Genomic DNA, 85,059 nt, shown 5'->3' on the forward strand with positions numbered 1-85,059 from the left:
AAGACCAGACATCGCGTCTCGGTCTTCCTCCCATCAATGCCTAGTACACCGGCCTAAATTTATTTATTGCCGTTTTGTTGTACGAGGCATTGACGGGAAAGTAGTTTTTTAGAGTCGACCAAACCGTCGCCATGGCGGGGAGGTCTTAACAATTAGGAGAACAATCATGGCAGGAACGTACAACGTGATCGTCGATGCCGCCGCCCCCGCCACGACCTTGAAAATCGGTTTTGGCAGTCCGGCCCAGAACGACCAGATCGTGAAGGATGCGGTCGCGGCCGTGAAGGCGCTCGGCTTGACCGGCGGGAAGCTGGTCAAGTTGAACGGGCCGGCTTCGTTGCCGGTGGCCGTCGCCATCGGGCACGAGGTGGCCCACCTGTTCGGGGCCGTCGCGGTGTTCGACCCGAAACTCGGGAACAAATACGTCGTGGTGGTGAGCCACGACCCCGATTTCGCGGTCGGTAGCGTCATCGAGTAGGGTTCTTTCAGGCCAAATCATGGTTGATGCGGCCTAAATCGTACACGAAGGAGGTCCGAGTATGACGCTCGACCTCCTTCCTTTTCTTCAGAGCGCGACAAACGTTGTCGTGCGCTCAAGTAAAAGATTTTAAACCCGCCGCGGCGGGAAGGAGAAAATCATGAAAGTCATACTTTGTGGTCCCCCGCGGAGCGGGAAGTCCTGCATGAGGCAGGGCTTAAAGGATGCGATTAAGATTATTCCGGGTGCACCGTATCCGTATGTTATCACGGCGTGCCCGGACGGTGAGGGGGCTTGGTTCCAGGAAACTGTGAACCAGGACCCTGATTTGGCCAAGAGGTGCAAGGATGCATACAAGGCCAAGTTCACGCCGGAATTTGTGCAGAGGATAGCGGATTCTGTGCAAAATTGCTCGCTACCGCTCACGCTCGTGGATATCGGTGGCATCCCGAGCGCGGAGAACGAGGCGATTTGCGCCTCGGCCACCCACGCCATTTTGTTGGCAGGCGACCTCGGCCGTTTGCCCGAGTGGCACGCGTTTTGCAAAAAACTCGGGCTCGTTGTTGTTGCCGAGATCCACTCGGACTACAATGGGGCCGAGGACACCGTCCCCCAACTCGGCGAGGACGGCATCTATCGCGGTTCGGTTCACCATCTTGAACGAGGTGAACAGACCGCCGCCCGCCCGACGATTCGGGCGCTGGCCGAGATTCTCGTCGGGATGGTTACCGACAAGAATTGATTTCTAATCAACCAACGGTTGTGGGTTATCCTGTAAAACCCTCTTCTGATTCGAGAGTGTGTACTCTCGCTGATGACGCCGAAAGGCAGAAATCAGAAACTGAAATCAAAAAAAATTTTCGCGGAGGAGAACCGATGCGAAGAGTAATTGTATGCGGGCCACCGCATTCGGGCAAGTCGGTGTTCCTGGCTAACCTGCAAAGGTTGTTGCCAGTTGAGCACCACATGCTCATCTTCGGTGCCCCCGATGGGGAGTGGCATTGGACCAACGGGGCCAACCAATCCCTCGTTCGCGAGACCCGCCAAAAGCGGAGTTTTTCGGATGACTGGTGCGACGGCATTCTTAATGCCATCGCGCAAGCCGAGCAACGGCTCGTTCTGGTTGACACCGGAGGAAAAAGACTCTCGCCGAACGACCGGATTTTCCGGGCGTGCGACGCCTTCATTATTCTCTCTTCTTCCAAGGAGGAGATAATTGAGTGGCGCCGCTTCGGCGAGGAAAACGGATGCCTGTGCATTGCTGAATTGGATTCGGCGCTGCAAGGTGAAGATCAAATTTATCTGGACGCGAGCGATGGAATTCTCCGCGGACGGATAACTGGTCTGGAACGGGGGCAGGAGATTGATTCCCCAGTTCTGGATGCAGTGGCAGGAAAACTTCGTAAAGTCATTGAGGTGAATGCCGAGATGACGGAAGCGGAGCTTCTGGCCAATATCAACGGGGCTAAGCTGGTTGACCACCTTGGGATCACGGATCGGACTGATCCTTACCTTGGTGTACGGCCATGGCACACGGCGCCGGCGTTGAAAATCACGGCCGTGGCGCGGAGGTTGGAAACGGTGCGGATTTGGAATGTCCGTGCCAGTTTTCTTTCGTGCGCGTTTGCGACAACACTGCCCGGCAAGGTGGAGCTCTTCGGAGTTTCCGATGGATATGTTCCATTGCCGAAGGTTGCGCCAAACGGCGACGGCGCGGGCGATCTGGCGTGGGAAGTCGCGGAATTTTCCGACTACACTTTGGTGGAGTATCGGAAAAACGGATTTTTCACAAAAGAGAAACTCGCCGATGTTGTGCCGCCGGTAGTGAACACCCGAAAGGGTGTTGTGCTGGCGACAGACGGTCCGCCGATCTGGCTGGACGCGACGATCGCAAGATCGTACGCGAAAGCCGGTGTGCCGTTTGTGGCTGTGTTTGTACCCGTTGAGTCGGGGCGAGTACAGCAGGACGGAACGCGGTGGGATGAGGCGCATCCGCAGGATGGGCCGTGCGTCGTTATTTATGGCGAAGCGGAAAAGGTGGGGGAAGTAATTTCCGTGCCGATCTCGCTTCTGAAGTGGAATGGCGGCGGACGGCAGTGGCAACTGGGTTCCGGTGAGGTCGTAAAAGACCGACCGCATAGCCACGTGGCGACACATCCGTCGGTTTTGCCACTTGTCGGCGAAGCGCTTGCGCGAATTGAGTCCGCCGGGCGCGACAATATTGTGGAGGAAATAGACTTCGGACGGACGGTGGGTGAGATGATTTGCGTCGAAACAAGTAATGACGACGAGATCGTTTTTGCACAACGTCAGAACCGAAAAGGACTGACGCGGTTTGTGAAAAACCGGCAACCCACGTTGTGTAACAGTGTTACGGTTTGTCTCACGAAAGCGGAAGGAAACGGCCATTACGTTTTGGCCACCGCTTTTGTGGGAAAGAGAGCGCCGGCAGAGCCGTGGGACGTGGAATGGGCGACGGAGCAATCCGTCCCGTTCTGGAACACCCACGCGCTTATCTGGGGCGCGGAAACTTTTTTGGCGGACACTGAAACGAATCGGTGTCCGTGGTAAGGAACAAAAAATGAAGACGTATGCAGTGGCAGTGGATGGTGGGCGGACGGGACACGCGGTGGCAACCCTGCGGGCCGAGATCAACCTCGGTCTGAAAAAGGGCTACGCGGGATTCCTTCAGGAAAAGCAGGAGGTCATTGACTTCCTGAAGGACCTGTACCGCACGGCAGTCGCGGCGGGACGGAACTACGTCCCGGTCTGCATCCAGCAGACGGAGATCGTCTACGCGTACCAGACTGGCGATGGTCCGGTAGCGGACGCCGAACCGGCATTGACCCTTTTTTCCGACAAGTCGCCACTTTATGCGGCGGACATGTCGGACGATCAGTGGAAGGCCGCCGTCGAGGAATTGGCAGCCGCGTTGGCTGATCGGTTCCAACAGTTCCGGGTGTACGTGTCGTACATCCAAGTGGAGGTGAAGATCCTCCAGCAGGTGAAGTAGTACTTCTCCTGCGAATCGATCTTCGGCAAGTCCACGCATTGCGCGCGGACTTGCCACTTTTTTAAAGTTTATCAGTGGAAGTGTTCGCGATGCGCGAACACCTGATGGGCTTTTAGAAGTTTTTTTGAAAAGGAGACACAGGGTGAAAAAAATCCTGTGGATGTCGCGCCACCGGCCGACCGCGAGGCAGATTAATGCCTTGCGCCAGATGCATGGCGCGGACGCGGTGGTGGAACAGGAGGACCGTCCGTTTGACGACGCGCGAGAAATCGTGTGCCGGTACAGGCGAGATGGTTACGACGACATGGTGGTCGTCGCTCCGCTTTCAGTAATCGCGGTTTTGTGCCAGGAAGGCATTAGACCGCTTTGGTCCGAAGCCACCGAGGAAAACGATCCGAGAAAGATCGAATTTCGCGGCGCGCGCGGGCAAGGGTATCGTTTCGTAAGGTTCCGCCGCATTAAGTGCGTGCGGGTTGAATTCGAAGAATAAGGAAAATGAGATGAACGAAAAAATGAAAGCGGCGATTGCTCTGACGTCGAAGGTTCAGAGTGTAATGCGGGATGTGGAGACTCGGCACATTGGGCGCGCAGATGTGGTGCAAGCCACGTTTTTGGCGCTCGTGTCGGGGCGACCCGCGTTTTTCCTCGGCAGTCCCGGAACCGACAAAACCGGGGCGGTGCAGGACATGGCCAGGCAAATTGCCGGCGCCGTGTTCTATGATGTGTTGATGCCGACCATCGTGTCGGTTGAGCAACTCCTTGTTGAGTCCACCTCGATCGAGGAAGCGTCCACAGCGGGAGGCGGAAAGTCAATCCGTACCCGTGACACGCTGGGACGCGCCGCGTTGGCGCACTTGCTCTTTGCTGACGAGATCTGGAAAGCGGAACCCCGTGTTCTGCAGACCTTGATCGACTTGAGCAAGGGCGACGGGGTGCGTCACGAAGGCCAGATGGTGGCAACACCGTTGCTGGCTTTTCTCGCAGCATCGAACGAGTTGCCGGAAGCCGAGGGCAACCTCGGAGCGATCTGGTCTCGGATGACCATCCGCGTGGTGGTAAATCCGTTGGATCGCGCGGGCAAAAATGAGCTGGTGAAAGCCCGGCTCGCTCGCGCTACCGGAGGTAGCAAGACGGCCACGCAGACGCTGACGCTCGCAGACATTGAAACTTTGCGAACGGCGCGAAAATACGTCGATATCCCGCAAGGCGTCATTGACGCAGTGTTGGATGTCTACCAGGAACTTGTTGACGACAAGTCAACGGACTTTTCCTGGGCGTGGGCGGATGACCGGCGGTTCGGTCGCGTGTTCGACGTCATGCAGGCGAAAGCTCTGCTTGACGGACGGACAGTGGTCAGCAAGCAGGATTTGGCGGTGCTGGAGTGGTTGCTCTGGGACGTTCCCGAGCACATTCCAGTCGTCAAAGCGAAGCTTGCTCCGTACTGTCGGACGCCGTTTTCCGACGCGCAGGAGGCGGTAGATGCACTGCTCACTCCGGGCGGAGTGGTCGAGTTGGTGCGAAACGGGGACAGGGTCAAGGGTGTTCAGGCTATCACGCAGTGTGAGGCCGCCCTGACCGAGCTGAAACGTCTCAAGGGGGAGGCGGACAGCGGGACGTCGTCTAGAATTGCCGACTTGGTAAAACAAGTCGAGGCAGTTAAAGATGACGTGATCGCAGTCGTGACCGGGGCCAAAATGCCCCAAAGGGGAAACTAAGATGGCCGAGAAGAAAGTCCGGCCGCTCACCCGGCAGGAGCTGATGCCCCAGCTGGTGACGGACGCGGATGCCTTCACGGCCCTGCGTTACATCCGTCACCGTGAGCAAATGCCGGCATTACCCGAGCTTGCGGAAAAAGGACAGGAAGTCCTACCCGGAAGCGAAGGCGTGTTGGCGGATTTGTATGACGCGTTGTGGGATCCGGAGCCGAGCCTCAAGGAAGAGGTGGCGCCGGATCGGGAGTATTGGAAAAAACTCCTGGGCCAAACAATTGAAACGGCGGCCTTTCAGGAGTTGCACGCGGCTACACAGCTTAAGGATCTGCAATCGGTCCTTGGGACAATCGCGATGGGCGAATCAGTCCTCGCGTTGGTATCAAAAAAGGACCGGGATGAACTCCAAAAGTTGAAAGAGGCGACGCAGGAAGCGGAAGACGTGGCGGACGAGGCGGGGCAGGCCGAAGCAAACGCGCAAGTGGCGCAAATGCTGGCGGATGCTGCTGCAGAACAGTCCGCGGGCGCGGGACAATCAGGTCAGCCGCAAACCGGTAAGCCTTCGGGCAAACCGGGAAGTGGCAAGGGACAGATGAGTCCCGACCAAGCGCGGAAAATCGCCAACGAGCTGGCGAAGACGGCGGCAAAAGCGCAAGCCGATGCCAAAGCCGCGCGGGAACAGGCCGATGAGAAACGGCTCAACGCGGAAATTCAGGCCGAGGATTTGTTGGGACAACCCGGCAGTGACAAGGCTGAGAAAAAACTGCGTGAGTTGACGCGAATCGGTTTGCAGGCCATCAAAGGTGCTCAAGCGAAGGTGGAGGAAGTTTCCGAAACCATCGAAGCTTGGGGGTTGGAGGATGGCGAGCTGACGCGCCAAGGGATTCCCGAAGCGTTGGCGCTTTTGCAACGCATGAAGCGAAGCGAAGCGCTGAAAAAGTTCGCCGGCCTTTTGGGTCGCCTGCGCAAAATCGCGGCGCGGAAAGCGCGTGCCAAAGTTTCGGGAGAAGGAGTGCGGGTCACGGTTCCGGAAACGGGTCGCGATATTCGCCGCGCTCACACCTCCGAATTGGTTGCACTTACTTCACCAGCCCTTCGTGTTAAAGGATTAACACGTTGGGCACGCGGTGAACTGCGGTTGGTAGGCCAGCGCGCCAAGCAAAAGCTTGGCCACGGTCCGGTGATCGTCTGTGAAGACGGATCCGGTTCGATGGATGGAGCCAAGCAACAGTGGGCGAAAGGTGTGACGTTGTCACTCGCCCACTACGCGAAGATCCAAAAGCGGTCGTTCGGATGGGTGCTTTTTGACTCTGCTGTAAAGCAGGCGAAGGGTTACCCGCAAGGACGATTGTCTGCCGAGCAGATGCTGGAGCTGGCCGAGTCGCGGGCCGGCGGCGGAACGAATTTCGAAGTTCCGCTTCGCAAAGCCATGGAGATGATTCAGAAAGAAGGCCTCAAAAAAGCCGACATCTGTTTTATCACCGATGGCGAATGCGCGGTGAGCGATGAGTTTCTCCGGGAATTTCTGGCGGTCAAGAAGACGCACGAGGTCAACGTATTCACGGTTTTATGTGATGTTGGCTCGACGTCCGATGCGACCGTACGGCAGTTCTCGGATCGAGTGGTTCGCGTTTCCAGCTTCACGGCAGAAGAAGCGGAAAGTGCGGTGTTTGGTTCTTTGTAGCAGTAATTCTGCCACCGTTTGGGGAGTCCGGTTTTTGACTCCCCTCTTTTTTCTTCCTTTCCAGCTTCGTGTTGGAAGGAAAGAATTGAAGTAAACACAAAAACAAAAGGAGGCCTACCATGGCCGAAGAAAAGTTGATTGTTTTGTTGGAAACCAGGGCGGGCAAGAATCCTGGCGAAGCGGTTGCCACCCACAACAGGCGGCAAATCGTCTTTTTGCCCCGAGGAACAACGGTTGGAGTCAATGTCCGCGTCGTACTCGAAGAGATTACGACTAAAAAGGACAGCAACGGCCGTTCGATGTATCGCGGCGTACCCGCGCCAGTTGAGTACGTTGACAAGTGGAAGATCAACGGGGACGGAAGAGTTTCCAAAATCACCGTCTCTAAGGATTGGCTCGGCGGCGAACGGGAGGAAGGCGTAATTGAAACGCGTCAACCCGCCACGCGTGACGGGTCACCGTGGACACAGACCGAAAGCACAGTAAGTTGGGGTGCAACTCTGGCAAACTGTGCCGTTGATCTCGTGGACACAACGACTACTCCGTTGGAAACGGAGTATGTCGAAGCGGGTCAACTCGTCTGGAGAAAGACGAGTGAACGAGTGGGGAAAAATACGCGTCGCGTTACCGTCACGGGTATTCGCGTAACCGCGTTAGATGCCACAACGTGGCAACCTGCCTATCCGCCAGACTGGCAGATTTCAGCGTCTGTGGCGTACGATGGCGGAACAGTTTCGACCAGCGTAACGTGGGCGAACGCGCCCAAAGAAACGCGGGACGAGATCGAGAACCGTTATTGTGTGTGCGCTTGCAGTCGACAGCGATACGATGTTCAGAATTCCGATGGTTACGCCAAGTGCGAAAAGTGTCGGGAGAAAGAACACTGCGTGCGCTGTGGTAAGCAGGTCAAGGTTGCGGTCATTGCTGACCGCCTGATCTGCGCGAACTGCAGACCGTATGAAGATCGGGAACAGCTCATTAATCGGGTTGTGCCTAATCAGACACGGCAGGAGTTGGCGCAACAAGCGACACGGCTTTTGGCTGGAAATGTTGTGCCACGGGAGGCGGGAGAAGCGATTGTTCGCTCCACGCTCGGTCAAGTTGAACCGGATTGGAAACGTAATGGCGTAGTCGAGAAGTGTGTTGGGTACGCCTGGTATTACTTCTGCGAGGAGGGAGTCTACGGTTCCAAGTTTCCGTCGGCAGCGCTGCAGATTCTGCAGGGACTTCCGCAGGCGACCGGTAACGGCCTTGTTGACCTGGTTTCTTGGGTGGCTGGTCGTCAAAAACAGGAGGAGTGTGAGCGTTGTGGTGACTTCTTCTGTGAAAGTCAGGCTGGGAGATTCTTCACTCCTTCGCCGAGCGAAAGTGAATTGCAAAACCTTTGTGTAGCAGTTCGGCTTCGCGGGTCGGAGGCAGATCGTATCGAGGCCCTACAGAAGTATCGGGAACTGGTCGAAAAGCTAGGTTCCGATGCTAAGCAGGTAAGCGAAATCGCGGAAATCCTAAACTCGGATGAGCAGGACTACGCAGCAGTTCTTGTCAAAATTCACAACCTCGGAAAAGATCTGGCTTCGGCTGAACGAGGAGAAATTCTCGTGAATTTCGGCGGTCACTTTCGCATGATGGGCTACACTGGCCAGGCTCAATATTGGGTCATTCGGCCAGATGGTTCAGAACGCGAGCCTGACGAAGTTGATTACCGGAAACGGTACACTTCGGAAGGTAATAAAAAGTGGTGGCTGGTTAGTTCGGATGAGTTGGCGATTTCGTGGTTTAAGGGCACTACTGCCTCGAGCCATCAATGTGTCGTCGACAAACTTCCGGCTGGTGGGTGCACGCCCGAGCAACTGGCAACTGTTGCTCAACTCGAGCAAGAGCTTTCGGCTCGGTTCGAGGGCTCTCATGGTTGCAGTGGTGATCCGAGTCCTAACATCGGTGAGGGATGGAACCTCAAGTCGAAGGATGAACCGGACGTGGATGAACCCTACGAAATCGGTCCGCCCGCTCCAGCCAACACGTTGGATGTCCACAAACTTTTCGGCGGGCAGGTGCGAAAAAAACCCGCCGGTCGAAAGTAGTTTCACTGTTCTTTTTGGGGTCGTTGTTGGATACAACGACCCCTCTTTTCTCTAGCTCATGAGTGCTAGTCGCACTTGGTGAGCTGGAGTGAAAGTTTTTTCGGAGTCGACCAACCCGTCGCCATGGCGGGGAGGTCTTAACAACGGGAGAAAAAACATGGCGCGTTTCATTATGGTGGTGGTGATGATGATGGTGGTGGTGACCGCGCGGGCCGAGACGTTGACCGGAGAAAAGGTCGACGTTAGGATCGACGTGGAAGGCGTGTCCACGCGGTTTTTTGAGCCGCGAGATATCGCGGGTACGGTGGACGGAGGGTCGCAGGATGCGACCTATCGGTTCCGATACACCCTTCTCCAGCCCGGCGATGCGTATTCGATCGCGGTGCAATCACGGTCGAATGGTCTTCGGTACGGCATTGGAGTCGCCGTCGATGGCCGCTGTATCCTGACCGGCATGAAGGTGCCGGCGACGGTACAAATGGCCTCGAGTTGGCCGAACATGTACGTCGTTGGTGGCCGCGGTGGCGAGTTTCGCGGCTGGCGGGAGGATGCCGGAAACATCCGGCGGTTCGTGGTTTCCAGTGAGGACCGGTCGCTGGCGGCGACGCTTTGGAACGATCGATCCGCAACGGGGACGATCGTTGTCTCCATCTTCCGAGAAACCCCATCGCAGGAGCCCATGATGAAGGGCGAGCGCGGGGTAAAAGGGCTCGGGACGGCCGCCGGCGAGCGCGAGGAATCGCGCGTCGTGTCGGTAGACTTTACATCTCGCCCGGTCGCGTACGAAGTCTTCGTACTTCGGTATGCGTCGAAACCCGAGTTGAAGAAGCTCGGGGTGTGGACGGAGGAGGCAGTCCCGAACCGGTTCTGGCCGACGGAGAAACCGTTCATCGGCCGAATCCCCGAGTAGTAGTTTTTCCCCGAAAAGGATTTCGGGACGAGTGTTCTTTGTCCGGGGTCGTTGTTGGAAACAACGACCCCGCTTTTCTAAGGTTCATCGGAAACAGTTCGGTGGGTCTTAACGAAAGAACAAAATCTTTTCCATCAATGCCTAGTACACCGGCCTAAATTTATTTATTGCCGACAGTTGTACGAGGCATTGACGGGACAAGAAAAAATGAGGTCGTTCTTAACATAACAAAGGGGACAAAAAATGACGCGCATGGAACGTGTCGTTGATTGGTTTTTGGGTGTGTATTTTCCGTTCATTACTATTTTTTCTGGCTTGTTTTTCGTGGTGTGGGTATATTTGACCACCAGGCCGGTACACGATTTTCCGGAATGGGGTTTTGTCTTGTTTATCTGTTGGGTGGTGGTGGCTGTGCCGGCTCTTCCTTTGATGATCCTCACGATAATTCAGGAAAAAATTCGGCGGATGAAAGATGAGGCCCAGTTTTATCGGGACTGCTACGTCATCACTTTTTGTGATGAGGGTGGCATCACCGAAGAGTCGGCCGTCGAAACTGGAAATCCCTACCAAAGTCCGATTTATGAGTGAACGGATTTTGGTAATTCATTTTCTCTACATATTTTTTGCGTCTCGAGTACCACGTCATAACTCGCTGAGTTCTTACGTGGTTTTTTTAGAGCCCATCAATTTTTGGTGGTCTGTAATTAAAGTATATGTATAGATATATTGATACAATAAAAACGGAGATTGCTTCGCCTCGCTGTTGCGATGGCTCGCAAAGACTGCGTTACACAGTCGCTAAAAGGCTATTGAGTCTAAAAATCCCCCGTCGCTACCTCCTTCGCTAAAGCTTCGGAGGTCAAGAAAGCTTCGGGGGACGCAGTGAGAATCAGACCCTGGGAGGTCGGTTACGATCCGCCCGCCCATTTTAATAAATGGGCGAGGTTCAATTTTCTCTCCTGACCGTGTCGCCTAAAAAGCACGCGGGAATCAAACAGGCACCTCGGTCCGTATCATTTCTCACTGCGCCCACCGTAGCTCATCAGAGCGAAGGAGGGTTAACGACTCGATAGCCTTTTGGCGGTTTTTTTGTGCGTGAATGATGAATTATGATATATGATTTATGAATATCGACGGTTAGTTTCTCATAAATCATCATTCATAAATCATTATTCATTTTGTGAATGTTCAGCTATGATCAATAAATGAATCAAACTTTCAAATCAGGTACAAAAGTGTATTGTTTAGGCGTTGGTGGTATCGGTCTTTCCGGTGTGGCACAGTGGATGAAAGAATTGGGTTGTGAAGTAAAAGGTTCCGATCGTGCAGTGTCATCTGTGACGCAAATGCTGGAAACCAAAGGTGTTTTAACAAAAATTGAAGAAGTGACAGAAAGTGTGCCGGAGAATACGGATATTGTTGTCTATTCCGACGCCTTACCATTTGAACATCCAGCCCGTGTTTTTGCTCGCGCGAAGGGAATCCGCGAAATGAATTACGCGCAATGTTTGGGGTTGTTGACGGAAGGGTATCGGTGTATTGCCGTTGCGGGAAGTCACGGCAAATCTACCACCACCGCGCTCATTGCCCACATCTTAACGGAGGCTGGTTTAGATCCCACTGTTGTTGTTGGAACAAAAGTTCCGACGCTGGGGAATGTAAATTTTCGTTTCGGGAGAAGCGATATTGTAGTGGTTGAGGCCGATGAATTTCGGAGCCATTTTCTGGAGCTTTCTCCAACGGTCGCAATTATCAATAATATCGATCACGATCATGTCGATGTTTTTCCGACAATAGAATCTTATGTTGATGCTTTTAAAAAATTTGTTGTAAAAATAAAAGTTGGTGGGGAACTTATATTGAATGTACACGATTCATATACTGAGAAATTGGCAGGGGAACGGGACGATATAAATGTAACTTTTTTTGAAAAGCGCGACGCGGAGATTGCTTCGGCTAGCCTGCGGGCAGCCTCGCAAAGACGGAATTATGTTGTTGATTTTCAAAAATATGACAACGGTCGGCAGTATTTTTCGGTGTCAAAAAATAATGTTTCGATGGGTGATTTTAATATTGCATTTCCAGGCGACCACATGTTGCTGGATGCTGTAGCTGCGATTGCGGCCGCAGTTCCTTTTCTGGATGATCTGGAAAAAATTCGTAACGCCATGGCCACTTTTCGTGGTACGTGGCGGCGTTTTGAGTTACTCGGAAAATATAAAAGTGCGACGGTGATTTCTGATTACGCGCATCATCCAACAGAGGTGAAGGCGTTACTGCGTGGGACTCGACAGGCCTATCCAAATAAAAAAATTGTCATCGTTTTTCAACCCCATCAGAGCTCAAGAACACAGGCATTTGGCAATGATTTTATTGAAGCGCTATCGCTGGCCGACGAAGTCCTTTTGGTTGAAGTATTTAGTGTTGCCGGACGAGATAATCCAAAAGATTTTTCCACTGATCGACATTGGGTTGAGGTCTTAAAACAGCGGGGCAAGGAGGCCTATTACGCTGAAGACTTGTTTGTGGCGGAGAAAATGTTGCGTGAAACAGAACCGACGGATGAGATTTTGTTGTTCGTGGGGGCGGGATCTATCGATCAATTGGCGCGGAAAATGGTCTAATTGTTTCGCTTTATTGTTTAGTGATAGAATGTTGAATATGAATAAAGAAGAATTAAAACAAATAGTAAAAGAGGCGGTAATAGAGGGAACAAGTCAGTTTGCCACAAAGGATGATTTGCGGAATGAGCTTGATATTGTAAAAATTGAACTGCGCGAAGAAATGAAAGACATGAAAACTGAACTGCATGAAGAAATGGGCATGATGAAAACGGAACAACTTGAAGTTGCGAAGGGAATTAAAATGGAACTGCGTTTTGAAATCGGCGAGCTTAGAACGGAGATGGGAGAATACTATAAAGCTCATGATGAAAAAATGGATGAGGTGTTGCAGAATATGGATGTATTTGTTGGAAGAATTGAGGAGGAGGAACAAGAAAGAAAAATCAGTGATGTTCAAATTGAAAGAAGGGTGGAAAAACTAGAGCAGAGAGTATAAAGATTGGCGATTTTGACGCATGATCAATATTGAAGAAAACGTAAATCTTTCAAAGTTTTGCACGTGGCACGTTGGTGGACAGGCGCGTTTTTTGACGCGTGTTGCAACTTTTGAAGATTTGCAAGAAGCATTGGCTTGGGTGCAAGAAAAAAAGCTAGCTTTTTTTGTTCTCGGTGGCGGTTCAAACGTATTATTTCCGGACGCCGGCTATAACGGTTTAATCATAAAAATTGAAGGAAGAAATATTTCGTTGAATAGAAGAGAGTTGATTGTTGAGGCGGGCGCAATTGCACGGCTGGCAGTACTTAAAGCGGCGGAAAAAAATCTTGGTGGCATTGAACACCTCGCCGGAATTCCTGGGACGATTGGCGGATTGGTGCGTGGCAACGCGGGGGCGTTTGGCACGGAAACGAAGGATTTTTTGAAGTGGGTGAGAGTGTTGCACAAGACGGATGGTAATTGGAACGAAGAGGTGTTGAGTAAGAGAGATGTTGATTTTTCATATCGCGATTCCTTATTCAAACGTGAAACGGGCAACTATATTATTTGGGAAGTGGTTTTTGAACTGGTTAAAAAAAATAAGACGGAAATACTGGCTTTGGTAGATGCGGATTTGGTGGCGCGAAAAGACAAACAGCCGTACACTTTTCCAAGCGCGGGTTCTGTTTTTAAAAATCCGTCACCCGAGTTGTCGGCCGGGCGTATCATTGAGGAGTGTGGTTGTAAAGGACTAAGAATTGGTGGGGCGGAAGTGAGCACGCAACACGCCAATTTTATCCTTAATAAGGGTGGTGCAACATCCGCTGATATTTTTGGGTTGATTACGGAAATCAAAAAGCGTGTTTTTGAACAAAAAGGTGTAAAATTGGTCGAAGAGGTAATAATAATATAATTTAGATTATGCCGGTAAAGAAGCATTACATTCCCTATATTTCATTAATTAGCGGTTTTCTTATTATTTTTCTTGTTGTTGGTCTGACGAGCTATTTTCAATGGGAAAACATTCAACAAACAATAAGGAAGGTAACTTGTCAAGAGCGTGTTAATGCGCTATTCTATTGTCAATGAAGTATTCCGTTGTAATTCCCGCGTATAACGAAGAAGGCAATATCTCGCAGTTGGTGGCGAAGATTAGTGTGGTAATGAACCAACTATCGCCCGATTGGGAGTTAATTTTTATCGATGACGGTTCTAAAGACAAAACACTTTCAAGAATGCAGGAAGAGCGAAAAAAAGATAATCGTATAAAAATTATTCGTTTTCGTCGTAATTTTGGTCAATCTGTCGGATGGCAGGCCGGTTTTGATTATGCGACAGGTGATATTGTGATCACCATGGACGCTGATATGCAAAACGATCCGACGGATATTCCGGCGATGGTAAAAATGGTAGAAGAAGGGGGTTACGACGTCGTTTCCGGTTGGCGTTCGATGCGACAGGATTCTTTTTACATTAAGTTTTTGAGTAAAATTGGGAATTGGTTAAGACGCATCGTGACGGGCGATAAGACGCACGATCACGGTTGCAGTTTGAAGGTTTATAAGAAAGAATGCTTGGACAGCATTGAGTTTTACAGTGATTTGCATCGTCGTTATATTGCCGCCTTACTTACGTGGAAGGGTTTTAAAGTTGGTGAAATGAAGACAACGCATCACGCGAGAAAATATGGTGTCTCAAAATATTCAGTGCGCAAGAAGTGGAAGGGATTATTGGATTTATTGGTAGTAAAGTTTTGGATGCAATATTCCACGCGTCCGATCCATTTGTTTGGAACTTTGGGTTTGGCTATTTCCGGTTCAGGGTTTTTATTGGGTGGTTTTCTTACGGTGCTTTGGTTATTGAGAATGATTTCTCTTCAAAACAGAACATCGCCCCTTTTGGCGGTTTTATTGGTCGTTATTGGAATTCAGTTTTTGATGACCGGTTTCATTGCCGACACTGTGTCGATGACCTACTACTCAACAAAGCGCGCCTATACCGTGGAGCTTTTGGAAGGTTTTGAAAAATCTCTTGAATGAAATTACTGCTGATTAATAATGAGTTTCCGCCAATTGGTGGTGGCGGGTCGACGGTTGCGAAGTACGCGGTAAAATATTTTTCCGAAGCGGGACATGATGTTACGCTGATTACTTCGAGATTCCGCGATTTGCCTATACGGGAAAAGTTTTTGGCGCAAGGCGAGAATGGCGAAAAAAAGGGTAGTGTGACGATTATTCGCGTTCCGGCGGTGCGCCGTTATAAAGATTTTTGCGCGGCGTGGGAACTGGTAACGTTTGGTGTGTCCGCGTTAGTTTATTGTTTGTGGTACGTGCCGAAAAATCGGCCGGATGTGATTCATGCGTATTTTGCTTTGCCTTCCGGTTGGGTGGCGCGCATTATTAAAATGATTTACGGTACGCCGTATTCCGTTTATTTTGGCGGTTCGGATATGCCGGGGGCGAATCCCAGTCGCTTTAAACAGCTTTATCCTTTTATCACTCTTTTGACGCGCTGGGTTTGGCGTGGAGCGACAATTTCTACCGTCTGTTCGCGGGGCCTATTGGAATTGGGGCGACAACACGATCCGAAATATGATTTTCGTCTAATTCCAAATGGCGTCGAATTATCCCGTTTTGTGCCGATTGAACGCCAGCCGAATCCGAAAGTGAAAATATTATTTATCGGCCGTTTGATAGCGCGCAAGGGTTTCCAATATGTTGTGCAAGCTTTGCCACGGATTCAGGCGTTGTGTAATGTGCCGTTCGATGTGGAAGTGGTGGGGACAGGGGCGATGCGTTCGCGTTTGGACGGTTTAGCGTTAAAACTCGGCGTCAGTCATTTGATTAAATATGTGGGAACGGTGCCGTATGAAAAATTACACGAAAGCTACCAAGGCGCGGATATTTTTGTGTTGACTTCCGAATCGGAAGGAATGCCGGCGGTGACATTGGAGGCGATGGGTTGCGGTTTGCCGATTGTGACGACCAATATTCCGGGAAACCGGGAAATTGTGCAGGAAGGCGTGAACGGGTATCTTGTTAATGTCGGTGATACGGAAAAACTGGCGACCTCGCTTTCGAAGCTTATTACTGACGAGCAACTTCGAAAGCAAATGGGCACGGCGAGTCGTGCTTCCGTGCAATCGTATGAATGGCGCGAAATTATCAAGCGTTACGAAAATATTTTAACCGAAATTTATCACGACAAAAAAAATGGCTAATGTTGAAATCAAAGAAAATACCAGTTTAAATTTGGAAAAAACTTTTCGCGGAAAAAAAACGCTGATTACCGGCGGGCTAGGTTTTATTGGAAGCAACATCGCCCAAAAATTGGTGGAACTGGGCGCGGAGGTGACGGTGTTGGACGCGTTATTGCCACTCTATGGTGGCAACGAATTTAATGTCGCTGATATTAAAGACAAAGTTAAGGTTGTGATTGGTGATATTCGTGATGAGAAGGTGGTCAATGAAGTGGTGGCAGGTCAGGATTATATTTTTAATCTTGCGGCGCAAGTTAGCTATATTGATAGTATCAATGAACCCTTTCTTGATTTGGATATTAATTGTCTAGGACATTTACGTGTTTTGGAGGCGGCGCGCAAATTCGCTCCGCAAACGAAAATTCTTTTCTCCTCTTCGCGTTTGGCTTATGGCCGGATTATGACGACTCCCGTCGATGAGAGTCATCCGACAAATCCGGTAAGTATGTATGGCGTGCATAAGTTGGCGGCGGAAAAATATTATCGCATTTACTTTGAAACATTCGGTTTAAAGTCTTCTGTAATTCGAATTCCAAATCCCTACGGCCCACGTCAACAGATGAAACATAATAAATATTCTATTGTCGGTTGGTTTATTCGCCAGGCTCTGGAAGGGAAGGATATTACGATCTTTGGCGACGGAAAACAAGAAAGAGATTATTTGTACATCGATGATATTGTCTCCGCTTTTTTGAAAGTGGCCGCGTCCGATAAAACAAACGGTGAAATTTATAATATCGGTACGCATGAACGTGTTTGTTTTGTGGATATGGTGGACGCAATATTGGCCGAAATTGCTACGGGTAAGAAAACACATATTCCGTGGCCGAAAAATTATGAGCGCAATGAAACCGGAAACTATATCGCCGACACACGCAAGATAAAAAGAGCGGTTGGTTGGGAAGCGACAGTGCCGTTAAAGGCGGGCATCACCGAAACGGTAGAATACTTTAAGCAAAATAAGGAACATTATTGGTAAAAAACATCCCGCCCGCAGGCGAGGCTCGCCCTGAAGGGTGGCCCCCGTCGCTCTGATGAGCTTCCACCCTTCACCTCTTTGTTACGGCGTGGCGCTGTGGGGGATTATTGTTCTTTCCGAAGAACAATAAAAAAACCGCATTATTGTTTGGCTGTTTCAAACAATTACGCGGTGTGATCAATGCTTTGCACTGATCGTTTGTTCCAAGGTGGCTTAAGGCACAAAGAGACATCATCTTTCGCGCGAGAGCCAACAATTCCGGATTCACGCGAATTGGTCTGCGACTCATCTTGCCAAAAGTCACCCTGATGTGGCGAATGTCCGCGAATGCCTCCCGGGCATTTGGATCCCGCAAACACCCTCTCCACACTCTCTGTGTGGTATCGCGGTCGAGGCTGATCATGCCTCGATTTTTTCGCGAAAACCACACACCGTATTTCAAAAAGAGCGATATGTATTTTTCTGATTCGAATATACTATACTTATCATTAGATCATTTGTCAACAGGGTTTTTTCATGTTACGTTTGTCAAAGACAAATGAAGATTTGTGATATATTAAAAATTAAGCATCGGATGCTCGTGAAAGCGGGCTTATCTTTATTTTTGCTTATACTTGTGGTTGCGGGCGTTGCAAGTTTTATTATCAGGGTTCCTTATGCCACCACTCGCCAAACATTAAGTAATCGTTCGATCGGAGAAATTATCGGGGCAAGGGAAGTGGGTCAAATTTTCAAATCTGATAAAGCAAATCTCACTGCCGTCAGTTTTCAATTTTCTACCTTCGGTAATCGCAAAAATGACAAAGAAGTTATTTTTGAGTTGCGGCAAAATTTGGAAGACAATGATCCAATCAGAACCGTAAAAATTAACGCCGGTGTTTTGACGGATCATGGTATGCACGAATTCAAATTCGAGTCTGTTACGGAATCGAGTGGTAAAAAATATTACGCATCCGTTCGCTCACCGGCTTCGGTAGAAGGCAATGCCATAACAATCGATTACCGTAACGGTGATGTCTATGGTGGCAAAGATAGTTCGTTGGTTGTTTTGCAAGAGGGAAGAGGTGGTGGTAATGCATTCTTGAATGCTCAAAAAATGGATCGCGACATAGCATTTGTGGTATATCACAATATAACCGGGCTGGAATTCGTAAAATTAGCGAGCATTCGAGCTGTTAAGGATTTTATTTTATCGCTTAAAAATCAGCGTGGCGAGTATCTTCGCGCCGGAAAGTTTTTGTTTTTTGCTGTATTGCTGACCGCAATAATTCTTTTTTATCGCGACAAAGTTGAACAAGCGCTAAACAATAAGAAATATTTTTGGATTTTTATTACCTTGCTTGTATTGGGCGGTGTTAGTTTGAGATTTATGTATATAAACCAAATGCCTTATACAAACGATGAAGGTTTTTATTTGTATGATGCGCGTACGGTTTTGCAGGGAAAATTGCCGGGTGGTGACGCAATTGCCAAGGCGCCGGTTTTTATTGGAGCATCCGCATTAGTAATGGCTACTTTGGGAAATATTTTAAGTGCCGGTCGTTTAGTCAGTCTCATTTGTGGCGTGCTCACGGTTTGGCCGTTATTTATTTTGGGTAAACGCATCGGTGGTAAACGCGCCGGGATCATTACGGCCGGTATCTGGTTATTGACCGGTGCTACCGCGTTATTTAATTCCTATGGTCACACGCAAAGTATTCAGATGTTATTTAGCGCGCTTGCTTTGGCACTTTTAGTAATCGCGCAAGAGAAGAAAAAAAGGCAGTGGTTTGTTTTGGCGGGAATCGTTCTTGGAATCAGTATTGTTGCGCGCAAGAGTTCTTTGGCACTTGGCCTGCCAATCATCTTTATTTTATTGATGGATAAAACGACTTGGAAAAAGCGTCTAATTAATACAATTATTTTTGGGCTCGGCATGTTGGCTGTGCTGGCAACTTTCCTGGGGATAATTTTTGAAATTTACGGAAAGACAGGTGTTTTATATGCCACGGGGATTAGTTTGGCCAAAGAATCGATTGATCAGCTTGGTGATCGGGGGGATCTGTATGCCACTTATTCGGTAAACGGTATTCTGCCTTTCTTTCGTGAAGCGATGCCATTAATTTTCTTGGCGTTTGTAATGTTGGGGCAATTTCTGGAACGGCTCCTTGTTCGTGTTAACTGGCTGTTTGCGCGCTTTGCTTGGATCGTTCCGTTGATTTTAGTGGCAGGCAGCAAGAATTTCCTCGACAATTTTGAGGATAAATCTCGTCTGTCGCCTGGCGTAGGAATTTTCTGGGCGGTGATGAGTGTAATCATGATTTTGCTGGCAATTTTCCCATTACATAGAAAAGAAAAAGATTCGGCTGAAAATATCAGTTGGCAGTGGTTGCCATTAATTTGGTTTGTGGCAATTGCAATTTTCTATGCCGTCTGGATAAAATTTACTGCTAATTACATTGCCGAATTTTTGCCGGCATTGGCCCTAACGGCGGCGTTCGGAGCAAAGTGGTTGTCGGATAATTTTCATTCACGAAAATTTGCCTTGGTGCTGGTCGCCATCATGCTTGTCTGGGAAAACTATAGTTCAGCGGAAAATTCTTTCAAATTTAATCATACCGGCACGTTTCACTGGTCAGCCATTTTAGAAGCGGCGGATTATCTGAAGAAAAATGTTCCACAAAATGAGTTGGTGGAAACCGGCGCCGTGGCGATTCCTTATGTGTCCGGTCACCATGTACCATACGACGTCGCGCATCCAACTTGGTATGCTTATGGGTTTATTGAACCGGAATTACGTAACGTCTTTATGGCTTCGTCCGAAAAAATGGTCGACGCTGTTTTACATAATGTAAATTGGTTTGTGTCGGATAAGGTAACTGAATTTTCTTATTTTCTGGAATATCCAATGATCGAAAAAGGCGTCACAGATAATTATGTGTTGGTAAAAACAATCGAAAACTACTCTAATCCAATCCGCATTTATAAAAGAAAATAATACCCTCATAAACAAAAAATGTTTTTTGACGTTTTTGATTTTGCGTGTTACTTTCCTGTATGTTTCTTTTCACAACTTTTTTAGGGGGTTTGTTATGACAAACAGCAAGTACCTTTCTGAATTATTGATGTCTCCTTATGACAGGTTGATCACTGGGGTCATAATGCAGGGCGGGGGTTATTACAATGCCCACGCGCATATTGATCGCGCGGATACGTTGGATGATCGCTATTTGCGCCACATTAACACCACGCCGTTGGAGGCAAGTAATCGGCCGTTACCGGTAAAGCAAAATTTGGTCGGTGATTTGCACCGCGGTTGCGCGTACACAGAAGAAGATCTGCGTGAACGGATGTCGCAGGTTTTGGATCGATTAATCGCGTGGGGAACCACACGATTGGATACGTGTATCGACGCGACGAGCGGTATTGGTGAAAACGGTTTGCTGGCCATTCGCGTTGCCAACGAATTGCGAGAAAAATATGCGGATTCGCTTGTAATGCGAATCGCGCCTAATCCCATCTTTGGTTTAAAAGTAGGAACTATGCGTTGGGAGATTTTTGAAGAAGCGGCGCGAAATCACGCTCAATATCTTTCGGCATTGCCGGAGAAGGACGCTTACGATAGCGAGACAACACGAGACGGTAAACAAGGTTTTGATCGGCATATTTGGATGATGCTTGAACTCGCTTGCGAGATAGGAAAAGAAATCCATTTCCACGTGGATCAAGCGAACGATCCGTCGGAACATGGAACAGAAACGGTTTTGGATGGTCTGCACTGGTTTTTGCAGAATCACAAGTTTCCCGAACGGAAAGAGCCGTGGGTTTGGATGATTCATATGCTCTCGCCATCGGCCTACGATGAAAAACGGTTCAGCGACTTGGTGGAACGCTTGGTGCAATACAATGTCGGCGTGGTTGTTTGTCCCAGTGCTGTTCTCTCAAATCGACAGTTACGGCCGATTATGGCGCCAACGCACAACTCAATCACACGTATTCTGGAACTTTGTCATCGGCGCGTTCCGATGCGTATTGGAACGGATAATATTTGTGACGTGTTTGTTCCCCAAAGCGATGGGAATATGTTGACGGAATTGAAACTGGCTGGACTTGGTGTGCGATTTTCAATTACACATGTCTGGGCGAAATTGGCGATGAATGTGCCGTTGAATGAAGTTGATCGCGACGCGATTGGGCGCACTTTGTACGAAGATCGGAAGGCGTGGGCGAAATGTGACCCTGCGTGGCCCATTTAGCGTAACTCTAGAAAAATTGAAACACCGAGGTTATTCCTCGGTTTTTTTGTTTTTCTTCGCGAAGAAAAACAACCCCGAGCTTGCCCTGGGGTAAGATATATAAAGAGTGTCGGCTTCTCAAGAAGGTGAATTTGTTGTACATTAGGCGCAGTCCATGAGAGTCTTAAACTGTATAAAGAAAAACCGGGGGGTGCTTTTGGAAGCACTGATTATTTTGGTAGTGGCGATTTTGCCGCGACTTTATGGCATTGGGCTTTTTCTCACGGCGGATGAAAAAAATTGGGTTGGCCGTTCGGCAGAATTTATCAAAGCGTGGCGACATTTGCGCATCAATGACACGCTTCAAACAACGCATCCGGGTATCACGGTTTTGTGGGTTTCCGGATTAGCCGTTTACACCGCCCAGCAGGTTTATCATACGGTCTTCAATTTCAACGATATTTTGAAGTTTGCCGCGTTCGCGCAAGTGCCGATGGCGGTTATTAATTCCTTGCTTGTTGTGGCGATTTTTATTGTTTTACGGAAGCTTTTGCCCCGAAGTTTGGCGTTTGTCGCAGGGTTGGCGTTAGCGTTGGACCCGTATTTGATCGGGTTTAGTAAAATTGTGCATGTTGATGCTTTTCTCACAGGATTTTTAACGGTGGCGGTTCTTCTTTTAGTTTTATATGACAAAACAAAATCGCGAAAAGTTTATTTTTTGTCCGCAATTTTCGCATCGTTGGCGATTCTTACAAAATTACCGGCAATCGTTATTTTGCCTTTTGCCGGTGTTTTATTTGCTTTTCGAAGTGATTTGTTTAAAAAAGAAGTATTTTGGAAGCAAATTAAATTATATGTCGGTTGGTTAACGATTGTTCTGGTGTTGGTTGTTATTCTCTGGCCGTCGCTTTGGTGGGTTCCACATCCTTTTGATAATATCAGTCAGGTCGGGAAAGATATGAAAGTGGCAACCCTGCAACCGCACGATATGGATGAGCCGTATACGATGGAAGCATGGCATTATCCGGCCACGATATTAACGCGCTCCACAATTTCCGTGATGTTGGGCGTGGTGGTGCTTATTTCCATGTTGTGTTTTAAAAAAACACGAGAGAAGATATTTCAGATTGCGCACTGGCGTATTTTGTTTTTCCTTAGCTTGTTTGTTTTGATTTTTATGGTAGAAATGACAATTGGTGCCAAAAAAGGCGATCGGTATGTGTTGCCTGTTTTTCCGGCAATAACGATTTTGGGATGCATTGGTATATACGGAGCAGTTTCGGTGCTAAATCATAATAAATTATCAAAATATGCGCGAAGTGCGGTTGTCGCAGCATTGGTTTTAGTATCCGCCGGTGTGGCATTAATTAAATTAGGACCTTATGAATTGGCTTATTATAATCCATTGTTTCCGCCAAACATGAGCCAGGAATTAGGTTGGGGTGAAGGTTTTGATAAGGTCGCAAAATTCTTGGATGCGCAACCGGATAAAAACTATGTCGCCTCATGGTACCCCGAGGAGTTGGGTGCTTTAACAAAAAAGACCGTTTTGACGATTAGTGCTTATCAGGAAAATCGAATGGGTTACGTAGTTTTGTATCGCAATATGTTTGGTCGTAATCCGGATCATTGGGCAAATAATTTTATAGATGAATATTACAAAAAACGTACGCCAATTTTTACGGCACGTGTAAATGGTTTGGATTATGCTTGGGTTTACAGGAAACCGGTCGTGAATGCGATTGTCGGTGAAATTTTACCAGGGCAAGCAGTTGTGGTTGAAAAACAAATAATGGCGGAAAATTTATCGGCCGTGAGTGTCGCGGTGGCGACATATAGCGGAAAAGCAACGGCTGGCAGTATGACTTTGCACGTAAAAACCGATTTAGCGGGGCCGGATTTAAGAACTGTTACGGTTGAAGCAAAACAATTACAGGATGGGGGATTAACTAAATTTTCGTTTGAACCATTGTCGGGTATTATTGGTAAGCAGGCGTATTTTATTTTTACAACATCCGGAACTTATGAAGGCAACGCGCCCACACTTCGAGTCGCCAAGGATGAACCCAATTCATTTTATTCATTTATTAAGAGCGGTGTCGTAAATGAAAAAAATATGGAAATAAATACAAAACCCGGCTGGCTTGGTATTGATTGGTATTTTATGCGGAATGGTAAGGAGATTTCGCAATTAGAGGTAAAATAATGAACAAAAAAAGGATTTTGCTTAGTGTATTGCCGATACTGTTATTTACCGCGGTTGCTATTGTTTGGTTTTTTCCGGTAATAAGGAATTTTTCAACCTCTGTCGCGGGAATTGGCGGTGACCCCTACCAAACACTATGGCGGTTTAATCGTTTAGGAGAAACGGTAAGTCAAGGATCATTATTCGTTCCTGAAGAAAAATCGCTTCCGAATTTGGCGCCGCTTCCTTGGTTGCCGGTTTTTTATTTGTTTGGGGACGTGGTTGCGTACAACACGGCGTGGTTGGTGTCCGCCATTTTGGCGGGTTATCTTTGTTTTGTTTTAGCGCGACTTTGGGGAGCACAATTTTGGCCGGCACTTGTCGCCGGGTTATTGGTCGAGTTTGCGCCGTATCGCATTGCCCAGTCATTGGGCCATTTTGGGGCGATGCAGTTTTGGGTACTATTGGCCGTTTTGATTTGTTTAACGGCTTGGTATCGCAAAAATAATCTGTGGTTTTTTCTGCTTGGAATGCTTTTCTCAATTTGGACGGCATGGACCGATCATCAGTTGTTTATAGTTTTGATGATAATTATTGGCGTTGTAGCGTTAATTTATTGGCGAGAAACCATTCGTAACGTTAAAAAGACGCCACTTCTGGTGTTAATTGCAGTGGTGATGGTTTGTATTTCGGTTTTGCCTTTCGCGAGATCGATATTTACTGTTTCCGATAATAGCAACCACTTTAATTTGGGTGGTGTACAGCGCGATAGTTATTCCGCGACGTTGCGGTCAGTGCTTTTGCCCGCGCCTTTTTCATTAATTGGATCGCGGGTTTATAGTTTCAATTTGGCGACGGACAATGTGCAGGCGCTTGGTGTGGTTTTGCCTGTTGTGGTGTTGGTTCTTTTCATTGTGTCCAATAAAATGAAAAAAGATGTTGGGTTTGCAATTCTTATTTTGCTCGGATTGGTTCTTTCCTTTGGTGCGTCAGTGAGTATTCGTGGAATAAATATTCCTCTACCCGGAAAGTTGTTATTTGAATTGCCCATATTGTCCTCGATTCGTACAATTGGACGGTTTGTTGTTTTGCCGGTGATTTTTTTACCAATTTATTTGGCAATCAAATGGGTGGCGAAGAAAAATATATATTGGTTTGTTATTGCTTTATTTTGCTTGTTGGAAATTATTCCCATTGCCGGTTTTCCTGTTTTAGTAATTGAACATACTAAAGCTAAACAAGTTGCCGAAAATTTGGGTACCGGTTCCGTGTTGGCGATACCCGCTTATACCAATTACCAATACGGATCAGAACAATTATATTATTCTTTGGATTATCAAAAACCAGTAGTCGGCAATTCGGCGCTTTCGCGCATTATTGATCCAAAATCTTTGGAAGAATTTTTGGCGACGCCGGTAATTCGTGATTTGGTTTTATTGCGACTTTCGGATTTTGATTTGCCGACAATATTTGGACAGGCCAATAAAGACATTGTTAATCTGGCATTCGCTTCGCAGGAAATTGGTAATGTTTTGTTGGAGACTAATCCATTGGGTGGCATGGTTTCGTTGGAAGGAAATAAACAAACTACTTTGGATAGTGTAAAAATTGAACAAGTAAAAAAATATTTGCGTGACAGTCTTGGTTTAAAAGAGAGTATGGTTGGAACAAGCACGTTTGTTTATGGTTTGCCCGTTAGCGGTATCGGGACCGCACAGTATTTTGTAATGGAGGGAAAAGGGTGGCAGATAAAGAAAAAGCTTGCTGATCGTAGTGTCGTTGAGCTACAAAAAGTTTCGGAGTTTTTTGTTTATTCCACCGAAAACAATGTTTTGGATTTGAGTATGACGGTTCTTGATTCGGCCGGAAATAGTGATGTGATTATGCGAAGCGACCAAGGTGAACAAAGGGTATCATTTGGAACAAATGAGCGCATAAATATGGAGCTGGAAACGCAGGCAAACAAATTGGTTAAATATACTCTTATACTTGACAAAAACCCTATTTTGGTGGAAAATCCACGGATAAAATAATTTATGAAGATTCTCCTGATTAACTATGAGTATCCTCCGCTGGGTGGCGGTGGGGGCATTGAGGCGCAAGATTTGGCGGAGCAACTGGCCAAAACGCATGAGGTGACAGTGTTAACTACCGGTTTTCATAATCTGCCACACAAAGAGACACGAAATGGAGTAAAAATTTATCGCGTGCCGGTTTTTGGACGCACTGATTTGCCGACCGCTTCTACGGTTTCGCTTGTTTCTTTTTTCCCGTTCGCGCTTGTGTATGGTTTGTTTTTAGTACCACGAATTAAACCAAATGTCATTAACGCCCATTTTGCGATTCCATCTGGATTACCAGCCGCATTTTTGGCAAAAATATATCGGATTCCTTTTGTGTTAACACTAATTGGTGGAGACATCTATGATCCCAGCAAGGGCATTTCACCGCATCGTCATGCAATTTTGCGTTGGACGATTAGACGCATTATGCGTTGCGCGGATAAAATTACGGCCATTTCTCATGATACGAAAGAACGGGCGATTCGTTATTATCAGGCGCCGGAAGGCATTGAGGTGATTCCATTGGGGCTAGTTCCACCAAAGGATCTAGTTGCCGAAGCTAGTGTGAAGGAAGTGAGTGATAAAATAAACTTTGTTTCGATTGGTCGGTTGGTGGCAAGAAAGGGCTACTTTGACTTGTTTCGAGCTTTTGCTGAAATGGAGAAAAAGAACGCAGTTTTGCATATTATCGGCGATGGACCATTGTTGCCGGAACTACGAACGGAGATTAAAAACCTCGGTGTCGAAGAAAGAATCGTGATGCATGGTCGCGCGACCGAGGAAGGAAAATATAATATATTAAAAATGTCGGATATATATGTATCGGCATCGCACCACGAAGGTTTTGGGATTTGTTTTCTTGAGGCGATGTATACCGGGTTACCGATTATTACAACCAACATCGGAGGACAAACTGATTTTCTCGTTCCGGGACGAAACGCTATTCTTGTTAATGTCGGTGATATCAATAAGCTCACTAAGGCGATGGACCAGTTGGTAATGGATGCGGAGATGAGAAAAAATATCGGTGAGGTGAACAAAAAGGATGTTGAAAATTTTTTGATAGAAAACACAACGAAACGTTATGAAATTATTTTTCAAGAATTAAACGCTCACTAAAATGGCTCGGATTGCCCTTGAGGCGCGTTCATTGTCGACACTCGGTGGTGGCGTGCGTACTTACACAAAAGAAGTAATTAGTAGGATTTTGAAGGCTGAATCAAGTGATGAATATATTATTTATCACGATAGCAAAAAGAATCTCAGCAGTTTTCCCGGTGCGGAAGAAAAAGTTGTTTCGGTAGGGCACCCATTGTTTCGCATCGGTTGGGACTATTTTTTACTGCCACAGGCGTTGAAACGGGACAAGATTGATTTCATTCATTATTTTAAACCGGCGACTACGCCATTTAAAAAACCCGTCGCGATTGCGACAATGTACGATGTTATTCCTTTGCTTTATCCGGAAACGCAAACGGCAATTCAGTTGGCTTATTGGCGCAAACAGTTACCGCTTACGGCGAAAACCTGCGCGCATTTGATAACGATATCGGAATGTTCAAAACGCGACATTGTGAGACTGTTGCAGGTTGATCCGGCCAAGATAACAGTGACGCCACTCGGGGTTGATTCCAAGTTTAAACCGGTGTCGGAGATCGAAAAAATAGCGATGCGCGAAAAATATCGCTTGCCTGAAAAATATATATTGTATCTTGGTACAATAGAACCGCGAAAAAATGTCGCGCGATTAATTCGAGCGTTTAATAAAGTGGCCGGTAATATTCCACACAGTTTAGTGTTGGCTGGAAAATGGGGCTGGAGTTATGAGGATGTAAAAGAGGAAATTGCCAAATCGCCATTTAAAGACAGAATCATTAGTTTGTCATATGTCGAGTCGGAGTATTTGCCGTCACTTTGTAGCGCCGCCAGTATATTTGTTTTTCCAAGCTTATATGAAGGTTATGGCTTGCCGCCACTGGAGGCAATGGCATGCGGAACGCCGGTAATTACATCAAATGTTTCCAGTTTACCGGAAGTGGTAGGTGACGCCGCGTTGACTGTTGATCCTTTGGACGAAGATGCTTTAAGTAAAGCAATTGAACGATTGGCTTTGGATACTGCGTTACAAAACGAATTAAGTGAAAAAGGATTAGCAAGAGCAAAACAATTTAATTGGGACAAGACAGCAGAAATGACGTTGGGTGTATACAAGAAAGTATTTCAATTATGAAAATCGCTTTCCTTTCCTCGCGTTTTCCGCCTGATTTTATTGGTGGTGGGGAATGGTCGACAAAATATATTGCAGAAGGCCTGGTCGCACTTGGTCACGACGTGACTGTTATTTGTGGTGCGGAAGAAAATAAAGAGGAAATAATTAATGGCTTAAAAGTTAAACGCGTCAAAGCGTTGTTTGGTCTTTGGGACAAACCGCTTTTGGAAAAACGAAAAAGTAAAAAACTGGCGTTGGTTCTAAAGAAAGAGCTTGATGAAAAATTCGACATAGTTCACGCGCATGATTTTCGCACCGCGCAAGCTTTAGCATTATTGAATTTGCCAAACGCGGTTGTAACAATTCGTGATTTCGCGCCAATCTGTGGGACAACTAATAATATGTTGTTTGACGGTCAATCTTGTAATGGTTGTACGTTGGCAAGTGTTTGTTTTAAGTGTCATCGTGTGCGCGAAGCGTCGTTTGCGCGGAAGCCGTTTAGAATTTGGCAATACAAATTCAATTTGGCTTTTCGCAATGAAACATATCAAAATATTAAGAATCAAATTTATATCAGTGAGGCATTGCGTTCGCGCGTCGTATCACGACTGGAATTGCCAAAAAATACGGCGGTCATTTCGAATCCAGTTAGTCCGGATTGGTTGCAACCGATCATGTCGCAATTCCCTCCTTTGTTAAATGGCGCGGCGGGTTCCCCGAAAACATCCAGTGAATGTTTGAGAGGGTGCCAGCGCCGGCACATCAGTGCCGTGCTGGGCGGGGGTGGATTCCGAAATAAAATTGTTTACGCTGGCACGGTTGATGACTACAAGGGAGTAAAAATTTTAATCGATGCGTTCGCAAAGTTTCAGAAAATAGAAAAAGATGTTGAGTTGATAATTATTGGTAAGGGCAAAATCGCAGAATATCAAAAATACATCGCGCAAAATTGTATCGATATATCGATACAATTTGTCGGTAAAAAAACACAAGAAGAAGTGAGAGAATATTTTGACGAGGCGTTGGTAATTGTACAGCCGAGTATTTGGGAAGAGCCGTTTGGCAGAACGATTATCGAAGCCTACGCGCGCGGTCGCGCCGTTGTGGCGTCTAATGTTGGCGGAATTAAAGAAACGTTCAAAGAAGGCACCGGTTATTTGGTAAAACCCGGGAGTGTTGATGAATTGCATTTAGCTCTTAAAAAGATTGTGGAAAACAAAGAAGAAACCCAAAAAATGGGCGAAATCGGCAGAGCATATGTAGAACAAAATTTTACCGCGCAAATTGTTGCGCAGAAATATTTGGATTATTATAATCATGCGACCAAATAGTTAATTATAGAGAAAGATATTTATTCTTAAAACAAATTTATGACTGAGGATTTTGCGTCAAAATATCCGAAAGGGTTCACATGGTAATAAACAATATGCCTGGTCCGGAGGCCACATGGAATACATGGAGTCTTTTGTGGAAACCGCTAAACGGGAAGTTAAGGAAGAAACAGGTATGGAAATTGATAATATTAGATTCCTGCGTTTGTTAAATCTTAAAACCTACGCCCCAAAACATTATGTTGATCTTGGGTTTATTGCAGACTGGAAAAGTGGTGAACCGAAAGTAATGGAACCTGACCGCTGTGAGGGTTGGGGTTGGTATGAGATTGATAATTTACCGCAACCGGTCTTTGATACTATCCCAAGTTTCTTAGAAGCATACAGGACTGGCCGTAATTTCTGGGACGCTTAAAACCATCTTTACGGTTATCGATCCGCTTTTTCGAGCATAAAGAATCTAGAGAGGACTAATTTGTTTTCGCGGGCCACGGTGGCGATTATTTCATCGCCGTTTTGAATTACTTCGGCTGTGCCATCGCCACGATTGGTGCTGATTAGATTATATATTATGTGGCCATTTCTTTGATCTATATCGGCCATTTTCAAAATATCTTTTTCAAAGAAGAGGATTTGGTGTGAACCGGCGTACCACGTTGGTTTGCGAATCGCGGAGGAAAGGCGGGCAATGAGTTCTGGAGAAAAATGGTTGAGTGGAGAGCGTTTTTCGTGTAGGTTCATTACCCAAAGGTCGAATTCCGATTCTTGCCAGGCGATTTTGTCTCCCTCTGGTGACCAGCTGACCGATTCTGCGTGCGTGGTAACGTTGTGCCACACTCGCTCGCTGTTATCCCAAACAATTAAACTTTGTGTTGGTTGAACAAGAATGGCAATATCTCCCGTTGGCGAGTAGATAAGATTGCTGATTGAGTTTTTGCTGAGTGTGGGAGTTTCAATTTGGTCTTGCTCGTTGCCACTGGAAGAGTAGGTGCGGATCGTGTATTTTTCGGCGTTATTTTCCAGGATCGCAAACCCGTTGGCCGTAAAACTAATTGCTTCCGCGTCTTGTGAAATTGTTTCGGTGCCCGAACTTTTAAGGGAAGTAATGATTGCTTTCTTGTTTTTTAAAATAATTAATTTTTCTTCGGTGAGTGTCGCGATCCAGCCGACCAATTTTGATTCATCATCCGTTAGCGGGGTTGCGGTGCCGGTACTGATTTCAATAAGATAATGACGGCTGGATTTTCCGGTGGTTAGCGTGAGAGCAATAAAATCCTCGTTCGGTGACCATAAAATGTTGGCCGATTCTTTTTTATTGATAGAAAGTTTAACAATTGTTCCCGTATCAGAGTATTTATTAATCGGAACAATCCTTAATTGATACCCGTTCTTAATTTGTTCAAAGATACCCAGCAGTTGCCTTTTGGGGGAAATATTAAAATTAACTACGTTTGAGCGCATTACATCTTCTTCAATGTTGAATGGAACAAGTCGTACATCGCGCGCGTCGGTAATCATTGTGCCAATGATGGGCAGGTTTTTCACCCAAGATCGATAACCATCTTTTTCCAATTTAATGTTGTAGTTTCCCGGCAGTAGATTTTGAATCGAGGTTGGTGTTTTATTGGAAAGTTTTTTGTCATTGATTGTTATTGTCGCGCTATTGGGAATTGTGCGAATTAAAAATGTACCAACCGAAACCGAGTTGGGAGAGATGGGCGTGAATCGGTGACCCATAGAATAGCTGATTAGAAAGGGCGCAACCAAAAGAAAAACCAGCCAAGCAAGGATGTTGACAATGAGGCGAATGCGAGGCGTCATAGGATAATTAGTGAAATGATAGTTGAAATTGTTCTTTATTACCAGGGCTTTTTTGGGTAAAAATTATTCATAAAATCCCAATGACCAAATCTCAAATCCCAACAAAACTCTAAAACCTTAAATGACCAAAACTTTAGTTTTTGGGATTTAGGTAATTATGATTTTGTTGGACATTGGGGTTTGGTCATTGGGATTTAAAAATATTGTAAATTTTGATTGAAATTATAGTGCTTCAGTGCTACATTGAGCCAACTAACAACTACTCTATAAATGTTTAACCATCGCATCGGCATCGATCTGGGAACCGCAAATACGCTGGTCTATTTGCCAAAGCGGGGCGTGGTTCTCTCTGAACCTACAGTGGTGGCTGTTTCAGTTGAAGATAACAGAATTTTAGCTGTTGGAAATGAAGCAAAGGAAATGTTGGGAAGAACTCCGGAAAGCGTCATAACGTCGCGTCCTTTGCGTGACGGAGTAATTGCTGATTTTCGTGTTACAGAAGCCATGTTACGCTATTTTATCGAGCGCGCGCTGGGGCGTGGAATTAGTTTTTTTCGACCGGATGTGATGATTGCCGTGCCTGCCGGTATTACCAGCACGGAAAGACGTGCTGTGACAGAGGCGGCCTTGTCGGCGGGCGCGAAAAACGCTTATTTGGTTAAAGAACCGTTGGCGGCGGCAATCGGCGCGGGTATTCCGATTGGTGAGTCTTCAGGGAATATGGTGATCGATATCGGTGGTGGTACGTCGGAAGTGGCGGTGATTTCGCTTGGTGGAATCGTGGCATCGCATTCCGCGCGGGTTGGCGGTAATAAAATTGATGCGGCCATTGCCGAATACATTCGTAAACGTCACGGATTGTCTATTGGCGAAAGAACGGCGGAAGACGTGAAAATTGCCATTGGTAGCGCGCTCCCGGTAGAAGAGCAAAAAGAATATGTCATACGTGGTCGTGATGTTAGTAGTGGGTTGCCAAAAGAGATATCTATTTCTTCATATGAAGTAACGGAAGCAATTCAGGATGAGTTGGAGAATATTACGCAAGCAATAAAACTTGTTTTGCAAGATACGCCACCGGAACTTTCAGCGGATGTTATCGATAAGGGGATTGTTTTATCGGGTGGTGGTTCGTTATTGCGCAATATGGATAAGCTTGTCGCCAAGGTTACAAGTGTGCCGTGTTCAATCGCTGAAAATCCTTTGCAGTGTGTGATTAAGGGTGTTGGCGTGGCGGTGGAAAATTTGGAAGTGTACAAAAAAAGCTTACTGGCCGCACGCTAAAGCCATGCACATCGGAATTGACGGGTCACGCTGTAGTTCGAAAAAATCTACCGGCGTTGAACGCTATAGTTTGCTGGTATTGTTGCCTTTAATAAAAGAACTTAAAAAACGAGGGCATCAAGTTACGATTTATGCGCGTGAAAATTCTGATGTATTTAACGGTGCAAACGTTAAAGTTTTTCAGCTTCGTTATTTTTGGACACATTTATTTTTGGGTATAAAATCGCAATTCGATAAAGTTGATTGTTTGTTTGTTCCGTCGCATGTTTTGCCCATTATTCGTCCAAAACGAAACGTGCTGTTTGTACACGATGTTTGCTTTGAAGAATTTCCCGAAGCATATTCATTTTTTGATCGTATTTATTTGAGGTTTACCACGGCGAATGCCGTGCGCTCGGCAAATATCATTACGCACTCCACGTCCACTAAAGAAAAAATTGCAAACTTTTATGGCGCAAAAAAAGTTACTGTTATTAAGCCTGCGGCTATATCGGTGGTGAAGCGGGAGACATCAATTGCGTGGCCTAAGCCGTACTTACTATTTGTGGGGCGCATTGAGACAAAAAAGAATGTCAAACTATTGTTGGAAGCATTTGATCATCTTCTTTCCAGAAAACCGGAAATCAAACATAATCTGGTTTTGTTGGGCAAGGATGGTTTTGGATCCGCCGAAATCAAGGATTTTGCCGAAAAACTGCGTCACAAGAATAGAATTATTTTTAATGGATACGCATCAGATGGTTTGCGAGATCAGGCGTTGAGAGAAGCAAGCGGTTTGGTTTTGCCAAGTCTTTGCGAAGGAAGTAGTTTGGTCTTATTGGAAGCGCGGATGGCGCGAGTGCCTTTTGCCTCTTCCGCGTGTGTACCTTGTGTTGAAGCGGGTGGTGATACCGGGATTTATGTCCAAAAACCGACAACTGCGAATTGGATTACGGCACTTGAGAATTTGATTTTTAAACCGGTAACACCGGCGCCCGCTTCCTATCGGACATGGGAAGACGTGGCGCGTGAAATCGCGGAAGTGATTACTTCATAATAACTCTCTCATAAAAATATTATGAATGTCGCACTGGTACATGAGTCGTTGACACGGTTGGGCGGGGCAGAACGGGTATTGGCTGAAATGCATCGTCTTTATCCTGAAGCGCCAATTTACGCGTTACTGCATGAGAGTGCGGTTACGAAGGCCTTATTTCCGGGTGCCAATTTGCATTTTTCTTTTTTACGTCGATTTCCGGAATTTCTAAGAAAACGTGAAAGGTTATTTTTACCACTTTTGCCGGTTGTTCCCGAGACGTTTGATTTGAGTCGGTATGATGTGGTGATTAGTAGCGCTTCGGCGTTCGCAAAGGGTGTTGTAACACGTCCGGGAACAATGCACATTTGTTATTGTCATTCGCCGACGCGCTATTTGTGGGATTGGTACCCACACGTTCTTGAGGAGTTTGGCGGTGGAACGATTAAATACGGAATTCTCTCTATTTTATTGCATTATCTGCGTTTGTGGGATGCTGCGGCATCGCGTCGTGTTGATTTTTTTATTGCCAATTCAAAAACAACGGCTGGTCGGATTAAAAAATATTATGGAAGAGATTCGGACGTAATTTATCCACCTGTTAACGTAAAAAGATTTAAACCAACGAAAGAGAACAAGGGGTATTTTTTAATTGTGTCTCGGTTGTCTCCCTACAAAAGGATAGACGTAGCAATTCACGCTTTTAATAAATTAGAGTTGTCGCTTGTTATTATTGGCGAGGGGCGCGATCGGGAACGATTGCAGAGTATTGCCGGTGCGACAATTAAATTCAAAGGGTTTGTGAGCGACGAAAAATTGCCGGATTATTATGCCGGTGCCAGGGCGATAATTTTCCCGGGTGAAGATGATTTTGGTATTGTACCGGTGGAAGCAATGGCAAGTGGTAAACCGGTGATTGCGCTTCGACGCGGTGGGGCGATGGAAACGATCGTTGAGGGTATAACGGGTGAATTTTTTGACGAACCACACGAAGCACTCTTGGCGGAGGCAGTACGTGGCTTTATGGAAAAAGAAAGCTCGTATGATTATTTAAAAATCAGGGAAAGAGCGGAACTATATTCGGAGGAAAAGTTTAAAGAGAAGCTTCAAAAATATGTGGAAGAAAAGTGGAACGAATGGCAAAATAGATAAGAATTTTCAATTATCAATGACCAATTTTCAATCAATTATTAAATGGCTTAATTATCAAATAACGACGCCCCCATTGATAATTTAAGAATTGATCATTAATTGATAATTGGTCATTGATAATTGAAAATTAGTTACAATGTTTTTATGGCACAGACAAGAGTGGTCCCCTTGTGAAATGTTGATATTTATTGCAATATAAAGCATCAATATATGACCGCACTATTTGACCGTTTTATGGGCCGTGATTCGGCAAAACTTGAGAAAATCAAAAAAATTGCCGATCAGGTTCTTGTTTTAGAACCAGAAATGAGGAAGCTTTCGGATACCGGTTTGCCGGAAAAATTGAACGAACTTAAGTCTGCCGCAAAGGAAAAGACGGTAGACGAGTTATTGCCGGAAACTTTCGCGTTGGTACGCGAAACGGCGCGACGTGTGCTTGGCGAACATCCATTTCCTGTGCAAGTAATGGGTGGCATTATTTTGCACCAAGGAAATATTTCGGAAATGAAAACAGGTGAGGGAAAAACTCTGGTTTCAACAATGCCGATAGTTTTGAATGCTTTGTATGGCAAGGGCGTGCACTTGGTAACCGCCAATGAATATCTGGCAAAACGTGACGCGGATTGGATGGGAAAAATTTATCAGGCATTGGGTTTATCGGTTGGCGTAACGGCGCATGGTCAAACGTCTGCCGAAAAACGCGCCGCTTACGCTTCTGATATAACTTATGGAACAAACAACGAATTCGGTTTTGATTATCTGCGAGATAATATGGCCTATCGCGTCGAAGAAAAAGTGCAACGCGAGTTACAATACGCGATCGTTGATGAGGTAGACTCGATTTTGATTGATGAGGCACGTACGCCATTAATTATTTCGGCGCCGGATGAAGAGTCTAGTAAACAGTACGCAGAATTTGCGCGTATCGCACCGCAATTGGAAAAAGAAAAACATTACGAAGTGGATGAGAAAGAGCGGGCGGTTACATTGACTGATGAAGGTATTTCCCGTGTGGAAAAAATATTAGGGGTTGAAAACATATACGGTTCCGGTGAAGTAAAAGTTGTGCACCACTTGGAGCAAGCCTTACGGGCCATGGCGTTATATAAGCGCGATGTGGATTATGTCGTCAAAGAAGGTGAAGTGATGATTGTGGATTCTTTTACCGGTCGATTAATGCCGGGACGTCGTTATTCCGAAGGGCTTCATCAAGCCATTGAAGCAAAAGAAGGCGTGAAGGTGCAACAAGAAAGTCGCACAATGGCGACGATTACGTTTCAAAATTATTTTCGTTTATACAAAAAGTTGGCTGGTATGACCGGTACGGCAAAAACTTCCGAAGAAGAGTTTCAAAAAGTTTATAACTTGGATGTTTTGGTTGTGCCAACCAATAAGAATTTAATTAGAAATGATCAGGCGGATAGGATTTATCGAACAGAATTGGGAAAGTTTAGGAACGTTGTAAAAGAAATCAAGGAACGTAATAAGGCCGGTCAGCCCGTGTTGGTTGGTACGGTTGCCATTGAAAAATCGGAGTTATTGAGCAATATGCTTATTCGCGAAGGAGTGAAGCATGAAGTACTGAATGCAAAAAACCATGCGCGTGAAGCGGAAATTGTGGCGAATGCCGGACAAAAAGATTCCGTGACGATTTCCACGAACATGGCCGGTCGCGGAACGGATATAAAACTTGGCGAGGGTGTGCGTGAAGTTGGTGGGTTGCACATTATCGGAACCGAACGACATGAGGCCCGTCGCATCGATAATCAGTTGCGTGGCCGTGCCGGACGTCAGGGTGACCCCGGTAGTTCGCAGTTCTTTATTTCGGCCGAAGATGATGTGATGCGTATTTTTGGCGCGGACAGAATGAAGAATTTGTTGACGCGGTTTAATATTCCGGAAGACGAACCGATTGAAAGTCGCCTTGTATCGAAAGCGGTAGAGAGCGCGCAAGCACGGGTGGAAGGTTTCTACTTTGATTCCAGAAAACATGTTTTGGATTACGACGATGTGATGAATAAACAACGTGAAGCATTTTATCGTCTGCGCAATAATGTTTTGGAAACACAAGGCGATAATTCGAAATTGCGTGGCATTGTTACCGATCTACTGTCACAAACGCTTGATGAAGTAACCAACACAGCGCTGATTGCGCCGGCGCCGGTAGAAAGTGAAACAGAGCACAATGTTGAAGCAGAGGTTAAAAAAGCGATTGAAAGATTGATTAATCTTACGGACACCGAATGGCAGACAATTAAAGAAACAATTCCGGTTGATGCCACGAGTGGTATTTCCGATAAAACAAAGGAAGTACTACATGGTTTTGTAGAACGTCACTATGATTCACAGGAAGAGCGAACGAATAAAGATCCAATGTTCTACGATGTGATTCGCAGCATCGTTTTGCGGGCTTTGGATTTTCTTTGGACGGATCATTTGGATACGATGGAATATTTGCGCACGGGGATCGGTTTGCGTGGTTATGGACAGCGGGACCCGTTGGTTGAATATCGTCGCGAGGGTCATCAGTTATTCCAAAATCTCATGGCGACATTTCGACAGGAAGCGGCCGCGGCAATTTTCCATTTGGATATCCATCCGCAAGCGGCGCCGCGTGTAGAGGAAATGCAGCCGAAAAATATCACAATGGTACATCCTGACGCGGTTAAACCAAACGAAGCGCTTGTTCCTGCCGGTTCAGTTTCTACAAATAACGCTACCGAGCAGTTACCAGCTAAAAAGAAACCGACAATCGGTCGCAACGACCCCTGTTTTTGCGGATCAGGCAAAAAATATAAGAAGTGCCACGGGAAATAATTTTGCCTATGCAAAATTATTAAATCCCAATATCCAAACCCCAAATCCCAACAAAATCCCAATTATTTAAATCTCAAACCCCATGTTTGGTCATTTGTGGAATTAGGGTTTTGTTGGACATTGCCTGCCGGCCATAGCTTTAGCGACGGCTGGGTCATTAGGTTTTGGGATTTTTGTATTGGTTATTGATAATAAAATTGGTGTATAATGGCTGTATGGTTGAAATAGCTAATCACATTCATGATTTAAAACGGGGGGTTGATTTTATCGGTGTTGGCGTGGTTTTTATTTGTCATGATGGGCACGGTCGGGTTTTGTTGCACAAACGCAGTAATAAATGTCGTGATGAACATGGACGCTGGAACAACGGGGGTGGGGCGGTAGAATTTGGAGAAGACCTGGACACGGCGGTTCGTCGTGAGGTAATGGAAGAATATGGAGTTGAGCCGATTGAATTGAAATATCTCGAGCATAAGAATGTCATTAGACAAAATGGCGACCATCAAACGCATTGGGTGGCAATGCGTTATTCAGTGTTAGTAGATCCTGAAAAAGTGATTAATGGTGACCCCGAAAAGATTGATGAATTTGGTTGGTTTACGCTTGATAATTTACCGACGCCCCTACATGGGGTTTTGGCAAATGAACTCGAATTGGTAAAAAAGGTTTTGGGGGTGTAATAATAAAGGTATGATGTAAAAGATAATTTTCACTAACCAAACAAGTGATGATTATTTTTAATGAATGAAGAACAGATATGAATAAAATCGCATTACAAAAAAGTGATCCCGAAGTTTACGCGGCAGTAGAGGGAGAGATGCAAAGACAGCGCGAAGGCGTTGAATTAATTGCGTCTGAAAATTATGTTTCTCCGGCGGTGTTGGAGGCGCTTGGTAGTCATCTTACAAATAAGTATGCGGAAGGATTCCCTGGAAAACGCTATTATGGTGGTCAGGAGTTTACGGATGCGGTCGAGACCCTGGCGATTGAAAGGGCGAAAAAAATCTTCCGTTGTGATCACGCTAATGTGCAACCGCTTTCCGGTGCGCCGGCAAATATTGCCGTCTATTTTTCTTGGTTAGAGCCGGGTGATGCAATTATGGGAATGGATCTCTCGCATGGTGGTCATTTAACGCACGGTAGCCCAGTTACATACATGTCGAAGCTTTTTAACTTTGTGCGTTATAAGATGGGTGATCCTGAAACCGGTGCGATTGATTACGACGATATGTTAAAAGTGGCGAAACAGGAAAAAGTGAAAATTATTCTCGCCGGCTTTTCAGCCTATCCGCGGGAACTCGATTACGCTAAAATTCGTGCGATTGCGGACGAAGTGGGCGCAATTGCGATGGCGGACGTGGCGCATGTGGCCGGTTTGATTGCGGCCGGTGAGTTAAAGAATCCGTTTGATTTTGGCTTTAATGTTGTTACAACAACAACCCACAAAACCTTGCGTGGTCCGCGTGGGGGAATGATTATGTCGCGTGGAAAAGTATCGAACCCATTGAAAGCTGTCGAAAAAACAGTGGAGAATTTGCCCACACTAATCGATCGCAGTGTTTTCCCGGGGTTTCAGGGTGGTCCACACATGAATAATATCGCCGCGATTGCGGTGGCTTTGGGTGAAGCGATGCAACCGGAATATAAAGTTTATGCCAAGCAGGTGATTGCTAATGCCAAAACGATGGCGGCGAGGCTAATGGCTAATGGTTGCAAACTGGTTACCAATGGTACCGATAATCACATGATGGTAGTGGATTGTGTAAAGTCGTTTGGTTTGAATGGCAAAGAAGCCCAACATATTTTGGATGAAGTGGGGATCAGTGCCAGTAAAAGCACGGTGCCGGACGATACATTACCGCCATATTCACCGAGCGGGTTGCGTTTGGGTACGCCGGCCGTAACAACGCGTGGTATGAAGGCGCCGGAAATTGAAAAACTCACCGATTTTATGCTACAAGCGATTCGCGAACATGAAGATACGGCAAAAATGGCACAACTAAAAAATGAAGTGCGTGAGTTTTGTTTGTCGTTTCCGTTGCCGGGGATGTAACGCAAGGTCGGACTTTGCGAAAAGGTCCGACCTTGATTGGTCGGCAAGAAGGATGCGACCAATGAGGGTCGGACCCCGCGAGGAGTCCGACCCTGCTTACGGTTAAATATGTTGTTTAATTGTAATAATTCTGCTATAATATTTTACTATGAATCCACAAATTCTCGACGGTCGAAAATTAGCTTCAAAAATCGATGAGCAATTAGCGCGTCGTATTGCCGTGCTTAAGACGGCCGGAACTACTCCCGGGCTGGCGATTTTGCTAAAAGAAGGAGATAAAGAGAGCGCAATTTTTGTTCGTCAAAAGGAAAAGAAATGTGAATTGCTGGGTATTGAGGTTGTTATTGAAACATTGCCCAAAGAAGGTTTTTTGGAGAATGCCACGAAGATTGTTGCAAGATGGAACGCAAATCCAAAACTGCATGGTATTGTGATTCAGGTCCCGCGGGGTGATGCGAGTGAAATGCGCGAAGTGACAAAGATGGTGGATCCAAAAAAAGACGTGGATTGTTTGCATCCGGAAAATATTGGTTTGCTGTCTTTTAGTAAGCCAAGATTTTTACCCCCAACACCGGCCGGTATTCATCAGTTGTTAATCAAAAATAAAATAAATTTTGACGGTAAACACGTTGTAATAATCGGTCGCGGAAATTTAGTGGGGAAGCCGTTGGCATTATTGCTTTTGCAAAAGAAAAAAGACGCTAATGCGACCGTGACCGTTTGTCATCGTCACACAAAAGATTTAGCTCATCACACAAAACAAGCCGATATTTTAGTTGTGGCGATCGGACAAAAAGAATTTATCGGCAGGGAATACATTAATAAAGGATGTGTGTTGGTTGATGTTGGAATTCACAAGGTTGGTGATAGTTGGTTCGGTGATGTAAAACATTCGGAAGTTGACAGATTAGTTTCCGCGGTAACACCTGTGCCGGGTGGCGTTGGTCCGATGACGGTGACGATGCTGTTGTCGAATGTAATTTTATCAGCAGAGAATTATTTAGTTTAGTTTTCCATAAAAAGTTTTTGTGGGTCGCTGATTTGTATATAGTATTTGGTATATAGTATATGGATTTAGTGGGCAATAATTTCGCTAGAATTTTTACGAATAGAAGTAGTTAAACATAAAAAAACACCGAGCAAGGGTTACTTGCTCGGTTGTTGGGGTTTCTGAAAGAACGTTTTTTGCGACTCTACTTAGCCGCGAACTTCTCGAACGTCTCCGACTCGGGGTCGAAGACCAGCGGATCTCCGTCCCACGCGGTCAGGAGAATTTTGCCGTCGGCCTGTTTTTCGGCGCCCCGCACCATCGTGCCTTTGATCGGGCACTCGACGAAACGCCAGGCGTTTTCATCGTCGGGGACGAGTAGTCCGCCGAAGATTGATGCGCTGGAGTGAGCCACTCGAATGAATTGGTCCTCTACGCCGGAGATGTAGGCAGGCCCCTCTGAAACGACGCGTATAACGACGCGATCGCCAAACGGACGCTCGGTGTCGGGGGACCACTCCAAAATCTGGTGGGAGGACACGATAAAGGTTTTTCCTCCTACTTCGAAGATGTTGGAAATGTTCGGTCCGACTGGAAACATCCGATATTTTCCTCCGGACGGCGCAACGAACACATCATGGCGCATTCCGCCGTGATTATGTCCTTCGCCGTTTGCGCTGAAACGGCCGTAGCATGACACAACGGCGAATGTGCCGGCGGATGTCGTGTACTCTTCACGCCGATTTTGTGACGGATGATATTGGATCACCTTCCCCTCATTTGTCATCTTCGCCTCTTCGTAGGCGATTCCGACTTCAGTGGAGAAGTCTTCAATTTCCATTTTGGCCTCGTCGGCATCACTTATTTTTCGCCAAGAGTCGGCGAGCGACACTTGGCTAGCCCCGAACTCAAGTTGGATGGCCGGTGGGTTCTCTTGCTCGTATTTCCGCGCAGCCTCCGCGAGCGCCGTGTAATCGATCATGGGCGCGTTCGGCGCGACCGCGACTTCCGCCACTTTCTTCGGCGGGACAACTTTGTCCATCTCGGCGATCTGCCATTTGAGCATCATGATCCCGGCGACCGACAGGGCGCCGACAGCCACGAGAAAGTTGAGAAACAAAACCGTGGCCACCAAATTCACCGACCGTTGCGAGTGCATGTAGCACCTCCATTGGGACAGAAACACGAAACAGAAACAACGCAAATTGTGAAAAAACAAGATAGTATTATACACCCGCTGGTTGAATTTGTCAAGCCTGCCTAGTGTAACCGCTTTTATGATTATTTTACGGGGTAGGCACAATTTACATTATCCTATATAATTTTTTTGTGACGACTAAGAACAAATCACTGCTCGGGGTATTGGGGATTGTTTTGCTGACAGTTTTGGCAGTTTTGATCATTATTCCCAATGGTCGTATTCCGGTTGTTAACAAGATTTTTAATAAGAGTTTTCGGCTTGGTTTAGATTTACAGGGTGGAACCCAGCTTGTTTATCATGCCGATTTGGCATCAATAAAATCCGACAATAAAACTGAATCATTGCAAGGTGTGCGTGATGTTATCGAACGCAGGGTAAATGCCTTTGGTGTTTCCGAACCGCGCGTGCAAATTACCGGTGGTATTTCGGAAGCACGCATTGTGGTGGAATTGGCGGGTATTAAAAATCCGGATGACGCGATAAAGCTTATCGGCGAAACACCAATTTTAGATTTTCGCGAAGAAGGACAAATTAATGCCGAGAATATTAAAACAGAAAATGGGGCGTTGCCGATTGTTTGGAAGCCGACGGAATTAACGGGTCGTAATTTAACCAATGCGGCGGTGGAATATAATCAAAATTCAAACGCGCCGGAAATTTCTTTGCAATTCGACAGTCAAGGTGCAAAACTATTTGAAGATATTACGGGACGCAATGTTGGTAAGAGGGTGGGAATTTTCCTGGACGGTTCGGTGTTAACCGCGCCGACGGTTCAAACAAAAATTTCCGATGGTCGCGCCGTTATCACCGGCGCCTACAAGGTCGATGAAGCGAAACAACTGGCCACTCGTTTAAACGCGGGTGCTTTGCCTGTCGCTATCACGCTGATCAATCGCACTTCCGTTGGTCCAACGTTGGGGCGTGATTCACTTGGTCGCAGTATGGTGGCCGGTGTGATTGGACTTTTGACGATGATTATTTATATGCTTGTTTTGTATCGCTACCCGGGTCTTCTTGCCGCCTATGCATTGGTGCTATACGCATTACTCAATCTTGCAGTCTACAAAATTTTGGGCGTTACCATGACCTTGGCCGGTATTGCAGGCTTTATTCTGTCGATTGGGATGGCTGTGGACGCGAATGTCTTGATTTTTGAACGACTCAAAGAAGAACTGCGCAATGGTCGGCAACTTATTCCCGGTGTGACCGGGGCGTTTACGGAGGCTTGGGCTTCGATCCGCGATTCGAACGTATCGAGTCTAATTACCTGCGCGCTTTTGTATATGCTTGGCTCCAGTATTGTTAAAGGTTTCGCGTTAACGCTGGCGATTGGTATTCTTATCAGTATGTTTTCCGCAATTTCCGTTACTCGGACACTTCTGATGGCGTCGTCAAACATGAAACTTTTTCACAATAAGAAAATTTATACCGACGGGTTAACCACGGAGGTTAAGAAGTAATGCTGCTTAAGTTTCTAAGTATTTCAAAAACAGCGCGTTATTGGTTTAGTTTTTCCAGTGTTTTGATTGTGTTGAGTTTTGTTGCGATGGGTGTTTGGGGGTTGCGTCCCGGGATCGATTTTGTCGGTGGCAGTATTATGGAAGTGCGTGGGCAAAACGCGACGGTTGTCTCTATTAGAACGGCCCTTGAGAAAAATAACCAAAAAAGCATTGAAGTGCAGTCCACCGGCAACAATAGCGTTCAGGTGAGGATGCAACAATTGGATAACGATCAGCACACGAAACTTTTGGCGGATTTGTTGAAGGAATTTCCCGGGTTAGAAGAACTGCGTTTTGACAGTGTTGGCCCAATCTTTAGCAAGGACTTGGTTTTCAAATCTATTTTGGCAATCGTGTTGTCTTCGTTTGGAATTCTTATTTATCTGGCGTTCGTATTTAATAAATCCAGCGCGATTGTTTCTTCGTGGGCATTTGGTATTTTCGCTGTAGTTGCCCTTATTCATGATGTAGTGATTATTGCCGGTTTCTTCGCGGTTTATGCGCACTATTTCAGTGCCTCGGCGGACTCATTGTTTGTTTCCGCTATTTTGACGGTGATCGGCTTTTCGGTGCACGACACCATTGTTATTTATAATCGGGTGAAATCCAATTTAAGGATATTGCGGTTGCCGTTTGGCGAATTAGTTGATTTGAGTGTATTGGAAACATTTACGCGTTCCGTAAATACATCGGTAACAACGTTATTGGTTTTGCTTTCCTTGTTGTTCTTCGGTGGTAGCACTATTCGACCATTTGTCGCGACACTCTGTTTTGGTATTATTTTGGGTTCCTATTCCTCGGTCTTCGTAGCCGCACCACTTTTGGTTTGGTGGCAGGAACGGAACAAAAAGAAAAAATAATTGGTTATTCGGTATTCTGTTTAGTAATTGGTGGGCGTGTTTGGCTAGAAAGCTTTTAAACCCCAAATCCTAAACACCAATGTCCAACAAAATCCTAATTATTTAAATCACAAAAAATACGTTTTAGTCATTAGGTTTTTTTGATTTTTGTTGGGATTTGGTCATTGGGATTTGGGTTTTTATATTGCTTGGTTTCTCGTTATGAGTCTGTTAATGTGTCATTATGCCAATTATACAAAACAAGATTATCGGCAATTCCGCCCTCGTCGATTTTCTAAATAAGCTTGTCGATGCCGACAAAATGCCCACTTCCGTCCTCTTGGCCGGTCCGGCAATGGTTGGTAAGTCGACGATATTGGATAGTGTTGCTCAACGGATTATTTGTGTTGATGGAACAATTTGCGGTCATTGTTCCGGTTGTACAATCGGAACAATAAACCATCCGGATGTTTTGCGTCTTGGTGCTTCCGAAGAAGAATCGTTGCGAAAGGGAATAAGCAATCTTTTGAAACGTATTCACCAAAAACCGGTGCTTGGGAAAAAACTGATTGTTTTTCTGGAAAATATTGATGAATTTTATTGGGCGTCATCACCGCTTTTATTAAAAGCGTTGGAAGACGCGCCAAGTTTTGTAATCTTCTTCTTAACCGCGGAAAATTTGGAAGCGGTGCTTCCCACAATTCGGTCTCGTTCGATGGTGCGGTATGTTGGCCCGATTGGCGCTATTGCTTTAAAAGAGCAACTTTCTCGACAGTTTGTCGCAAGGGGTAAACAGGTTCCGCCGAGTTCTCAAACTGCCGTCAATGATGTAGATTTAATAGACCAGATAGTTTCGCTGGCCGGCGGTCGGCCGGGTCTGGCGATAAGGCTTTTTGAAGATAGCGTGCTACGAGAGAAATATGGGTCTTGGCGCGCTAACTTGCTGAATATGCCAAATCTGACCGTTGGTGAAAGGTCGCAATTTGCGGAAACGATCGATAAGGCCGGAGAGGGAAAGGAAGTAATGAATTTATTACAAAGTTTGCTAAGAGAGCGTTTAGCGGAAGATGCTATCGTGAAAAAAGTGCGCATCGGCAGTTTTAAGAATTTTTTAGGAACCATTAGGCGCAGTCGCGAGGCCACGGCAATGTTTAAGGCCAATATTCCTCAAAGATTGGTTCTGGAATACGTTTTCTTTAATCAATAAAAAATAATAGTGTCAAATTATGAAAAACATAAAGTTATCTCCAAATTTTGAGCCGGCTGTCAGTCATCTGACAGAACAGTTGCGTGGTATTCGTACCGGTCGTGCGTCAACCGGCTTAGTGGAGGGGGTAACTGTCGATTATTATGGAACACAAACGCGTCTAAAAGATATGGCGTCTATCACCACCCCCGGCGCGCAACTTATTCAAATTGAACCATGGGACAAAAATGCGGTTAGCAATGTTGTAAAAGCGATTGAAATTTCTTCCTTGGGCCTTAATCCAACCGTTGCCGGTTCAATTATTCGTTTAAATTTACCGCAACTTACGGAAGATCGAAGAAAAGAGTTGGTAAAAGTTGTTGGCAAATATGTTGAAGAAGCAAAAATCGCCGTCAGGAATGTGCGGGAAAAATTATTGCGTGAAATTAAAAACCAATTGGATGCCAAAGACCTTTCAGAGGATGAACATCGTGGCGAAAAAGATACGATTCAAAAAGAAGTGAATGATGCGTTGCTTGTAATTGACGAAGAAGGTAAGGAAAAGGAAGCTGAACTTCTTTCTGTCTAACAATGGTAACAATAATAATCTTCGTTCTTGTTCTCCTCGTACTGATTGTTTCGCACGAGTTTGGACACGCTATGGCGGCTTGGTTAACGGGTTGTCGGGTGGAGGAATTTGGTGTTGGATTCCCGCCAAAATTATTCGGAAAAAAAATTGGTGATACATTGTTTACCGTCAATGCTGTGCCATTGGGCGGGTTTGTGCGGATTACCGGTGAAGACGGAGTGACCGGCGTGGACGGCACAACCACAGTTGATAAAAAGTCGTTTGCGAATAAAAACTTTGTCGTAAAATTGATTATTTTGGTCGCGGGGGTGACGATGAATATCTTGTTGGCGGTGGTAATTTATACGATTATTGCCGGTGTTGGTTCCAGTGTTCCTATTGAAGGAATTCCCGCCAACCTGCCGATTGTGGATAAGCGAGTTGAGATTGTCGCCGTAGAAAAAAATGATATTCTAGCAAAAACAAACATTAAGGCCGGAGATGTAATTAGTAAAGTTGGGGATCAAATTGTCGCAGATTCGGCAGCCGCCGCTACGGCGATTAAAAGTTTTACGGGAAGCGAACTTTTCTTGACATTAAAAAACGAAAAAGAGACCAGAATTGTTAATATAAAATTTAACGGCCAACACGAGGCGGGAAAACCGGTCGGTCTTTCTTTGCTGGATGTTGGTACTTATCGCGTGGTTTGGTATCAAGCGCCGATCGAGGGCGTAAGGGCAACCGTGCGCGTGGTCAAAATGACGGCAACCGGTATAGGTGGTCTTTTTTACAATCTTATTTGGCAAAGACAGGTTCCATCTGATGTTGCCGGTCCGGTTGGGATTGCAAAGATTGTTGGACAAGTTGGCAGTCAGGGGGTACTTCCACTAATGGAACTAATGGCGGTCTTGAGCGTAAATTTGGCGTTGATAAATATCTTACCAATTCCTGCCCTAGACGGCGGTCGGGTGTTGTTTGTGATAATCGAGGCGTTGGGAATTCGCACATTTAGAGGGAAAATTGAACAAATGGCCCATTCGATTGGGTTTGTCTTGCTCATTTTACTGGTTTTGCTTATAACAATTAATGATATTAGACGTATCATTCATCCATGAAAACCATGAAAAAACCATCTCAAAAAGTCCAAAGACAGTCTAAGTATTTTTGTAAAACCACAAGGGAAACACCCAAGGATGTTGAGTCCAATTCGCACGCATTTTTAATCAGGGGCGGGTATATTCGTGAATCCGTCGCGGGGCGTTATTACTTCTTACCGTTGGGTTATAAAGTGCAACAAAAAATAATGGATGTAGTGAGAGAAGAAATGAATAATGTCGGTGCGCAAGAAATGTTAGCACCAATTTTGCATCCTCTGGAACTTTGGAAAGAAACTAATCGCACAAACACAACCGGCTTTGAGTTGATGAAAGTCAAAGATCGTCGGGGAGGAGAATTCGCGCTTGGCGGTACAGCAGAAGAAATGTTTGTTGATCTTGTTAGACAATTTAAATTGAGCTACAAAGATTTGCCATTTCAGCTATATCAATTCTCAACAAAGTTTAGAGATGAACTAAGGGCGCGTGGTGGTTTACTGCGCGTGCGTGAATTTATTATGAAAGATGGTTATTCATTTCATCGCAACGAGGAAGATTTCAAAGAGACTTATGAAAAAATGAAAATTGCTTATACGAAAATGTTTGACCGTCTGGGTCTCAAAACGGCAATTGTTGAGTCGGATAACGGTTATATCGGTGGCGAATATTGCCACGAGTTTATTGTTGAATCAGAAATCGGCGAGAGTAAATATTTTACAACCGATGATGGTGCTTATTCGGCGCATGAAGATGTGGCGAAATTTAGAAAATTGGATGTAGAAAACACAGATGAGGCGGAGAAAGAAAGAGAGGATGTGGAAGGGGTCGGTATTGTTGGTGTGGAAGAGCTTGCTAAGTTTTTAAAAATTCCGGCCGAAAAAACAACAAAGACTATTCTTTTTGAAAATGAAAAGGGTGAAGTGGTCGCGGTAGCAGTAAGCGGTATTTATGACATCAATGAAACGAAACTAAAAAACGTTCTTGATTGTACGCAATTAAAATTGGCTTCGCCGGAAGTTGTAGAAAAAGTTACCGGGGCAACAGTTGGATATGCAGGTATTCTGAATTTACCCAATGGTGTAAAAGTTGTGATGGACGAATCACTTCAGGGTCGAAAGAATTTTGAGTGCGGTGCCAATAAGACAAATTTTCATTCGATTAACATTAATTTTGGACGCGATTTGCCTGAACCGGAAAAATATTATGATATTGCTTTGGCCAAAGCGGGATATTTGGCACCAGATGGAAAGCAGAAACTAATCGAGAAAAAGGGAATTGAGGTGGGGAACATTTTCCAGCTCGGGTATCATTACACAAAATTAATGAAGGGCGCGGTTTATATTGACGCGGATGGAAAAGAAAAGCCGTTTTATATGGGTTGTTATGGTTTTGGGATCGGACGTACAATGGCGACCATCGCCGAAAAATATCACGATGAAAAAGGATTGATGTGGCCAAGCGTGGTAGCGCCATTTGATGTTCACGTTGTTTCGCTTAAGGACAATGAGTACGCGGGTAAAGTGGCGGAAACGCTAAGCAATGAAGGTTTTGAAGTTTTGTTTGACGAACGGGATGGCGCGTCGGTTGGTGAAAAATTCGCGGATAGCGAACTAATCGGTATTCCCGTGCAGGTGATCGTTAGTGAACGCGGAGCGAAGGAAAATATCGTCGAAATCAGACAGCGTCGAGATTTGAAAAATTCACAAAAAATTAGTCGTGATAGCGAACAAATATTGGTAGTGGTTAATAAAATGTTGGAGGCGGTTAAGTGAGTATCGGTGTTGGAGTCATTCCCTCCTTTATCAAATGGCGCGGCGGATGCCCCGAGAACATCCGGTGGATGTTCGAGAGGGTGCCAGCGCCGGCACATCAGTGCCGTGCCGGGCGGGGGTGGATTCTGAAAAGAATTCGTAATAATTACTTAATCCCTCCCATCCTCCCTTTGGTAAAGGGAGGAGACGCGGTGATTTCGCAGAATTATTTTCAATTACGTATAAAAACCCTAAATGTTTGATCGACTATTCGGAAAATTTTCCCAGGATTTAGGGATCGATTTGGGCACCGCCAACACGCTTGTCTACAGCAAGGGAAAGGGAATTGTAATAAACGAACCATCGGTAGTGGCAATGAACACCAAGACCAAACAGATTTTGGCGATTGGCACCGAGGCGCGAAAAATGGTTGGTAAAACACCGGCCCACATTGTCGCCACGCGCCCACTCCGTGATGGTGTTATTTCCGATTTCGAAATTACCGAGCACATGTTGCGTTATTTTATTGACAAAGTGCATCATGATTCGTTTTCGTTGGTGCCAAGACCACGCGTAATTATCGGTGTCCCGTCCGGTGTTACGGAGGTGGAAAAACGCGCCGTGGAAGACGCGGCCATGCGCGCCGGGGCACGCAAAGCTTTTCTTATTGAGGAACCAATGGCCGCGGCGATTGGTTCGAGACTTCCTGTTCAAGATTCGGCGGGAAATTTAATCGTTGATATTGGTGGAGGTACAACCGAAGTGGCCGTTATCTCTTTGGGAGGTGTCGTAGTGAGCCGTTCATTAAGAATTGCCGGAGACGAATTGAGCGAAAACGTCATTCAATACGCGCGTGATGAATTTAATTTGCTTTTGGGTGAACGTACAGCGGAAGGAATAAAAATCGGGATTGGGTCGGCTTGGGAACTTTCGGAACCGTTAGAAATGCCGATGCGAGGACGCGATCTTGTAACCGGACTTCCAAAGGAAGTAATTGTGAACGATACGCAAATTCGTGAAGCGTTAAGTCGTTCTGTGCGGACAATCGTCAACAGCGTTAAGGCCACAGTAGAAGAAACACCGCCGGAATTATTAGCCGATATTATGGAGCGGGGAATTGTCTTATCGGGTGGTGGCGCGCTTTTAAGAGGGTTAGATAAATTAATCGCGTCAACAACACATATTCCAACGCGTGTTGCCGATGATCCGTTAACCGCCGTCGTGCGAGGCACAGGCATTGTGTTGGAGGAATTGGAGTCATTACAGGAAGTGTTAGCCCCCTCCCCATCCCCAAAACCGTTGCGCTAGTATTTACATTTTTCTATTAATCAAATGATGATTTCTAAAACCGAATATATGATGTTTTTGAAGCACCCGGCTTGGCTGTGGTTAAAAAAACATAACCCAAAAAAACTTCCACCGGTTACGGCCGGCACGCAAGCGCTTTTTGATTCCGGTCACCGGTTTGAGCAATATGCCGAGAAACTTTTTCCCGTTGGCGTTCGTCTTGGTTTTGATAATTATGGCGAATATCTATCATTACCCGAGCGTACCACGAAGGCACTGGCTGATGGCGCAAAGACGATATTTCAGGGTCGTTTTGAGTTTAATCAACTCACTTTTATTTGTGACATTGTGGATGTTGTTGGGGATAAAACCGTTGATCTTATTGAAATAAAATCGAGTACGACGGCAAAAGATGAACACGAATTTGATTTGGCATTTCAAATGGTCGTGCTTGAAGGGTGTGGTTTTACGGTACGCAATATCTCGGTTATTCATGTCAATAATGATTATGTACGTGAAGGAGAAGTTGATCCGAAAGCAATAACAAAAACAAGCGAAATTACCGAAGCGGTGAAGGCTAAACGTGAATATACCAAGGAGCGAATTGAGCAGGCGTTGAAGGTGGCAAATTCGGATAAGTGTCCCGATCTTTCTCCCTCGTTTGTTCAGCTTGGTTCGGTTGGGGATTGGCTGAATATCTACAGAAGTCTTGCGGACGTTAAACCATTGAGTATTTATGACTTGTGTAGCATTAGCGCGCAAACAATCGGCGAGTTGGAAAAGTCGGGTGTAGAGTTGATTGTTGATATACGCGACGATGTTAAATTAAACTTTAAACAGTCGCTTCAGGTGCGCGCTACCAAACAAGGGGGAGCAATTATTAATAAAGATACAATCAAGCAGTTTTTGGATGAACTGATATTTCCACTTTATTTCTTTGATTATGAAACTCTTTCCAGCAGTGTGCCTTATTTTGATGGGATGCGTCCGTATAAACAATATCCATTTCAGTATTCGTTGCATATTCTTGACGCACCGGACTTAGAGCTTCGTCATATGGGTTATTTGCACAAAGACAACTCCGATCCGGCGGAAGTGTTGAGTAAAACTCTAAGGGCGCAAATTGGGGAATCCGGTTCCGTTGTTACGTGGAATATGGGTTTTGAAAAAGGTTGCAACGAACTTATCGGTTCCAGGTTGCCGGAATATGCCGATTTTTATAAATCGCTCAACAATAGAATTGTCGATTTGATGACTCCTTTTTCGACGGGTTTGTATGTTGATAAGGATTTCAAAGGAAGCGCTTCGATTAAAAATGTTTTACCTGTTTTGGTGCCGGAGTTGTCTTATAAGAATTTAGGAATTCAAGAAGGCGGTTCGGCGCAACGGCTGTGGATGGAGGCTATTTTGGATGGCAAGCGAATAAACGAGAAAGAAAAGATTCTAAGTGATCTGCACGAATACTGTAAGCTCGATACATTGGCGATGGTGGAAATATACAGGAGACTTAGAGGACTGACGTAAAGGATCAGACGGTTAAACTGATTCCCGCCCTTCAGGGCGAGGCTCGCCCAGATGGGCGGCCTGCTTGATACAGGAATGACACGGCGGGAGATTTAGTTCTTAGTACCGGGTTGCGGCGGTAACCACTAATTTCGTTTCTTGTGGTAAAGTGTTTTTGAAGATGGCTAAAGAAAAGAAAAAAAGACCGATAATTGCTTTTGTGGTCCTGTTTATGGCCGTGATTTATGTTTTTAGTCGTGGGTGGCTGGCGCCCTTTCAGGGGGCTTTTTTGCGATTAATTTCCCCGATAACTGCTCCAAGCGCAAGTGCGACGCAAACGGTTGGGGCGTATTTTTTGTCGTTTCTTCGTGTTGGAACCCTCAGTCGCACGGTGCGTATTCTTGAAAACACGATCGTGGAAGACCAAGTATTATTGGCGAAATATTCCGGCATTGACGCGGAAAATAAAGTCCTGCGAGAACAATTACGCTTACTACCCAAAAACAAATTTCAGTTAGTGAGCGCTGATGTGATCGCTCATAGCACCGACGGCGGTAAGGATGTCTTAATTATAAATAGAGGTAATCGTGACGGCATTAAGGAGAATATGCCGGTGATTATGAATGATGGAGTGGTGGTTGGTAAAATAGCGCGAGCGGACAATCTTGTGGCGACCGTTATGTTAATGACGGATGTCGATTTTAAGTTGGCGGCAATTGTAGTCGGAACGAAGGCCCCAGGGCTTATTCATGGAACAAAGGGCTTGGACGTTTCATTGGAGGAAGTGCCGCGTGCGGAAAAGATAAAGATCGGAGAATCGGTTGTTACTACGGGGGTTGATGGTGTTTTTCCTCCGGATTTATTAGTGGGGAAAATAAGATCAGTGGACGCGCCGGAAAATGAAATTTTTCAGTCGGCCAAAGTAACACCGGTTATTGATATCCGACAAGCAAGAATTGTTAGTGTTATAAGGGCTTGGTAAATGAAATATTATCTGACACTAATTGGTTTTTTTGTTGTTTTGGTCGGTTTGGACATGTTTTTTTCACGGTTGTTTATGCGATCGAATGTATCGTTGGTATTGGCGTTTTTACTCACGACAGCTTTTATTATTCCGCAAAAAACACGTTATATTTTTAGAACATTAATTCCTCTGATGCTGATTTGCGGTTTGGCGGGAGATAGTATGTCTGCCGTTTCGCCCGGGATAATATTTATAACTTATTGTTTATTGGCAATTATTGTTTTATCGATTTCTAAAAATATACCCAGTGCCGATAGTATCGGCTATTTAATACTCGTTGTATTTTCTGTTTGTCTTATCTATCGTCTTTTCTTTGGTGTTGTATTTAATGGAATTAGTTTTGAGATTGTCTCTTCTGTTTTATTACCTTCTTTTTTCTCGGCAATCTATACGACAGTTGGCGCAGTAGTGATTGCTTATTTGTTTGAGACGTCATTCGGGCGTGGTCTCGGAAAAATTATTTTTAATGAAGATTAATAATACCGGTAAAATAAGGGCGCGACAGATTCTCACAAATATACACAGTTCCAGTCAGACTAGTGGCGAGGATTTTTTTGTTCTGCCAACCGGAGAATTGCATCCTATGGCTGATGCTGTTCCGATAAATCGTCTAAAGTTTTTAGGTTTTGCGGGTATTTTATTACTTGGAATTTTAGTTTTAAGAGGGACGTATCTTCAAGCATCACAGGGTATTTTCAGAAAACAAGTGCAGAATAATTGGTTGCGTTTGCGGGTTGAATACGCACCACGTGGCGTGATATTTGATCATAAGGGTCAGCAACTCGTGCAAAATGTTGCTTCGACCGACTTGGTTATTTATCCTATTCAACTGCCAAAAGATATTGAATCAGAAATTACAATTTTAAGAGAGATATTTACGAATGTACCGGCCGAAGCCTTTCAGGAAATCATGAATGGGGCAAATAGAACTTCAACGTTGCCGGTGCCGCTTTTATCGAATATCACACACGAACAAATGGTGGCCGTTCTTGCCAGAGAGGATGAGCTTCCGGGTTTAAGTGTTGAAAATTTGCCGACGCGTGAATACAAAGACGGAAATATCTTCGCGCATATTATGGGTTACATGGGCCGAATTAGCGAGGAAGAACATAAAAAGAATCCGGATTATTTATTGACCGAATCCTTGGGGAAAAACGGTGTAGAGAGCGCGTACGAAAGTGTGCTTAGGGGTGAACACGGGGCAAGGCGAGAAGAAGTGAATTCGAGTGGGCGTATTATTAATGATTTGGGTACCGTTCCCGCTAAACCGGGATTGAATTTAAAATTGAATATTGATGCCGATTTGCAAAAAAGACTATATCAAGATTTGGAGATTGAACTAAAAAATGCGGGGGCGTCCAGAGCAACGGCGGTCGCGCTTGATCCAAGAACCGGCGGTGTGCTGGCGATGGTGAGTATTCCGTCGTTTGATAATACGAAATTAACGCAGGGAATTTCCGGTAAAGACGCTACGGATCTGTTTTCCAACAAAGACACGCCAATGCTGAATCGCGCGATTCAAGGAGAATATCCTCCCGGTTCAACATTTAAGTTGGCCGTTGCGATTGCCGGGTTAGAGGAAAAAATTATTACATCGGAAACTACCATAAACAGTACCGGGGGAATTAGAGTGGGATCTTGGTTTTTCCCTGATTGGAAACCGGGTGGTCATGGAATTACAAATCTTAATAAGGCTATCGCGGAATCGGTAAATACTTATTTTTATACATTGGGTGGAGGTTTGGATAATGTAAAAGGGCTCGGAATTGAAAAAATGGAAAGTTGGGCAAAAAAAATGGGTTTTGGCGGACAAGTCGGCATTGATATTCCCGGTGAAGTCGATGGTTTCTTGCCAACCGCGGATTGGAAGTTAAAAGTTAAAAAAGAACCTTGGTATATTGGCGATACTTATCATGCCGCGATTGGTCAAGGAGATATCTTAGTAACGCCGTTGCAGATCGCCCAGATTACCGCCGTGATTGCCAATGGTGGAATATTTTACGAGCCGCGGATTGTGAATAGTTTGGTAAAAAACGATGGGGGGGTAGTTGAAGAAATTAAGCCGGTAAAACGTCCCGGAAGCTCGATTGATGCTTCTATCGCCAATATAATGCGTCAGGCGATGCGTGAGACGGTATTAACCGGTTCGGGCAGGGCACTGGGTGATTTGTCGGTTGCTGTGGCCGGTAAGACGGGCACCGCTCAATCGGCGAGCGGGTTGGAGAATACCCATGCCTGGTTTACGTCATTCGCGCCTTATGATAATCCGCAAATCGCGCTGACAATTTTATTGGAAAAAGCGGGTGGAGGAGATAAAATTGCCGTTCCAATCGCCAAAGATATTTATGGTTGGTATTTTGGGGACAGGACGAAGGAGAGCACGTTACTAAAATCCAATGATGTATCTACGGTAAAACCGCCTTTGAGTGTGGTCCCGACACTACTACCAAGTATAAAGCCTGTTCCTGCTGTTTTGCCAAAGAATAATTAATAAGTGAGTCAATTTGAAATTTGAAATTTAGAATTTGAAATCAATTTTTAATATCTAAATTTGAAATACGAACGCGTTTTTTCAAATTAATTTATTACGATATTTCAAATTGATTAAAAATTTCAAATTATAAATTAAAAATTGGGGAACCCATATTGTGCATTGTTTGGAATATTATTATTGATGCCACTTTCCCCTTGACGTCAATTTGAATGTCGTGTACCGTATCTGTCCATAGCACATAAAAAATCAGTGTTTGGCATGGCGAAGTGACCATATAACGGTTATTGTCACAAGCCCCAAGCACGAAATTATGTGTTTAAGATTAATTTGTCAGTAACCAATAACATCATGTATCAGAAAAAAAATCCGATAACCGAAGAAGGTCTGCGAAAATTACAGGAAGAGTTGAATATTTTGAAGACCACCCGTCGTCATGAGGTTGCGCAAGCAATTCAAACGGCGAAGGAACAAGGTGATTTGTCTGAAAATGCCGAATATGTTGACGCGAAGGACGCGCAAGGTTTGTTGGAACAACGGATTATCGATTTGGAAGCACTCTTAAAAAATGCCGAAATTATCCATAAGGATTCCAATGGCCGGATCAATGTTGGCGATACTGTTAAAGTCGATATGGCCGGTAAAGAAACTTTGTTTACAATTGTTGGGCCGAATGAGGCGGAACCCGCCAAAGGAAAAATTTCCAATGAATCACCTTTGGGCGTCGCGTTGCAGGGAAAAAAAGCGGGTGATGTTGCATCGGTTCGCACACCAAACGGCAACAAGCAAGTGAAGGTATTGAGCGTCGGGTAAGAAATAGGAATGCTAAAAATAGCGACCGGTTTGGTCGCTATTTTTGTAACCGGCGTACCACTCCCGAAGTGGCCCAACGGATTCACTTCGGGAGTGGTTTTCGGTTGGCGTCAATTTTTGTAGTATCATTAGGTAATGCTCCAAAAAGAAGTTCTTGATATTCTTAAGACCGGTGCCTCGGTTTTTTTGACCGGTGAACCCGGTAGTGGGAAGACACACGTTATTCGCGAATATATCAGATATTTGCGTTCCGTGAAAATTGATGTCGCGGTTACCGCTTCTACTGGAATTGCGGCGACGCACCTTGGTGGCGTGACGATTAATTCTTGGAGCGGGATTGGGATTAAGAAAATTCTTTCGAAATATGATCTCGATTACATCGCGAGTAATGAGTATTTGGTAAAAAGAATTACTAAAACGAAGGTGCTCATTATTGATGAGGTATCGATGTTGGATGGTAGTACATTGGATAGTATTGAACGTGTTTGTCGCGCCATCAAACAGTCGGAGTTGCCTTTTGGCGGGATGCAAACTGTTTTGGTTGGTGATTTTTTTCAACTTCCGCCCGTGGCCAGACAGGGCGAACCGCCGGCCAAATTCGCGTTTGATTGCGCCGCTTGGTTTAAGGGGAAATTTTTGGTCTGTTATTTGCATGAGCAGTTTCGGCAAAGTGATCAAGATTTTTTAAATGTTTTATCGGCCGTGCGAAAAAACGCGGTAACAGATGAACATTTAGCGCATTTGGATAAGCGATGTGTGGAACTGGATTTTAGCGGTGCGACGCCCGCCCCGGGAGGCGAGGCTCGCCCTGATGGGCGGCAATTAACACGGTTATATTCACATAATTTGGATGTTGATAATGTTAATAATGAGGCGCTAAAGAAAATTCCCGGCGAGGCAAAGATATTTAAAATGGAAACAACCGGACGCAGAATATTGGTTGATCAAATTAAACGCGGTTGCTTATCGCCGGAAACTTTAGTGTTAAAAAAGGACGCAGTGGTGATGTTTACCAAAAATAGCCCCAAAGGATTGTTTGTTAACGGTACTTTGGGTCGTGTGGTGGAATTTAATTCATTTAGCGGAATGCCGGTGGTAAAAACAAAAGACGGCAGAAAGATTGAAACCGAAAAAATGGATTGGGCGATTGATGACAACGGGCGCGTGTTGGCGCGGGTCAGTCAAATTCCATTGCGTCTGGCATGGGCTTTAACTGTTCATAAGAGTCAGGGGATGTCGCTGGACGTGGCGTTTATCGACTTGAGAACCGCTTTTGTGGCCGGTCAGGGTTATGTGGCATTATCGCGCGTGCGAACATTGCAGGGTTTGTTTTTGTGCGGGTATAACAAACAGGCTTTATTGGTGCATCCGGAAGTTTTAGTGAAAGATGTGGATTTTCGGGCGCAATCGGAAGCCCTGTCGCAAGAGTTTTCTAAATTATCGGCAGAGGAACTGGAAAAGATGCATCGGAATTATATTCAAGGAATGGGCGGTGTTTTGAAAACTAGCGGGGAAAGTGAAAAAAAATATTCCTTGGAAATAATTCGCGAAAAATTTAAAAATGCGTACGCCAAATGGACGGAGGAAGATGACAAATTATTGGCGGAATTATTTGGCCAGGGCAGGGGATATAAGGATATGGCCAATCACTTTGGTCGTAAAACCGGCGCGATTACGGCGCGTTTAAAGAAACTAAAGCTGATTGAGGAATAAAAAAAACCGTAGCTCGTAAGCTACGGGGGAGTCGGATTTTGTTCACTCAGCAACCATTTGGCTGCATCCTCGGCGGTGTAGGAATTTCCCGGGCCTGTCATAAGATGTCGAAGGAAGTCGACATTTCCAAGTGTAACAATTGCCGGTTCTCCTTCATTGTTCATTCCTGCTGTCGTGAGAAGACCATTGCAAAGGCATTTTCGTCCTTCTGTGTCCTCTCTGATGCCTCCTTGGGCAACATAGTGGTCGATGGGCCCGCTTGGACATCGGTACCCGATTGTGCCATCGGATTTTTGGTAAGGTGTACAAAGTACACCATGGTCACAAATGCGTTCGCGATTTTCGAAAACCTTGGTTTCTGCAACGGTTCCTTCCAGCATGGCAACCATAAAGGGGTAACCAGTCGGCGACACTTGCATGTCCTGGTTAGTTTTCAGTTTCCCAAAAAAACCTAGAGCACGCAGTCTTCTGCGCAGTTTTGGATCCATCCCTGATTCCTCGCAGAGAGCAAAAATGGAACCAACTTGAACTCCTTGTGCGCCCAATGCCAAGGCTTCGGCAAGTTTTTTTGGCGAAGCATAATTGCCTCCGATCCAAAACGGAAGGCCGAGGGAGGCAATTCTGGCGTGATCAATTACGTCTTTCTCTCCATAGATCGGAAGCATTTTTCCACCAGCATCGAAAACTGGACGTCGTGGAGGAGCGTTGTGCCCGGCCGCGGTGTTTTCCTCAACGCCAAATCCGGAAATGCTTCCTTTGGGGAGTCTGCTGGACAACCTGACAAAGGCATTTGCAGCTGCATAAGAAGAAACGACTGGGATAAATCCTGGTCTTTCCATTGTAGGCAACTTAGCCCCAAAGAATGACTCAAAATCAAACAACACCGTGTGTTTATTTGATTTTGAACCTAGAACAGGGACTTCATAGTGCGCGGGCCTTCCTTCGAGGATGTCTGTGATCATTGCCGGAACAGACAAAGCCATTCCCGCCCCCATTGTGATGAAGTTTGCGTTGGCGAGCATTGCTCCCACAACAGCGAAGGGATGGGGCATAGCGATCTTTTCGAGGTAGTTGATCGTGATCGGATGATCGTGTCCTTCTTTGGCAAGCCAAACGAAGGAGTAGTTTGCGCAAACTACGAGGGCAATGAGGAGTCTGCTTGGGTTGACCGTAAAAGAGGGCGCATTTTTGAAGCGACCTTTCTTTACACCACCGGCGACGAAGTATTTATCCATTACTTCATTAACAACGGCTTGAAATGGAAATGTTGCCAACGCGCGACGAATGTTTTCATCGGGGTCGCCTCGTTGCAAAATGGCCACCAACACCCTTTCCAGCGCGACACCGGAAACGGTGCCGTATTGGCCTAACATGGCGATAGTCTTTGCTAGTCTTGGGCAGGAAATGTTTACACCCATTCCGCCACAACGAATCATTCCGAAGGTTTTGTTGCTCACTGTATGTTCCTTATTTTTGAGTGTCAATGTTCAATCCCACGGTTAGAATAGCAGAAAAGGAGAAAAAATCTATATTTGTCATGAGTAGTGAATTTCAGTATAATCACTGCATGCGCGAAGATTTGATTACAACCCGTGAAGAACATGTTAAACGGCTTCAAGACGCGGGCCGAAATCTTTATCCAACTTGGAATGGGCGGACACATTCCGTAACCGACATCCATGAACAAAGTGAAGTATTAATAAGTGATAAAACTGTTGTTACTACGGCGGGGAGGTTGAGTGCAAAAAGGAAACATGGCGGGTCTACATTCGCGGATATTGTCGATGGTGGTGGAAAAATTCAAATTTGGATAAAGCGCGACTTGGTTGGCGTTGAAAATTATACATTGATCGAAGCTTTGGATTTGGGTGATATTGTGGCGTTTACGGGGGCAGTTATTAAAACAGAGGCCGGTGAGTTAACGGTGCAGTGTGAAAAATGGGAGCTCCTTACAAAGTCTCTTACACCGCTTCCCGATACTTGGTATGGCCTAAAAGATGTTGAAGTACGTGCCAGACAACGCGAGTTGGATTTGTTGATAAATAAAGAATCAAGAGAGACGTTTGTGATGCGAAGCAAAATTATTCAAGCGATGCGCGAATTTCTTTTACGGAATAATTTTATGGAAGTGGAAACACCTGTTTTGCAGAGTATTGCGGGTGGGGCTTCGGCGCGTCCGTTTACAACGCATCATAACGCTTTGGATTTGGATTTATTTTTGCGTATTTCGCCGGAACTTTATTTGAAGCGGATGGTTGTAGGTGGTTTTGAACGTGTGTTTGAAGTGGCGCGCAATTTTCGTAATGAGGGCGTGGATCGCCAACATAATCCGGAATTTACAATGTGTGAGTTTTATATGGCCTACGCGAACATTGATGATTTGATCAGTTTATCCGAAAAAATGTTTTCCGCGATTTTTTCCGGCGTTGGCAAAGGGGACAAAATTACATACCAGGGCGTTGAACTGGATTTCAAAGCGCCATGGAAACAAATATCTTATGTTGATACGATTAAAAAAGAAACGGGGATTGATGTATTAGAAGATGTTGACCCGCAAATTTATATTAATTATATGAATGATAATAATTTTGATTTACCGGAATCAAAATCATTGCCGGCACTGGTTGATACGTTATTTAAGGAAGCGATTCGCAAGAAAGTAGTACAGCCGGTAATTGTGAGGGATTTTCCGACGTATATGGAACCTCTGGCAAAACGCGTAGAAGGTAATCCAAAATTGGTACAGCGTGCGCAATTGGTGGCGATGGGGGCGGAATTATTTAAAGCTTATACCGAATTAAACGATCCGATTGATCAGGAGAAGCGTTTTATTGAACAGGAACGATATCGTGAGGCCGGCGACGCGGAAGCCCAACATATCGATCAAGCTTTTTTGACGGCACTGAAAATAGGTTTACCGCCAACGGCCGGCTGGGGAATGGGTATTGATCGTTTAACAATGCTTTTAACCGATCAATCACACATCCGAGACGTGATTACTTTTCCCCTAATGCGCCCGGAGACTGACTCAAATGCTTGATATAAATTTTGTTAAGGAAAATCTTACATTAGTAAAAAACGTTTGTCGGGATAAAAATATTGACGTCGATGTTGATAGGCTTGTTGCATTGAATTTGGAAATCGTTAAAAAGAAACAGGAAATTGATGGTCTAAACGCGGAAAGAAATAAGCTAGCCAAAAGTACCGGTGGCGGAAAACCGACGGAAGAACAATTAAAATTGGCGAGAGAACTGAAGGAAAAAATTGCCACAGTTACTGATGGTGCAAATTTGAATGCGCTAGAAAAAGAATATGTCGTTTTGCTCGAAAAACTGCCGAATATTCCTACCGGCGACACGCCTATCGGGAAAAATGAGGATGAAAATGTTGTTTTGAGTCAATGGGGCGAGATTAAAAAGTTGGATTTCAAACCTCGCGAACACTGGGAAATCGCGGAAAAATTAAATTTGTTGGATACGGAAAGAGCAACAAAAGTTTCCGGTTCCCGTTTCGTTTATTTGAGAGGGGATTTGGTGCTTTTGCAATATGCGTTAATCCAGCAAGCTATGGGAATTTTGATGAGTAGAGAAGCGTTGGCAAAAATAATTGCAGAATTCGGATTATCTGTTTCCGATAAGCCTTTTACTCCGGTTATTCCTCCCGTAATTGTTAAAGCTGAGGTAATGCAGAGAATGGCGCGGTTGGAGCCCAAAGAGGAACGCTATCACATCGAACAAGACGATTTGTATTTAGTTGGCAGTGCCGAACACACACTTGGACCAACCTATATGGATGAAACATTAAACGCGGAAGAATTGCCAATTCGTTTAGTAGGTGTTTCATCGGCTTTTAGAAGAGAAGCGGGATCATATGGTAAAGATACGAAAGGAATGATTCGTTTGCATCAGTTTGAAAAGTGTGAAATGGAATCTTTTTCCGCGCCGGATGCGTCACTGGAAGAACATAAACTGTTTTCGGCGATTCAGGAAACTTTGATGCGGACATTAAATATTCCTTACCAGGTAATTCTAAAATGCACGGGTGATATGGGTACGCCAAACGCGAGAGCAGCTGATATTGAAGCTTGGTTTCCGGGGCAAAATAAATATCGTGAAACGCACACCGCGGATTATATGACGGATTATCAAACGCGTCGTTTGAAGACAAAAATCAAAATGAAAGACGGCACTACGACATTCGCGCACATGAATGATGGGACAGCTTTTGCCGGACGAACGATTGCCGCCATTATTGAAAACTATCAACAAGAAGACGGAAGTGTGATTATTCCGGAAGTGTTGCGCGGTTACTTTGGAGGACGAGAGAAAATTTTAGCCGTCTAATTTTTTAAGACCGATGACGCGAGAGGTCAAATCGGAATCGCAGTCTTTTTTGCAAAAAGACCCGTCAAGAACGTGGTTGTGGGTGTTTGGTGGAATAATTATTCTAATAATTTTGGTTGGTTTGGGAAGTGTATTTTTACCGGAACAATTTATGGTAAAAAATGTGGTTGTTAGCAATACCCGACCGGAAGTGGCGCAACAAATTAAAAACTATGTTCAGGAGGTTGTACAAAATAAGTCAAAATTATTTGGCAAGACAAGTATCTTTCTTGTTCCGCGAGATTTCTTAGAGTATGAATTACCGAATAAATTTGCCATTATCAAAACAGTACAAATACTGCGTGAATTGCCAAGTACGGTTCATATTGTTATTCAAGAAAAAGTTCCCGTGGCGGTTTTGATATCGGGCGGGGTAAGTTACGCGCTTGATCCCGGCGGTGTGGCCTTTGAAGAATTTTCCCAAGAGAGAATGCAGACAAATAAATATCCGATTATCAGCGACGAGCGAAAAACGACGGAAATAGATGTTGGTAAATCCGTAATGGATCCGAGGATTTTGACTATGATGCACGATATCGCCCGTCTATTTCCCGAAAGGTTTGGGATACAAATTGATAAAATTACGATCCCCGCGATTGGTAGTCAGGAATTGCATGTTTACACCAGTGAAGGTTGGATGTTAGTTTTGGACAATAGCAGAACGCTGGATGAGCAGTTTTTGGTACTGGAAAAAATACTCACGGAACAGATCACTAATGATAAAAGACCAATGTTGAGCTATATTGACCTAAGGGCGGCAGGAAAAGCTTTTTTTAAGTTTAAGGATGGCACATGATACTAACGGAAGAAGAAATCGAAATCGACGGTATTTCATATCGTTATTTGCATGGCGGAAAAAGCGGTGGAATTCCGATTTTGTTTTTACATGGCTGGGGCAGTAAGGCGGAAAGCTACCGAAAAGCGAGCACTTTTTTTCCGGATGATTTTCCGGAAATTGTTATTCCCAATCTTCCTGGTTTTGGATTTGCCCCGGTACCGAGCACAATTTGGGGTATTAAAGAATACACTGACTGGGTAAACAAGCTCATTCAAAAACTTGGCTGGTCAAAACTGTTTTTGGCTGGACATTCATTTGGCGGTCGTTTGACTATATATATTGCTTCTCATCAGCCGGAGTTGTTATCGGGAATTATTTTATACGCCACGGCGGGAACAACAAGGCGCAACCAAAAAAGACTCTCATTCTTTAATATTATCGCCAAATTAGGAAAGGCGATATTGAGTTTGCCAGGGCTTCATTTTATTTATCCAATCGCGGAAAAAACTCTATACAAATTAGTTGGCAACACAGATTACTTGTATGCGGGAGAAAAACGCGAAATATTCAAAAAAGTTATTAACGAGGACCTTTCTGGGTTAGTAAAAGATATTTTTGTTCCAACGAAGCTCCTTTGGGGAAAAGATGATTTTCAAACACCGCTCGCCGATGCCGAATATATTCATCAAAACATAAAGGGTTCGGAACTTAAGGTAATCTCTGGCGAGGGGCATATTATGCACTCGAGAAATCCGGAACTGTTTGCAAAAGAATTTTCCGAATTGGTTGCTAAATTATTGAGTGAAACAAGCCATGGTAAATAGTATTTTGGTATTTGCGATCGGTGTACTGTGGTTGATTGCGATTTGTCGCTTGATTATTTTGCAGGTGGCTACCTGGCAATTAAAAGAATATCGTTGGGACAGAATGCGTGAATATCTTCGGTTGGGAAGCACGAAACAGGTTCTTATGAGTCCGATAGAATTGGCCAAATGGTTGTTGCTATTTCTGTTTTTTGCCGGAAACACCTTATTTGGTTTATATTCCTGGTTTGTACTCGCGATATATATTCTTGATTTATTGTTATTAGTAAAAGAGTTAAGACGACACATGATCATACGGCCGGCAATGACGATAAAGGCAATCGGTATGATAGCAATATCTCTTTCGGTCATCTTTGCGCTCTTAGGTCTAATGTTTCTTAACGGGGTATTTATTGTGGCGACGTTGGTGTTTCTGGATCGTCTCACGGCGGTTATTGTTACGACATTTGTGTTTTTATTTTTTCCATTGTCTGCAATACTAAAGCGACGAAAAATTAACGCGGCAAAAAAATTACGCGGAGGCCTGGGACAAGTTGTAGTGATTGGTATTACCGGAAGTTATGGTAAGTCGAGTACAAAAAATATTTTAGCTACAATATTAGATGGCGATAATATATTGGTGACTCCCGGCAACACGAACACAGAAATTGGTGTTGCGCAATTGATGCTTAATCAACTAACAGAAAACATAAACTATTTTGTTGCGGAAATGGGTGCTTATCGTATTGGAGAAATTAAGAGTTTGGCCGAATTAGTTCAGCCCAAAATTGGCATTCTTACGGCAGTGGGGAATCAGCATCTTGGGCTTTTTGGTTCCCATGAAAATATCAGAAAGGCAAAATCCGAACTTATTGCATCGTTGCCGGCAGACGGGACAGCAATATTAAATGCGGATGATCCGATTTGTTTCGATATATCGAAACAAATTACGCACTGTGAGGTTTTGACGTATGGACTGTCGGATGAGGCCGATTTGCAAGCAAAAATAATTAGTTCTAATGAAAATGGAATTGAGGTTAAAATATTTGGATTAGTGCCGGAAACGATGATTGTTATGCCTGTAGTTGGACAGCATCAACTTGGTAATGTTTTGGCCGGCATTTTAACGGCTATTGTCCTTGGAAAAAAATGGCCGGAAATTCAATTAAAACTTCAAAATATCAGGATGGTTAAACAAACGATGGAAAAATATACTACCGCGCAAGGCGCATTGGTTATCAACGATTCTTATAATGCCAACGTAAGTGGGGTTATCGCGGCGATAGAAAATCTAAAATCTTTTTCGCAATCCCAAAAAATTGTTATTTTAACGCCGATGATTGAATTGGGAAGTGACTCGGCAACCGCGCACGAGCAAGTGGGGGCCGTGCTAGCTAGGGTTGCGACGCGTGTTTATTATACCGGGACGGATTTTAAAAATGAACTCTTGGCGGGCGCTAAATTAGTAAATCCCGATTTCAAAATTAAAACTCAGACGCAAGCAAGTGAAATTATTAAAGATCTGTATCCTGTCCTCGGAAATGACGCGGTTGTACTGCTAGAGGGCCGTGTTCCGAAATTAATTCGAGAATCATTGCATACAAAATGATTGCTATTTCCCTCGCTCCAAATTTTGAAACAAAGGACGCTTTATTGGCACTGAAACAGCTGTTTTTGCCATGGCGTTGGCGTAAAGGTACTGCCAATCAAAGATTGGTCGCTAAATTACAAGCAATACTTGGCAGGAAGGAAATTTATACGGTTAATAGCGCGCGTTGGGGACTATATTTATTGCTTCAGAATTTGCGTCTTGAGAAAGATACGGAAGTTTTATTGCAGGCGTTTACTTGCGTCTCCGTTCCAGGCCCGGTGCTCTGGAATAATTTGAAACCGGTTTACGTTGATATTCTGGAAAGAGAATTAACAATGGATCCTCTTGATCTGGAGCGAAAAATTACAGCTAAAAGTCGGGTAATTATTGTTCAACACACTTTTGGCATACCGGCTCGGATGGACGAAATAATGACGATTGCCAAGAAACACAACTTAATTGTGATCGAGGATTGCGCACATACGCTTGGAGGGAAACATCGCGATAAGCTTTTGGGCACGATTGGTGACGCCTCAATTTTTAGTTTTGGTCGCGACAAAGCAATCTCAAGTGTTTTTGGTGGTGCAATTATGGTTAATAATCAAAAAGTGTTTACTAGTATTAAGTCTGCTGTGGCAGAATTGCCATTGAGTAAAAACGGGTGGGTTCTCCAGCAACTGATGCATCCGATTTTGTTTGAGTTGATTATTAAGCCATTATATTTCACGGCGCAGATCGGAAAGATAAAATTAGTCTTCGCTCAGAAGGTCGGTCTGCTTTCTAAAGCCATCGCGTCACATGAAAAGTCTGGCGGTAAGCCCGCTTTTGAATGCGCAAAATTATCAAACGCGTTGGCGGAACTGGCCTGTTTTCAATTAAGCCGGTTAGAGGCATTTAACGCGCGTCGTCGCGAAATCGTTGAAATATACAACAAGGAATTACACCAATCTGGTTTTGATGGACAGAGTTTATTGCGTTATCCGATTTTTGTTGATGAACCGCGAAAATTGTTATTAGCGGCTCGCAAAGAAAAGATTTTGCTAGGGGACTGGTATGAAGTGATTGCGCCAAAAGACACGGATCTAAAGGCCGTACAATATGTCGCGGGTTCTTGTCCAGTGGCGGAATCGGTCGCTAAGAGAGAGATAAATTTACCGACCTACTACACGCTAAAAAACAGTGACCTAAAGAAAATCGTGGAGTTTACTTTAAGGACTGTCCCTAAAGTAAACGGCTACTTTAGGGACAGTCCTTAAAGTGTTAAACCTATGCAAATAAAAGAAATCACGAGTAAGTCGGACTGGGAAGGATTCTTGATAACCCAAAACTCCAACACGTTTTTACATGGTTGGAATTATGGTGTAATGCAGGAAAAACTCGGCGAAAAAGTAATTCGTTTTGGGTGTTACGAAAATGATGTTCTTGTTGGTGTTGCGATGGGTGTTTCGGTTACGGCAAGACGCGGTAAATTTTTGTTTTGCCCGCATGGCCCGATCGTTGTAAATAATGATTCTGAAAAAACGGAAGCTTTAATTTTGGCATTAAAGAAATCTGCGCAAGAAATCAGCTCGGCGTTTTTGCGGATCAGTCCGTTAGAATTGCAGGATGGTAAAAACGCCGAACTCTATAAAAAACTGGGGATGCGACCGGCACCGATGCATATGCACGCCGAAACGATGTGGGTTTTGGATATTAAACCTTTCGAAGAAGATTTAATGAAGGGAATGCGTAAAACAACTCGGAATTTAGTGCGTCGTGCCGAGCGCGATGGTGTAAAAATTCGCATCAGTCGTGACGCAAAAGATTTGGATGTTTTTGAACAGCTGTACAAAGAAACAGCGGACCGCGAGAACTTTGTTGGATTTTCACGCAAATATTTGGAGGCGGAATTTAACGCGCTGGTGAATGACGGGCAAGTTTTCATCGCTTTAGCGGAATATCAGGGCGATGTAATTTCCACAGCTCTTATTACTGTTTACGGCAATACCGGTTTTTATCATCAGGGCGCGTCAACGCGCAAACATGCGAAAGTGCCGGGTGCGTATCTGCTCCAGTGGGAAATTATTCGCGAATTAAAGCGTCTTGGGATTCAGCGTTATAACTTTTGGGGTATCTCTGATGATATAAAACACCCTTGGGCGGGCTTATCGCTCTTCAAGCAGGGTTTTGGCGGTTATCGAGAAGATTACCTGCACGCACAGGATCTGCCACTAAAACCGTCATATTGGCTAACATACATAATCGAGCAAATAAGACGCAAAAAACGGGGGTATTGACATGAATCTAGTCTGGTAGTAGGGTTACATCTTGTTGTTTACAATCTACGTTGTGTTTGTGTTTCTTTTTCAAGGAGGTGTTCCATGGACACCGGAATTGTGGCTATCGTGGTTGGGGTAATCGGTGCGGGTTTGTTTTTGATCGGTGCCCTTGTCTGGGCTGGGAGTCGTGTCTCTAAAGGTTGGACCGGTCGAGACACGGTGATTGTGATCATAATGGTCGTATTGGTGATTCCTGTCGCAGTCGTCGCCCCTGGAGTGATTGTTCGATGGCAAGTTGCTCACGATGCAACTAGCACAATCGCGAAATAATGCGACTAATTCGTTGTGGTTGATTCAGAATAGGTAACACCTGTTCTGTTTTTTTATTTCTTTGTTTATCCACTTTAAGGGTTACCCTTAAAGTACTTTCTCACCACGATATCTCCTTGATATCCAAACAGTTCCGAAAAACTTTTTTCCGATTCTAGTTTATATTCATCCGATACTGATAGTTTTGAACCTCCGAAACCGGTTGTGTCCACCGCCCAAATTACATCCGGTTTTTCTTGAAATATTTCGGGGCCGACAATATCATCTTTTGTTAGAATCGGTCCGCCACTGAAATGGGAAAGTTCGCCTGTTTCAGAATATAAACGCGGTGGCGTAATCTCCCCTTGCCCCGCTCTGATGAGCGAGGCTCGCCCAGATGGGCGGCCCTCTTTATTAAAGAAGGGAACGCTTGAGTGAAACAAGACCGAAAAATAGACAAAACTGGAACTAACAAGGATTGGTTCGTTTTGATTGGCATTTTGTCGGAGATATTGTACGGCCGTGACTGTTCCGGGGTGATCTTGAAAATGCAGTGATGTCCAGAATTGATTGACTGTATAAAAGCCATATCCGGCTATTATTAGCGCCACAACGGAACTAATATAAAACTTTTTTGGTAATAACGAAATACTGCGGGCAAGCAAGATAATTAATGGAATAGACGCAAAAACAAAGTAGCGGTCTTGGTAGATACTTGTTCCGCGTGATAGATACCACGCGCCAAGAAATGGAATAATGAATGATGAAACAAGAAGCCAGTCGCCTTTTTTTCGACCAAATAATAGAGGAATAATTAATAATAAGGCAACCAAGACGGTGCAAATTATTGCGGTTTGATGAGAGAAATCACTTACTCCACCCAAGAGAAGGCGGGACATTGTGTTTGGAATCGACCAATCGTTCATCGGCGGAATCCAGTAGCTTTGTTGGACTTGGGCACGCTGTTTCAGGAAAGTTGTAAGCCAGGGCAGAAAAATGAGAACGGATAAAATCATACCGGATACTAATGACCATGTGTTGGCACTGCGAAGAGTCACTAATGGTTTTTTAACAAGACGCAATATTAAATATCCGCCGATAAAAATAAAAATTCCCACGATGCTAAACAGGGCAAAGTAGTGGACATGAAATAACGCACCGATCAAAAGTCCTAAAATGATTCCGTCTCGCCAAATTTTTTTCGTCTCGGTTTGTTGTGCCGTCTTAATCATATATACCAACGCAAAACAGAGAATTAGCGTACCGAGAGTGTACATTCTGGTTTCCCATGCGTATTGCACTTGAAAGGCGGAGACAGACGTTAAAAGGGCGCCAATAATCCCAACGCGTCTTGAGTTGAATAAAACTTTACCAGAAAAATAAACACCAAGGACTGTGGCGAAGGAAAGCAGTACGGAAAGAAGACGCAACCAAAATAAACTCACGTCTATTCCAAGTATGTGGAGAGGCGCGTTCCATAACCAAAGAATTAAGTAATAAAGAATCGGATGCACATCAGCGGCGGCGCGCTGTAAAAATTCCAGAAATGGGAATTGGATGAGACGCCACGAAAAGGCTTCGTCAAACCAAAGGGAACGGTCGGTGAGATGGGTAAGGCGGATAAGGAATGCAGACAGAAGAATGATGAACAGCGTGAAAGTAGTTATCAAGTTGTGCGCGTCGCGTTTCCCTCCCTTATTCAAGGGAGGGAGAGGGTGGGTTAGGAATGGGATCGCGCAAAACTTTCTTAATCCCTCCCAACCTCCCTTTGGTAAAGGGAGGAGACGACGCGACACCATTTTCACGGCTTTAATCCAAAAACAATCATTGTCGTTTCTTCGAACTGGTTTTTAGTACGCATTAATTCTTTTATTTCCGGATGTTTGTTTATGTATCGCTCAGCGTCGGGCAGAGTGGATTGATTGAAGATTATTACATCACCTTGTTGAATGGTGGTTGTTTCACACTTTTCCGGTTTTAACAAAATATATGGGTAATTATATTTTGTCGTAAGAAAGTGAACGGTTTGTACAGAAAACTCGTCTAAAACCAGATATGATCTTCCGGAATTGAGTTTCGCGCGTTGGTTAAGATAATTACTCACTGTTGTTAAATCACTGCGGTATTCGTACCAGTATTTTGGCAGGGAAGCAGAGACGCCAAAATAGAGAAATAAATCATAAACACATGTTAGTGCCAAGAGAATCAATAATGCACCCATGGCAATTCTGCGAGCGTTGAGTGATGGTAATCTTTTTAGTCGATGAATAAACCATGCTCCACCGATTCCCGCGAGCCAAAAAACGACGGGGATTTCGCCAATTGAACGAAGACCATGGGGAATTCCTTCTGCTGTCGCGACGGCCGGTACCAGCATTATTGCTAACAACAAAAGCATAATAAAAAAGGCGAGAGTTTGTCCTGTGTGTCTTCCGCGAAGTAGGCGATGAAGGTATTGAATAGAACGAATTAGTGCGATTATTATGCCGATTAAGCCAAAGACAGCGGGAATTGGTGACAGAAATGGATAACCGGGCACATTGTGACGAGGATTAACATCACCGGCGGTGAAAAAAGCCAATATGCTTTTTTCCAGTACATCAGTTGCCGTACCGAGTAAGTTTCCTTTATTGATATCCGGATTAAGGATTGAAACTTGCCCCGATCGACCGGCAAAAGACCCAGGGTGATTGTTGAAATATGCAAAAAGCGGGGTCATAGTAACGACCGCTGATAAAAATAGCGCAACTATTGCTCCGCGATACATTTTAAAGCCGAAAAGACGAGGTTTCCTAAGTAAACTTTGCAGTAGTAAGACAACGGCAACAATCACGATAACGCCCACGAATGCGCGAAAAGCGATATATGTGTACCAACCTAATCCAAAGGACACACCACAACCGATGGCTTGCCAAATTCGCGTCTTTGGATTTTTAGTTTGAAAAAGTCCCATAAAAAAATAAACCGTAAGGGCCATAAATAAAGGAATAGTGATCGCGCGAAAACCTGTTCTTGATAATGAAACATGCCACTGATTCGTGGCGATAAATAACCCGGCTAAAATTCCTACCAGATCGCCAAACATTCGCCGGCCCGCGGCATAGGTGAAATACACCGTCGCCGTTCCAACCAACGCCGAGGCAAAAAACATTGGCCAGACGCCGATGCCGAAAATGGCGATTAAGACAGCTTGCAGGTAGAAAAATAGCGCCTCGCGCCCGTTGCCACGTTCATAAAATGGCTGCAAGTGTCCATGGAGAATTGAAATCGCGTCCTCACCATTGGCAGCTTGATCGGGGAAAAGACCGCCCGGCATGGTGGTGATGTGCCAGAATCTGCCAAAAATCGCGAGCAACAAAATTATTCCCACTAATATTTTTCTGTTTGCTGGTGTCATGTGTATATTATAGGACTTTCGCTAATGGTTGACAAAAATGGTAAAAAGGAATATAATTGTGTGTTCTTTCCCAACCCCAGGAGTCTTTTTAAAGGAGTGAAGGAATGGTTGCAAATACAACCAAAAGAAAGACGACGGCTTCGAAAATTAGTGCGATTAAGGTTCGCGCCAACGATTTGTTCAATGCGATGGAACGCATTGCCAACAAGTTGTTCGACGACGACGAGCTGGAGGATACCTGCCGTCGCGTCGACATCGGCGACACGCAACTGTGGCTGAAACCGCCACCGATGCCCAACACGACGAATTTTTCGGTTCTTGTTACAACCGCAAAAATCGCAGGGTGGCGAATTACTAAGGAGTTGAAGGAGCGGATCAACTCCACATCCCTCGATTCTTCCTGGATTGCGTGGATTCTCGACGGTCTCGCGGGGATCGTTCAAGACCTGCAGGACAACAGGGCAACAGGTTTCGCCGCTACGTACAACGTCTGCTTTTATGAGACGGTCGTGGATGGCTACGAAACCGTCCTCGCACCGCTCTTGAAAAAGGCGGAAGAAGCCGGCTTGTAAGTAGTAAGTCGATTCGAGAAGCCGCGAGTCAACCGGAAGCTAAACCTAGCCTCCGGTTTTTTTATTCCTCTAGACAAAAATTTCCCCCTATGCTATTTTCCAAGCAGTTAGTAGGGGGAGGAAATACTAACACAAAGACAATTTAAATAAGACATTTTATATGGCATCATTAGAACCCGAAACAATCGCTCTTTTAAGGCGTCGCTTAGAGGAGGCGGAACGTAATATACAACTTTGTAGGCAATTACTCGGCGGAACCGCCCCAGGGAGCGGGTCGGATGTTTCATTACTCGTTTTTTCGTCATCGGCAAAGATGGACGCGATTGAAGTAGACGAAAATTTTGGAGGAAAAATTATTCACGGTGAGTTTGATGGCGAACACATGAAAGGCGAAGATGGTCAGTTGTATCCGGTTCCGGCCAACTATGCTTCAAAATCAAAATTGGTCGAAGGTGATAAACTTAAATTGGCTATCGAACAGGATGGCGCGTTTGTCTATAAACAGGTAGGACCAACTGATCGCATCCGTGTGCGCGGTGTTTTTGATATCAATGAACAAGGGCAGTATGTTGTAAAATCAGAAGATAAAGAATACCGCCTCCTGTTAGCATCCGTTACTTTTTATCACATTGACCGTGGCGATACCGTTACAATTTTGTTGCCGGCCGAAGGCAAAGCGGTTTGGGGTGCGGTGGAAAATGTTATCAAGGCCGGAAGTAAAAAAAGCGATGAAATAAGTGACGATGACGATGAAAAGGATGAAGAATTAGATGAAATTATCTAACTTACTAAAGATTTTTTTGTCTGGAGAGTTTATTCGGTTCGCCGTTGTCGGAGGAATCGGTTTTTGCGTGGACTTTGGCAGTTATTTGGTGATGACACGCATTCTCGGTTTGCGTTCAGTTTTTTGTTATGGCTTAGGTGAACAGCAATCATATTGGACGGCCCTGACGCAAAACGCCAGCGAAACGTGCAGTGTTTCGCATTTTCCGATCATTTTGGCCACGATGATCAGTGTCTTGTTGGCGATATTATCAAATTTTCTTTTCAATAAGTTTTGGACTTTCCGCAAGACTGCCGGAACGGGCGATGTGGCAAAACAAGGTTTAAGTTATTTTGGGTTAAATTTTGTAACTTATATTATGAATCAACTATTGGTTGGGTTTTTTGTTTCCGATTTTGGTCTGCTACGAGTTTTCCCAAACTACGTCGATGTGTCCGCGAAAGTCCTGGCCGTCGGTATTGTGCTTTTTTTCAATTTTTTCGGCTCAAAGTTTTTGGTGTTTCGGCGGGGGGAATAGATTTTACCTGCCGTAGAGACATTTGTCTGCGATAGAATTATTTTTGATATTCAGAACAATGTATATGGTATTTTGTATATAGTATATGGATTTATTGACCGAAGACATGAAACGAAATATTTTAAAAAAACTTTTATTGGTGCGGAATACTTGACGACAGATTCGCCTTCTAAATCAATATACTACATACCATATACAAAATACTCGCCGGCAGTGTTACACTGGAATTTCAATGGAAAATAACATCTCATCTCTAAACCAAGAGCGTACTCTTTATCGTAAGCATCGACCCCAAGCATTGTCGGATGTCTCCGGTCAGCAACATATTTTGGCGGTTATTAAAAATGCTTTAAGTGGGGGGAAAATTACGCATGCCTATCTGTTTTCCGGCCCTCGTGGAACCGGTAAAACTACTATCGCGCGTATTATAGCGAAGCGACTTAATTGCCAAAACGCGCAAGGTTCGGATCCTTGCGGGCAATGTTCACAATGTATTGCGTTTCAAAATAAAGCCTGCCTTGATCTGATAGAAATTGATGCTGCCAGTAATCGGGGTATCGACGAAATTCGCGCCCTAAAAGATCGGATTAGCTTGGCGCCAACAGCGGGAAAATATAAAGTCTATATTATCGACGAAGTGCATATGCTTACCAAAGAAGCATTTAATGCATTACTTAAAACGCTGGAGGAACCGCCAAGTCACGCTATCTTCATTTTAGCCACGACGGAGTTGCACAAAGTTCCCGAGACAATCAAGTCGCGCTGTCAGACTTTTATTTTTCGCAGGGCTTCGGCAGAACAATTAATTGAACGCTTGAAAAAGATTTCCGGGATTGAAAATGTGGAGATTGAAGACAGTGTGTTGAGTTTAATCGCGAGTCATAGCGAGGGTTGTTTTCGCGACGCCGAAGGTTTGCTCGGACAAGTAATTTCAATGCAGAGCGGTAAAATTTCCATTGGCGATGTGGAAACTATGCTTGGCGTAATTGGTTTTAAGGAAATTCAGAATTTTGTTGATAATATCTTGACCAGAAACGCGCAGGGTTCACTTCAGCAATTATTAAGAGTAATAGAGAGAGGCGCATCATTGAGACGCTTCGCGGATGACATCACGCGTTATTTGCGAGCGGTGGCAACTTTTACCATCGCGCAAACTTCTAACGAGTCTTTTGATCCGGAGGTTATGGAAAAATTGCAAATTCACGCGAAAAGTTACACTTTGGATAGTTTTACAAAATTATTAAGATTATTTTTACGTGCCAAATCGGAAATGCGCGACGTAACATATGAAGAATTGCCATTAGAACTGGTGATTATGGAGTGGTGCGGGGAAGTGCAAAACACAACATCATTGATTACTAAAACACAAAGTGTTGTTTCTCAACAACCAATTCAACAACCTGTCCAACCGTCGGTATTAGGAAAAATGGCTCAACCAATTATGAACGCGCCAATAATTGCTAGGGAATCTCCGGTACCTACAATCAATCGCTCACAGGACAAATTGGCGACAGATCAGCGAAATTCCATGGTGGAAAACCTAGAGTTATTTGAGAAGGTAATGGTGGTTTGGTCGCAATTTTTGGAAAAAACGAGGACATTAAATCCGCTTTTGCTTTCTACACTTGAGGCTTGTAAGCCAAGTATTGTAAGGGGAAATATGTTATATATGATTACCGAATTTAATCTCTACAAGGAACGCGTGACAGATAATCAGGTGCGTGAGTCTCTTGAAGACTTGTTGGCAAGCCTGGTTGGTGAAAAAATTCTGATGCGTGTGGCGCTTAAGAGTGAGGCTGTGGGAATGCGTTTACCTGAACCAAAATCTGGTAGCACAGTAGTAGTTGCCTCCATTGAAAGTCCTATTGCGATAAATACAAACCCAACAGCAGAAGCCCTGGCAGTATTAGGCGGGGAATTGGTGGGTGGGTAAGAACGTTAATTACCGAGAAATTTTTTGGTTGATAATTCCGTCCAGATTGAAATTTGTCGATTGAGCCAGGTACTTTTTTTAACAGTTAGCCGAATCAATCCAATATAGTTTGCGTCTTTATTGTGACGAAATACTGAATTATTGTTCTTAATTACAACTAGTAAATCATTCGGTTGAATCTGTAGTTTTTGTGACCATTGTATTCGTGATAAATTTATATCAGCGGTTTTGTGGATATATAGACTATATATTAATTCGGAGTCCTGTTTATTGGCATAGGTTTTCAACCATTGACGCATAATCATAATCGCCGATGGATCAGAGTTGCTGAATTGAACCCGCGCGGACACGTTCCATGGTTTTTGTTTTGATCCTTCGGCCCAATAAAGTGAAAGTCCGAAATTAAAGAATGGGTCAGAATATAGGTTGCTAAAATTTGCGGTGATTTCGTTTTTTAGTGAATTGGTTTTAGAAATTCTTTGATTTCTTTTTGCGAGTGCCCCCGCATTTTGACCGGCTTTACGTAGTGAATCCAGGCGTTTTTTTAATGGGGGCGCCAACTTGATTTTGCAAAGCCATGTAGAAAGAGTAGACTTTGTTACAGGAATTTGTTGAGCAATTTCACTATAGGAAAAACCTTGAAGTCGTAATTGTTCTGCCTCATGCCTTTCTTTAGTTTTAGATATCATATCAATTGGTGAGTTATTAGATGATATTGATTAGAACCAAGGTTAATAGTACCATAATAATAGATTGATAGTTAGTTAATCCGGGATCGTCTAACGGCAGGACGCCGCTCTTTGGAAGCGATAATCTTGGTTCGATTCCAAGTCCCGGAGCCAAAAAATATGGCCACCTTTAGGTGGCTGTATTTTTTGTGCGTTAGGGAAGCAACCACCTGCGTTGCTTGCTTTATGCGCCCATACCAATATTTTTCTTAATCCTTCCAAACGCGAATATCGCCGGTTTTAAAATTCCGGGAGCAAACTTTTGGTGAAAAACTCCTAAAAAATAAATAATTTTTGAAAATGAAAGATAGGATGGTTCAGCCTCATAACCGTATGCAACTCCATCAATACCGTATTTTTTCATAATCTTTTTTAATTTTCGAATACTATTACATTTGTAAATAGTCGGAAAAACATCTTCCTCGGTTCTACTATTTTGGACAACAGAAGTTATGCGCGAATGGTACTTATTGGGGATTAACCTCGCGATTATTGCGACATAGCTCCATCGATTGGGCGTTCTTACGCACAAATAACCGCCTTTTTTCAACACACGACGCACTTCCGAAAACAGCAAATCTGGATTTGAAATATGCTCCAAAACATTATCGCAGACGATTAGATCAACTGAATTGCTCTCAACCGGCCAGGAGTCACCCTTAATAAGACGGAACTCGTCTATAAACGGATTGTTTTGGGCTCGCTGATCAACATCAATCCCAATAACTCGCGCAACTTTTCCTTTTAGAATTCTAAGATTCCGCCTGAATGGTACGACATCATCATTAAATTCACCTCTTCCGCAACCGACATCAAGAATTACAAAAGACGAATTAATAAGCGAATTGACTCTATTGAAGAAAGCGATTGTTCCATCAACATCCGTAAACCCGCCGAATTTTGATTCAGGATAGAATGTTTCTCTGTTATTCATCTGAGTGTTTCAGTTTTCTAGCTTCCCTGGATTCCGAATTTTCGCCAGATAAAACGGAAGGAATAACCGGCCATAAAAATCAACACCAAAGCAACAATACTAACGTAAAGAATATCAAAAAACGATACTCTTCCGGTACCGAGCCAGGCCGTTCGTGCAAACGAGAGCGCGGTATTGAGCGGATTGTAGCGAATCAACGGATCCAATAGGATATTTAAGGGGTGGGGAAGTTTGTCGATAACTTCAATCGGGTAGAAAAACGGCGTCAGAAAAGTAAACGCCGAAATTATGTATGACAAAAACGGCGTAATGTTTTCCGTAGCCAATGAAGCGCCACCAAAAATTAATCCCACACATAAACCGATTAAAGTTACTAAAATAAACATGAGAAATGCGAGTAAAAAACCGGCAAAAGTGGTAGGGTATATAACCCATAAGGCCAAAAGGAAGGCGAAAAAAGTGGGAGTATTTTTAACAATTTCTGATATTCCAAAACCAACAATAATCGCGGAGGTTTTTACCGGAGTAATAAATAAAAGCTCAACAGTACGCGACCACTTGTCTCTTTGAAATTTATCTTTAAAAACCGAGGTGCTGGCACGCCAAGTAGTGTGAAATATTATTCCTAAAGCCAAAAAAGGAATATATGTTTCCTTCGTTAAGCCGGGGATTGGAGAAATGGCGTTTTGACCCACCGTTGCCACATAAACCGTAAGAATCGGGATAAGTCGGCCAAGCGGTGAGACGATGCTTTGAAAAATATAAGAGATCGCGAATCGTAAATCGATCTGTATTTCTTTGCGGGCGATCGCCAACGTCTCGCGGATAGTGTTATTTTGATAAAACATGTTTTTTGTGAAGGGTTGGACAATAATTTTTATCACCGGATAAGGTTTTTCTTAGCAGTCCCTGTACAAATTCAATAATGGAGAGGGTTTTTTTGCCGACGTGAGTTGGGGCAACCTCGGACAAATCCGTAAAATTAACATCCCTGACAAGCTCGCCTCGATGCAAAAGAATTAATCGCTCTGTCATATTTTCAATATCCTCCAAGTTGTGTGTCGCTAAAATAATCGTTGCTTTGCTCTTCATAATTATTTCTTTTGCTTCTTCCGCGAAATGAAGATCAAACGCGCCAAATGGTTCATCTAAAATTATAAGTGACGGATCGGGTAATAAAACACGCGCAAAATCGAGTCGAGAAACCATTCCCGTGGAATATTGTTCGACATATTTATCAATAACGTCTGATAGCCCGACAATCTCTGCCATTTTTTTTATTCTTTCTTCGCTGTGCTTGATGTGATAAAGATTGGCGATGAATCGTAAATTTTCGTAACCGGTCAGTTGGCGATAAATAAGGGGAAACGCTGCCATATAACCAACAGGTTGTCTGTCGGGACTGGATGCTTCCACACCATCAATAATCATTGTACCGTTTGCCGGATTAAGAGCTCCTGCCATCGTTCGAAACAATGTTGTCTTTCCCGCGCCATTCATTCCTACAACACCGACCCGTTCGCCAGGGGAAATATTTAAAGAAATATTGTGAAGAGCCCGAAAATGGTGGTGCGAATGAGTTTGTCCTGTGCCAAGTAATTGTTTTTTTAGAAACCAATTAAAAGGTAACGGATAATCAACACTAAGATGGTTTATCTCGATAGAACTTCCTTGGATCATTGAGGATATTATAGCGGAAATATAAAGAAAAGTAACTCGAATTGTTGAAAAGAGTGCTTATTGATAAAAATGGGCCTGAATTATGATAATGATCAATGAATGGTGAGTGGACAAAGTGGAAACATATTCATAAATCATTAATCATATATCGTTATTCACAAAATGGATGTATTCCACTATCTTTTGTATATGGATAAACTGGTTCTCGACACAAATGTCTTAATTGATGGTATTAAGGATGAAAATTCCGCCGCCTGGCAGATTATTAATGCCGTGTTTGAGAGAAAGGTTGAACTATATGTTAGCCACCCTGTCGTGAGAGAATATCGACGCATTTTGCAACGGGAAATTTCCGATCCGGCGTATAGTGAACGTGTTTTGGGTTTGCTCGATCTGGCGATCAAAATTGATGTACATAATATTCAGCGCCTGGTTGTGGACGATCCGGAAGATGACAAAGTGATCGCCACGGCACTTACTGCCGGCGCGGACGCGTTGATTTCGGAAGATAAACATCTATTGGATTTAGACAAGCAATACGATTTAAGAATTATGAAACCGAAGGAATATCTTAATCGTAACCAGCAAGATTCTTCATGGAGTGACTTTGCTAAGCTAATCGGGTTAAACTAGAGTAGATGGTTATTGATCGTAGGAAAATATTATTTATCGCGTCCGCGATATTTTTTGTGTTGACTGCGAGTGTTAGTAGAGCGCAAGAGGTAAATAACAATGGTGATGCGGTTATTGATAATTCCGCGGCAATATTGAGTAAAGAAGCGGAATTAAAAGCAGTTCAAGAAAAAATTGATGCCCTGAACACGGCGAAAAAGGTGCATGAACTGGAAAAGAATAATTTAGTACGATCGATCGATATAATAAACGATAACATTCAATCAACGCGTCTGGAGTTAGATAAAACGGCAATTTCAATTGATTTCGCGCGATTGCAAATTAAAGATAATCAACAAGGCATGAAAAATGCGGAAAAACAAGTCAATGGTTTACGAGTGGAGTTGCAAGGTATTTTGCGAGAGATGAGCGCTTTAGACCAGCTTTCCTTGTGGCAATCTCTATTTTCCAAAGGATCATTCACAGACTTTCTACAGGCCAATGGGGCGTTTAGCTCTCTCCAGCGCAAGATGATGAATAATATCGTAGTCGCGCAAGACGCGCGAAAAGTGCTGGGAAAACAAAAAAATGATCTAATCCAGAAGCAAGAAGATCTTTCTCAATTGCAGGGCTTGCAAGAAGCGCAAAAAAACTCTCTTAACGCGGAAGAAGGGAATAAACAAACGGCGCTAACAAAAACTGTTGCCGAACAAAAAAAGGTTTCCGGTCTTATCGCTGAAGCGGAACAAGCCAGAACGGAAATCAATCAAAAATTATTTTCTTTGCGCAGTGCCGGAATTAGTATGTCATTGACGGATGCCTTAAAAATGGCCAAATATGCCGGAAAAGTGACGGGGGTGAGACCGGCACTATTACTTGGTGTTTTAAAAATTGAATCAAATCTTGGCACAAATGTCGGTTCCGGTCGCTATCCCGACGATATTCACCCATTGCATCGCGAAGCGTTTCTTCGAGTCGTAAAAAAACTTGGCCTAGACTTTGCAACGGCGCCGGTTTCCGCAAAACCGAAATCTTATCCGGGTTGGGGTGGGGCAATAGGGCCGGGACAAATTATGCCGGGAATTTGGGAAAGTATCGAAAATACAGTTGCCGAGCTAACGGGACGCGCCCTTCCATCGCCGTATAATCTGCAAGACGCCTTTGTGGCGACGGCAATTATTTTGCGAAACTCGGGCGCGGTCTCGGGAAGTGAGTTTGAAGCGGTAAATCGCTACTTCGCGGGAGGAAACTGGCAACGATTTACCTGGTATGGGGATAGAGTGTTGGCTGTCGCTAAGGAGTATGAGAGTAACGAAATATAGTGTTTCTATTATTATAGTATCGTTATAAAACTTAAGGAACGACTGTGTAAAATTGCCTCCAAAATTTTCAATTATCAATTTTACAATTTTCAATTAATTTTCAAAATTATAATTATCAAACGATGGCGGTTTTTTGAAAATTTGGTCATTTAGAAATTAATTGAAAATTGGCCATTGATAATTGATAATTAAAGATCTTGAGTTATACTCTTTGAGCAATGTCTGTTAAAAAACAAGGGAAAACAAAAAAGATTAGCATCGATCTCTCTGATCTCAATACCGAGCAACGCGCGGCCGTAACGCACGAAAAGGGGCCGCTTTTGCTGATTGCCGGCGCCGGTACGGGCAAAACAACGGTAATCGCGAATAAAATTTTGTGGTTAATCCAAGAACGGGGCATAAGACCGGATAATATACTCGCCCTTACTTTTACGGAAAAAACCGCGAAGGAAATGGAAGAACGCGTTGATCGTTTACTTCCTATGGGTTTAAGTAGGGTGCGCATCGCCACCTTTCACGGTTTCTGCGAGCGCCTGCTCCGCGACTACGCGATTGAAATCGGACTCGATCCGTCGTTTAAAATCTTAACCGTTCCCGAGCAATGGTTGTTGTTGCGGAGGCATCTTTTTGAATTGCCGTTGAATTATTACCGTCCGCTCGGCAATCCCACCAGCTTTATCAAAGATATTGTCCGCGCCATCGGTGCTTCTAAAGACCAAGATTTGATGCCCGAACGCTATATTTCCTACGCCGGAGTTTTAAGAGAATCCGCGGAGACGGAAAACGACGAAAAAAAGAAAGCGGGTCTGCTCGAATCGGCCGTACGCTGGAACGAATTTGGCGAGGTCTATCGCGCCTACCAGCAAATTGTTTTGCAAGAAGGAGCGATGGATTTCGGCGATATTATTCTTAACGCTGTACGTCTTTTGGAAGAACGCCCCTCGGTGGCGATGCGTCTCCGCGAAACTTTAGAAGAAGTTTTAGTGGACGAATTTCAGGACACCAACGGCGCACAAAATACACTTCTTCGCCTTTTAGTGCCGGACAAAAATGGCCAAATCACTGTGGTGGGTGACGACGATCAATCCATTTATGCTTGGCGTGGTTCCAATATCGCCAACATTCTCACATTTCAAGAATGGTATCCGGGCGCGAAAAAAATTGTCCTAACCAAAAATTATCGTTCCCCCCAAACCTTACTTGATTCGGCGTATAAACTGATTCAGTTTAATAATCCAATGCGGTTGGAAAAAACCGCCAACGTTGATAAGCGCCTGCAAAGCGCCACGGGGGAACAAAACAGTCTTTCCGTTTCGCACCATCATTTTCCAACCATTGAAGATGAGTGCGCGTTTATCGCCGATCAAATTATTTACGGCGTGGAAAAAATGAATCGGTCGTTGAGCGACTTTACAATTCTTTTACGCGCCAACGCGCAATCTGATATTATCGTTCCGGCGCTCATTCAGCGAGACATTCTTTTTCATGTTTCGGACGCGCGCGGATTACTGCTTCGGCCGGAGGTGCGCGACGTGATCGCCTATTTGCGCGTGGTTTTTAATCCGCGCGACAATGTTTCTATTTTTCGGCTAATTTCGCATCCGATTTATAATCTCGCGCCATATGAACGCCAGCGTTTATTTAATGACAGTCGGCAGGAAAATTTTGATTTGACGGAAAAATTACGCACGGCCAGCAAGCAACCGGAATATTCCGAAGAAACTAAAACCGGTTTAAAAAAGTTTATCGATTTGCTCGATCAGCACGTCGCCAGTGCCCCTTCGGCGCAACCGTCGCGAATCGCGCTCGAATATCTCCAAAAAAGCGGATATTTGGAGTGGGCGATTAAAAATAGCGAGCAAACTCCCGAAATTCTGCCGAATATCAGCGAGTTTGTGCAATTTATCAAGGAATACGAACGCTCCGACCAAGAAGCCTCGTTATTAAGCTTTTTGGATTATCTTGAACTGGTTGTTTCCTCCGGCGAAAGCCCCGCGCAAGCTTCATTGAGTGGTGATTTTGAAGCGGTAAAAATTCAAACCGTACACAGCGCGAAAGGCTTGGAATTTCCTGTCGTGTTTATTTTAGGGGCCACGAAAGATAAATATCCGGGAGCAAACAGAAGCAATCCATTGGAAATTCCAAATTATTTTTCCGACAGCCAGGGAATTGACGAACGTGAAGCGCACACAATGGAAGAACGGCGCTTGTTTTACGTGGCGATGACGCGCGCCAAGGAAAGACTTTTTATTACTTCCGCCAGTCAAAGTTTGACCGGCAAATCGATCAAGAAACCATCGTTATTTATTGAAGAAGCGGAAATTGAAACCGTGGCGGGCAAAGGAACAACCATCGCCCAACAATTAAAATTACCGATTAGTTTGGAGAAAAAAGCGACCAAAAATTCGATTTCTTTGACCATTCCTAAAACAACCAGTGTTTCGCAAATTGAAAACTACGAAAAATGCCCATTGCAATATAAATTTCAGTATATCTATCGCATTCCTGTTTTACAGGGCCACGCGATGACATTTGGAAATACAATCCATAAAATATTGAAAGAGGTGGCGCAAAAAGTGACCGCCGGACAAACACTGGAGATTGCCGACGCGCTTTCGTTATATAAAAAACATTGGAACAGTGACGGTTTTGAGGACCGTCAACATGAAGAAGAGCGTAAAGAAAAAGGAAAAATAATTTTAACCGCCTATCTGGAAGCCAATCCGTACTTGTTAAATACCAAACCGCTTTATGCGGAAGAATCTTTTCGCTTGCGGATCGATGATGTAATAGTAAATGGGCGCATCGACCGCGTTGATAAAATTGACGGGCTGATAACGGTTACCGATTTCAAAACAGGAAAAGTAAAAGATCAAAAAGACGCGGATAAAAGTTTACAGCTTTCCGTGTACGCAATCGCGCTCAAAGACGCTTTTGATATCAAGGCGGAGCGTCTGGTTTTATCATATTTGGAAGGGCCAACCGACCGTCGCACGACGCGCACCGACGCGGTTTTGAAAAAAACGCGCAAAAGATTGATGGAAACGGTTAACAAAATAGTCGCGCAAGATTTCACCCCCAAACCGGAAAAAATGACCTGTCACTTCTGCGCCTTCAATAAAATCTGCGACTTCTCGCTGGAGTAAAAAATGGGAACAAAAAGTGGGGAGCCGCCATACCCCTCTTTTTTTAAAGAGGGGCGAGGGGAGATTCCGTCGTCATTCGTAGGGGGTCCGTTCCTGTTACGCAGCGTCGGACACTGATCGACGTAAAAAAACGGAAGGGTGGAATTCAAAATGAGAGAGTCCGGTACTTCTTGCAAACAAAACACGAACGATTTATAATAATGATGTAAAACAATTAATTTAATAAATATGAATATTGAAATAACAACACAAATAGCGTTATTCAGAGGTGAAAAAATTAGAAGGACGCTTCATCAAAACGAATGGTGGTTTTCAGTGGTGGACGCGTGCGGAGTTCTTACAGACAGTAAAGATGCTGGGGCATATTGGCGAAAACTCAAGCAGAGATTAATTGAAGAGGGAAGCGAGGTCGTGACATTTTGTCACGGACTGAAATTGGAAGCCACAGACGGTAAAAAATACGAAACCGATTGTGCTACAACTGAAGGTCTCTTTCGTATCGCGCAGTCCATCCCATTCTCCAAAGCCGAGCCTTTTAAGCGCTGGTTGGCCAAGGTGGGGTATGAACGCGTGCAAGAAATTGAAAATCCCGAACTGGCCACAAAAAGAACACGCGTTCTTTACAAACTCAAAGGATACTCGGATAATTGGATTGAAAAAAGAATGCGTGGTATCGCTATTCGGGAAGAATTGACCGATGAGTGGCTAAAACGGGGAGCACAGGAAGAAAGAGATTATGCAATTCTTACCGCGGAAATATCCAAAGTGGCTTTTGGTGTTACGCCCAACGAATACAAAAAACTTAAAGGTTTGAAACGGGAAAATCTGCGTGATCATATGGATGATTTTGAGCTAATTTTTACAATGCTGGGAGAACGATCTACCACGGAAATCCATCGCACTGAAAATTCGAAAGGTGTTCCAAAACTGCGTAGTGACGCAAAAGCCGGAGGCGAAATTGCCGGTGGCGCAAGAAAAAAACTAGAAGATCGTCTTGGTCGTTCGGTGGTTACGAAAAATAACTTTTTCCAAAAACCGGCGGATAAAATGGACTTGAAAAAATAGGATGAACGAATAATTGTTGTTGTTGCGTAGTAAAAGGGTCCGTCCTTGCCGTACAAGGTCGGACTCTGATTGGCGTGCGTCGCTCACCCTCCCCAAAAAAACGTCCACAACTCGCTCTTGCAAACAATACACGAACGTCATATAATAATTATGAAAGCGAAGGGGGAAAGCAATATATTATTAATTCAATTAGTATATGAAATACAAAAAAATAAAATTGTTCCGAATAACAGTTATACGGAATTTTTGCTTTATACCACTCCGAACGGCAAGGTAAAAGTTGAAATATTTTTACGAAATGAAGATATCTGGCTGACTCAAGCAAAAATCACTGAACTTTTTGGCGTTGAAAGAAGTGTTGTTACAAAGCACCTGCAAAATATTTATTTAGACAAGGAGCTCAAAAAGGAAGCAACAAGTCAATAATTGCACAGGTTAAAATGAGGGAGAAAAATAATAATGAATTTAAAAAATATCGGGTTTGAAATTAAATAAAATATGTATATTTTTTTAGACGAAAGCGGACAGTTCATAAAACACAATGACGATGATTATTTTGTTGTAGCATCTTTTACTGTTGATGATCCGCGGCGAACGCAAAAAAGATTTAAAACCTGGCAGAAAACAAGGTTCCCCAAAAGAATGCGCAATCAGGCGGAAATAAAATATTCTGCGGTAGATATTTCCGAATTACTGCGTTTGAGGACGCTAAAGTTTATTTCTAGACTTGATGTGCGAATAAATTATACATTCCTGAAGAGAAAAAATATTCCTGACAATTTTGTTAAGAAAAACAAAAATAAATTATACATTCCTGAAGAGAAAAAATATTCCTGACAATTTTGTTAAGAAAAACAAAACTCAACTACCCTCGACTAAAGTCGAGGGGTTGAGACGGCTAGAACGCTGAAGCGTTCTTTCGACGCGGACTATCCCATTTCTAATGGACCATGGTGAATAATCTCTCCGTCTTGCTGTTCGATATACGCCTGGATCAT

The 85,059-nt window shown here is 44.5% G+C and carries 72 protein-coding genes and 1 tRNA gene; 63 read left to right on the forward strand and 10 right to left on the reverse strand.

All coding sequences use genetic code 11. The features are described 5' to 3' along the window. Nucleotides 1-166 precede the first annotated feature (166 nt). The 16 genes from Q7S57_02865 to Q7S57_02940 all read left to right on the forward strand — a co-directional run bounded on the left by Q7S57_02865 (nucleotide 167) and on the right by Q7S57_02940 (nucleotide 17,152). On the forward strand, nucleotides 167-478 hold the full coding sequence (locus tag Q7S57_02865) for a CRISPR-associated protein Csx3 (protein MDO8512190.1): 312 nt from the start codon (nucleotides 167-169) through the stop codon (nucleotides 476-478). Nucleotides 479-638: 160 nt separating this feature from the next. Next, nucleotides 639-1,220, forward strand: a complete 582-nt coding sequence (locus tag Q7S57_02870) for a hypothetical protein (GenBank protein ID MDO8512191.1) — start codon at nucleotides 639-641, stop codon at nucleotides 1,218-1,220. After that, nucleotides 1,217-3,049: a hypothetical protein gene (locus tag Q7S57_02875; protein ID MDO8512192.1), complete on the forward strand. Its 1,833-nt coding sequence runs from the start codon at nucleotides 1,217-1,219 to the stop codon at nucleotides 3,047-3,049. Before Q7S57_02870 ends, Q7S57_02875 begins: the two co-directional genes overlap by 4 nt. A gap of 10 nt (nucleotides 3,050-3,059) precedes the next feature. Continuing rightward, nucleotides 3,060-3,491, forward strand: coding sequence for a hypothetical protein (locus tag Q7S57_02880; protein ID MDO8512193.1), 432 nt, complete (start codon nucleotides 3,060-3,062; stop codon nucleotides 3,489-3,491). A gap of 142 nt (nucleotides 3,492-3,633) precedes the next feature. After that, nucleotides 3,634-3,981 (forward strand): hypothetical protein, encoded by a 348-nt coding sequence (locus Q7S57_02885; protein ID MDO8512194.1) that lies wholly within the window; start codon nucleotides 3,634-3,636, stop codon nucleotides 3,979-3,981. A gap of 10 nt (nucleotides 3,982-3,991) precedes the next feature. Beyond that, on the forward strand, nucleotides 3,992-5,206 hold the full coding sequence (locus Q7S57_02890) for a MoxR family ATPase (protein ID MDO8512195.1): 1,215 nt from the start codon (nucleotides 3,992-3,994) through the stop codon (nucleotides 5,204-5,206). A 1-nt stretch (nucleotide 5,207) separates the two neighbouring features. Further along, nucleotides 5,208-6,884, forward strand: coding sequence for a hypothetical protein (locus tag Q7S57_02895; protein ID MDO8512196.1), 1,677 nt, complete (start codon nucleotides 5,208-5,210; stop codon nucleotides 6,882-6,884). 119 nt (nucleotides 6,885-7,003) lie between these two features. Then, nucleotides 7,004-8,965 carry a hypothetical protein gene (locus Q7S57_02900; GenBank protein MDO8512197.1) on the forward strand — a complete coding sequence of 654 codons (1,962 nt, stop codon included), beginning with the start codon at nucleotides 7,004-7,006 and terminating at the stop codon, nucleotides 8,963-8,965. Nucleotides 8,966-9,122: 157 nt separating this feature from the next. Continuing rightward, nucleotides 9,123-9,875 carry a hypothetical protein gene (locus Q7S57_02905; protein ID MDO8512198.1) on the forward strand — a complete coding sequence of 251 codons (753 nt, stop codon included), beginning with the start codon at nucleotides 9,123-9,125 and terminating at the stop codon, nucleotides 9,873-9,875. A gap of 243 nt (nucleotides 9,876-10,118) precedes the next feature. Then, nucleotides 10,119-10,463: a hypothetical protein gene (locus Q7S57_02910; protein ID MDO8512199.1), complete on the forward strand. Its 345-nt coding sequence runs from the start codon at nucleotides 10,119-10,121 to the stop codon at nucleotides 10,461-10,463. 617 nt (nucleotides 10,464-11,080) lie between these two features. Next, complete coding sequence (gene murC, locus Q7S57_02915; GenBank protein ID MDO8512200.1) at nucleotides 11,081-12,499, forward strand: UDP-N-acetylmuramate--L-alanine ligase; 1,419 nt, start codon at nucleotides 11,081-11,083, stop codon at nucleotides 12,497-12,499. 37 nt (nucleotides 12,500-12,536) lie between these two features. Then, nucleotides 12,537-12,935, forward strand: a complete 399-nt coding sequence (locus Q7S57_02920; GenBank protein ID MDO8512201.1) for a hypothetical protein — start codon at nucleotides 12,537-12,539, stop codon at nucleotides 12,933-12,935. 19 nt (nucleotides 12,936-12,954) lie between these two features. After that, nucleotides 12,955-13,827: a UDP-N-acetylmuramate dehydrogenase gene (gene murB, locus Q7S57_02925; protein MDO8512202.1), complete on the forward strand. Its 873-nt coding sequence runs from the start codon at nucleotides 12,955-12,957 to the stop codon at nucleotides 13,825-13,827. 172 nt (nucleotides 13,828-13,999) lie between these two features. Beyond that, entirely contained in the window at nucleotides 14,000-14,953 is a 954-nt protein-coding gene (locus tag Q7S57_02930) for a glycosyltransferase family 2 protein (GenBank protein ID MDO8512203.1), read from the forward strand. After that, nucleotides 14,950-16,134, forward strand: a complete 1,185-nt coding sequence (locus Q7S57_02935; GenBank protein ID MDO8512204.1) for a glycosyltransferase family 4 protein — start codon at nucleotides 14,950-14,952, stop codon at nucleotides 16,132-16,134. Before Q7S57_02930 ends, Q7S57_02935 begins: the two co-directional genes overlap by 4 nt. Beyond that, complete coding sequence (locus Q7S57_02940) at nucleotides 16,127-17,152, forward strand: GDP-mannose 4,6-dehydratase (GenBank protein ID MDO8512205.1); 1,026 nt, start codon at nucleotides 16,127-16,129, stop codon at nucleotides 17,150-17,152. The genes Q7S57_02935 and Q7S57_02940 overlap by 8 nt, the downstream gene beginning before the upstream one ends. A 70-nt stretch (nucleotides 17,153-17,222) precedes the next feature. On the opposite strand, the gene Q7S57_02945 is transcribed toward Q7S57_02940, so the two are convergent. Continuing rightward, a complete protein-coding gene (locus tag Q7S57_02945) occupies nucleotides 17,223-17,555 on the reverse strand; it encodes a hypothetical protein (protein MDO8512206.1) in 333 nt (110 codons plus the stop codon). Between the two features lie 135 nt (nucleotides 17,556-17,690). Between Q7S57_02945 and Q7S57_02950 the strand changes: the two genes are divergently transcribed. From Q7S57_02950 to Q7S57_02985, 8 genes are all read left to right on the forward strand, one after another. Continuing rightward, on the forward strand, nucleotides 17,691-20,129 hold the full coding sequence (locus Q7S57_02950; protein MDO8512207.1) for a glycosyltransferase family 39 protein: 2,439 nt from the start codon (nucleotides 17,691-17,693) through the stop codon (nucleotides 20,127-20,129). Nucleotides 20,130-20,223: 94 nt separating this feature from the next. Continuing rightward, nucleotides 20,224-21,387, forward strand: coding sequence for a hypothetical protein (locus tag Q7S57_02955; protein MDO8512208.1), 1,164 nt, complete (start codon nucleotides 20,224-20,226; stop codon nucleotides 21,385-21,387). 154 nt (nucleotides 21,388-21,541) lie between these two features. Further along, on the forward strand, nucleotides 21,542-23,572 hold the full coding sequence (locus Q7S57_02960; GenBank protein ID MDO8512209.1) for a glycosyltransferase family 39 protein: 2,031 nt from the start codon (nucleotides 21,542-21,544) through the stop codon (nucleotides 23,570-23,572). Next, entirely contained in the window at nucleotides 23,572-25,584 is a 2,013-nt protein-coding gene (locus Q7S57_02965; protein ID MDO8512210.1) for a hypothetical protein, read from the forward strand. Before Q7S57_02960 ends, Q7S57_02965 begins: the two co-directional genes overlap by 1 nt. A gap of 3 nt (nucleotides 25,585-25,587) precedes the next feature. After that, nucleotides 25,588-26,733: a glycosyltransferase gene (locus Q7S57_02970; protein ID MDO8512211.1), complete on the forward strand. Its 1,146-nt coding sequence runs from the start codon at nucleotides 25,588-25,590 to the stop codon at nucleotides 26,731-26,733. Between the two features lies 1 nt (nucleotide 26,734). Continuing rightward, on the forward strand, nucleotides 26,735-27,844 hold the full coding sequence (locus Q7S57_02975) for a glycosyltransferase family 1 protein (protein ID MDO8512212.1): 1,110 nt from the start codon (nucleotides 26,735-26,737) through the stop codon (nucleotides 27,842-27,844). Beyond that, nucleotides 27,841-29,154, forward strand: a complete 1,314-nt coding sequence (locus Q7S57_02980; GenBank protein ID MDO8512213.1) for a glycosyltransferase family 4 protein — start codon at nucleotides 27,841-27,843, stop codon at nucleotides 29,152-29,154. The genes Q7S57_02975 and Q7S57_02980 overlap by 4 nt, the downstream gene beginning before the upstream one ends. 52 nt (nucleotides 29,155-29,206) lie before the next feature. Then, the gene (locus Q7S57_02985; protein ID MDO8512214.1) at nucleotides 29,207-29,569 is read left to right on the forward strand and encodes an NUDIX domain-containing protein; all 363 of its coding nucleotides are present in this window, start codon (nucleotides 29,207-29,209) and stop codon (nucleotides 29,567-29,569) included. Between the two features lie 14 nt (nucleotides 29,570-29,583). Here Q7S57_02985 and Q7S57_02990 read toward each other — a convergent pair whose 3' ends face one another. Beyond that, on the reverse strand, nucleotides 29,584-30,975 hold the full coding sequence (locus Q7S57_02990; protein MDO8512215.1) for a PEGA domain-containing protein: 1,392 nt from the start codon (nucleotides 30,973-30,975) through the stop codon (nucleotides 29,584-29,586). 270 nt (nucleotides 30,976-31,245) lie between these two features. Between Q7S57_02990 and Q7S57_02995 the strand changes: the two genes are divergently transcribed. The 7 genes from Q7S57_02995 to Q7S57_03025 all read left to right on the forward strand — a co-directional run bounded on the left by Q7S57_02995 (nucleotide 31,246) and on the right by Q7S57_03025 (nucleotide 40,302). Beyond that, nucleotides 31,246-32,256 (forward strand): rod shape-determining protein, encoded by a 1,011-nt coding sequence (locus Q7S57_02995; protein ID MDO8512216.1) that lies wholly within the window; start codon nucleotides 31,246-31,248, stop codon nucleotides 32,254-32,256. A gap of 4 nt (nucleotides 32,257-32,260) precedes the next feature. Then, nucleotides 32,261-33,292 carry a glycosyltransferase family 1 protein gene (locus Q7S57_03000; GenBank protein MDO8512217.1) on the forward strand — a complete coding sequence of 344 codons (1,032 nt, stop codon included), beginning with the start codon at nucleotides 32,261-32,263 and terminating at the stop codon, nucleotides 33,290-33,292. 21 nt (nucleotides 33,293-33,313) lie between these two features. Beyond that, entirely contained in the window at nucleotides 33,314-34,423 is a 1,110-nt protein-coding gene (locus tag Q7S57_03005) for a glycosyltransferase (GenBank protein MDO8512218.1), read from the forward strand. A gap of 210 nt (nucleotides 34,424-34,633) precedes the next feature. Further along, the gene (gene secA / locus Q7S57_03010) at nucleotides 34,634-37,240 is read left to right on the forward strand and encodes a preprotein translocase subunit SecA (protein ID MDO8512219.1); all 2,607 of its coding nucleotides are present in this window, start codon (nucleotides 34,634-34,636) and stop codon (nucleotides 37,238-37,240) included. Nucleotides 37,241-37,455: 215 nt separating this feature from the next. Continuing rightward, entirely contained in the window at nucleotides 37,456-37,920 is a 465-nt protein-coding gene (locus Q7S57_03015) for an NUDIX hydrolase (GenBank protein MDO8512220.1), read from the forward strand. 77 nt (nucleotides 37,921-37,997) lie between these two features. Further along, a complete protein-coding gene (glyA, locus tag Q7S57_03020) occupies nucleotides 37,998-39,293 on the forward strand; it encodes a serine hydroxymethyltransferase (GenBank protein MDO8512221.1) in 1,296 nt (431 codons plus the stop codon). Between the two features lie 148 nt (nucleotides 39,294-39,441). Next, complete coding sequence (locus Q7S57_03025; protein ID MDO8512222.1) at nucleotides 39,442-40,302, forward strand: tetrahydrofolate dehydrogenase/cyclohydrolase catalytic domain-containing protein; 861 nt, start codon at nucleotides 39,442-39,444, stop codon at nucleotides 40,300-40,302. Between the two features lie 184 nt (nucleotides 40,303-40,486). Here the strand turns inward: Q7S57_03025 and Q7S57_03030 are convergent, their stop codons facing one another. Then, entirely contained in the window at nucleotides 40,487-41,440 is a 954-nt protein-coding gene (locus tag Q7S57_03030; protein ID MDO8512223.1) for a hypothetical protein, read from the reverse strand. 170 nt (nucleotides 41,441-41,610) lie between these two features. On the opposite strand from Q7S57_03030, the gene secD reads away from it, so the two are divergent. The 13 genes from secD (at nucleotide 41,611) to Q7S57_03095 (ending at nucleotide 57,250) form a co-directional block, all read left to right on the forward strand. Continuing rightward, nucleotides 41,611-42,942 (forward strand): protein translocase subunit SecD, encoded by a 1,332-nt coding sequence (gene secD / locus Q7S57_03035; protein MDO8512224.1) that lies wholly within the window; start codon nucleotides 41,611-41,613, stop codon nucleotides 42,940-42,942. Next, complete coding sequence (secF, locus tag Q7S57_03040) at nucleotides 42,942-43,841, forward strand: protein translocase subunit SecF (GenBank protein ID MDO8512225.1); 900 nt, start codon at nucleotides 42,942-42,944, stop codon at nucleotides 43,839-43,841. The genes secD and secF overlap by 1 nt, the downstream gene beginning before the upstream one ends. A 223-nt stretch (nucleotides 43,842-44,064) precedes the next feature. Next, the gene (locus Q7S57_03045; protein MDO8512226.1) at nucleotides 44,065-45,027 is read left to right on the forward strand and encodes an AAA family ATPase; all 963 of its coding nucleotides are present in this window, start codon (nucleotides 44,065-44,067) and stop codon (nucleotides 45,025-45,027) included. Nucleotides 45,028-45,046: 19 nt separating this feature from the next. Further along, complete coding sequence (gene frr, locus Q7S57_03050) at nucleotides 45,047-45,595, forward strand: ribosome recycling factor (GenBank protein MDO8512227.1); 549 nt, start codon at nucleotides 45,047-45,049, stop codon at nucleotides 45,593-45,595. Nucleotides 45,596-45,597: 2 nt separating this feature from the next. After that, on the forward strand, nucleotides 45,598-46,689 hold the full coding sequence (locus tag Q7S57_03055; protein ID MDO8512228.1) for a site-2 protease family protein: 1,092 nt from the start codon (nucleotides 45,598-45,600) through the stop codon (nucleotides 46,687-46,689). Then, nucleotides 46,686-48,440 carry a proline--tRNA ligase gene (locus Q7S57_03060; protein ID MDO8512229.1) on the forward strand — a complete coding sequence of 585 codons (1,755 nt, stop codon included), beginning with the start codon at nucleotides 46,686-46,688 and terminating at the stop codon, nucleotides 48,438-48,440. Before Q7S57_03055 ends, Q7S57_03060 begins: the two co-directional genes overlap by 4 nt. 234 nt (nucleotides 48,441-48,674) lie before the next feature. Next, nucleotides 48,675-49,727, forward strand: coding sequence for a rod shape-determining protein (locus Q7S57_03065; GenBank protein ID MDO8512230.1), 1,053 nt, complete (start codon nucleotides 48,675-48,677; stop codon nucleotides 49,725-49,727). Between the two features lie 24 nt (nucleotides 49,728-49,751). Then, on the forward strand, nucleotides 49,752-51,230 hold the full coding sequence (locus tag Q7S57_03070) for a DUF2779 domain-containing protein (protein ID MDO8512231.1): 1,479 nt from the start codon (nucleotides 49,752-49,754) through the stop codon (nucleotides 51,228-51,230). Between the two features lie 160 nt (nucleotides 51,231-51,390). Then, on the forward strand, nucleotides 51,391-52,191 hold the full coding sequence (mreC, locus tag Q7S57_03075; protein MDO8512232.1) for a rod shape-determining protein MreC: 801 nt from the start codon (nucleotides 51,391-51,393) through the stop codon (nucleotides 52,189-52,191). Continuing rightward, nucleotides 52,192-52,710, forward strand: coding sequence for a hypothetical protein (locus tag Q7S57_03080; GenBank protein ID MDO8512233.1), 519 nt, complete (start codon nucleotides 52,192-52,194; stop codon nucleotides 52,708-52,710). Then, on the forward strand, nucleotides 52,700-54,724 hold the full coding sequence (gene mrdA, locus Q7S57_03085) for a penicillin-binding protein 2 (GenBank protein MDO8512234.1): 2,025 nt from the start codon (nucleotides 52,700-52,702) through the stop codon (nucleotides 54,722-54,724). Before Q7S57_03080 ends, mrdA begins: the two co-directional genes overlap by 11 nt. Before the next feature lie 351 nt (nucleotides 54,725-55,075). Then, the gene (greA, locus tag Q7S57_03090) at nucleotides 55,076-55,537 is read left to right on the forward strand and encodes a transcription elongation factor GreA (GenBank protein ID MDO8512235.1); all 462 of its coding nucleotides are present in this window, start codon (nucleotides 55,076-55,078) and stop codon (nucleotides 55,535-55,537) included. Nucleotides 55,538-55,672: 135 nt separating this feature from the next. Next, on the forward strand, nucleotides 55,673-57,250 hold the full coding sequence (locus Q7S57_03095) for a PIF1 family DEAD/DEAH box helicase (protein MDO8512236.1): 1,578 nt from the start codon (nucleotides 55,673-55,675) through the stop codon (nucleotides 57,248-57,250). A gap of 20 nt (nucleotides 57,251-57,270) precedes the next feature. On the opposite strand, the gene Q7S57_03100 is transcribed toward Q7S57_03095, so the two are convergent. Further along, nucleotides 57,271-58,734 carry a nitronate monooxygenase gene (locus Q7S57_03100; protein MDO8512237.1) on the reverse strand — a complete coding sequence of 488 codons (1,464 nt, stop codon included), beginning with the start codon at nucleotides 58,732-58,734 and terminating at the stop codon, nucleotides 57,271-57,273. A gap of 53 nt (nucleotides 58,735-58,787) precedes the next feature. Here Q7S57_03100 and lysS point away from each other — a divergent pair, with 53 nt between their 5' ends. From lysS to Q7S57_03140, 8 genes are all read left to right on the forward strand, one after another. Next, complete coding sequence (gene lysS, locus Q7S57_03105) at nucleotides 58,788-60,290, forward strand: lysine--tRNA ligase (GenBank protein MDO8512238.1); 1,503 nt, start codon at nucleotides 58,788-58,790, stop codon at nucleotides 60,288-60,290. Then, the gene (locus tag Q7S57_03110; GenBank protein ID MDO8512239.1) at nucleotides 60,283-61,593 is read left to right on the forward strand and encodes a serine--tRNA ligase; all 1,311 of its coding nucleotides are present in this window, start codon (nucleotides 60,283-60,285) and stop codon (nucleotides 61,591-61,593) included. The genes lysS and Q7S57_03110 overlap by 8 nt, the downstream gene beginning before the upstream one ends. Before the next feature lie 13 nt (nucleotides 61,594-61,606). Continuing rightward, entirely contained in the window at nucleotides 61,607-62,428 is an 822-nt protein-coding gene (locus Q7S57_03115) for a hypothetical protein (protein ID MDO8512240.1), read from the forward strand. Then, nucleotides 62,425-63,234, forward strand: a complete 810-nt coding sequence (locus Q7S57_03120) for an alpha/beta hydrolase (GenBank protein MDO8512241.1) — start codon at nucleotides 62,425-62,427, stop codon at nucleotides 63,232-63,234. The genes Q7S57_03115 and Q7S57_03120 overlap by 4 nt, the downstream gene beginning before the upstream one ends. Then, complete coding sequence (gene murF, locus Q7S57_03125) at nucleotides 63,212-64,822, forward strand: UDP-N-acetylmuramoyl-tripeptide--D-alanyl-D-alanine ligase (protein MDO8512242.1); 1,611 nt, start codon at nucleotides 63,212-63,214, stop codon at nucleotides 64,820-64,822. Before Q7S57_03120 ends, murF begins: the two co-directional genes overlap by 23 nt. Further along, nucleotides 64,819-66,060, forward strand: a complete 1,242-nt coding sequence (locus tag Q7S57_03130) for a DegT/DnrJ/EryC1/StrS family aminotransferase (protein ID MDO8512243.1) — start codon at nucleotides 64,819-64,821, stop codon at nucleotides 66,058-66,060. Before murF ends, Q7S57_03130 begins: the two co-directional genes overlap by 4 nt. A 12-nt stretch (nucleotides 66,061-66,072) precedes the next feature. Next, nucleotides 66,073-67,080, forward strand: a complete 1,008-nt coding sequence (locus Q7S57_03135) for a peptidoglycan bridge formation glycyltransferase FemA/FemB family protein (protein ID MDO8512244.1) — start codon at nucleotides 66,073-66,075, stop codon at nucleotides 67,078-67,080. A gap of 84 nt (nucleotides 67,081-67,164) precedes the next feature. Continuing rightward, the gene (locus tag Q7S57_03140; GenBank protein MDO8512245.1) at nucleotides 67,165-67,392 is read left to right on the forward strand and encodes a hypothetical protein; all 228 of its coding nucleotides are present in this window, start codon (nucleotides 67,165-67,167) and stop codon (nucleotides 67,390-67,392) included. Between the two features lie 74 nt (nucleotides 67,393-67,466). On the opposite strand, the gene Q7S57_03145 is transcribed toward Q7S57_03140, so the two are convergent. Together Q7S57_03145 and Q7S57_03150 are read right to left on the reverse strand one after the other, a co-directional pair. Beyond that, nucleotides 67,467-69,170 carry a glycosyltransferase family 39 protein gene (locus Q7S57_03145; GenBank protein ID MDO8512246.1) on the reverse strand — a complete coding sequence of 568 codons (1,704 nt, stop codon included), beginning with the start codon at nucleotides 69,168-69,170 and terminating at the stop codon, nucleotides 67,467-67,469. Between the two features lie 2 nt (nucleotides 69,171-69,172). Continuing rightward, nucleotides 69,173-70,768 carry a glycosyltransferase family 39 protein gene (locus tag Q7S57_03150; protein MDO8512247.1) on the reverse strand — a complete coding sequence of 532 codons (1,596 nt, stop codon included), beginning with the start codon at nucleotides 70,766-70,768 and terminating at the stop codon, nucleotides 69,173-69,175. Between the two features lie 104 nt (nucleotides 70,769-70,872). Between Q7S57_03150 and Q7S57_03155 the strand changes: the two genes are divergently transcribed. The 4 genes from Q7S57_03155 (at nucleotide 70,873) to dnaX (ending at nucleotide 74,574) form a co-directional block, all read left to right on the forward strand. After that, nucleotides 70,873-71,340, forward strand: a complete 468-nt coding sequence (locus Q7S57_03155; GenBank protein ID MDO8512248.1) for a hypothetical protein — start codon at nucleotides 70,873-70,875, stop codon at nucleotides 71,338-71,340. A 160-nt stretch (nucleotides 71,341-71,500) separates the two neighbouring features. After that, nucleotides 71,501-72,124, forward strand: a complete 624-nt coding sequence (locus Q7S57_03160; protein MDO8512249.1) for a hypothetical protein — start codon at nucleotides 71,501-71,503, stop codon at nucleotides 72,122-72,124. Then, the gene (locus Q7S57_03165) at nucleotides 72,111-72,641 is read left to right on the forward strand and encodes a GtrA family protein (protein ID MDO8512250.1); all 531 of its coding nucleotides are present in this window, start codon (nucleotides 72,111-72,113) and stop codon (nucleotides 72,639-72,641) included. The genes Q7S57_03160 and Q7S57_03165 overlap by 14 nt, the downstream gene beginning before the upstream one ends. 232 nt (nucleotides 72,642-72,873) lie before the next feature. After that, nucleotides 72,874-74,574, forward strand: coding sequence for a DNA polymerase III subunit gamma/tau (dnaX, locus tag Q7S57_03170; protein ID MDO8512251.1), 1,701 nt, complete (start codon nucleotides 72,874-72,876; stop codon nucleotides 74,572-74,574). 5 nt (nucleotides 74,575-74,579) lie between these two features. Here dnaX and Q7S57_03175 read toward each other — a convergent pair whose 3' ends face one another. Then, on the reverse strand, nucleotides 74,580-75,263 hold the full coding sequence (locus Q7S57_03175) for a hypothetical protein (GenBank protein ID MDO8512252.1): 684 nt from the start codon (nucleotides 75,261-75,263) through the stop codon (nucleotides 74,580-74,582). Between the two features lie 79 nt (nucleotides 75,264-75,342). Here Q7S57_03175 and Q7S57_03180 point away from each other — a divergent pair. After that, nucleotides 75,343-75,416: transfer RNA gene (locus Q7S57_03180), tRNA-Gln, on the forward strand. Between the two features lie 70 nt (nucleotides 75,417-75,486). Here Q7S57_03180 and Q7S57_03185 read toward each other — a convergent pair. The 3 genes from Q7S57_03185 to Q7S57_03195 are packed head-to-tail and all read right to left on the reverse strand — an operon-like array spanning nucleotide 75,487 to nucleotide 77,916. Then, complete coding sequence (locus Q7S57_03185) at nucleotides 75,487-76,236, reverse strand: class I SAM-dependent methyltransferase (GenBank protein ID MDO8512253.1); 750 nt, start codon at nucleotides 76,234-76,236, stop codon at nucleotides 75,487-75,489. A gap of 17 nt (nucleotides 76,237-76,253) precedes the next feature. After that, nucleotides 76,254-77,084, reverse strand: a complete 831-nt coding sequence (locus Q7S57_03190; protein MDO8512254.1) for an ABC transporter permease — start codon at nucleotides 77,082-77,084, stop codon at nucleotides 76,254-76,256. Then, entirely contained in the window at nucleotides 77,068-77,916 is an 849-nt protein-coding gene (locus Q7S57_03195) for an ABC transporter ATP-binding protein (protein MDO8512255.1), read from the reverse strand. Before Q7S57_03195 ends, Q7S57_03190 begins: the two co-directional genes overlap by 17 nt. A gap of 189 nt (nucleotides 77,917-78,105) precedes the next feature. Here Q7S57_03195 and Q7S57_03200 point away from each other — a divergent pair, with 189 nt between their 5' ends. The 6 genes from Q7S57_03200 to Q7S57_03225 all read left to right on the forward strand — a co-directional run bounded on the left by Q7S57_03200 (nucleotide 78,106) and on the right by Q7S57_03225 (nucleotide 84,898). Next, nucleotides 78,106-78,549 carry a putative toxin-antitoxin system toxin component, PIN family gene (locus Q7S57_03200; protein ID MDO8512256.1) on the forward strand — a complete coding sequence of 148 codons (444 nt, stop codon included), beginning with the start codon at nucleotides 78,106-78,108 and terminating at the stop codon, nucleotides 78,547-78,549. A 5-nt stretch (nucleotides 78,550-78,554) separates the two neighbouring features. Then, the gene (locus Q7S57_03205) at nucleotides 78,555-79,850 is read left to right on the forward strand and encodes a hypothetical protein (GenBank protein ID MDO8512257.1); all 1,296 of its coding nucleotides are present in this window, start codon (nucleotides 78,555-78,557) and stop codon (nucleotides 79,848-79,850) included. A 218-nt stretch (nucleotides 79,851-80,068) separates the two neighbouring features. After that, a complete protein-coding gene (locus Q7S57_03210; protein ID MDO8512258.1) occupies nucleotides 80,069-82,996 on the forward strand; it encodes a UvrD-helicase domain-containing protein in 2,928 nt (975 codons plus the stop codon). A 228-nt stretch (nucleotides 82,997-83,224) separates the two neighbouring features. Further along, nucleotides 83,225-84,061 (forward strand): Bro-N domain-containing protein, encoded by an 837-nt coding sequence (locus Q7S57_03215; GenBank protein MDO8512259.1) that lies wholly within the window; start codon nucleotides 83,225-83,227, stop codon nucleotides 84,059-84,061. Between the two features lie 150 nt (nucleotides 84,062-84,211). Beyond that, a complete protein-coding gene (locus Q7S57_03220) occupies nucleotides 84,212-84,487 on the forward strand; it encodes a hypothetical protein (protein MDO8512260.1) in 276 nt (91 codons plus the stop codon). Between the two features lie 72 nt (nucleotides 84,488-84,559). Continuing rightward, nucleotides 84,560-84,898 carry a DUF3800 domain-containing protein gene (locus tag Q7S57_03225; GenBank protein MDO8512261.1) on the forward strand — a complete coding sequence of 113 codons (339 nt, stop codon included), beginning with the start codon at nucleotides 84,560-84,562 and terminating at the stop codon, nucleotides 84,896-84,898. The last annotated feature ends 161 nt before the right edge of the window (nucleotides 84,899-85,059 follow it).

The organism is bacterium, assembly GCA_030647555.1.
In the GTDB taxonomy this organism is placed as follows: domain Bacteria; phylum Patescibacteriota; class Andersenbacteria; order UBA10190; family CAIZMI01; genus CAIZMI01.

Excerpts from the sequence above, each read along its gene's own strand:
- Q7S57_02865 (MDO8512190.1), top strand. The coding sequence starts at position 167 with ATGGCAGGAACGTACAACGTGATCGTCGATGCCGCCGCCCCCGCCACG.
- Q7S57_02870 (MDO8512191.1), top strand. The coding sequence starts at position 639 with ATGAAAGTCATACTTTGTGGTCCCCCGCGGAGCGGGAAGTCCTGCATG.
- Q7S57_02880 (MDO8512193.1), top strand. The coding sequence starts at position 3,060 with ATGAAGACGTATGCAGTGGCAGTGGATGGTGGGCGGACGGGACACGCG.
- Q7S57_02890 (MDO8512195.1), top strand. The coding sequence starts at position 3,992 with ATGAACGAAAAAATGAAAGCGGCGATTGCTCTGACGTCGAAGGTTCAG.
- Q7S57_02895 (MDO8512196.1), top strand. The coding sequence starts at position 5,208 with ATGGCCGAGAAGAAAGTCCGGCCGCTCACCCGGCAGGAGCTGATGCCC.
- Q7S57_02900 (MDO8512197.1), top strand. The coding sequence starts at position 7,004 with ATGGCCGAAGAAAAGTTGATTGTTTTGTTGGAAACCAGGGCGGGCAAG.
- Q7S57_02905 (MDO8512198.1), top strand. The coding sequence starts at position 9,123 with ATGGCGCGTTTCATTATGGTGGTGGTGATGATGATGGTGGTGGTGACC.
- Q7S57_02910 (MDO8512199.1), top strand. The coding sequence starts at position 10,119 with ATGACGCGCATGGAACGTGTCGTTGATTGGTTTTTGGGTGTGTATTTT.
- murC (MDO8512200.1), top strand. The coding sequence starts at position 11,081 with ATGAATCAAACTTTCAAATCAGGTACAAAAGTGTATTGTTTAGGCGTT.
- Q7S57_02920 (MDO8512201.1), top strand. The coding sequence starts at position 12,537 with ATGAATAAAGAAGAATTAAAACAAATAGTAAAAGAGGCGGTAATAGAG.
- murB (MDO8512202.1), top strand. The coding sequence starts at position 12,955 with ATGATCAATATTGAAGAAAACGTAAATCTTTCAAAGTTTTGCACGTGG.
- Q7S57_02930 (MDO8512203.1), top strand. The coding sequence starts at position 14,000 with ATGAAGTATTCCGTTGTAATTCCCGCGTATAACGAAGAAGGCAATATC.
- Q7S57_02935 (MDO8512204.1), top strand. The coding sequence starts at position 14,950 with ATGAAATTACTGCTGATTAATAATGAGTTTCCGCCAATTGGTGGTGGC.
- Q7S57_02940 (MDO8512205.1), top strand. The coding sequence starts at position 16,127 with ATGGCTAATGTTGAAATCAAAGAAAATACCAGTTTAAATTTGGAAAAA.
- Q7S57_02945 (MDO8512206.1), bottom strand. The coding sequence starts at position 17,555 with ATGATCAGCCTCGACCGCGATACCACACAGAGAGTGTGGAGAGGGTGT.
- Q7S57_02950 (MDO8512207.1), top strand. The coding sequence starts at position 17,691 with ATGAAGATTTGTGATATATTAAAAATTAAGCATCGGATGCTCGTGAAA.
- Q7S57_02955 (MDO8512208.1), top strand. The coding sequence starts at position 20,224 with ATGACAAACAGCAAGTACCTTTCTGAATTATTGATGTCTCCTTATGAC.
- Q7S57_02960 (MDO8512209.1), top strand. The coding sequence starts at position 21,542 with ATGAGAGTCTTAAACTGTATAAAGAAAAACCGGGGGGTGCTTTTGGAA.
- Q7S57_02965 (MDO8512210.1), top strand. The coding sequence starts at position 23,572 with ATGAACAAAAAAAGGATTTTGCTTAGTGTATTGCCGATACTGTTATTT.
- Q7S57_02970 (MDO8512211.1), top strand. The coding sequence starts at position 25,588 with ATGAAGATTCTCCTGATTAACTATGAGTATCCTCCGCTGGGTGGCGGT.
- Q7S57_02975 (MDO8512212.1), top strand. The coding sequence starts at position 26,735 with ATGGCTCGGATTGCCCTTGAGGCGCGTTCATTGTCGACACTCGGTGGT.
- Q7S57_02980 (MDO8512213.1), top strand. The coding sequence starts at position 27,841 with ATGAAAATCGCTTTCCTTTCCTCGCGTTTTCCGCCTGATTTTATTGGT.
- Q7S57_02990 (MDO8512215.1), bottom strand. The coding sequence starts at position 30,975 with ATGACGCCTCGCATTCGCCTCATTGTCAACATCCTTGCTTGGCTGGTT.
- Q7S57_02995 (MDO8512216.1), top strand. The coding sequence starts at position 31,246 with ATGTTTAACCATCGCATCGGCATCGATCTGGGAACCGCAAATACGCTG.
- Q7S57_03000 (MDO8512217.1), top strand. The coding sequence starts at position 32,261 with ATGCACATCGGAATTGACGGGTCACGCTGTAGTTCGAAAAAATCTACC.
- Q7S57_03005 (MDO8512218.1), top strand. The coding sequence starts at position 33,314 with ATGAATGTCGCACTGGTACATGAGTCGTTGACACGGTTGGGCGGGGCA.
- secA (MDO8512219.1), top strand. The coding sequence starts at position 34,634 with ATGACCGCACTATTTGACCGTTTTATGGGCCGTGATTCGGCAAAACTT.
- Q7S57_03015 (MDO8512220.1), top strand. The coding sequence starts at position 37,456 with ATGGTTGAAATAGCTAATCACATTCATGATTTAAAACGGGGGGTTGAT.
- glyA (MDO8512221.1), top strand. The coding sequence starts at position 37,998 with ATGAATAAAATCGCATTACAAAAAAGTGATCCCGAAGTTTACGCGGCA.
- Q7S57_03025 (MDO8512222.1), top strand. The coding sequence starts at position 39,442 with ATGAATCCACAAATTCTCGACGGTCGAAAATTAGCTTCAAAAATCGAT.
- Q7S57_03030 (MDO8512223.1), bottom strand. The coding sequence starts at position 41,440 with ATGCACTCGCAACGGTCGGTGAATTTGGTGGCCACGGTTTTGTTTCTC.
- secF (MDO8512225.1), top strand. The coding sequence starts at position 42,942 with ATGCTGCTTAAGTTTCTAAGTATTTCAAAAACAGCGCGTTATTGGTTT.
- Q7S57_03045 (MDO8512226.1), top strand. The coding sequence starts at position 44,065 with ATGCCAATTATACAAAACAAGATTATCGGCAATTCCGCCCTCGTCGAT.
- frr (MDO8512227.1), top strand. The coding sequence starts at position 45,047 with ATGAAAAACATAAAGTTATCTCCAAATTTTGAGCCGGCTGTCAGTCAT.
- Q7S57_03055 (MDO8512228.1), top strand. The coding sequence starts at position 45,598 with ATGGTAACAATAATAATCTTCGTTCTTGTTCTCCTCGTACTGATTGTT.
- Q7S57_03060 (MDO8512229.1), top strand. The coding sequence starts at position 46,686 with ATGAAAACCATGAAAAAACCATCTCAAAAAGTCCAAAGACAGTCTAAG.
- Q7S57_03065 (MDO8512230.1), top strand. The coding sequence starts at position 48,675 with ATGTTTGATCGACTATTCGGAAAATTTTCCCAGGATTTAGGGATCGAT.
- Q7S57_03070 (MDO8512231.1), top strand. The coding sequence starts at position 49,752 with ATGATGATTTCTAAAACCGAATATATGATGTTTTTGAAGCACCCGGCT.
- mreC (MDO8512232.1), top strand. The coding sequence starts at position 51,391 with ATGGCTAAAGAAAAGAAAAAAAGACCGATAATTGCTTTTGTGGTCCTG.
- Q7S57_03080 (MDO8512233.1), top strand. The coding sequence starts at position 52,192 with ATGAAATATTATCTGACACTAATTGGTTTTTTTGTTGTTTTGGTCGGT.
- mrdA (MDO8512234.1), top strand. The coding sequence starts at position 52,700 with ATGAAGATTAATAATACCGGTAAAATAAGGGCGCGACAGATTCTCACA.
- greA (MDO8512235.1), top strand. The coding sequence starts at position 55,076 with ATGTATCAGAAAAAAAATCCGATAACCGAAGAAGGTCTGCGAAAATTA.
- Q7S57_03095 (MDO8512236.1), top strand. The coding sequence starts at position 55,673 with ATGCTCCAAAAAGAAGTTCTTGATATTCTTAAGACCGGTGCCTCGGTT.
- lysS (MDO8512238.1), top strand. The coding sequence starts at position 58,788 with ATGAGTAGTGAATTTCAGTATAATCACTGCATGCGCGAAGATTTGATT.
- Q7S57_03110 (MDO8512239.1), top strand. The coding sequence starts at position 60,283 with ATGCTTGATATAAATTTTGTTAAGGAAAATCTTACATTAGTAAAAAAC.
- Q7S57_03115 (MDO8512240.1), top strand. The coding sequence starts at position 61,607 with ATGACGCGAGAGGTCAAATCGGAATCGCAGTCTTTTTTGCAAAAAGAC.
- Q7S57_03120 (MDO8512241.1), top strand. The coding sequence starts at position 62,425 with ATGATACTAACGGAAGAAGAAATCGAAATCGACGGTATTTCATATCGT.
- Q7S57_03130 (MDO8512243.1), top strand. The coding sequence starts at position 64,819 with ATGATTGCTATTTCCCTCGCTCCAAATTTTGAAACAAAGGACGCTTTA.
- Q7S57_03135 (MDO8512244.1), top strand. The coding sequence starts at position 66,073 with ATGCAAATAAAAGAAATCACGAGTAAGTCGGACTGGGAAGGATTCTTG.
- Q7S57_03140 (MDO8512245.1), top strand. The coding sequence starts at position 67,165 with ATGGACACCGGAATTGTGGCTATCGTGGTTGGGGTAATCGGTGCGGGT.
- Q7S57_03145 (MDO8512246.1), bottom strand. The coding sequence starts at position 69,170 with ATGGTGTCGCGTCGTCTCCTCCCTTTACCAAAGGGAGGTTGGGAGGGA.
- Q7S57_03150 (MDO8512247.1), bottom strand. The coding sequence starts at position 70,768 with ATGACACCAGCAAACAGAAAAATATTAGTGGGAATAATTTTGTTGCTC.
- Q7S57_03155 (MDO8512248.1), top strand. The coding sequence starts at position 70,873 with ATGGTTGCAAATACAACCAAAAGAAAGACGACGGCTTCGAAAATTAGT.
- Q7S57_03160 (MDO8512249.1), top strand. The coding sequence starts at position 71,501 with ATGGCATCATTAGAACCCGAAACAATCGCTCTTTTAAGGCGTCGCTTA.
- Q7S57_03165 (MDO8512250.1), top strand. The coding sequence starts at position 72,111 with ATGAAATTATCTAACTTACTAAAGATTTTTTTGTCTGGAGAGTTTATT.
- dnaX (MDO8512251.1), top strand. The coding sequence starts at position 72,874 with ATGGAAAATAACATCTCATCTCTAAACCAAGAGCGTACTCTTTATCGT.
- Q7S57_03175 (MDO8512252.1), bottom strand. The coding sequence starts at position 75,263 with ATGATATCTAAAACTAAAGAAAGGCATGAGGCAGAACAATTACGACTT.
- Q7S57_03185 (MDO8512253.1), bottom strand. The coding sequence starts at position 76,236 with ATGAATAACAGAGAAACATTCTATCCTGAATCAAAATTCGGCGGGTTT.
- Q7S57_03190 (MDO8512254.1), bottom strand. The coding sequence starts at position 77,084 with ATGTTTTATCAAAATAACACTATCCGCGAGACGTTGGCGATCGCCCGC.
- Q7S57_03195 (MDO8512255.1), bottom strand. The coding sequence starts at position 77,916 with ATGATCCAAGGAAGTTCTATCGAGATAAACCATCTTAGTGTTGATTAT.
- Q7S57_03200 (MDO8512256.1), top strand. The coding sequence starts at position 78,106 with ATGGATAAACTGGTTCTCGACACAAATGTCTTAATTGATGGTATTAAG.
- Q7S57_03205 (MDO8512257.1), top strand. The coding sequence starts at position 78,555 with ATGGTTATTGATCGTAGGAAAATATTATTTATCGCGTCCGCGATATTT.
- Q7S57_03210 (MDO8512258.1), top strand. The coding sequence starts at position 80,069 with ATGTCTGTTAAAAAACAAGGGAAAACAAAAAAGATTAGCATCGATCTC.
- Q7S57_03215 (MDO8512259.1), top strand. The coding sequence starts at position 83,225 with ATGAATATTGAAATAACAACACAAATAGCGTTATTCAGAGGTGAAAAA.
- Q7S57_03220 (MDO8512260.1), top strand. The coding sequence starts at position 84,212 with ATGAAAGCGAAGGGGGAAAGCAATATATTATTAATTCAATTAGTATAT.
- Q7S57_03225 (MDO8512261.1), top strand. The coding sequence starts at position 84,560 with ATGTATATTTTTTTAGACGAAAGCGGACAGTTCATAAAACACAATGAC.